The sequence below is a fragment of the Streptomyces sp. NPDC104096 genome (genome assembly GCF_055584385.1).
On record NZ_JBVJMD010000013.1, the window covers coordinates 56,881 to 170,495 of the forward strand.

Below are 113,615 nucleotides of genomic sequence, written 5' to 3' on the forward strand. Positions count from 1 at the left end.
CAGGTAGCGCTCGGCGGGGAAGTCCGCGGTGTAGCCGTAGCCGCCGAGGACCTGGACGGCGTCGACGGTGACCTTCATCGCGGTGTCGGTGCAGTGCAGCTTGGCCATCGCCGCCTGCTTCGCGAACGGCCGCCCCGCGTCCCGCAGTCGTGCCGCCGACAGGTACAGGGCCCGGCCCGCCTCGATCTGCGTGGCCATGTCGGCCAGCATGAAGCGCAGCCCCTGGAAGTCGGCGATCGGCCGTCCGAACTGCCGCCGTCCGGTGGCGTACTCGACCGCCGCGTCGAGCGCGGCCTGGGCCACGCCTATCGCGCAGGCCGCGATGCCGAGCCGGCCGGAGTCGAGCGCGGACAGCGCGATGGCGAAGCCCTGGCCCTCCTCGCCGATGCGCCGGGCGTCGGGGACCCGTACGCCGTCGAAGTTGACCTGCGCGGTGGGCGAGCCCTTCATGCCCATCTTCTTCTCGGGCGCCGCGGCGCTCAGGCCCTCGGCGTCGGCCGGCACCAGGAACGCGGTGATCCCGCGCGCGCCGTCCTCGCCGGTGCGGGCCATGACCGTGTAGAAGTCGGCGACCCCGCCGTGGGTGATCCAGGCCTTGGTGCCGGTGATCACCCATTCGTCGCCGTCCCGCACCGCCCTGGTGCGCAGGGACGCGGCGTCCGAGCCGGACGACGGCTCGGAGAGGCAGTAGGCGCCCAGCAGACCGCCGCCGAGCATCGCGGGCAGGTGTTCGACCTGCTGCTCCTTGGTGCCGTAGGCCGCGACGGCGTAGGAGGCCAGGGTGTGGACGCTGACGCCGAGGCCGACGGTCAGCCGGGCCGCGCTGAGCTCCTCCAGCACCTGGAGGTAGACCTCGTAGGGCTGCTCGCCGCCGCCGTACTCGCTGCCGTAGGGCAGACCGAGCAGACCCGATCCGGAGAGCAGGGTGAAGACCTCGCGGGGGAAGCGTCCGGCGTCCTCCTCCTCGGCCGCCTTCGGTGCGATCTCGCGCTGCGCGATGTCGCGGACGAGCGAGATCAGATCCCGGGCCTCGTCCGTGGGCAGTTGCCGTTCCACCGGCTGCGGGGCGCGCTCCAGCATGGCGACGCTCTCCTCCCTGTCGGGCACATCGGCGGATGTACGCCTTGGGTGTGGGCGGCTCCGCCAGGTCTTTCTCGGTACCGCCGCCGCGCCTGCTTCCGGGTCGCGGAAGCGGCTGACCAGCGGCTGTGCGCTGTGAGTATGCCCGATCGGGGACACCCAGTCACCAGTTAACGACCGCTTACTTCAAGAATTTCCGTCCATGATCGAATGCCCGGGACCGGTCTGGACCATTGACCTCATCGGTCCAGTCCAACTAGGCTCGACCGCGGGCGCGTTCGCCGTGTCCATGCCGATCGACGCACACTTCTTCCTCCACGAGGAGACGGGACACCCGACACAGAGGCAGGGCCCGGGACGTACGACCGGACACCCGCCCCGGCACCTCTCACCGCATCACGAACGCCGGTCCGGCGCATCACGAGCAGCCCCGGCCGGACGACGGACCCGCACCTGCGGCACCCGGGCGGTCGTCCGCGCGGCCCGTCAGGCGTCCCGGCGGGCGGGCGCCGGAGCCGGATACGCGGGGTCGAGCTCCTCGATGGCGCGCAGGGTGCCGCCGAGCGACTTGACCAGCAGCTCGCCCATGGTCGCGCGGGACAGCTCGGGACGGTCGATCCAGTCGAGGGCCGCCCCCTCCACGCCGCACACCCAGGCGACCAGCCCCATCCGGGCCAGCGGCGCGATGTCGGTGCGGCCGTACGCCCCGTCGGCGATGGTCGCCACGATCGCCTCGCGCACGCCGTCGCGGATGGCGTGCACCTCGGCGTCGAAGCCGACACCGCCGCTGACGATCGTGCGATAGGCGGCCTGGTTGTGCTCGGCGTAGCGCAGATAGCTGTCGATGGTGCGGTGGACCCGGTCGACCTGGCCCAGTTCGACCCCGCCCGCCGCGTAGGAGACCAGATCCGCGACGGAGTCCTGGATGATCGCCAGGTAGTAGCCGCGCTTGGACTGGAAGTAGTAGTAGATCAACCCCTTGGCGACGTGCGCCTGCCGGGCGATGTCGTCCATCGAGAGCGCGTCGTAGGACGTGTCGGCGAACAGCCGACGCCCGATGGCGATGAGTTCGGCACGGCGCGCCAGTGAGCGCTCGGTGCCGCGCGCCCGCGGACGGACGGCCGTGTCACGCTGTTGACTGATATTCAATTTCGACCCTGGTCTCCTACGGGCGGCGGAACATCCGCAGTATGTCAGGTTCGGGTATGCCTCAGGTCACAGCAGTCCGAGCTGGGTGACAAGCATCGCGACCACCACGACGAGGGTCCACCCCAGCGCGTGTTCGAGGAATTTCGGGCCGTCTTCCCGGGGGCCGCCGGTGCGGGCGCGGACGGCGGTGGCTGACTGTGCGGTCATGTCTTCTCACTACGCTCGGAGGTACGGGACGAACGGGGTACGGGACGAACGAGATACGGGACGAACTCCCCCACACCGGCCCGTGCCGCCCCCGACCGGTCCGTCCACCTTGCCACCGTCCGCGGCCTTTGCGGTGGAGAGTTCCGTCACAGCACCGACGGCCCCCGGGTCGGCGGGGGCCGTCGAGTGAGAGGCCGGAGGCCGGCGGGTCCCGGGATCAGCGGACGCCGACCGCCGCCAGGGCATCGCGCTGGCGCGGGGTCGGGTGCGCCGGGAAGTAGAGGTAGCAGACCCCTCCGGTGCCGGAGACGACCTTGCCCGAGGCGTTGTAGCGCTTGGTCCGCAGCCAGATGTTCTCGAACTCGGACCGCTTGTACACGCGCCGGACCGCCGCGTCGTCCGCCGAGGCCGGGTCGTTGGCGATCACGTCGCCGTCCGCGGTGAAGCCGATCACCGTCATGAGATGTCCGGCGGTGCCGTAGCCGGCGCCGGTCAGCTCGGTCTTCAGGAACGACTGGGACGTTATGGCCGGGATGCCCGCCGCGATCAGCGTCTCCAGGTCGACGAGGGATCCGAGCCGGGTGACGACGCCCTGGAGGTCCTTGAAGGTGGCCGCGTAGGCGGCGTTGAACGGCCAGTTGCCGCAGCCGCTGTACTGGTGGTCGTAGGTGCTCCGGGCCGCGTGGCACACCTGCGGGTCGGCGTAGGACGGGTCGACCCAGGCCAGCTGTTCCGGGGTGAGCCGGTGACCCCAGTACTCGATGATCATCTGCGAGGAGGTCGGACTGCACCAGGCCTCGCCGCCGTTGTCGTACTGGGGGTACTGACCCTTGTGGATCTCCTGCGAGTAGCGCGGGACGGCCAGCTCCCCGGCGCGCACGGGCGTGGACGCGGGGACCGTGAAACGGTCGGGGATGTCGGAGCCCATCGCACCGATCCGCCAGACCTTCGGGGTGAGCTTGGTGCCGGGCCTGCGGTACAGGGTCAGCCGCAGCCGGTACGAGACCAGGCGCAGGCCCGACGCCGCGTCGTCGATGGAGAAGGTGTCCGTCCAGATCGTGCTCTTGCCGTCGGTCTGGTCGTCGACGGAGGTGCGCTTGATGTCCTGGTCACCGGCGGCCCAGCGGCCCATCACGTACCAGGGGGTGTCGGTGCCGTCGGTGTACGTGCCCCGGAGTTCGATCTGGAGCCAGGTGCCGGCCGGGGTGCGGGCGTTCCACGAGGCGATGACCTCGGTGGCGGGGACGGCGAGCGGGTGGACCGGGGAGGTCCAGGTCCCGTACTCCCAGGCCGCGGTGGTCCCGGTGTGCGGGTCCGTGTAGGAGGAGGTGCCGGCCGGGGTGCCGATCTCCAGACCGGGCCGGGCGCCCGCGACGGGCCGGGTGCCGCGGGCGGCGCCCTCGCGCCACTGGCTGTACGTGGTCCAGGCGCGGTAGTCGACCGCGCGCGCCGGGGGTCCCCCGGGTGCGGCAGCGGCGGGTACGGAGTCGGCGGCGGTGGCCGGTCCCGCGCCGCCCGCCACGGCGGCGGCGACCGCTGCGGCCAGAACGGTTCTCCGGGACGGCTGTTCGGCTCTGCTCATAGGCGGAAGGCTCCCAGGTGTCCGAGTGGGGGGCGGATCCCATGCACGATGTGGGCCCACTATGGCCGCAGGCGACATGCTCCTGCCAGCATTTCGGCCCATGCCGCGCCCACCAATATTGGTCTCAACCACTGACATGACCTGCGACGGTTCGGACGTACGAGCGATGTGGGCACATCGGCGCGAGCGGGACGGCCGTAGACTTTTCCGGACTCCCACGGCCGCAGGCGCACCCCATGCTCCCCCCGAACCCCCCCACCTCGCACCCCGAACCCCGAACACCCGCCCCTCGCACCCCAGGAACGGCCATCCAGCACCTCGCCTCCCGGCTCCGCAGCCTCCCCCCGTCCTGCGGCCCGGTCCGCCTGATCGGGGTCGACGGACACGCCGGCTCCGGAAAGTCCACGTTCGCCGGACGGCTGGCCCACGCCCTCGGCGACGCGCCGGTCCTCCACCTCGACGACATCGCCAGCCACGACGAACTGTTCGGGTGGACCGCGCGGCTGGGCAGCCAGGTGATCGAGCCCCTCGGCCGGGGCGGACAGGCGCACTACGCGCCCTACGACTGGCGCACCCGGCGCTTCCGGGCGCCGCGCGCCCTTGCGCCGGCGCCGGTGATCCTCGTCGAGGGCGTCGGCGCGGGACGCCGCGCGCTGCGACCGCACCTGGCCCGGCTGCTGTGGATGGACTTGCCCGAGGCGGAGTCCTGGGCGCGAGGCCGGTCACGGGACGGCGAGGAGCAGCGGGGCTTCTGGGACGGGTGGGTCGTGGCGGAGCGACGGCACTTCGCCGACGACCCTTCCCGGCCGTTCGCGGACCTTCTGGTGCGGCAGGGACAGGAGGGGTACGAGGTGCTGCCGGGACCCGCCGGGTCCAGGAAACCGGACCGGAAGAACACGCACAGTGACGGACCGTCCGCAGTGTGCTGAACCGGTGAAGATCCCCGCGCGGGAACTTCCGGGAGTGTCCCAACTCGGCTTGACCGGGCGCCCGTACAGGTCTTACGTTCTCAATGTGCGGCGTTGCACGCCGCCCCTTGACGCGAAGCCCCCGGTTGTTCCCCCGTGATCGGGGGCTTCGTTCTGCCCGCAACCGGTTCCGCGGGCCCGTACCGGCTGCCGCGCGGCGTGATCCGCTCACGCTCGGTGACCACCCCCGGGGTCCGTCCCGTCCGCTCCCACCTCGCCAAACGGCCGGTACCGCACCCTACGGCGGGCCGTGCCCCCGCAGGTACGATGCCCTTGGTGCGACCTACGGACGGCTGCTTCGCGCACCTGGCAACTCCGGTCCGCGGCACAGCGGTTCGACCAGGACGCCGCCGGGCGCCGCCCGACGGCGTCCATACCGACGGGGGCACGGTTTGTGGGGGACGTGACGTGATGGACTTCGGCACGCAGGGCCCGAAGGCCCCGGCCGACCTCGCCTGGACGCGAGGCGTGGACGCCTACACGATGGGGGCCTATCCGCAGGCGGAGGAGGAGTTCCGCACCGCGGTGCGGATCGACCCGGGGATGGCGGACGGCTGGCTCGGTCTGCACGCGCTGCGCGTCGACACCACGACCGCGCTGCTGCGGATGTTCCGGCACCGGGAGCGTTTCGGCGAGCAGCGGGCCCGGCACCGGCGCACGCTCAACTCCTGGTACTGGCTGGGCTGGTGGGTGCAGCCCGTACTGGAGAGCCCGCGCGATCTGCTGCTCGCGCACGCCTCCCACTGGCTCGACGGCCGCCATGTCCCGGAGCTGGACCGGGCGCTCGCCGGACTCCCGCCCGTCGACGCCGATCCCCAGGTCCGCTTTCTGCACGCCTGCCGCGCCTACCTCGTCAAGGACTGGGAACAGCTCGTACGGCACACCGAGCAACTGATCGACGACCCCATGCTCGGCATCGAGGCCGGCCTGTTCGGCGGGATGGCCCGGGTCCGGCTGGAGATGTACGGGCAGGCCGAACCCCTGCTGTCGGCGGCCCTGATGCGCTGTCGCAGCGAGCAGCCGCAGCGCAAGGAGCTGCGGTACTGGCTGGCGCGGGCCCACGAGGGGACGGGCCGGTCGGCGGCCGCGCTCCCGCTGTACCGGGCGGTGCACCGGGTCGACCCGGCCTTCATGGACACCTCGGCCCGGCTCGCGGCGATCTCCGAGGGCGACGGCTACGACGACCACGCCGACCTCGCGGCGATCACCCTCACCGGCACCGGGCAGGACACCGTCGACGGCCCCGACCTGCTCGACCCGCTGTACGGCGCCGAGGGCCGGGACCTCAAGTACCCCGCGACCGACCTGCCGCCGTCCGGTCCCCTGCCGTCGGCCGGCGACCCGGTGGTGCGCGCGAAGAGCGCGGTCTCCGCCTCGCCGCTGCCCGCCGGCCCCACCGACCCCGGGTTACTCGAGGAAGCGCTCGCCGAGCTCGAACGCATGGTGGGCCTGGAGCCGGTGAAACGTCAGGTGAAGGCCCTGTCCGCGCAGTTGAACATGGCCCGGCTGCGGGCCGGGCAGGGCCTGCCGGTGCAGCCGCCCAAACGCCACTTCGTCTTCTCGGGCCCCTCCGGCACCGGCAAGACCACCGTGGCCCGCATCCTCGGCCGCGTCTTCTACGCCCTCGGTCTGCTGGGCGGCGACCATCTGGTGGAGGCGCAGCGGGCCGACCTCGTCGGCGAGTACCTCGGCCAGACGGCCGTGAAGGCCAACGAGCTGATCGACTCGGCCCTCGGCGGCGTCCTCTTCGTCGACGAGGCGTACTCCCTGTCCAACACCGGCTACGGCAAGGGCGACGCCTACGGCGACGAGGCCCTCCAGGTGCTGCTGAAACGGGCGGAGGACAACCGCGACCACCTGGTGGTGATCCTGGCCGGGTATCCGGAGGGCATGGACCGGCTGCTCGCCGCCAACCCCGGACTGTCCTCGCGCTTCACCACCCGGGTCGACTTCCCCTCGTACCGCCCGCTCGAACTGACCTCCATCGGCGAGGTGCTGGCCGCCGAGAACGGCGACGTGTGGGACGAGGAGGCGCTCGACGAACTGCGTTCCATCGCCGGGCACGTGGTCGACCAGGGCTGGATCGACGAACTGGGCAACGGGCGGTTCCTGCGGACGCTGTACGAGAAGAGCTGCGCCTACCGGGACCTGCGGCTGTCGATGTATCCGGGGAGCCTGTCGCGCGACGACCTGTCGACGCTGCGGCTGCCCGACCTGATGCAGGCGTACGGCGAGGTGCTGTCGGGCCGGGGCCCGCAGGATCCGTCCGCCCTGTGACGGATCCCGCGGGCCCGCTCGCGCGTCAGCTCGCCATGGCCCCCTCCGGGGACGGGGGACCCGCCTGCTCCAGCGGGACCGGGATCTTGACGGTGCTCACCCGCGGCTCGGCCACCCTGGCCTCCGGGGCCTTGCGGTGCGCGGGATCCCGTACCTCGCCGACCAGCAGCTCCAGTACGTCCTCCAGCGCGACCAGGCCGAGCACCTTCCCGGTGGGATCGGCGACCTGGGCCAGGTGCGTGGCCGCGCGCCGCATCACCGTGAGCGCGTCGTCCAGCGGCAGTTCGGACCGCAGGGTCGTCATGGGCCGCCAGATGTGCTGCGGCACCGCCCGCCGGGACTCCTCCACGTCGAGTACGTCCTTGACGTGCAGGTACCCCATGAAGGCGCCGTTCTCCGCCGCGATCGGGAACCGGGAGTAGCCGGTGCGGCCGGTGAGCTCGACGATCTGTCCGGGGGTGACCGAAGGGCTGACCGTCACCAGGGACTCGCGCGGCAGCAGCACGTCCATGACCGGGCGGGAACCCAGTTCGAGGGCGTCCTCCAGGCGCTCCTGCTCCTCCGGGTCGAGCAGGCCCGCCTGCCCGGAGTCCTCCACCAGCCGGTTGAGCTGCTCGCTGGTGAAGACGGCCTCGACCTCGTCCTTGGGCTCGACGCGGAAGAGCTTCAGGATGCCCTGGGCGCAGGCGCCGAGGGCCACCGTGATCGGCCGGCACAGACGGGCGAAGGCGACCAGACCGGGGCTGAGCCACAGCGCCGCCTTCTCGGGGGCCGCCATCGCGAGGTTCTTCGGGACCATCTCGCCGATCACGAGGTGGAAGAAGACCACCGCCGCGAGCGCGATGACGTACCCCAGGGGGTGGATCACACCGGCCGGGAGGTGGATCGCCTCGAAGAGCGGCTCCAGCAGCCGCGCGACGGTCGGTTCGGCGACCGCGCCCAGCGTCAGCGAACAGACGGTGATGCCGAACTGGGCGGCGGCCATCATCTGCGGCAGCCGCTCCAGGCCGTGGAGCACCTGGCGGGCCCGGGCGGTGCCGAGCGGCTCGATCTGGCTGCGGCGCACGGACACCAGCGCGAACTCGGCCCCGACGAAGAAGCCGTTGGCGAGCACGAGCAGCGCCGCGAAGACGAGTTGGAGCACGCTCATCGGGCCGCCTCCATCACCGCGGCGGTCCTGACCAGGCGGACCCGCTCGGCGCGGTAGTGCCCGACCTGACGCACGGACAGCCGCCAGCCCGGCAGCTCCGCCCGGTCGCCGGGGGCCGGGATCCGGCCCAGCAGGTCGGCGACCAGGCCCGCGACGGTCTCGTACGGGCCCTCCGGCACGTCGAGGCCTATGCGCTGCAGGATGTCCACCCGGCAGCTTCCGTCGACGTCCCAGGCGGGCCTGCCGTCCTCGGGCGGGGCGGCGGCGAGCTCGGGCAGGTCCTGGCCGTCGTGCTCGTCGCGGACCTCGCCGACGAGTTCCTCGACGATGTCCTCCAGGGTGACCACGCCGGCCGTGCCGCCGTACTCGTCGACGACGACCGCGATGGGCTGCTCGCTGCGCAGCCGTGCCAGCAGCGGCTGCACGGGCAGCGACTCGGGCACCAGCAGCGCCGGGCGGGCGATCCGGCCGACGGGGGTGCGCAGCCGGTCCTGGGCGGGGACCGCCAAGGCGTCCTTGAGATGGACCATGCCCACGATCTCGTCGATCTTCTCGCGGTAGACGGGGAAGCGGGACAGGCCGGTGGCCCGGGTGAGATTGACCACGTCCTCGGCGGTCGCCGACGACTGGAGCGCGCTCACCCTGACCCGCGGGGTCATGACGTGCTGCGCGGTGAGCTCGCCCAGCGACAGGGTCCGTACGAAGAGGTCGGCCGTGTCCTGTTCCAGGGCGCCGGCCTGGGCCGAGTGCCGGGCGAGCGAGACGAGCTCGCCCGGGGTGCGGGCGGAGGCCAGTTCCTCTGCGGGCTCGATGCCCAGGGCGCGCACGAGCCGGTTGGCGACGGCGTTGAGCGCCGCGATGACCGGCCGGAACAGCCGGGCGAAGACGTGCTGCGGGCCCGCGACGAACCGGGCGACCTGGAGCGGCTTGGACACCGCCCAGTTCTTGGGCACGAGTTCGCCGATCACCATCTGCACGGCCGCCGCCAGCAGCATGCCGACGACCACGGCGACCCCGGACGCCGCGCCCTCGGGCACGCCGAGCGCGGTGAACGGGCCGTGCAGCAGCCGCGCGAGCGCGGGCTCGGCGAGCATGCCGACGACCAGGGAGGTGATGGTGATGCCGAGCTGGGTGCCGGAGAGCTGGAAGGACAGCTCCTTGAGCGACTCGACGACCGTACGGGCCCGTCGGTCGCCGTCGGCGGCGGCCTTCTCGGCCTCCGGGCGTTCGACCGTCACGAGGCCGAACTCGGCCGCGACGAAGAAACCGTTGGCGAGGATGAGCACAAAAGCCGCTCCGAGGAGCAGCAGGGAGATGGTCATGATGCCGCCGCCTCCGCACGGACACGGACACGGTCCGCGCTATGTCGGCAGGGGGCGGCGCAGGTACTACAGGACGATCCGTCCATCGCCGGAGAGGGTCACTCCTCGGGTTGCAGGAATCCCCTGTGTGCCGGGACGGCACCACAGGGGCGGAGGCGCAGCGAAAGCGCCTCCGCCACCAGATTAATCAAGACACCGGCCCGTGCGGCAGGGTGGACGGCCCCGAGTCAGCCCTGATGTTGCTCCGGGTCGCGGATCGAGCGGGCTTCGACGAGCATGCGCAGGGTGCGCGCGTCGGCGACGGCCCGCTGCCTGGCGATGCCGGGCTGGATGCCGAGCGCGGGCAGGCTGGTGCCGTCGCTGAGGTCGAGGTAGACCCAGGGGTCGCCGGCCCGCAGATTCACCCGGAGGATCTCCGCCCAGGCCAGGCGGCGCCTGCTCGCGATGTTGACCACGGTGACGCCGGAGTCGTCGGCGACGACCCGCACCCGGGCTAGCAGGGCCAGCACCCAGAAGATGACGGCTCCGGTGAGGACGAAGCTGAGCCGCTCCCCCGGGCCGAGCTGCTCCAGCAGCATCGCGACCGCGGAGATGACCACGAAGATCGCGACACCGGCGCCGAGCAGCACGGCGCGGGTGCGGCCCGGCCGGAAGGTGACGGGCAGGCTGGGCAGGTCGGACATCGGTGTGCGTTTTCCCGGACTCAGAGGCGGCAGGCGTGGATGGCCGTGGTCAGGATGGCCCGCGCGCCGATGTCGTACAGGTCGTCCATGATCCGCTGGGCCTCCTTGGACGGGACCATCGCGCGGACGGCGACCCAGCCCTCGTTGTGCAGCGGGGAGACGGTCGGGGACTCCAGGCCGGGGGTCAGCGCGACGGCCTTCTCCAGCTGCTCGACCCGGCAGTCGTAGTCCATCATCACGTACGTCCGGGCCACCAGGACGCCCTGGAGGCGGCGCAGGAACTGCTGGACCTTGGGCTCCTCGACGTCCGCGCCGGTGCGGCGGATCACGACGGCCTCGGACTTCATGATGGGGTCGCCGAAGACCTCCAGGCCCGCGTTGCGCAGCGAGGTGCCGGTCTCGACGACGTCCGCGATGACCTCGGCGACGCCGAGTTCGATGGCGGTCTCGACGGCGCCGTCGAGGTGGACCACGGAGGCGTCGACGCCCTGGTCGGCGAGGTAACCCGCGACGATGCCCTCGTAGGAGGTGGCGACCGTGCGGCCCTTGAGGTCCTGGACGGTGTTCGCGGTGCCGGGCTTGGCGGCGAAGCGGAAGGTGGAGCGGGCGAAGCCGAGCGGCAGGATCTCCTCGGCCCCGGCGGCGGAGTCGACCAGCAGGTCGCGGCCGGTGACGCCGATGTCGAGGCGGCCGGAGGAGACGTAGATCGCGATGTCGCGGGGGCGGAGGTAGAAGAACTCGACCTCGTTGACCGGGTCGACGATCCGCAGCTCCTTGGACTCCCGGCGCTGCTGGTAGCCGGCCTCATGCAGCATCTCCGCCGCAGGTCCGGACAGGGAACCCTTGTTGGGGACGGCGATGCGCAGCATGAGGTCGGCTTCCTTCGCTCGGTCGTACGGGAGTGCCGTACGGGGAGTTTCGTACGGGGACGGTGGTGCGGGTGCGGCTCAGAGGTGGGCGTAGACGTCGTCCAGGGAGATCCCCCGGGCGACCATCATCACCTGGACGTGGTAGAGCAGCTGCGAGATCTCCTCGGCGGCTGCCTCCTTGCCCTCGTACTCGGCGGCCATCCAGACTTCGGCGGCCTCCTCGACGACCTTCTTGCCGATGGCATGGACGCCCTTGCCGACCAGCTCGGCGGTGCGGGAGGTGGCGGGGTCGGCGGTGGCGGCCTTGTGCTGGAGCTCGGTGAAGAGCTCCTCGAAAGTCTTCTTGGACATGGTGGTCCTCACCCTACGCGGTCCCGCCGGTACCTCAGTGCCAGGGTTCGGATACTGAACGCAGGACGGCCGCGGTCGCCACCGCCGCGGTCACCGCCTCGTGGCCCTTGTCCTCGCTGGAGCCCTCGATGCCCGCCCGGTCCAGTGCCTGTTCCTCGGTGTCGCAGGTCAGCACGCCGAAGCCGACGGGGACACCGGTCTCGACGGACACCTGGGTGAGGCCATGGGTGACGCCCTGGCACACGTACTCGAAGTGGGGCGTGCCGCCACGGATGACGACGCCGAGGGCGACGACCGCGTCGTAGCCGCGGCCCGCGAGGACCTTGGCCGCGACCGGGAGTTCCCAGCTGCCGGGGACCCTCAGCAGGGTCGGCTCGTCGATGCCGAGGTCGTGCAGGGCGCGCAGCGCGCCGTCGACCAGACCGTCCATCACCTTCTCGTGCCACTGCGCCGCGATGACGGCGACCCGCAGGTCCCCCACGTTGCGTACGGACAGTTCCGGTGCACCCTTGCCGCTCACGTCTCTCCTTCGTGCTGTCTGTTACTGGTTGCCGCAGGTGGACGCGGTGGGCGCGTCCAGCCAGGGCAGGTCGTGCCCCATCCGGTCCCGCTTGGTGCGCAGGTAGCGGAGGTTGTGCTCGCCCGCCTGCACGGGCATCGGCTCGCGGCCGGTGACCTCGATGCCGTGGCGCTCCAGCGCGGCGGTCTTGTCGGGGTTGTTGGTCATCAGGCGTACGCCGCGCACCCCGAGGTCGGTGAGGATCTGCGCGCCGGCTCCGTAGTCGCGGGCGTCGGCGGGCAGGCCGAGTTCGAGGTTGGCGTCGAGGGTGTCGTGGCCGCGTTCCTGGAGCTCGTAGGCGCGCAGCTTGGACAGCAGGCCGATGCCGCGGCCCTCGTGTCCGCGCAGATAGACCACCACGCCCCGGCCCTCGCTCTGGATGCGTTCCAGGGACGTGTCGAGCTGGGGGCCGCAGTCGCAGCGCTGGGAGCCGAAGACGTCGCCGGTGAGGCATTCGGAGTGGACGCGGACCAGGACGTCCTCGCCGTCGCCGAGGTCGCCGTGGACCAGGGCGACGTGCTCGACGCCGTCGACGGTGGAGCGGTATCCGTACGCGGTGAACGTGCCGTGGACGGTGGGCAGTCGGGTCTCGGCCTCGCGGCGGACGGTGGGTTCGGCGGAGCGGCGGTAGGCGATCAGGTCCTCGATGGAGATGATCGTCAGTCCGTGCTTGCGGGCGAACGGGATCAGCTCGGGCAGCCGCAGCATCCGGCCGTCCTCGCCGGCGATCTCGACGATCGCGCCGGCCGGGCGCAGTCCGGCCAGCCGGGCGAGGTCGACGGCGGCCTCGGTGTGGCCGTTGCGGGCCAGGACGCCGCCCGGCCGGGCGCGCAGCGGGAAGATGTGGCCGGGGCGGACGAGGTCGGTGGGCTGCGCGGTGCCGCTCGCGAGGAGTTGCAGGGTGGTCGCGCGGTCGGCGGCCGAGATGCCGGTGCTCACGCCGTGCTCGGCGGAGGCGTCCACGGAGACGGTGAACGCGGTCTTCATGGACTCGGTGTTGTCCTCGACCATCTGCGGGAGCCGGAGCCGGTCGAGTTCCTCGCCCTCCATGGGGGCACAGATCAGGCCGCGGCACTCGGTCATCATGAAGGCGACGATCTCGGGGGTGGCCTTCTCGGCGGCGACGACGAGGTCGCCCTCGTTCTCGCGGTCCTCGTCGTCGACGACGACGATCGGGCGGCCGGCCGCGATGTCGGCGATGGCCTGCTCGATCGGGTCGAGCGCGAAGTCCTCGACGCCGTCGGGGCCGTCGGTGCTGTACGGGAAAGGTGCCGCGTTCATGCCGGTGCTCCTTCCAGAGCGGGCTGGGGACCCCGGCGGGACCGCAGCCACCAGTCGCGCATGCCCCACAGGACGAGCGCGCCGTAGATGACGTAGACGAATCCGGAGAAGGCGAAGCCGTTGGCGAAGTTCAGGGGGACGCCGACGACGTCGACGAGCAGCCAGGCGAACCAGAACTCGACCATGCCGCGGGCCTGGGCGTACATCGCGACGACGGTGCCGACGAAGATGTAGGCGTCCGGCCAGGGGTCCCAGGACAGGGACGGGTAGGCCTTGAAGAGCAGGGCCACGGCGACGGTGCCGACGGCGGCGGCCGCGACCAGGACCGCGCGCTCGCGCCAGGTGGCGAAGCGTACGGCGATGTGGCCGTCCTCGCCCTGGCCCTTGCCGCGGTTCCACTGCCACCAGCCGTAGACGGCGACGACCATGACGACGACCTGCTTGCCCGCGCTGCCGGAGAGGTGGGCGGTGGCGAAGGCCGCGAACAGGATGAGGCCGGAGACGAACTGGGCGGGCCAGCTCCACAGGGAGCGCCGCCAGCCGAAGGCGAGGGCGATCAGCCCGATCACGTTGCCTATCATGTCCGACCACTTGATGTGCTGGTCGAGCAGGACGAAGGCCTCGGAGTTCAGCCAGTTCACCGGGTGACCCCCTGACCGGCCGCGAGCAGGCGCTCGACGTACTTGGCGACGACGTCCACCTCGAGGTTGACCGGGTCGCCGGGCTGCTTGAGGCCGAGCGTGGTCAGGGCGAGGGTGGTGGGGATGAGGCTGACGGTGAAGTGGTCGGGGCCCGCGTCGACGACGGTGAGGCTGATGCCGTCGACCGTGATGGAGCCCTTCTCGACGACGTAGCGCGCGAGGTCCGCGGGGAGCGAGACCTTCACGATCTCCCAGTTCTCGGAGGGGGTGCGCGCCAGGACTTCGCCGGTGCCGTCGACGTGGCCCTGCACGATGTGCCCGCCGAGGCGGGCGCCGACGGCGGTGGGGCGTTCGAGGTTGACGCGGGAGCCGACGCCCAGGGCGCCGAGGCTGGAGCGGTCGAGGGTCTCGGCCATGACGTCGGCGGTGAACTCGTCACCCTCGTGCTCGACGACGGTGAGACAGACACCGTTCACGGCGATGGAGTCGCCGTGCTTCGCGCCCTCGGTCACGACGGGGCCGCGCAGCCGGAAGCGCGAGGCGTCGCCGAGGTTCTCGACGGCGGTGATCTCGCCCAGCTCTTCGACGATTCCGGTGAACACTTCCCGGGTCCTCCTGCCACATAGGGGCACGGACTCCGGGGCCTGTCGAGGACGACAGAAAGTACGGACTACGGCACCGGGGGCGACGCCGGACAGACTCGTCCGCACGGACGAGCACATACGGCGGCGCGCACGAATGCCCGCCCGCCGCGCACTGCCTCCCATCCGGACTTTAACCGTCGGTCCAGGAATTTCACCTGGTCAACCGGCCGCTGGAAGCGACCGGGTCGCGGACTGTAACCGCCGGTTCGGACTTTCACCGACCCCGGAGTGCGCTGCTTTAGGTACAGGGCCAGTCTGCCACGGCCGATCGGTGTCCATGCGGACGACTCGTGTGGGGTCGCTCACAAGTGACGTCACTGGACTTCTCGAACGGCCCTACGGGACCCAATCCCCCGTCACCCCAGGCCACTTGGGACCGACCCGCACATGGTCCATACCTATTGACGCAGTGGTCTAGTCCTTTTTAGGGTTCGACCGATGCCCGGCGGCGGTGACGACGGCCCTTGCCCGCCGCCGGGCCGCCCCACCCGCGCACGCCCCGGCCCTCGGCCGGGCGCGCTACCGCTCCCCCGGTCCGAACAGTTGCCGCTGGGCCGACTCGCGCGCCGTCAGCAGCGCCCCCCGCAGCACCGCCGCACCGCCCAGCAGGCCGGCCCGCACCTCCGTCGGCAGCGGGGACATCGTGCGGATCCGCTCCGCGACCCGGGCGGCCAGCACCTCGCCCCCGGCCCGCCCCACCTCGCCGCCGAGGACCACGCAGCCCGGGTCCAGCACGGCGGCGACGGAGGCGACGCCGACGGCGATCCGGCCGGCCAGGGCGTCCAGGAAGCGGTCGGCGGCGGCGCCGGACGTGGAGACCGCCTCGGCGACGACGGCGGCGGCCCGCGGTTCGTGGGCGGCCGGCGCGGCGAGGATGCCGTGCTCCGCGGCGAGGCCGGTGATCGCCTCCGACCCCACCAGGGCGTGGAAGCCGCCGTCGCAGCCCGTGGCCGAGGGGAGCCCGCCGGTCCCCGGCACCGGCAGGAAGCCGATCTCCCCCGTCCCGCCGGAGGCGCCCCGGCGCAGGACGCCGTCGAGCACCACGGCCGCGCCGGTGCCGTGGCCGAGCCAGAGCAGCACGAAGGTGTCGCGGTCGCGGGCCGCGCCGTCGCGCTGCTCGGCCAGGGCGGCGAGGTTGGTCTCGTTCTCGACCAGGACCCGGGCGTCCGGGAACCGCTCCTGGAGCGCGGCCACCAGGCGGCGGTGCCATTCGGGCAGCCCCGTGGAGTCGCGCAGTTCACCGGTGGCCGGCGCGATGAGGCCGGGGGCGCCGATGCCGACCGTGTGCAGCCGGTCGACACCGGCCTCCTTCGCGACCCGTTCGACCAGCGCGACCGCCCGTTCGAGGGCCGGCCCGGTGTCCGTGTCGCCGCCGATCGGCACCGACGCCTCGGCGAGCACCTCGCCGAGCAGGTCGGAGACGACCACGGCGACGCTCTCGGTGCGCACGTCCAGCGCGGCGAGATGGGCGAGGTCGGCGACGATGCCGTACAACCGCGCGTTCGGACCGCGCCGTTGCTCCCCGGACTCGCCCACCACCGAGATCAGGCCGGAGACGGTGAGGCGCTCGACGAGGTCGGCGACGGTCGGCCGGGACAGACCGGTGCGCTCTTTCAACTGCCCTGCCGTCAACGGGCCTTCCTGCAACAGCCGCAGGGCGAGCCGGTCGTTGATGGCCCGGGCGGTGCTCGGGGATGCGGGCATGCCGGGAATCCTCCCAGATCGACGCGGCCGCACGGCGGGCACCTGCCCCTCGCCTCGCGAGGCCTGATGAACCCTTTCTATCAGGCAGGGTTCCTGATAGTTTACGTCGGCGCTACGGCGATCCACTACAGGGGTACACACGTCCGGGAGGGGCCCGACAATGAGTGCAGTGGTCTACGAGGCGTCCGAGGTGCGGCGCGCCCGGTACGCCGTGGCGGCCGTGTTCGCCGTGCACGGCGCCGTCACCGGCTCGTTCGCGACCCGGGTGCCCTGGATCCAGGACCACGCCTCGCTCAGCACCGGCCAGTTGGGGCTCGCCCTGGCCTTCACGGCGTTCGGCGCCTCCTGCTCCATGCCGCTGGCCGGCCGGATCAGCCACACCCTCGGCAGCCGCAACGCCCTGCGCCTTCTGATCGCTATGTGGACGGTGTCGCTGATCCTGCCCGGCCTGGCGACCAATCTGTACACGCTGTGCCTGGCGATGTTCGTCTACGGGGCGAGCGCGGGCATGGCGGACGTCGCGATGAACGCGCTGGGCGTCGAGGTCGAGCGGCTGCTCGACAAGTCGATCATGTCCGGGCTGCACGGCATGTGGAGCGCGGGCGCCCTGATCGGCTCGGCGGCCGGCACGCTCGCCGCCCACCTCGGCTCGGACGCGCGCCTGCACTTCGCGGCGGCCTCCGTGATCCTCACCCTGCTCGGCGTGCTCGCCTGCCGCTGGGTGCTGGACCTCCAGCCGGCCGAGGACGAGGAGCCGCCGCCGCGGTTCGCGCTGCCGCCGCGGTCGGCGCTGCTGATCGGCGCGGTCGGCTTCTGCGCGGTGTTCGCCGAGGGCGCCAGCCTGGACTGGTCGGCGGTGTACCTGCGGGACCGGCTGGAGGCGTCGGCGGGCCTCGCGGCGGCCTCGACGACCGGCTTCATGCTGACCATGGCGGCGGCCCGGATCCTCGGGGACGCGGCGGTGGACCGCTTCGGCGCGGTGCGCACGGTCCGCGCGGGCGGCGTCCTGGCCACGCTCGGCGGGCTGCTCGTCGTGGTGGCCGGCCATCCGGCCGTGGCGATGGGCGGGTTCGCGCTGATGGGGCTCGGTATCGCGGTCGTCGTACCGCTGTGCTTCGCGGCGGCGGGCCGCAGCGGCCCGAACCCCAGCCAGGCCATCGCGGGCGTCGCGACGATCACCTACACCTCGGGGCTGATCGCGCCGAGCCTGATCGGCGGGGTCGCCCAGGCGACCAGCCTGATGGTGTCGTTCTGCCTGGTGACCGCGCTGTCCTGCGGGCTCGCCGTGTTCGCGGGCGTGCTGCGGGCCGGTGAGCGCGACCGGCCCACGGTCAGTCCGCGGGCCGCAGCAGTTCCCGACCCGCGGCCCTGAACCGCTCGCTCCAGGGCGCGGGCCGCAGCGTCGCCGCGTCCAGCCGGACCAGTACCCGGGCGCCCTGGGCGTAGGTCACCGCCCCGTCGGCCGAGCAGAACCGGAACCCGTACGTCAGACCGGTGTTGCCGAGCCGTTCCAGCCAGAGGTGGACGGCGTAGGTGCCGGTCCGGGTGACCGGGGCGTCGTAGCTGATCCGGAGTTCCCGGACCGCGTTGCAGGCGTCCCCGGCCGCCGCCCAGTCGCCGTCGAAGCGGATGCCGTGCTCCTGCCACAGCTCGCTCCACGCGCGCTCGACCATGAGCGGGTAGCGGGCGTTGTGCAGCAGGCCGAGGGCGTCGAGGTCGTCGAAGTGGACGGTGACGGGGACGAGTCGGCCGTAGGAGAGGGCGGGGGCAGTCGGGGCTTCGGCGGTCACGGGTGGTGCTCCTGACACAGTTGAGACGCTTACGTCCATCCTAAGCGGACGCTCAGAAGGCGGGCCGGGGCGGCCCCCGCCCACCCCACCCGGCCGGTCTCCCAGGAAAGGCCCTGCCCAGCCCCCTCCTCGACAATGGTGCGGACGGTCGTACCTTCCGACGAAAGCGAACCCGCACCATGGATCTCGGTGTCCGCTGGAAACTGCACGGGGACGGACGCACTCCGGCGCCGGGCGCGGTGGTCCGGCCCGACGAGCGGCTGTCCTGGCCCCGCACGGTCGGGCTGGGCGCCCAGCACGTGGTGGCGATGTTCGGCGCGTCCTTCGTGGCCCCCGTCCTGATGGGCCTGGACCCGAACCTCGCGATCATGATGTCCGGCGTCGCCACCGTGATCTTCCTGCTCGCGACCCGCGGCCGGGTGCCCAGCTATCTGGGCTGTTCGCTGTCCTTCGTCGGGGTCGCCGCGGTGATCCGCGCCCAGGGCGGCACCAGCGCCACGGTGACCGGCGCGGTCTTCGTCGTCGGTGTCGCCCTGTTCCTGGTCGGACTGGCCGTGCAGCGCTTCGGGGCGCGGATCATCCACGCCGCGATGCCGCCGATCGTGACCGGCGCGGTCGTGATGCTGATCGGCTTCAACCTCGCCCCGGTCACCGCCTCCACCTACTGGCCGCAGGACCAGTGGACGGCCCTGCTGGTGATGCTGTTCACCGGTATGGCGGTCGTCTGTCTGCGTGGTTTCTGGTCCCGCATCGCGATCTTCCTGGGCCTGGTCTTCGGATACGGCATCTCCTGGGCCTTCGACGCGGTCTTCGGGAAGATCCACTCGGTGGACGCGAGCGGCAAGGTCACCGACCACTGGCGGCTGGACCTGTCCGGCGTCGGCAAGGCCGACTGGATCGGGCTGCCGTCGTTCCACGGGCCGTCGTTCCAGTGGTCGGCGATCCTGGTCGCGCTGCCGGTCGTCATCGCGCTGGTCGCCGAGAACGCCGGACACGTCAAGGCGGTCGGCGAGATGACCGGCGACCCGCTGGACGACGAGCTCGGCACGGCGATCTCGGCGGACGGCGCGGCCTCCATGCTGTCGACCGCGGTGGGCGGTCCGCCCAACACCACGTACTCCGAGAACATCGGCGTGATGGCCGCGACCCGCGTCTACTCGACCGCCGCCTACTGGGCCGCCGCCGGCTTCGCCCTGCTGTTCGGTCTGTGCCCGAAGTTCGGCGCGGTCGTCGCGGCGATCCCGGGCGGGGTGCTCGGCGGCATCACCGTGATCCTGTACGGCATGATCGGGCTGCTCGGCGCCCAGATCTGGCTGAACGGCAGGGTGGACCTGCGCAACCCGCTGAACCTGGTGCCGGCCGCGGCGGGCATCATCATCGGCGTCGGCAACGTCAGCATGAAGTTCACCGCCAACTTCTCGCTGAGCGGGATCGCCCTCGGCACCCTGGTCGTCATCACCGGCTACCACGCGCTGCGCGCCTTCGCGCCGGCCCACCTCAAGTACCAGACACCGCTGCTGGACGCGGGCACGTCGGCGTACGACGACAACGACGGTGGCGGCGACGGCGGTCAGCGCGCCAGGTCGTAGGCGTACGAGGCGCTGAACGTCCCCGGCTCTCCCTTGCAGCCGTCGGACTCCCCGGGCAGCTTCACCCACAGGTAGGCGTCGATGCGTCCCTCGCCGGTGCTCAGCGTGGGCGCCCGGCCGATCCTCCGGCCGTCCGGGTCGCACCACTGTCCGCCTGCCGGGGCGCCGTTGCCGTTGCGGCTGGTGTCGATCACCGCGCCGAGGTCCGCGGGCCCGCCGAGGGCGTCGAGGACCGCACGGTCGTAGGCGATCTCGTCGGCGGTGCGGTGGAAGTTGGAGACGTTGCTGAAGACGCCGTCCGAGGAGGCGGCCGACGCGGCACCCGCCTGCCTGAGCAGCGCCGCCTGCTGCGCCGCGGGGTTCCAGGCCGAGTGGCCTGCGTCGTAGTAGACCCGGGCCCGCGGGTCGGCGCTCTTCAGGACCCGGCCGGCCCGGGCCAGCGAGGCGAAGCGGGCGTCGCGGTCGGCGGCGGAGAGGCAGTCGGCCTGCGCGACCGCGTCGGGTTCCAGCACCACCATGACCTCGCCGGAGCCCAGCCCGGCGGCGACGTCGTCGATCCAGCCGTCGTAGGCGTCGAGGTCGGACGCCCCGCCCTCGGAGGCGCCGCCGCAGTCGCGGTCCGGGATCGCGTACACCACGACGGCGGGCACCCGGCCCGCGGCCGCGGCCGCCGCCGTGACCGCGCGGACCCGCGCGGTGGTGTCCGTCGCCTCGGCGTCGGTGAACCACACCGCCGCCGGCTGTTCGGCGATCCGGGACTCGATGACGGCCGCGCGGGGATCGCCGGGATGGTCGTGGACCCACTCGTCCACCTGGGAGTCGGGGTGGTGGTAGAGGCGGGACGACACGGCGGCGGTCGGCCGGGCCCGCCGGGCGCCGGTCGGGGAGGCGGTGGGACTCCCCTTCGCCTTCGGCTCGGGCAACGGCGAGGACGAGGCCCCGGCCGACGGGACCGGCGGCACGGCCGGCCACGACGCCAGGGTCGGTGAACCGGTCGGGCCGGGCCGGGCCTCGTCGGAACCCCGGGCCCCGCCCGGCGCGGACGTCATCCCGGCCACGGTGGCGACGGCCACCACCACGGACGCGAGCGCGACCATGCTCCCCCGCCCGACGGCGCGGCCGCGCCGGTCCGCGCGCACGGCCGGGCGCTGGGCACGTAAGCCTGCCAAGGTGCTGATCCCCTCTCCCGCACGACGGGATCGTTCCCCCGTTCTGGGGAAGCGTCGGGCCCGCCGGCACTGCGCAGAGCCTAGGACTGGGACCCTGCCCCCATGGCGCAATTGGAACAGTTCACCACTTCCGTAGACACCGTGGTCTCCCGTATGCGCGCCCTGGACGCGACCTTGGACGCGCGGGACGGGATCGCGGTCTTCAACCGCGTCTACCTCACGGTGACCGAGGAGGTCGACCGGCACATCGACCGTGGGGAGTTCGCGGACCCGCGGGCCGCGATCACGCTGGACGTCCGGTTCGCGGAGCGCTATCTGACGGCGGTCGACGCGGTGGCCGACGGGCGCCGCCCACCGGCCTGCTGGCGGCCGCTGTTCCAGCTCCGCCGCCATCCCGGGGTACGCCCCGTGCAGTTCGCGCTCGCGGGCATCAACGCGCACATCGGCCACGATCTGGCGCTCGCCGTCGTGGACGCCTGTCGTACGCTCGACTGCGAACCAGGCGCTCTGGAGGACGAGTTCGACCGCGTGGGCGAGCTGCTCGGATCGCTGGAGGAACGCATCCGCGACGAGCTGACGCCGGGTCCCGACCTGTTCCGGATCGCCGATCCGCTGGCCCATCTGCTCGGCTCCTGGAGCCTGGAACGCGCCCGGGAGGCCGCCTGGTCGGCGGCGCGGGCCCTGTGGGCGCTGCGCACACTGCCCGGCCTGGCCGGGGAGTTCGCCGAGCGCCTGGACGCGGCGGTCGGTCTGGCGGGCCGCATGCTGCTGACCCCGCTGCCGCACCGATCCGCCGCGCCGGTGACCTGATCCCGGCGCCGGACGTCTCAACCGCCTCATGCGCGTTGTACGTTCGACAGAACCGCACCCTGTGTCGAAGGAGCAGTTGGGCATGGCGACCAAGCTCGGACTCGGTCTTCCGCAGAACCGGAAGTACGACCTCGGCCGGGACGTGCCGGACGTGGCACGCACCGCGGAGGCGATCGGCTACGACAGCCTCTGGGTCTACGAGCGGCTCCTCGTCCCCGAACCCGCCACCCAGGGCCTGTACGGCGTCGAGGGCCTGCCCTGGCCGGACGGGTACCGCGGGGTGGCCGAACCGCTGGTCACCCTCACGCTCGCCGCGGCGGCCACCGAACGGGTCGAGCTGGGCAGCAGTGTGCTGGTCGCGCCGCTGCACATGCCGTTCCGACTCGCCAAGGCGCTCGCCACGCTGGACGCGGCCAGCGGCGGCCGGGTGCTCGCGGGCTTCGGCACGGGCTGGTCGCACGACGAGTACGCGGCGTCGTCGGTGCGCCCGTTCGAGGAGCGCGGCGCGGCCCTGGACGAGCTGGTCGGGGTGTGCCGCGCGGTCTGGGGCCCGGACCCGGTGTCGTACGACGGCCGGGTCACGAGGATCGCCTCGGCGGTCGTGGGTCCCAAGCCCGTCCGGCCGATCCCGATCCTGCTGGCGGCGGGCCCGGGGCGGGCTCAGCGTCGGCTGGTCGACCACGCCGACGGGTGGCTGCCGGTGGGCATGGGCGCGGAGAAACTCGCCGCGCAGTGGCGCGCGTTGCAGGACCTGGCCGCCGAACGCGGGCGCACCAGGCCGATCCGGACGGTGCTGCGCGCCAACGCCCGCTACCTGGCCCAGGGCCACTCCGGGGCCCGCCGCGCCCCCTTCCACGGCAGCGTCGACCAGATCGTCGAGGACCTCGCCGCGCACGCCGAGGTCGGTCTCGACGAGATCCTCGTCGAGCTCCAGTCCGAGACGCGTGACGCGCAGGAGCTGAAGGATGTGGCGGCGGAGGTCTACGAGAAGGCTCGGGCGGCGGGGGTCTGAGTCCGCCGCCCGAGACCGGCCCGCGCGGGTCGGCCCGCCGTTGCCCGCCGCCCGAGACCGGCCCGCGTCGGCCGGCGCCCGCCGTTCGGGCGGCTCCGGCCCGCCGGGGTCAGTCCTCCGGGAGTTCCACGGGGGCGATGTCGGCGTAGACGTCGCCCGGGCCCGGGTTGGTCGCGTCGGTCGTGCCGCCGAAGTGGTGCATGACGCCCCAGACCGCGTTCAGCGCGGTCTGGATCGCGCCCTCGGCCCAGCCCGCCGTCCAGGAGATGTCGTCGCCCGCGAGGAAGATGCCCCGCTTGTCCTCGGGCAGCGACTCCTGCATGAAGTGCGTGAACAGGCGCCGCTGGTAACGGTAGTGACCGGGCAGGTTGGCCTTGAACGCGCCCATGAAGTAGGGCTCGTTCTCCCAGGAGACGGTCACCGGGTTGCCGATGATGTGCTTCCGGATGTCGACCTTCGGGTAGATCTCGCCGAGCGACTTCAGCATGACCTCCATCCGCTCGCTCGCGGACAGCGGCAGCCACTTCAGGCTGTCGTCGCACCAGGTGTACGAGAGGCAGATGACGGCGGGCCTGTCCGGGCCGTCGTCCAGCAGGTAGGTGCCGCGGGTCATGCGGTCGGTGAGCGTCATCGACATGACGTCACGGCCGGTCTCCTCGTCCTTGTCCAGCCAGAACGGCCGGTCCACGGGCACGAAGAGCTTGCTGGACTCCATGTAGTGGGTGCGCTCGATCGCGGTCCAGTGGTCGATCGGGAAGAGCGAGTCGTCGCAGGCGATCTTCGACAGCAGCATCCAGGACTGGGCGGTGAAGACGGCCGCCCTGTAGGTACGGATGTCGCCGTTCGCGTCCGTCACGGTGATCTGGTTGCCCGCGGTGCGGTGCAGCCGGGTCACGGCCGGCTTCGGCTCGCCGTCCGTGTGCAGCGACTTCAGCGAGGTGCCGTACGGCCAGTGGACGATCTTCTGCGGCTCGCGCTCCCACAGGCGCAGCGGAAGCTGCTGGGAGCCGCCGACGATGCCGCGGTGGTGGTCGTCGGCCTCGGTGTAGACGACCCGCAGGATCTCCAGGATGGAGTTGGGGAAGTCGGTGTCCCAGCCGCCGGTGCCGAAGCCGACCTGGCCGAAGATCTCGCGGTGCCGGAAGGACTTGAAGGACTCGGACTCGCAGAGGAAGCCGTAGAAGGTCTGGTTGTCGAGCTTCTCGACCAGCCGGGCCCAGATCTCGCGGATGCGCGGCACGTCGCGCTCGCGCATGGCCTGGTTCATGTCGGAGAAGTCGGCGCCGTCCTCCAGGCAGGCGTTCCAGGCGTTCATCACGTCGCGGTAGACCTGCGGCAGGTCGTCGACGCTGGTCGCGTAGTGCGACTCGCCCTTGAGGTCGACGACGGTCGACGGGGTCGCCTCGGCGAGGGGGTTGGGGAAGGGCCGGGTCTCGAGGCCCACCAGGTCGATGTAGTGCTGGAGCGCCGTGGAGGACGGCGGGAAGCGCATCGCGCCCATCTCCGCGGTCAGGGAGGGGTCGCAGCCCTCGAAGCCCACGGTCCGCAGCCGGCCGCCGATCTGGTCGGCCTCGTACACGACGGGCTTGAGGCCCATCTTCATCAGCTCGTACGCGGCCACCACACCGGACAGACCGCCGCCGATGACGGCGACCTCCGCGCCGTGCTCGGTCGCGGGTATCTGGCCGAGCCCGGCCGGGTGGGCGAGGAAGTCGTCGTACGCGTACGGGAAGTCCGGGCCGAACATGGTGATCGGCGGCTGCTGCTCGTCTGCGTGCTCGACGGCGTTGGGCACGGTGGACGTCATGGGGCACGGACTCCTTGCGCGAAAAACATGGGGAAGGGGGAGCGGGGAGGGCTGGAGGGGTGCAGCGGGGTCAGACGAGGGATCCGTAGAGGCCGGGGCGGCGGTCCTTCAGATACGGGTTCGTCTCGCGGGACGCGGCGAGGAGGGCGGGGTCCACGTCGGCGAGCAGCAGTTCCTCGGCGCGGCCGCCGCGGGTGCGGGCGACCCCGTCGGGGCCGGCCAGCGTGGACAGCCCGACGAACTCGAACTCCCCCTCACGGCCGACCCGGTTGACGTAGGCGACGTACATCTGGTTCTCGAAGGCGCGCACCGGCACCACGGAATCGGCGACGAACTGGAACGGGTGCATCTGCGCCGTCGGCACCACCAGGAGGTCGGTGCCGGCCAGGGCGTGGGCGCGGACGTTCTCCGGGAACTCGACGTCGTAGCAGATCATGATGCCGACCCGCAGACCGTTCAGTTCGGCCTGGACGACCGGCGTCCCGCCCGGGACGAAGTGCTCGTGCTCGAAGCAGCCGAAGAGGTGGGTCTTGCGGTAGTTCGCGAGGCGGGTGCCGTCGGCGGAGATCAGCTGGGCGGAGTTGAAGACGGCCTCGCCGTCGCGCTCGGGGTAGCCGTAGGCGACCGCGAGGCCGTGCCGGGTCGCGCTCTCGGCGATCTCGTCGGCGCAGGCGCCGTCGGCGGGCTCGGCGAGGCGGCCGATGTCGTCGCCGATCGCGTACCCGGTCAGGAACATCTCCGGGGTGACCAGCAGCGCGGCGCCCGCGGCGGCGGCACGGCCCGCGGCCTCGTCGAGGACCTTGAGGTTCTCGACGACGGAACCGGGGCGGCCGGAGCTCTGGAGCAGGGCGGTGCGCATGCGTGTTCCTCACCGGTACGGAGGGGGTTCGGGGTCACGTAGACGGTACGGGCGGCGGAACGGGCCGGACAAGAAGGAGCCGTTGCGCGCCGGTGAGCGGTTCGTTGCGTCGCACCCGGGGTGGACGGCGATTCGTTGCGCGGGCCCCTCACAGCTCGCGCAGGCGGTCCGCGATCTCGCGCAGCAGCTCGGGGTCGGTGGCCGGGCCCGCGACGACCGGACGCGGTTCGTCGACGCGCACCACACCGGCCGTGACCAGGTCGCCGAGCAGCACGCGGACGACGGTCAGCGGCAGGTCGGCGTCGGCCGCGAGCTCGACGACCGGCCGCGGCCCACGGCGCACCAGGTCGAGCAGGGAGGACCGGGCGTGGTCGAGCGCCGGGCCGCCGTCGTCCGGCCACAGGGCCGTGACCTGGGACATCAGGTCCATGACGGGTCCGCCGGAAGGCCGGGTCCGGCCGTGTGTCACGGCGTAGGGCCGGACCATCGGCCCGGTCTCGTCCTCGTACCAGTGGTCGTCGTCTGCCACCAGGGGATCAGGCGTCGGCCGGACCGGCGGGGGCGGCGGCCTCTCGCACGGCGGCGTCCAGATGGCGGCCGACGCGGCGGACGAGCAGTTCCATCTCGTGGGCGAGCTGGCCGACGTCGGTCTCCGCCTCGCTGAGCACGGCGAGACGGCTGCCGTTGCCCGCCGGGGTGATGAAGAGATAGGCGTCGTCGAGCATGACCATGGTCTGCCGTACCCTGCCCGCGGCGAACCGCTCGCCCGCCGAGCGGGCCAGGCTGTGGAACCCGGCGCAGACGGCGGCCAGATGCTCGATGTCGCGCCGGTCGATCCCCTCCGAGCAGCACAGCGGCAGTCCGTCGGCGGTGAGCAGTACCGCCCGACGGACGTGGTCGGTCCGGGCCACCAGGTCGTCGAGCAGCCAGCCGAGATCCGTACCGGGCTGTTCGACGGTGTTGTCAGGGAGCATCGTCGGCGTCCCGCCTTTCGTCCGTGTCGGCCGGCTCACCGGCGGTGTGGGCATACGGCGTGCCGCCGGTTCGAGCGTCGGCGGTGCGGCCGGTTCTTTCACCGGCGGTGGCGGTGCGGGGGTGTCCGGGGTCCGTCAAGCCCTCCGTGGTCCGGGGGTGGACGGGGTCCGTCAGGCCCTCCGTGGTCCGGGGGTGCCGGGCGTCGGCGGGTTCTCCGGGTGCGGGGGCGTCCTCGGGGCAGGGCTCGACGCCCCTGCGTCCGCGGTCCAGCCCGCGCTGGAAGGAGCCGAAGATCGCCCGCATGTCCTCGGCGCTCACCTCGCGTCCGGAGGCCTCGCCGGAGGGCCTCGGGGGCTCCTGGCGCAGTTCGGGGGCGAGGGCCGCCTGCCGGACCCGGGTGGGCAGCACGGCTGCACCGGGCGTGGCCGACGCGGGAGCGGGTCCGGGGCCGGGGTCGAGTTCGGGGTCGGGGTCGGGCGCGGCGGAATCGGGCAGCGCGGGTCGACGGCGGGTGGGCAGCGGACCCGCCGTCGGCACGGGCCCGGTCGGCAGGGCGACGGTCGCGGCGGCGACCGGTTCTCCGGCACCGGACCCCACGGCGGCCCGCGCGCCGTGGCCGGTCTCCGCAGCGGCCTGCGCGCCGTTGCCGGTCTCCGCAGCGGCCCGCGCGCCGTTGCCGGTCTCCGCCGTGCCGGACCCCGTCGGGCCCACCGTCGCGAGCAGCGCCTCCGGCAGCAGCACCACCGCCGTGGTCCCGCCGTACGGGGACCGGCACAGCGTGACCTCGATGCCCTGGCGGGCGGCGAGCCGGCTGACCACGTAGAGGCCGAGGCGGTCGTGCCGGGTCGGGTCGAACTCGTCGGGGCGGGTGAGGGTGCGCCGGGCCTGCTCCGCCTGCTCCGGGTCGAGGCCCAGCCCGCGGTCGTCGATCTCCAGGACGAACCCGCCGCGGGCCTGCCCGGTGCGCAGGGTGACCTGGGTGTGCGGCGGGGAGAACACCGTGGCGTTCTCCAGGAGTTCGGCGATCAGGTGGACCACGTCGGCCACGGCGTCCGCGGCGATGCCGATCCGCTCCATGGACGGGACGACCACGCGCGCGTAGTCCTCGATCTCGCTGACCGCGGCGGAGACGACGTCGGCGACCGGGACCGGGCTGCGCCATCTGCGGCCGGGAGCGGCGCCGGAGAGGATGATCAGGCTCTCCGCGTGACGTCTCATACGGGTGGTGAGGTGGTCGATCCGGAACAGCTCCTGGAGGATGTCCGGATCGTCCGTCCGCCGCTCCAGCGTGTCGACGAGCTTCAACTGCCGGTGCACCAAGGCCTGGTTGCGGCGGGCGATGTTGAGCAGCACCGCGAACAGCCCGCGCCGCAGGGTGGCCTGCTGCACGGCGGCCTCGACGGCCGCGAGGCGGGCGGAGTTGAAGGACCGGCCGACGTCGCCGATCTCGTCGGCGGCCTTCTCGCCGTCCGACAGGGGCGGCGCCTCGGCCGCCGCGTCGACTTCCTCACCGGCACTCAACCTGCTCATCACCGAGGGAAGTTGGCGGGTGGCCAGCAGGTCGGCCGCGTCCCGCAGCAGCTCCAGGCGGCGCGAGATACGACGCGCGCCGCGCACCGCGAACCACAACGACAGGGACACGGCGGCGAGTCCGAGGACGGCCACGACCGCGGCACGGGTCAGCTCGCCATAGGCGAACTCGCGTCCGCGCGCGGCGGAGTTCTCCGCGGCCCTGGTGCACAGCTGCATGTAGCGCTTGACGGCCCGGTCGGTGGTGGTGCGCCAGGAGTCGGCCGCGACGGCCCGCGCCGCGCCGCCCGCCCCCGCCCGCAGCAGGGCGTCCTCGCTCTTCGTGAGCTGCCGGTGCAGGTCCTCGCGCTGGAACTGCTCGAACAGCGTCCGGGAGTCGGCCGGCAGGTCGGGCACATAGGTCCGCTCGAAGACCCGGCGGTCCTCGATGGTCGCGGTCAGCATGTCGTACTGGCCGTCGGTCAGCCTGCCCGCGGCCCGCGCCCCGGCGACCAGCGCGTCCTCGCGGGAGACGAACTCCCGCACCCGGACGAGTTCGACGACGGTCTGCGCCTCGCGCGCCAACTGTCCCGCCTGGAGCGCGGTGAGCGCGGACGGGACGTCGAAGCCGGGCTCCAGGAGCGTGTCGTAGGCGGTCACCGCCCCGTCCCAGGAGATGTCGCGGGACAGCACGCGCTCGCGCAGCCGCTCCAGCCCGCCCACGGAGGCGACCATGGCGTCCAGGGCCTCGCGCTGCCGGGCGGAGAGCCGGCCGCGGTCGCCGTTCCCGATCGCCTCGCGCATCGCCTCGACGGCGCGGTCGGTGCGCCGCTGCTGCGTCATCAGGTCCAGCGCGGCGGCCGTACGGTGGCCGCCGCCCAGGTAGGCGGCCGAGAGGCGGCGCTCGATCTGGATCTGCCCGACCGCAGTGTCGACGGGGGTGCCGAAGTCCTCGTACACCCCCTGGAGGCGGATCAGGGCGCGCAGTTCGCCGGTGACCGACACCATGGCGAAGGACCACAGCGTCATCAGGGCGAGGACGGGGGCGAGCGCGAGGGCCACGATGCGCGCGCGTACGGTGGCGGAACGGCCGAAGGGCCAGCGCATGGACTCCCCAGGGCGGCAGTGCGGTTCGGACGGCGAGGCACGGGTTGGCCGCCACTCGCTGTTACCGGCGGGTAGCTGGCGGCGCTCAAACTACGGGATGCCCTGGCCGTCCCGCAATGGTTACCAAAGGTAACTCCGGGTCACTTCAGCCGCGGTACGGCAAAGCGGGTGCCGGCCGCCGCCCGGTCCCACGGCGGTCGTTTTGCGCCACGCCGGGCCACGCCGGGCCGCGCCGGACCGGGACTCGGTGGCCACGGCGCACGACGACCGCCGTGCGGGGCCACGGTGCCGCGGCCGCCATGGGCGCGCGACCGCCGTCAGGTCGGTGAGCCCGAGGAGAAACGGCGCAGCAGCGGCGACAGCACCAGCACGGACTTGGTCCGCTCCACGAACGGCTCCCCCGCGATCCGCTCCAGTACCCGCTCGAAGTGACGCATGTCGGAGGCGAAGACCTGGACCACCGCGTCCGCCTCCCCGGTGACGGTGGACGCGGCCACGACCTCCTGGTAGCGCTCCAGGCCGCGCTGGATCGTCTCGGGCGAGGTGTTGCGCCGGCAGTAGATCTCGACGAACCCCTCGGTCGCCCAGCCGAGCGCGGCCGGGTCCACCCGTACGGTGAAACCGGTGATGGCGCCGGTGGCCCGCAGCCGGTCCACGCGCCGCTTCACCGCCGGCGCGGACAGGCCGACCAGCTGCCCGATGTCCGCGTAGGAGCGGCGGGCGTCCTCGGCGAGGGCGTGCACGATGCGTTCGTCGAGATCGTTCAGCACTGCGGGTGGATCTTTTCTCCGGTGGGACGGGTCGGGAACGGCGGTGGCCGCATACGAAGTAGAACACGAGCCCGACCGCCGTCCCGACTCCACAGTCCACCCAGGTGACGGCGGCGAGGGAGGCCGTACGCGGGGCCGCCCGCCGTGGGCGTCCGGATACGCGGACGGCCCCCGTCCTCCCGGTGCCGGGAGGGCGGGGGCCGCACGGAGACGGGGTCAGCTCCAGCTGGCGTGCAGCGGCTTGCCCTCGGCGTAGCCCGCGGCGCTCTGGATGCCGACGACGGCCTTCTCGGCGAACTCCTCCAGGGAGCCCGCGCCGGCGTAGGTGCAGGAGGAGCGGACGCCCGCGATGACCGAGTCGATCAGGTCCTCGACGCCCGGACGGGTCGGGTCGAGGAACATGCGGGAGGTGGAGATGCCCTCCTCGAACAGCGCCTTGCGGGCGCGGTCGTACGCCGACTCGTCCGAGGTGCGGTTGCGCACGGCGCGCGCGGACGCCATGCCGAACGACTCCTTGTAGAGGCGGCCGCTCGCGTCCTGCTGGAGGTCGCCCGGGGACTCGTAGGTGCCCGCGAACCAGGAGCCGATCATCACGTTGGACGCGCCTGCCGCGAGGGCCATCGCCACGTCGCGCGGGTGGCGGACACCGCCGTCGGCCCACACGTGCTTGCCGTACTTCTTCGCCTCGGCGGCGCACTCCAGCACGGCGGAGAACTGCGGCCGGCCGACGCCGGTCATCATCCGGGTGGTGCACATGGCGCCGGGTCCGACACCGACCTTGATGATGTCCGCGCCCGCCTCGATCAGGTCCCGCACGCCCTCGGCGGCGACGATGTTGCCGGCGGCGATCGGCACGTGCGGGTCGAGCCCGCGGACGGTCCGGATCGCGCTGATCATCGACTCCTGGTGGCCGTGCGCGGTGTCGATGACGAGGGTGTCGACACCCGCGTCCAGCAGCTGCTTGGCCTTGCCCGCGACATCGCCGTTGATGCCGACGGCGGCGGCGATGCGCAGCCGGCCGTGCTCGTCGGTGGCGGGCGTGTAGAGCGTGGCGCGCAGGGCGCCCTTGCGGGTGAGGATGCCGGCGAGCTTGCCGTCCGCGTCCACGGCCGGGGCGTAGCGCCGGTTGGCCGCGTCGAGGCGGTTGAAGGCCTCGCGCGGGTCGATGTCCGCGTCGAGCAGCAGCAGGTCGCGGGACATGACCTCGCCGAGCTGGGTGAAGCGGTCCACGCCGGTGAGGTCCGCGTCGGTGACGACGCCCACCGGACGGCCGTCCTCGTCCACGACGACACCCGCGTTGTGCGCCCGCTTGGGCAGCAGGGCGAGCGCGTCGGCGACGGTCTGGTGCGCCTCCAGCACGATCGGGGTGTCGAGCACCAGGTGGCGGCCCTTGACCCAGGAGACGACGTCGGTGACGACGTCGATCGGGATGTCCTGCGGGATGACCACGAGTCCGCCGCGCCGGGCCACCGTCTCGGCCATGCGACGGCCGGCGATAGCGGTCATGTTGGCGACGACCAGCGGGATCGTGGTGCCCGAGCCGTCCGGGGAGCTGAGGTCCACACCCTGCCGCGAGCCCACGGCGCTGCGGCTCGGCACCATGAAGACGTCGTCGTACGTCAGGTCGTACGGGGGCTGGATGTCGTTGAGGAAACGCACGTGCTGCACATCCCAGTCGATCAGAGGCGGCCCCCGGACAGGTCAGCCAGGGGGAATGAGCACGTACTTCATTGTCCCACGTCCTGCGCCCGATCGTCCCCCGGCAGAACATCCAGGCTGGTCAGAGGCACCCTAGGAGGAACCTCCAAGGGCGAGCAGCACGGAGAGCGCCGGCTGCGCGTCCACCGCCTGGGCGAAGACGTCCTGGGCGGTCCCCCACTCCCCCGGACGGGCCTCGGCGTACGCCCGCCAGCCGCGGACGACGACCACGAGCCCACGGCCCTCGGTCTCCTCGGGCCAGACGGAGAGGTCGGACAGGCTGTCCGCGAGGGCGTCCCAGTTGCGCCCGAACCATTCGGGGAGGTCGAGCGCGCGGGCGCAGCGGTCCATCAGCCCGGCCTTGTCCGTGACGCCGTCGAGGTCCAGCGGGACGACGTGTCCGCCGAACGGGTCGTGCGTCGGGTCGTCGGTCATCTCGGCACCGCCCGCCAGGAGTTGGAGTGATCGCCGGTGTAGTAGAACGCGCCGCGCCGCCCGGTGGCAATGCGCCGGGCGTCGCGATCCCGCGAGCCCGGCGTCCTGACGGTGCATTCGTGGCGGTGGCCCCGTCCGTGCCCCCGCACGCAGCCGGGGGACGTGCCGTGGCAGCATGCCTCGCTGCTGTCACGGCCGCCCCCCATGGTCCGGCTCCCGGTCCCGTCAGGGCCCGTCGGGGTCCGCGCGGTTGAGCGCGGAGCGCGGTGTCGGTCCCGCCGTCATCAGGTAGTCCGCCGCGGACGTGTCCGTCACCAGGCTGGTGACGAGTCCGGAGCGCAGCACCGCGTCGATGGCGGCCGCCTTGCGCTGCCCGCCCGCGATCGCGACGACCTCGGGGATCCGGCGGAGCTGGTCCGCCTTCACGGTGATGCACCGCTCGCCCAGGTCGCGGCCGACCCGACGGCCCTCGGAGTCGAAGAGGTGCGCGGACATCTCGGCGGCGACGCCGAGCGAGGCGTAGTGCGCCCGCTCCTCGTCGCTGAGCATGTCGTGCACGGTCGAGATGCCCGGCTCCCAGGAGCCGATGGAGACGCAGGCGACCGTGACCTTGTCGAAGTACTCGAAGGCACGGGCGATCCCCGTCTGGTTGCGCAGCGCGGCCGCGGTGGCCGCGTCCGGCAGCAGCATCGGCGCGTAGATCGGGTGGGCGTCGCCGCCCGACACCTGCGCGGCGCGGCGCACCGCCTCCACCGAGCCGCGCTCGGCGGTCCCGGCGTCGTACACGCCCGTCAACTGCACCACGGTGCACGGCGGCAGCCGGTCGAGCGCCGCCGCCATGTGGATCGTGGACCGGCCCCAGGCCAGGCCGAGCACATCCCCCTCGTTGACGAGCTCGCCGAGCAGGTCGGCCGCGACCTCGCCCAGGTTCTCGGGGTCGGGCGTCTCCTCGGCCTCCGCCGGGGACTCGACGACTACGGCGTGCCTGAGGCCGTACCGGGCACGGAGCGCGTCGGAGCGCTCGGCGTCCAGTTCGGCCGGCACACGGATCTCGATACGTACGAGATCCCGTTCGAGGGCCGTCTCCAGGACCCGGGCCACCTTGAAGCGGCTCACGCCGAACTCCTCGGCGATCTGGATCTTGGACTTCCCCTCGAGATAGAAGCGGCGGGCCATGGCCGCCGCCTGCACCAGCTCAGCGGGTCCCATCCGCATGGCTGACCGGCCCGCCGACATACCCGACACGGCGATCTCCTCACTGCTGTTCACACTCTGGATTCACCGTTCATCCTTGCAGATCCGGTGCACTTGATCAGCCTTGCCGGCCGCCGTTCACGTTCCCGTCGTTCAGTGGCTGCACGCCCAGGAGGCCTTGGCCGTGGCCTCGTCCGCCCGGGTGCGCAGTGCACGTACCGCCTCGGCCGGGTCGGACGCCCCGTACACCGCCGAACCGGCGACGAAGACGTCGGCGCCCGCCTCCGCGCACCGCTCGATCGTCTCGGCCGACACCCCTCCGTCGACCTGCAGCCAGAGCTCCAGCCCGTGCTTGGTGATCAGCTCCCGGGTGCGGCGGATCTTCGGCAGCATGATGTCGAGGAAGGCCTGACCGCCGAAGCCCGGCTCCACCGTCATGATCAACAGCATGTCGAGCTCGGGCAGCAGGTCCTCGTACGGCTCGATCGGCGTCGCGGGCTTGAGCGCCATCGAGGCGCGGGCGCCCTTGGCGCGGATCTCCCGGGCGAGCCGTACCGGCGCGGCGGCCGCCTCGACATGGAAGGTGACGGAGGAGGCGCCCGCCTCGACGTACTGCGGTGCCCACCGGTCGGGGGCCTCGATCATCAGATGGCAGTCCAGCGGGGTGTCCGTCGCACGCGCCAACGACTCCACGACCGGCACACCGAGCGTGAGGTTCGGGACGAAGTGGTTGTCCATGACGTCGACGTGGAGCCAGTCGGCTCCGTCCACCGCCCGGGCCTCGTCCGCGAGGCGGGCGAAGTCGGCGGAGAGGATGCTGGGGCTGATCTGTGCGGCCATGCCCCAAGACTGCCACGTCCTCGCCCGGTTGTTCGCCCCGGTACGGTCGACGCCTCCCCCACGGCCCGCTCCGACACCGGCACGACGCGGCCTCCGACCGCGATGTGGCGTCGCTTCCCGCCGCGGTGGGGCGCCGCCTCCGACCTCCGTGCGGTGCCGCTTCCGACCCCGGTGGGGTGCCGCTTCCGACCCCGGTGTGACGCTGCCTCCGACCGCGGTGCGGTGCCGCTTCCGGCAGGCACCGGACCGGCCGCGGACGGTCGGCGGACGGCCCCGCGACCGGCCTGCGGCCTGCGGCCTGCTCAAGAACGGCCCACGACCTGCCCGAGGTCCGCACAAGAACGGCCCGCGGACGTCGCTCGACCAGTGGGGGGCGAGCTTGCACACGTCGCTCGACGGGGCGCGGACGGGCCGCGGGAGTCGCTCGACCGTCGCGGACCCCCACGCCCGGCGTGCCCGGCGCGCGCAGCGGGCGGGTACGCCGGGCGGGCGGGCCGGGCAGACGGGCCGGAAGGCGCGCCGGGCCCGGCCGGCGGGTCGGGCCCGGTCGGCGGGTCGGGCCCGGTCGGCGGGTCGGGCCCGGCTGGGGTGCCCGGCAGGGCGGGCGCGTCCGGCGGGCCGGTCAGCCCGTGCGGCGGATGAGTGCCAGGTACATCGCGTCGGTGCCGTGCAGGTGCGGCCACAGCTGTACGTCGGGACCGTCGCCCAGCGCCGGTACGCCCGGCAGGAAGGGCCGGGCGTCGATCAGGTCGGCGTCCGGGAACTGCTTGAGCACGTCGGCGACGACGGCCCGGGTCTCGGCGAGGTGCGGCGAGCAGGTGGCGTAGCCGACCACACCGCCGACCCGCACCGACTCCAGGGCCGTACGCAGCAGCCCGCGCTGGAGCGGAGCGAACCCGTCGAGGTCGTCCGGACGGCGCCGCCAGCGCGCCTCGGGCCGCCGGCGCAGGGCGCCGAGGCCGGTGCACGGCACGTCCATCAGTACCCGGTCGAAGACGCCCGGCCGCCACGGCGGGCGGGTCCCGTCGGCCGTGATGACCTGGTAGGGACCGGGATTACCGGCCAGGGCCTTGGCCACAAGGCCGGCCCGGTGCGGCTGCTTCTCGGAGGCGAGCAGCGTCGCGCCGCGCTCCGCGGCGAGGGCGGCCAGCAGCGCGGCCTTGCCGCCCGGCCCGGCGCACCCGTCGAGCCACCGCTCGTCCGTCCCCTCGACCGGCACGTTGGCGAGCGCGAGCGCGACGAGCTGGCTGCCCTCGTCCTGCACTCCGGCCCGGCCGTCCTTCACGGCCTGGATGGCGCCGGGCTCGCCGCCCTCGGTGAGCCGTACGGCGTACGGCGACCAGCGCCCCGGTACGGCGGCCTCCTCCGCCAGCAGCTCCTCCGTGCCGGCCCGGCCGGGACGGGCCACCAGCGTCACCTCGGGCCGCTCGTTGTCGGCCTCCAGCAGGTCCTCGATGCCCGCCCGGCCGCCGCCCAGCGAGTCCCACAGCGCGGAGACGACCCAGCGCGGGTGCGCGTGCACCACGGCGAGGTGCTCCTCGGGATCGTCGTCGTAGGGCGGCGCGATCTGCTCCAGCCAGGTGTCGAGGTCGTGCTGCGCGATCTTCCGGAGCACGGCGTTGACGAACTTGGCCCGCCCGTCGCCGAGCACGACCCGGGCGAGCTCCACGGAGGCGGAGACGGCGGCGTGACTCGGGATCCGGGTCCCGAGCAGCTGGTGCGCGCCGAGGCTCAGCACGTCGAGGACCGGCGGGTCCACCTCGCGCAGCGGCCGGTCGACGCAGGCCGCGATGACCGCGTCGTACGTCCCCTGCCGCCGCAGCGTCCCGTACACCAGCTCGGTGGCCAGGGCGGCGTCCCGTCCGTCGAAGTCGCCCTTCTCCCGCGCCTTGCGCAGCAGCGGCGGCAGTACGAGGTTCGCGTACGCGTCCCGCTCGTCCACGGCTCGCAGCGCCTCGAAGGCGAGCATGCGGACGGGATCCTTCTGGGGTCGTCGGTAGGGCTTGCCCGGCTTGCGGGGCCGACGGGAGGTATCGCTCACGAAAAAGGTGCTCCGGATGTTAGATGGTGATACGCCCCCAGCGTACGTCCCGGGGGTCCCGGCCCCCCTGCCCGGACCCCCGCCGGGACTCCTCCGCCCTGCGGCCGCACGCACCCCGCGCCCCGCTCGGGGCGGCCGTGACGGCGCCCCGGGCGAAGCCGACCCGGTCCGAGCGGAAGGCCCTACCTCCCGAGGCTCTCCCCGTGGGCGATCCGCGCGCCCCGCGCCCAGTCCGCCGCCCGCATCGGCTTCTTGCCCTGGGCCTGCACCCACAGCAGCTCGACCGCGTACGAGCCGGTGCCGACGTAGACGTTGTTCTTGGCGACGTCCAGGACGCCCGGGGCGAGGTCGGTCCGCCCCGGCACAGGGGTGACGTGGACGAGCTTCAGCCGCTCGCCGCGGAAGACGGTCCAGGCGCCGGGCGCGGGCGTGCAGCCGCGGACGACCCGGTCGACCCGCAGCGCCGGGGTGGCCCAGTCCACCTGGGCGTCCTCCACGGTGATCTTCGGTGCGACGGTGATGCCCTCGCCCGGCTGCGGCACGGCCCGCAGGCTGCCGTCCTCGACCCCGTCCATGGTCGCGGCGAGCAGCCCGGCGCCCGCGAAGGCGAGCCGGGTCAGCAGGTCGCCGCTGGTGTCGGTGGGCCGGATCTCCTCGGTGACGGTGCCGTAGACCGGCCCGGAGTCGAGCCCCTCCTCGATGAGGAAGGTGGAGGCGCCCGTGATCTCGTCCCCGGCCATGATGGAGTGCTGCACGGGCGCGGCCCCGCGCCAGGCGGGCAGCAGCGAGAAGTGCAGGTTGACCCAGCCGTGGGCCGGGATCTCCAGGGCCGACTTGGGCAGCAGGGCGCCGTAGGCGACGACGGGGCAGCAGTCGGGGGCGATCTCCCGCAGCCGCTCCTGGAATTCCGGGTCGCGCGGCTTCGCGGGCTTCAGCACCTCGATCCCGGCCTCCTCCGCGCGCTGGGCCACGGGGGACGCGACCAGCCTGCGACCGCGCCCGGCCGGTGCGTCCGGGCGCGTGACGACGGCGGCCACCTCGTGCCGCCCGGAGGCGAGCAGGGCGTCCAGGGCGGGAACGGCGACCTCGGGGGTACCGGCGAAGACGAGCTTCATGGGTGGGATCGGGCCTCTCGGGCGGGATGGGCAACGGCAGCGCACAAGTCTATGACCATGGGGACGGCCCCCGCCGATCCATGACCACGGAGGCGGCACCCGCCCGCCGACGCCGCGTCCTGTGCGGTCAGGGGCCGCAAGGTGACGGACGGCCCCTGGCCGACGGCGACACCGTGCGCGTCCGCACCGCGCACGGACGGACGCCCCGCGCGCGGACGCCCCGCGCACGTCCGCACCGGGGGCGTACGCGGATGTCCATACGCCCCCACACCGTGACCAGCGGCGCTCACACGCGTTGGTCAAGAAAGAGTTGACACAGCGGGCCGCCCAGCGGCCCAGTTCCTTTCAACGCCGGTTCGAGAGGCTTGTTCATGGCCGACCACGCAACCAACGACGCCCAGGCCCGGGCCAGCCTGCACTTGCTGGTGCGGGACATCGAGCGGGTCCGCCGCCAGGTGGACGCGCTCCGCACGCTCACGGCGCAGTTGGGCAACGTCTACCGTCCGCGCCGCTCCGGCCCCTCCACGGGCTTCGTGGTGTACGGACGCGCCCCCGCCCCGACGGTCCGGCTGGCCCAGGAACTGCGGGACAGCGTCGAGACCCTGGTGACGGCCGCGGTCGACTTCGACCGCTCGCTCGGTTTCTCGTGGGACGCGGTGGGCTCCGCTCTCGGGGTCACCAAGCAGGCGGTGCACCGCCGTTACGGCGCCCGTCGCGCCGCGGCCCAGGCGGCAGCCGAGTCGGAGCAGATCGCGGAGACGTCGGACAACCGCACGGTCAACGTCGGCACCGCCATCCCCGCGGCCCGCTCGATGCCCACCCAGCCGACGGCGGGCAGCCCCACCCTGCGCGACGAGGTCAGACCGGCCGTCTTCCCCGCCCCCCGCAACGGCTGACACACCTTCGTCCCCGCCCGCTCCGCCTTCCCTGCCCTCCCGGCCGGCCCCGGGAGGGCAGCCGCATCTCACCGCCCCACGCGCCCGGGAGCGGCCGATGCCAGTCCCGGCCGGCGGCCGATGCCCGCCTCAGCCGATGCCCGCCTCAGCCGATGTCCGGCGGGTCGATCCGCACCCGCACCGGCTCGCTCGCCGCCCCGGCCGCGCCGCCGCCCGCGCCCCGGGCCATCCGGGCGGCCTGCGCCGCCTTCAGGGCGGCCGCCATCGCGCCACCGCTCCCCGGCGGCACCCGGACCAGCGCGCGCTCCCAGTGCTCCCCCGGCGGCGGCGCCCCCGGCCGCCGCGGGCGGCCCGGTGCCGTGCCGGGGACGGGCACGGGCCCGAGCACCTCGGCGTCCGGGGGCAGTCGCACCGAGTCGAGGAACGCGGCGACCGCTTCCGCCCGGCCCGACACGGCCGCCATCCGCGAGACCGGCGGGAAGCCCAGTTCGGCCCGCTCGGCGAGCTCCCGCACCGCGTGACCGACGGGATCCCACCGCACCAGCGCCTGCACCGGGCGCAGGGTCGGCTCGGCGACGACCACCACGGTCCCGCCGGCGCTCTGCGGCCGTACGAGCGCGGCCGCCGCGATCCACCGACGCAGGGCGTCCTCCCCGGCCCGCAGATCGGGCCGGCCGAGCATGGCCCAGCCGTCCAGCAGCAGGGCGGCCGCGTAACCGCCCTCGGCGACGGGCTCGGCGCCCGGTGTGCTCACCACCAGCGCGGGCGTCCCCGGCACGGTGTCGAGCACGTGCTCGCGGCCCGAGGTGCGCACCGGTACCGCCGGAAACGCCCGCCCCAGTTCCTCCGCGGTGCGCCGGGCGCCCACGACCTGGGCGCGCAGCCGGAACGAGCCGCACTCCGGACAGTGCCAGCCGGATTCCTCACGGCCGCACCAGCCGCACCACAGCGCACCGCCGTCCCGTGCCTCCAGCGGCCCGGCGCAGTGCCGGCAGCGGGCGGGGGCGCGGCACTGCGCGCAGGCCATCCGCGGCACATAGCCGCGCCGGGGCACCTGGACGAGCACCGGTCCGTGCCGCAGGCCTTCCCTGGCCGTCTGCCAGGCGAGGCTCGGCAGCCGGGCGGCCCGCGCCGCCTCGTCCCGGGCCAGATCCAGGTCCCCGACGGTCCGTACGAGAGGCACGGCACGCCGTACCTGCTCGCGCCCGGCGACCAGTGGCCGGGCCCAGCCGCTCTCGACGAGCTGCGCCGCCTCCACGGTGCAGTCCCGGCTGCCCAGCAGGAAGGCGCACCGGTCCTGGGCGGCGCGCAGCAGGAGCACCTCGCGGGCGTGCGGCTGGGGCGCGTGCGGCTCGCTGTGGCTGTCGTCGCCGTCGTCCCAGAGGGCGACAAGGCCGAGGTCGCGTACCGGTGCGAACATCGCGGCCCGGGTGCCGACCACGGCCCGCACCGATCCCCGGCGCACCGCGAGCCACTGCCGGTAGCGCTTCTCGGGTCCGGCGTCGGCGGTCAGCAGCGCGTGCCGTCCCTCGCCCAGCAGCGCCGTCAGCGCGGCGTCGACCCGGGAGGCGGCGCGCCCGTCGGGCACGACGACGAGCGCCCCGCGTCCGGAGGCGAGGGTCGCCGCGACGGCGCGCGCCAGTTCCTCGCTCCACCCGGGCCCCGGCAGGGCGTTCCACACGGCGCGCGGCGCGCCCCCCGAGGCCAGCGACCGCAGGAACCCGGCCCCCTGCTCGTACCGCGCCCAGGAACCCGTCCCGGGCGCTTTCGGGGGAGGCAGGGGCTCGGGCGAGGGGCGTTGCTCGGCCCGCGCGCTGCGCGGCGGCACGGCGAGCTGGAGCACATCGGCGAGGCTCCCGGCGTACCGGTCGGCGACGGCCCGCGCCAGCGTCAGCAGTTCCCCGTCGAGTACGGGTTCGGGCGACACGACCTGGGCGAGCGCGGCCAGCGGTCCGGAGTAGTCGGACTCGGCCCGGCGCTCCACCAGGAACCCGTCGATGAGGCCCCCGCCCTCGCGGCGGCCGTCGCGCACCCGGTGCCGCCCGGCGCCGAAGCGCACCCGCACCCGCACGCCGGGCTGCGCGTCCGCGTCGAGCTCCTCGGGCACGGCGTAGTCGAAGTAGCGGTCGAGGTGCAGCACGCCCTTGTCGACGAGCACCCGGGCGACGGGCAGCTCCTTCGCCAGGGCGGCCCCCCGCCAGGTCCGGGGCTTGGCCCGCGGCACCTTGGCCTCGCGCACGCTCGCCCGGATGAGCGCGAGCTGTTCGGGCGGCGCGCCTTCCGCGCCGCCCTCCCCCGTCCGGTTCTCGCTGCTCACGCCTGCATTCTTACCAAACGCGACCGACAACCGGCGTCGTGGTGATCACCGAGACCTCCCGAGATCCGCACGGCAGCGGCGACACGTGCCTGACTTCACCGCACGCCCTGGGGGCGCACTCCATCGAAGGAGCCGCGGCCTTCGCACCGGGAGAGTCCTCACCGTACGGGCCCGGCGCCCCCGCGGCCATTGGTTTTCGCCCCGCACGGCCGGGCGGGAGGCACCGGACGGGCTCGCTCGGCACACGGCAAGCAGGACGGGCCCGGACCTCCCCGAGGGAGGTCCGGGCCCGTGCCGGGAACCGGAGGCGGGACCTACAGCCCCGCGGCCTTCTTCAGCGCGTCCACGCGGTCCGTGCGCTCCCAGGTGAAGTCGGGCAGCTCACGGCCGAAGTGGCCGTAGGCGGCCGTCTGGGCGTAGATCGGGCGCAGCAGGTCGAGGTCGCGGATGATGGCGGCCGGACGCAGGTCGAAGACCTCGTCGATCGCCTTCTCGATCTTCTCCGGCTCGACCTTGTGGGTGCCGAAGGTCTCGACGAAGAGACCGACGGGCTCGGCCTTGCCGATCGCGTAGGCGACCTGGACCTCGCAGCGGGAGGCGAGACCCGCGGCGACGACGTTCTTGGCGACCCAGCGCATCGCGTAGGCGGCCGAGCGGTCGACCTTGGACGGGTCCTTGCCGGAGAAGGCGCCGCCGCCGTGGCGGGCGAAGCCGCCGTAGGTGTCGATGATGATCTTGCGGCCGGTGAGGCCCGCGTCACCCATCGGACCGCCGATCTCGAACCGGCCGGTGGGGTTGACCAGCAGGCGGTAGCCCTCGGTCTCCAGCTTGATGCCGTCGTCGAGGAGGGCCTTGAGCTCCGGCTCCACGACGAACTCGCGGATGTCCGGGGTCAGCAGCGAGTCCAGGTCGATGTCACTGGCGTGCTGGGAGGAGACGACGACCGTGTCCAGGCGGACCGCCTTGTCGCCGTCGTACTCGATGGTGACCTGGGTCTTGCCGTCGGGGCGCAGGTAGGGGATGGCGCCGTTCTTGCGGACCTCGGACAGCCGCTTCGACAGGCGGTGCGCCAGGAAGATCGGCAGCGGCATCAGGGTCGGCGTCTCGTCGCTGGCGTAGCCGAACATCAGGCCCTGGTCGCCGGCGCCCTGCTTGTCGAGCTCGTCGTCGTCGCCCTCGACCCGGGACTCGTAGGCCGTGTCGACGCCCTGCGCGATGTCCGGGGACTGCGAACCGATCGACACCGAGACGCCGCAGGAGGCGCCGTCGAAGCCCTTCTTCGAGGAGTCGTAGCCGATCTCGAGGATCTTCTCGCGCACGAGCTGCGGGATCGGCGCGTAGGCCTTGGTGGTGACCTCTCCGGCCACGTGCACCAGACCGGTGGTGATCAGGGTCTCGACCGCGACCCGGGAGGTCGGGTCCTCGCGCAGAAGCGCGTCGAGAATGGTGTCGCTGATCTGGTCAGCGATCTTGTCGGGGTGACCCTCGGTCACAGACTCCGAAGTGAACAGGCGACGGGACACAACGCTCCCTGGGGTTGCAGCGGCTGCTGGCTGATCATTGGCGGACGGACAGGGCTGCGCCTGATCTCGTCCGAGAACAGTTTATCGGTCGCGCTCGGTCAAGGCCCCACTGTCTCGCCTCTCGGAAGGGCTGTGACCTGCGGCACGGGGCATTCTGCCCAATGCCGCTCGAGCTTGACCAGGGGCGCCACGCCCGAAAGTCCGGGACTGGCGTGATCCACGCGCCGAGGGAAACATTCACCCCAGGCGTTGCGCCACAAGGTCCCACACGGTTTCGGCCAGGGCCTCTTTCGGGCCGTACGGTACGGCCGTCTCGCTTCCGTCGGCGCCCAGTACCACAGCCTCGTTCTCCTCGGAGCCGAAAGTCTTGCGCTCCCCCACCTCGTTCACCACGAGCAGGTCACAGCCCTTGCGGCGCAGCTTGGTGCGGCCGTTGGCGAGGACGTCGTCGGTCTCGGCGGCGAAGCCGACGACCACCTGGCCGGGCCGGGCGCGGTCGGCGGAGATCTCCGCCAGGATGTCCGGATTCCGCACGAGGACGATGGGCTCCGGTTCCTGGCCGTCCTTCTTCTTGATCTTTCCGGTCGCGTAGGCCGAGGGCCGGAAGTCGGCCACCGCGGCGGCCATCACGACCGCGTCCGCGTCCGGGGCCGCCTTGAGCACGGCCTCGCGCAGCTGGACGGCCGTACCGACCTGGACGACGTCCACACCGGCCGGGTCGGGCAGGCCCGTGTTCGCGGCGACCAGGGTGACCCGGGCGCCGCGGGCCGCGGCCGTGCGGGCGAGGGCGTAGCCCTGCTTGCCCGAGGAGCGGTTGCCGAGGAAGCGCACCGGGTCGAGGGGTTCGCGGGTGCCGCCGGCGCTGACGACGACATGGCGGCCGGCGAGATCGGGCCGCGCGGCACCGCGGGCGAGCACACGGCGGCAGACCTCGAAGATCTCGACCGGGTCGGGCAGCCGGCCCTTGCCGGTGTCGACGCCGGTGAGACGGCCCACGGCCGGCTCGATGACGACCGCGCCGCGGCGGCGCAGCGTGGCCACGTTCTCCTGGGTGGCCGGGTGCTCCCACATCTCCGTGTGCATGGCGGGGGCGAAGACCACGGGGCAGCGCGCGGTGAGGAGCGTGTTCGTGAGCAGGTCGTCCGCGAGTCCGTGGGCGGCCTTGGCGAGCATGTCGGCCGTGGCGGGGGCGACGACCACCAGGTCGGCGTGCTGGCCGATGCGCACGTGCGGGACCTGGTCGACGTCGTCCCAGACCTCGGTGGAGACGGGGTGGCCGGAGAGCGCGGACCAGGTCGCGGCGCCCACGAAGTGCAGCGCGGAGGCGGTGGGCACGACACGGACGTCGTGCCCCGACTCCGTCAGTCTTCTCAGCAGCTCGCAGGCCTTGTAGGCGGCGATGCCACCGCTGACCCCCAGCACGACCCTCGGCTTGTCCACCGTCGCTCCCCTCCGCTCGCTCGTGTGCGCCGGGCGACGGGCGCACGCCTCCATCACACACCACAGGCCCGGCAGTCGCGCTGCCGGGCCTGTGGAAAAGCCAACCGTAAGCTGGAAATACTACTACGCCGGGCCCTCGATGGCCTCGGACGTCAGCAGTCCCGCGTTGATCTCGCGCAGGCTGATCGAGAGCGGCTTCTCGTGGACGTGGGTGTCGACGAGCGGACCGACGTACTCGAGCAGGCCTTCGCCGAGCTGCGAGTAGTACGCGTTGATCTGGCGGGCCCGCTTGGCCGCGTAGATCACGAGGCTGTACTTCGAGTCCGTGGCCTCGAGAAGCTCGTCGATCGGCGGGTTGATGATGCCCTCGGGCGCGGAGATGGAAGAGGACACGCTCTACCTTCCGATGGTCGGGAAAAGATCGGTCATGCTCACAGGATCGTGATCACACGACATCCATCAAGGCTAGCAGCTCTCGCGCCACGTCCTTGACGGAGGTGTTGACCAGGGTCTCGTCGAACTCCGACTCGGCCGCGAGTTCGATCTTCGCCGCCTCCAGACGGCGCTCGATGACCTCGGGCGGCTCGGTGCCGCGGCCGGTGAGCCGGCGCACCAGCTCGTCCCAGGAGGGCGGGGCCAGGAACACCAGCTGGGCCTCGGGCATGGACTCACGGACCTGCCGGGCGCCCTGGAGGTCGATCTCCAGGAGGACCGGGACGCCGGCCTCCAGGTGCTCCAGCACGGCCGCGCGGGGCGTGCCGTAGCGGTTGCCCGCGAACTCGGCCCACTCCAGCAGTTCGCCGTTGGCGATCAGCTTGTCCATCTCGTCGTCGCTGACGAAGAAGTAGTGGACTCCGTGCTTCTCCCCGGGACGGGGCCTGCGGGTCGTCGCCGACACCGACAGCCACACCTCGGGGTGTTCCTTGCGCATATGGGCGACGACCGTGCTCTTACCGACCCCGGAGGGGCCGGAGAGCACGGTCAGCCGCGGACGTACGTCCGGGGGCTCGGGGGTCGTCCCCCGGAATGTTGCAGCCATGCAGCGATTATTCCAGCAATCCCGGGGTGCCCGGAACGTCAGTCCCGGACCACCCGGCACTCAGGAGCCGGTGCTGCCGAACTCGCGCTCAAGGGAGGCGATCTGGTTGGACCCGAGGCCACGCACGCGGCGGCTCTCGGAGATGCCGAGTCGCTCCATGATCTGCTTGGCGCGGACCTTGCCCACGCCCGGCAGGGACTCCAGCAGGGCGGAAACCTTCATCTTGCCGATGACGTCGTTTTCCTGACCCTGCTTGATGACCTCGTGAAGGGAGGCGCCGGAGTGCTTGAGTCGATTCTTGACCTCGGCCCGCTCCCGGCGAGCCGCGGCGGCCTTTTCGAGCGCGGCTGCGCGCTGTTCGGGGGTAAGGGGCGGAAGAGCCACGCCTACGTCACCTCGGATGTCGAACTGTCGGATACGGACCGGTGAGGAACCTAGTCGCCCCACACCTAGGGAGTTACGAGCAACACGCTGCGCCCGTTCACCCCACTGCTTTAAAAGCGTGGGAGGGACCCCCACTGCTCGGAGACTAGCGGCCAAGTCCGCCGGAGTCAGCGAGAACAGAGGAAAAGTCCTGGTCAGCCTCCATCAGGACTGGACATTTTAGACATATTGCCCCGGATTTGAGGATGTATCCAGCCTCAAGTCGGCCTGGAAGGCCGTCGACGGCGGCCTCCGAGTGCCTCAGACGGCCGCGACCGCGGCCTCGATCTCCCTCGCGAACCGGTCCGCGGCGGCCCGCAGCGCGCCGACGTCGGGACCGTGCCGCAGCACACCCCGGCTGACGTTGGGCACCACGTTGCGCACCGCCGCGCCGAACACCCCGGGAAGGTCGGCCGGCGTCGCGCCCTGGGCCCCGATGCCGGGCGCGAGGAGCGGACCGTGGATGTCGAGGTCGTACGACGACAGGTCGCCCAGCGTGGCGCCGACGACCGCCCCGAAGGACCCCAGGGGCTCCTCGCCCGCGTTCTCGGCCGCCAGGTGGGCCAGCATCGTCGCCCCGACGGTGCGGCCGTCCGCGCGCACCGCGTGCTGCACCTCGCCGCCCTCCGGGTTGGAGGTCAGGGCGAGCACGAACAGACCCGCGCCGTTCTCGCGCGCCAGCGCGACGGCCGGGGCCAGCGACCCGTAGCCGAGGTAGGGCGAGACGGTCAGCGCGTCCGAGAACAGCGGGGCGTCCTTGTGCAGGAAGGACTCGGCGTAGGCGGCCATGGTGGAGCCGATGTCCCCGCGCTTGGCGTCCATGACGATCAGCGCGCCGGCCGCCCGCGCCTCCTCGACCGACTTCTCCAGCACGGCCACCCCGCGGGAGCCGAAGCGCTCGAAGAACGCGCTCTGCGGCTTCAGGACGGCTACCCGGTCGGCCGTCGCCTCGACGACCGTGCGGCTGAACCGCTCCAGACCGGCCACGTCGTCGTCGAGGCCCCACTCGGCGAGCAGGGAGGCGTGCGGGTCGATGCCCACGCACAGCGGCCCGCGCTCGTCCATCGCGCGGCGCAGCCGGGCGCCGAAGGGTTCCAGAGAGCTCATGCGGCCTTCCTGACGTCCGCGCCGACCGCGTCGGCGAGGGTGGGGTACGGGCTGGTGCGCAGGCGCGCGGCGAGCCCCTTGTGCACGGCGCGGGCCCAGAAGGGTCCCTCGTAGATGAAGGCGCTGTAGCCCTGGATCAGGGTGGCGCCCGCGAGGATGCGCTGCCAGGCGTCCTCGGCGTCCTCGATGCCGCCGACGCCCACCAGGGTGATCCGGTCGCCCACGCGCGCGTAGAGGCGGCGCAGCACCTCCAGCGAGCGGGCCTTCAGCGGCGCGCCGGACAGGCCGCCGGTCTCCTGGACCAGCGCGGGCGACGAGGTCAGACCGAGTCCCTCGCGCGCGATGGTGGTGTTGGTGGCGATGATCCCGTCCAGGCCGAGTTCGACGGCCAGGTCGGCGACGGCGTCGACGTCCTCGTCGGCGAGGTCCGGGGCGATCTTCACCAGCAGCGGGACCCGGCGGTCGGTCACCGCGCGGTCCGCGGCCTGGCGCACCGCGCCGAGCAGCGGGCGCAGCGCCTCCGTGGCCTGGAGGTTGCGCAGGCCGGGCGTGTTCGGGGAGGAGACGTTGACGACCAGGTAGTCGGCGTACGGCGCCAGCCGCTCGGCCGACTTCACGTAGTCGCCGACGGCCTCCGCCTCCGGGACGACCTTGGTCTTGCCGATGTTCACGCCCACGACGGTCCTGAACACGGGCGTCCGCGCGGCCAGCCGGGCCGCGACCGCGAGCGAGCCGTCGTTGTTGAAGCCCATGCGGTTGATCAGCGCCCGGTCCGGGACCAGGCGGAACAGCCGCTTCCTGGGGTTGCCGGGCTGCGCCTCCCCGGTCACCGTGCCGATCTCGATGTGGTCGAAGCCGAGCATCGACATGCCGTCGATCGCGACGGCGTTCTTGTCGAAGCCGGCCGCCAGCCCGAAGGGGCCGTGCATCCGCAGCCCGAAGGCCTCGGTGCGCAGTTCCTTGTGGCGGGGCGCGAGCGCGGCGGCCGCGAAGGTGCGCAGGACGGGGACGCGCGCCGCGAGCCGGATCCAGCGGAAGGCGAGGTGGTGGGCCTGCTCGGGGTCCATGCGCCGGAAGACCAGACGGAAGAAGAGTTTGTACATCTCGAAAGTCCTCGAGTCCTCGGGGGCCCTCATGACGTGGGGGCCATGACGTGGGGGCCGTCATGAAGAGGGGGACACCGTTTCCGGTGTCCCCCTCGGGGCCGCTAGTCGCGCGCCGCGGTCAGGTGCTGCGCGTGCTCCTGGAGCGAGCGGACGCCCACGTCGCCGTGGTTGAGCGCGTCGATGCCCTGGACGGCGGCGGCGAGCGCTTGGACCGTCGTCAGGCACGGCACGGCCCGGGCGACGGCGGCCGTACGGATCTCGTAGCCGTCGAGCCGGCCACCGGTGCCGTACGGGGTGTTGACGATGAGGTCGACCTCGCCGTCGTGGATGAGCTGGACGATGGTCCGCTCACCGTTCGGACCGGTGCCCTCGGACTGCTTGCGCACCACCGTGGCGTTGAGGCCGTTGCGCTTGAGGACCTCGGCCGTACCGGAGGTGGCGAGGAGCTCGAAGCCGTGGGCGACCAGCTCGCGCGCCGGGAAGATCATCGAACGCTTGTCGCGGTTGGCGACCGAGATGAACGCGCGACCCTTGGTGGGCAGCGGCCCGTACGCGCCCGACTGCGACTTGGCGTACGCCGTGCCGAAGACGGAGTCGATGCCCATGACCTCGCCGGTGGAGCGCATCTCCGGGCCGAGGACGGTGTCCACACCGCGGCCGGAGGTGTCGCGGAAGCGGCTCCACGGCATCACGGCCTCCTTGACGGAGATCGGCGCGTCCAGCGGCAGCTCGCCGCCGTCGCCGGTGGCCGGCAGCAGCCCCTCGGCGCGCAGCTCGGCGACGGTGGCGCCCAGCGAGATCCGCGCCGCGGCCTTGGCCAGCGGCACCGCGGTCGCCTTCGAGGTGAAGGGGACGGTGCGCGAGGCGCGCGGGTTGGCCTCCAGGACGTAGAGGATGTCGCCCGCCATCGCGAACTGGATGTTGATCAGTCCGCGGACGCCCACCCCGCGCGCGATGGCCTCGGTGGAGGCACGCAGGCGCTTGATGTCGAAGCCGCCCAGGGTGATCGGCGGCAGGGCGCACGCCGAGTCGCCGGAGTGGATGCCGGCCTCCTCGATGTGCTCCATGACGCCGCCGAGGTAGAGCTCGTGGCCGTCGTAGAGGGCGTCGACGTCGATCTCGATCGCGTCGTCGAGGAAGCGGTCGACCAGGACCGGCCGGGTGGGGCTGATCTCGGTGGACTCGGCGATGTAGGACGACAGCCGGGTCTCGTCGTAGACGATCTCCATGCCGCGGCCGCCCAGGACGTACGACGGGCGCACCAGGACCGGGTAGCCGATCTCGTCCGCGATGGCCTTGGCCTCGTCGAAGGTGGTGGCGGTGCCGTGCTTGGGGGCCGGCAGCCCGGCCTCGGCGAGCACGCGCCCGAAGGCGCCCCGGTCCTCGGCCGCGTGGATGGCCTCGGGCGAGGTGCCCACGACCGGCACGCCGTTGTCCTTGAGGGCCTGCGCCAGGCCCAGCGGGGTCTGGCCGCCGAGCTGGACCACGACGCCCGCGATCGGACCGGCCAGCGACTCGGCGTGCACGATCTCCAGCACGTCCTCCAGGGTGAGCGGCTCGAAGTACAGCCGGTCGGAGGTGTCGTAGTCGGTGGAGACGGTCTCGGGGTTGCAGTTGACCATCACGGTCTCGTAGCCCGCCTCGCTCAGCGCGAAGGAGGCGTGGACGCAGGAGTAGTCGAACTCGATGCCCTGGCCGATGCGGTTCGGGCCGGAGCCCAGGATGATCACCGCGGGCTTCTCGCGGGGCGCGACCTCGTTCTCCTCGTCGTAGGAGGAGTAGAAGTACGGCGTCTTCGCGGCGAACTCGGCGGCGCAGGTGTCGACGGTCTTGTACACCGGGCGGATGCCCAGCGCGTGCCGCACCTCGCGCACGACGTCCTCGCGCAGCCCGCGGATCTCACCGATCTGCTGGTCGGAGAAGCCGTGCCGCTTGGCCTCGGCCAGCAGGTCGACGTCCAGGCGCTCGGCCGCGGCGAGCTCGTCGGCGGTCTCCTTGATCAGGAAGAGCTGGTCGACGAACCAGGGGTCGATCTTCGTGTGCTCGAAGACCTCCTCGGGCGTGGCGCCCGCGCGGACGGCCTGCATGACGGTGTTGATGCGGCCGTCGGTGGGCCGCACCGACGCGCGCAGCAGTTCGTCCTTGTCGCCGGGGTCGCCGGTGAACGTGAACTGGCTGCCCTTCTTCTCCAGCGAGCGCAACGCCTTCTGGAGGGCCTCGGTGAAGTTGCGGCCGATGGCCATGGCCTCGCCGACCGACTTCATGGTGGTGGTGAGGGTGGAGTCGGCCGAGGGGAACTTCTCGAAGGCGAAGCGCGGGGCCTTGACGACCACGTAGTCGAGCGTGGGCTCGAAGGAGGCCGGGGTCTCCTGGGTGATGTCGTTCGGGATCTCGTCGAGGGTGTAGCCGACGGCGAGCTTGGCGGCGATCTTGGCGATCGGGAAGCCGGTCGCCTTGGAGGCGAGCGCCGAGGAGCGCGACACGCGCGGGTTCATCTCGATGACGATGACCCGGCCGTCGACCGGGTTCACCGCGAACTGGATGTTGCAGCCGCCGGTGTCGACGCCGACCTCGCGGATCACGGCGATGCCGATGTCACGCAGGATCTGGTACTCGCGGTCGGTGAGGGTCATCGAGGGCGCCACGGTGATCGAGTCGCCGGTGTGCACGCCCATGGGGTCGAAGTTCTCGATGGAGCAGACGACCACGACGTTGTCGTGCTTGTCGCGCATCAGCTCCAGCTCGTACTCCTTCCAGCCGAGGATGGACTCCTCCAGGAGCACCTCGGTGGTCGGGGAGAGCGTCAGGCCCTGGCCGGCGATGCGGCGCAGCTCCTCCTCGTCGTGGGCGAAGCCGGAGCCGGCGCCGCCCATGGTGAAGGAGGGGCGGACGACGACCGGGTAGCCGCCGAGCGTGTCGACGCCCGCGATGACGTCGTCCATGGAGTGGCAGATGACCGAGCGGGCGGACTCGCCGTGGCCGATCTTGCGGTTGACCTCCTCGACGACCGCCTTGAACTGCTCGCGGTCCTCGCCCTTGTGGATGGCCTCGACGTTGGCGCCGATCAGCTCGACGCCGTACTTCTCCAGGACGCCGTTCTCGTGCAGCGAGATCGCCGTGTTCAGGGCCGTCTGGCCGCCCAGGGTGGGCAGCAGCGCGTCGGGGCGCTCCTTGGCGATGATCTTCTCGACGAACTCCGGGGTGATCGGCTCGACGTAGGTCGCGTCGGCGATCTCCGGGTCGGTCATGATCGTCGCCGGGTTGGAGTTGACCAGGACGACGCGCAGCCCCTCGGCGCGCAGGATGCGGCACGCCTGGGTGCCGGAGTAGTCGAACTCGGCGGCCTGGCCGATGACGATCGGGCCGGAGCCGATGACCAGGACGGACTGGATATCGGTGCGCTTAGGCACGCTGGCCCTCCATCAAAGATACGAAGCGGTCGAACAGGTAGGCGGCGTCGTGCGGTCCCGCTGCCGCTTCGGGGTGGTACTGGACGGAGAAGGCCGGCTGGTCGAGCAGGTGCAGTCCTTCCACGACGTCGTCGTTGAGGCACACGTGGGAGACCTCGGCGCGGCCGAAGGGCGTCTCGGTGACCTGGTCGAGCGGCGCGTCCACGGCGAAGCCGTGGTTGTGCGCGGTGACCTCGACCTTGCCGGTCGTACGGTCCTGGACCGGCTGGTTGATGCCGCGGTGGCCGTACTTCAGCTTGTAGGTGCCGAAGCCGAGGGCGCGGCCGAGGATCTGGTTGCCGAAGCAGATGCCGAACAGGGGTGTCTTCCGCTTCAGGACGGCCGTCATCAGCGCGACGGGGCCGTCGGCGGTCGCCGGGTCGCCGGGGCCGTTGGAGAAGAACACGCCGTCGGGGGCGACGGCGTAGACCTCGTCCTCGGTCGCGGTGGCGGGCAGCACGTGCACCTCGATGCCGCGCTCGGCCATCCGGTGCGGGGTCATGCCCTTGATGCCGAGGTCGATGGCGGCGACGGTGAACTTCTTCGTGCCGACCGCCGGGACGACGTAGGCCTCCTTGGTGGCGACCTCCTCGTACAGGCTCGCGCCCTTCATGTGCGGCTGGGCCTGCACACGGGCGACGAGTTCGGCGTCGGTGGCGATCGCCCCGCCGGAGAAGATGCCGGAGCGCATGGAGCCGCGCTCGCGCAGGTGGCGGGTGAGGGCGCGGGTGTCGATGCCGGAGATGCCGACGACGCCCTGGTCGGCGAGCGCGTCGTCGAGGGAGCGGGTGGCGCGCCAGTTCGAGGGCACGCGCGCGGGGTCGCGGACGACGTAGCCGGAGACCCAGATGCGGCTGGACTCGTCGTCCTCGTCGTTCCAGCCGGTGTTGCCGATCTGCGGGGCGGTGGCGACGACGATCTGCCGGTCGTACGAGGGGTCGGTGAGGGTCTCCTGGTAGCCGGTCATGCCGGTGGAGAACACCGCTTCGCCGAAGGTCTCCCCCACGGCCCCGTAGGCGCGGCCGCGGAAGACCCGGCCGTCCTCCAGGACGAGTACGGCGGGAGGCGCCCCTTTCCTCTTCGAGGCATTCCCCTGCGTGGAGGTGGTCATCGTGCGCCTTCCGTTGTTTCCGTCTTTTCGATCATCGCGTTGATGGCGTCGACCCACTCGTTGTGTTCCGCCGCCCGGTCGGAGCGGAACCCGGAGTCGATCAGCCGGTCGCCGTGGGCCCACGTCACGACCAGCAGGCCGCCCTCGGTGAGCACCTTGCCTGCGATGCCCTTGTCGAGCCGGGCCTCGCGCAGTGCCCGGCGCGGGACGAAGAAGTCGTCCGCGCCGGGGCGTACGACGTCCAGGCCCGCGTCGGTCAGGGTGAGCTCGGCCCGGCTGCGGGTGCCCAGGCCGCGCGCCACGATGCGGTCCAGCCACTGCCCGGCGGTGGTGGAGCCGTGGTAGCGGCCGCTCATGCCCAGTCTCGCCGGACCGGGCTCGTCCGGCGCGGTGGGCAGCTCGGGCAGGTCGCCCTGGAGGGTGCCGCGCCACTTCCAGCCCTCGCGCATCAGCCAGTAGACGAGCGCGACGAAGAGCGCGAGTCCGACGAGCCAGCCGATCCGGGCCGCCCAGTCGGTGACCTCGGCCGATCTCTTCTCGGCGGCCAGCAGGATTACAGGTGTCACGTGAGCTTCCCGTCGACGAGGGTGGCCTTGCCCCGCAGCCACGTGTGCGTGACACGGCCCGGCAGCTCGCGGCCCTCGTAGGGGGTGTTGCGGCTGCGCGAGGCGAAGCGCGCGGGGTCCACCGGTCCACGGTATTGCGTGTCCACCAGGACGAGGTTCGCGGGCTCACCTGCCGAGACGGGTCGTCCATGGCCGGAGGCCTGTCCGATCTGCGCCGGCCTGACCGACATCCGGTCGGCGACGCCCGCCCAGTCGAGCAGCCCGGTGTCGACCATCGTCTCCTGGACCACCGACAGCGCGGTCTCCAGACCGACCATGCCCATGGCGGCCGCGGCCCACTCGCAGTCCTTGTCCTCGTGCGGGTGCGGGGCGTGGTCGGTGGCGACGATGTCGATCGTGCCGTCGGCGAGCGCCTCGCGCAGGGCGTGCACGTCCCGCTCGGTGCGCAGCGGCGGGTTGACCTTGTAGACCGGGTTGTACGAGCGCACCAGCTCGTCGGTGAGGAGCAGGTGGTGCGGGGTGACCTCGGCGGTGACGTCGATGCCGCGGGACTTGGCCCAGCGGACGATCTCGACGGAGCCGGCGGTCGAGAGGTGGCAGATGTGGACGCGGGAGCCGACGTGCTCGGCCAGCAGGACGTCCCGGGCGATGATCGACTCCTCGGCCACCGCGGGCCAGCCGCCCAGGCCGAGTTCGGCGGAGACGACGCCCTCGTTCATCTGGGCGCCCTCGGTGAGGCGGGGCTCCTGCGCGTGCTGGGCGACCACGCCGCCGAAGGCCTTCACGTACTCCAGCGCCCGGCGCATGATCACGGCGTCGTCGACGCACTTGCCGTCGTCGGAGAAGACGGTGACGCCGGCGGCGGACTCGTGCATGGCGCCGAGCTCGGCGAGCTTCCTGCCCTCCAGGCCGACGGTGACGGCGCCGATGGGCTGCACGTCGCAGTAGCCGTGCTCCCGGCCGAGCCGGTAGACCTGCTCGACCACACCGGCGGTGTCGGCGACCGGGAAGGTGTTGGCCATGGCGAACACGGCGGTGTAGCCGCCGGAGGCGGCGGCGCGGGTGCCGGTCAGGACGGTCTCGGAGTCCTCGCGGCCCGGCTCGCGCAGATGGGTGTGCAGGTCGACCAGGCCCGGCAGCAGGACCTTGCCGTCGGCCTCGACCACCTCGGCGCCGTCGGCGTCGAGTCCGGTGCCCACGGCGGCGATCGTCGCGCCGTCGATCAGCACGTCCTGGGGCTCGCCGCCGAGCACCTTCGCACCACGGATCAGGATCTTGCTCATCGTCTTACTTCTCCTCGGTGGCGGTGGTGCGGGCTTGGGTGACGGCGGGCTCGTTGCCGCCGAGCAGCAGGTAGAGGACCGCCATGCGGATGGAGACGCCGTTGGCGACCTGCTCGACGACCGTGCAGCGCTCGGAGTCGGCGACCTCTGCGGTGATCTCCATGCCGCGGACCATCGGGCCGGGGTGCATCACGATCGCGTGCTCGGGCATCTTCGCCATGCGCTCGCCGTCCAGGCCGTAGCGCCGCGAGTACTCGCGCTCGGTCGGGAAGAAGGCGGCGTTCATGCGCTCGCGCTGGACGCGCAGCATCATCACGGCGTCGGACTTGGGCAGCGTGCTGTCGAGGTCGTAGGAGACCTCGCAGGGCCAGGTCTCCACGCCGACCGGCACCAGGGTGGGCGGGGCGACCAGGGTGACCTCGGCGCCGAGGGTGTGCAGCAGGTCGACGTTGGAGCGGGCGACCCGGCTGTGCAGGACGTCGCCGACGAGGGTGATCCGCTTGCCGGCCAGGTCCTGGCCGATCCCGGCGTCGCGGCCGACGAGCCGGCGGCGCATGGTGAACGCGTCCAGCAGGGCCTGCGTGGGGTGCTGGTGGGTGCCGTCGCCGGCGTTGATCACGGCGGCGTCGATCCAGCCGGAGGTGGCCAGGCGGTAGGGGGCGCCGGAGGCACCGTGCCGGATGACCACGGCGTCGACGCCCATGGCCTCCAGGGTCTGCGCGGTGTCCTTCAGGGACTCGCCCTTGGAGACGCTCGACCCCTTGGCGGTGAAGTTGATGACGTCCGCCGAGAGGCGCTTCTCGGCGGCTTCGAAGGAGATCCGGGTGCGGGTCGAGTCCTCGAAGAAGAGGTTGACGATCGTGCGGCCGCGCAGGGTCGGCAGCTTCTTGATCGGCCGGTCGGCCACCCGGGCCATCTCCTCGGCGGTGTCGAGGATCAGGACGGCGTCGTCGCGGGTGAGGTCGGCGGCCGAGATGAGATGACGCTGCATCTTTCAGGCTCCGTAAGGCAGTTCAGGCGGGGAGGCGGGTCCGGGGGTTCCCGGAGCGGCGCGGCGGGCGTGCGCGGGCACACGGGCAGGACGTACGTCGCCGACGTACGCCCCCGTGTGACTACTGCTCGCCCGGGACGGTCCGCTTCGCGCCGAGCAGCACGGTGTCGCGACCGTCCTCCTCGGCGAGCTGGACCTTGACCGTCTCCCGCAGCGACGTGGGGAGGTTCTTGCCGACGTAGTCGGCGCGGATGGGCAGCTCGCGGTGGCCGCGGTCGACGAGGACCGCGAGCTGGACCGCGCGGGGGCGCCCGATGTCGTTCAGGGCGTCGAGGGCGGCGCGGATCGTGCGGCCGGAGAAGAGCACGTCGTCGACGAGGACGACGAGGCGGCCGTCGATCCCGTCACCGGGGATCTCGGTGCGGGCCAGCGCACGCGGCGGGTGCATACGCAGGTCGTCGCGGTACATCGTGATGTCGAGCGAGCCGACCGGCATCTTGCGGTCGGTGATCTCCGCCAGCTTGTCGGCGAGCCGCCGGGCGAGGAAGACGCCCCGGGTGGGGATGCCGAGGAGCACCACGTCGTCGGCGCCCTTGGCGCGCTCGACGATCTCGTGGGCGATGCGGGTCAGTACCCGCGCGATGTCCGGGCCTTCGAGAACGGGCCGCGCATCGGGAAATGATGTGTCCATACGAAACGGACCTCCTTCTCCGCCTCACGGGACGGACCTTAAAGGACGTCGGGATTGCGCCATCCACGTTAGCAGGCCGACATGACCGTCCTGATCACCCCCTTGGCGCAATCGATCGCCGGCTTCGCCGAAGCGTCGGTGTGGACCATTCGGCTTGACGCAGGAGAATCACGCTGCGTAACCTCACAGTGAGTTACCAACTGCGTGGCGGGAACCAACGCCAGCCGCGTCGACCCAGTGCCGGGGAGCCATATGTCCAGCGAATACGCCAAACAGCTCGGGGCCAAGCTCCGGGCCATCCGCACCCAGCAGGGCCTTTCCCTCCACGGTGTCGAGGAGAAGTCCCAGGGACGCTGGAAGGCGGTCGTGGTCGGTTCGTACGAGCGCGGTGACCGTGCCGTGACCGTACAGCGTCTTGCCGAACTGGCGGATTTCTACGGCGTTCCCGTACAGGAGCTGCTCCCGGGCACGACCCCTGGCGGCGCCGCCGAGCCGCCGCCGAAGCTGGTGCTCGACCTGGAGCGCCTCGCCCACGTGCCGGTGGAGAAGGCCGGCCCGCTCCAGCGGTACGCGGCCACGATCCAGTCGCAGCGCGGTGACTACAACGGCAAGGTGCTCTCGATCCGCCAGGACGACCTGCGCACCCTCGCCGTCATCTACGACCAGTCGCCCTCGGTGCTCACCGAACAGCTGATCAACTGGGGTGTCCTGGACGCGGACGCGCGCCGCGCGGTCGCCCACGAGGACAACTGAGCAAGAGCCGTCTCAGCAGAAACGTGCCGCCGGGGTGGCCGGAACTTCACCGTTCCGGCCACCCCGGCGGCTTTCTGCGGGCCTCACGAGCCTCATGGGTCCCACTGGACCCCTTGCATGCCGGAGGGCCCGCAGCGTGACGCTGCGGGCCCTCCGGCATGCAAGGGGTCTCCCCCGACTTCCCGTGCCGCTTATGCCTCGTCGCGACGCAGCGAGGGCTTGAGTTCCTTCAGCCGGCCGAGCAGGCCGTTGACGAACGAGGGCGACTCGTCCGTGGAGAACTCCTTCGCCAGCTGCACCATCTCGTCCAGCACCACGGCGTCCGGGGTCTCGTCGACCCAGATCAGCTCGTAGGCGCCGAGACGCAGGAGGTTGCGGTCGACGACCGGCATCCGGTCGAGCGTCCAGCCGACGGAGTACTGCGCGATCAGCTCGTCGATGCGCCGCGCGTACTGCGCGTACCCCTCGACCAGTTGCATCGTGTACTCGCTCACCGGCGGCTGCCGGTCGTCGGTCCGGGAGAGCCGGATCCAGTCCGCGAGGACCGTCAGGACGTCCGCGCCGCGCTGGTCGCCCTCGAAGAGGATCTGGAAGGCGCGCTTGCGGGCCGTGTTGCGGGCAGCCACGGTTAGCTGTTCACCCGGCCGAGGTAGTCGCTCGTGCGGGTGTCGACCTTGATCTTCTCACCGGTGGTGATGAAGAGCGGGACCTGGATCTGGTGGCCGGTCTCCAGCGTGGCGGGCTTGGTGCCACCGGTGGAGCGGTCGCCCTGGACACCCGGCTCGGTCTCGGAGATGACCAGCTCGACGGCGGCGGGCAGCTCGACGAAGAGCACCTCGCCCTCGTGCTGGGCGACGACGGCCGTGAAGCCCTCGATGAGGAAGTTGGCCGCGTCGCCGACCGTCTTGCGGTCGATCATCAGCTGGTCGTACGTGTCCATGTCCATGAAGACGAAGTACTCGCCGTCCATGTACGAGAACTGCATGTCGCGCTTGTCGACAGTGGCCGTCTCGACCTTGACACCGGCGTTGAACGTCTTGTCGACGACCTTGCCGGAAAGCACGTTCTTCAGCTTGGTGCGCACGAAGGCAGGGCCCTTGCCGGGCTTGACGTGCTGGAACTCGACGACGGACCAGAGCTGGCCGCCTTCGAGCTTGAGCACCAGGCCGTTCTTGAGGTCGTTCGTGGAAGCCACGGTTGCGGAATCTCCTGGACTGACGTGGACGACCCCGGCGCACGCACCTGCCTACAGGGCGAGCAGCTCCTTGGTCGTGATGGTGAGTAGCTCGGGTCCGCCGTCCGCCTCGGGGCGTACGACGAGCGTGTCATCGATCCGGACGCCGCCCCGGCCCGGGAGGTGAACCCCCGGTTCGACGGTGACCGGCACGCAAGCGTCCAGTTTACCCATGGCTGCGGGAGCAAGCTGCGGGTCCTCGTCGATTTCGAGTCCCACGCCGTGCCCGGTGAGCGCCGGCAGGCCCTCTCGGTACCCCGCGGAGCCCAGGACGTGACGTGCGGCACTGTCCACGTCACGATAGCCCGCACCGGGCGTCAGGGACTCCCGTGCGGCACGCTGGGCGGCGAAGACGAGGTCGTAGAGCTCGATCTGCCAGTCGGCGGGCGAGGTGCCGATGACGAACGTACGGCCGATCTCGCAGCGATAGCCGTGGTAGGTCGCGCCGAGGCAGACGGAGAGGAAGTCGCCCTCCTCGACCCTGCGGTCGGTGGGCGCGTGGCCGCGCAGCCCGGAGTTCGGGCCGGTGGCGACGGAGGTCGCGAAGGCGGGACCGTCGGCCCCGTGGTCGACGAGGCGCCGCTCCAGCTCCAGGGCGAGATGACGCTCGGTCCGCCCGACCAGGATGGACTCCAGCAGCTCGCCGAGGGCCTGGTCGGCGATCTCCGCGCCGATCCGCAGACAGGAGATCTCCTCCTCGTCCTTGACCACCCGCAACTGCTCGACCGCGCCGCCGAGGTCGGCCAGGCGCAGCCCGGGGGCGACCGAGCCGATGGCGCGGTGCCGGGCCACGGTGAGGTGGTGCTCCTCGACGGCCACGGAGTCGGCGCCCTGGGCCGCGACGAGATCGGCGGCCGCGACGGCCGGATCACCGCCGGGTCCGGACAGGACATGGACGCGCAGCGCCTCGTCGGGGCGGCCCTCGGCGGGCCGTTCTTCCGGCGGGGCGGCGCAGACCAGCAGATCCTCGCGCTTTCCGAGGAGCAGGACGGCGTCCCGCGGGGCGGCGCCCGCGAGATAGCGCACATTGGCGGCCCGGGAGACGAGCGCCGCCGCGCTGCCGCCCGCGTTGCACCGCTCTCGTAGCCGCGTCCGGCGGGCCGCGTACACCTCTGACATGAGCCGAGCCTACGAGCGGTGGCCGGATCCCGCCGTTCGGGAGAGCCGTGTGGGCGGGCTCCGTTCGGGCGACCTACCGTCCGAGGTCCCTCGGCGCCCGGCCTGCGGCCCCGGCGGACGGGCCGCCCGCCGTGTTGGCGGACGGGCTCTCCGCGGCCATGGCGGCCGGGCCGTCCGGCGTCGCGGCGGCCCGGCCGGCTACCACTGCGGTGGGCTCGCGATCGAGCGGGCCAGCACGTCGTCCAGGACGCGGGCCGTCGCGGGGACGTCCAGCTGCGAGTTGTCGATGATCGGCAGCCCCGAGCCGTACCACCCGGCCATCCGGCCGTGGATCCGGGCGACCTCCTCGTCGGTCAGACGGCGGTTGCCGCGGCGTTCGGCGTTGCGCTCCAGGACGATGTCCAGACCGGGCAGCAGCACGACCGGCAGCAGACCCGGCCCCACGTGCCGCTTCCAGCCGCCGAGCCCGACGACCGGGCGGTCGGGGAAGACGGCGTCGTCGAGGATGCACGAGATCCCGTTGGCGAGGAAGTTGCGCGCGGCGAACCCGCAGGTGCGCCGGGCCAGCCGGTACTGCGCCTCGGAGTTGTCGTTCCACCCGGACTGCGGGTCGGCGAAACCGGCCCGGACCCATTCGCGCACGTCGTCGAGGCTGATGTGCGCGGTGGGGACGCGGCGGTGGTCGGCCCAGTACTTGGCGACGCTGGTCTTGCCGGCCCCCGCGGGACCGATGAGCAGCACCGCGAGGGTGGTGGCCGACGGGTCGGGCACGGCCGCGGCGGCGGGCGGCGGAGCCGGCATGGCGACCGGGCCCCCGGGCGGCAGCGGTACATGACCCGTGGTGTCAGGCGCCGGGACCGGCGCCTGATGGTGCTGCTGGACCGTGTGCGGCGCAGCCGGCGGCTGCGTCGGCGGCACGGGCGGCGGCATCGGCCCCGGCGCCGGTGTGCCGATGTATCCGGGCCCCGCGGGGGGCGGCACCGGGGCGGGCCCCTGGTGCGCACCCTGGTGGTGCGGTCCCTGGTGTTGTGCGGCCGGCGACCAGCCGGCGGCCGGACCGTGCCCCGGCTGGTGGGGCTGCGGCAGCGGAGAACCCACTGCGTGCTGCATCCGGTGCCACTCCGTCTCGTACAGGCAATGGGCGAGGGCACGGGGTGCATACCCCGTTCGCTACTGAACGGTACCGCCCCAGGCTGTCCTTTGGTGAACGGCCGGGGGCGGTCCGTAGTGCCCCGGGGTGCGAAGAGAACCGGGCGGATCGGATGTTGCGGTACTTACTCGCCCACTTCGCCGTACGCGGCGAGCAGGACGGCCGGGTCCGGTCCCTCCAGGACGGTCGGCTTGGCCAGTCCGTCGAGCACGATGAAGCGCAGCAGGTTGCCGCGGGACTTCTTGTCGACCTTCATGGCCTCCAGCAGCTTGGGCCACTGGTCGTAGCGGTAGTGCAGCGGAAGACCGACCGACTGAAGGACCGTGCGGTGGCGGTCCGCCGTGGCGTCGTCGAGGCGGCCGGCCAGGCGGCCCAGTTCGGCGGCGAAGTGCATGCCGACCGAGACCGCGGCGCCGTGGCGCCACTTGTAGCGCTCGTTCTTCTCGATGGCGTGCGCGAGCGTGTGGCCGTAGTTGAGGATCTCCCGCAGCCCCGACTCCTTCAGGTCGGACGACACGACGTCGGCCTTGACCTTGATGGAGCGCTCGATGAGCTCGGCGGTGTGCGGGCCCGCGGGGGTGCGGGCGGCGGCGGGGTCCGACTCGATGAGGTCCAGGATCACCGGGTCGGCGATGAAGCCGGCCTTGATGATCTCGGCGAGGCCGGAGACGTAGTCGTTGACCGGGAGGGAGTCCAGCGCGGCCAGGTCGCACAGCACCCCGGCCGGCGGGTGGAAGGCGCCGACGAGGTTCTTGCCCTCGGCCGTGTTGATGCCGGTCTTGCCGCCGACGGCCGCGTCCACCATGGCGAGGACGGTGGTCGGTACGGCGATCCAGCGCACCCCGCGCAGCCAGGTCGCGGCCACGAACCCGGCGAGGTCCGTGGTCGCGCCGCCGCCGACGCCCACGACGACGTCGGTGCGGGTGAACCCGCACTGGCCGAGCGCCTTCCAGCAGTAGGCGGCGACCTCGGCGGTCTTGGCCTCCTCCGCGTTGGGCACCTGGATGGCGACGGCCTCGAAGCCCTGCTCGGCCAGGTCGGCGCGGAGCGCGTCCCCGGTCTCGGCCAGCGCCTCGGGGTGGATGATCGCGACCCGCTGGGCCTTGTCGCCGATCAGCGCGCCGAGCTCGCCCAGCAGCTGACGCCCGACCAGGACCTCGTACGGCGCGGACCCCGCGCTGCCGCCGACCTGGATCCGCGTCACAGACTCGCTCATGCTTCCTTCAACTCCAGTGCGTCCAGGGCGGCCCGGGTGACCTCTTCGGGGGTACGGCCGTCCGTCGCCACGACGGCCGTGGCGATCTCCTCGTACAGGTGCCGGCGGGCCTCCATCAGCTCGCGCCACTGCTTGCGCGGGTTGACGGCGAGCAGCGGGCGGGCCGTGTTCAGGCCGGTGCGCCTGACGGCCTCCTCGACGTCCATCGAGAGGTACACCACCCGCAGCCCCGCCAGCAGCCCGCGCGTGTCGGCGTCGAGGACCGCGCCGCCGCCCAGCGCCAGCACGCCGTCGTGGCCGGCCAGCGCGCGCCGCACGGACGTCTTCTCGATCGCGCGGAAGGCGCTCTCGCCCTCGTCGACGAAGATCTCGGCGATGCTGCGGCCCTGCTCGGCGACGATGTCGTCGTCCGTGTCCCGGTAGCCGACGCCGAGCCGCTCGGCCAGCAGCTGCCCGACGGTGGACTTGCCCACGCCCATCGGGCCGACCAGGACGACCAGTGGCCCGCTCATCGGATGTGCAGGTGGTCGAGGTACGACCGCACGTTGCGGCGGGTCTCGGCGACGCTGTCGCCGCCGAACTTCTCCGCCACCGCGTCCGCCAGCACCAGCGCGACCATCGCCTCGGCGACGATGCCGGCCGCGGGGACCGCGCACACGTCGGAGCGCTGGTGGTGCGCCTGGGCGGCCTCGCCGGTGGCGACGTCCACGGTCTGCAGGGCCCGCGGCACGGTCGCGATCGGCTTCATCGCGGCCCGCACCCGCAGCAGCTCGCCGGTGGTCAGGCCGCCCTCGGTGCCGCCGGAGCGGCCGGTGGCCCGCCGGATGCCGTCGGCGGTGGTGAGGATCTCGTCGTGCGCCTTGGAGCCGGGCACCCGGGCCAGGTCGAAGCCGTCGCCGACCTCGACGCCCTTGATCGCCTGGATGCCCATGAGGGCGGCGGCCAGGCGCGCGTCCAGACGGCGGTCCCAGTGCACGTGCGAGCCCAGGCCGACCGGTACGCCGTAGGCGAGGACCTCGACCACACCGCCGAGGGTGTCGCCGTCCTTGTGGGCCTGGTCGATCTCCGCGACCATCGCCTTCGACGCGTCCGCGTCCAGGCAGCGCACCGGGTCGGCGTCCAGCCGCTCGACGTCGGCGGGGGTCGGCAGGACGCCGTAGGGCGCCTTGGCCGCGGCCAGTTCCACCACGTGCGAGACGATCTCGATCCCGGCCGTCTCCTTGAGGTACGACCGGGCGACGGCGCCGAGCGCGACCCGGGCCGCGGTCTCCCGGGCGGAGGCGCGCTCCAGGACCGGGCGGGCCTCGTCGAAGCCGTACTTCTGCATGCCGGCCAGGTCGGCGTGGCCCGGTCGCGGCCGGGTCAGCGGCGCGTTGCGGGCGAGTGCGGCGAGCTCCGCCGGGTCCACGGGGTCGGCCGACATGACCTTGTCCCACTTGGGCCACTCGGTGTTGCCCACCATGACCGCGACCGGGGAGCCCATGGTCAGTCCGTGCCGGACGCCGCCGAGGAACGTGACCTCGTCCCGCTCGAACTTCATCCGCGCACCGCGCCCATAGCCCAGCCGCCGCCTCGCCAGATGATCCGCCACCATCTCCGTGGTGATCGGCACGCCGGCGGGAAGGCCCTCCAGCGTCGCGACGAGTGCGGGACCGTGGGATTCCCCCGCGGTCAGCCAACGCAGCCTGCTCAACGGTGCTCCTCAGTGCTCGCGCCCTGGTACTGCCCTGCGTACGCGCGTCCTCGCGTACGGCGATGGCGCTACCGGGTGCGCGGCCCCGGCCCGCCACCTCCGATCCTCCCACGTTCACGCGGCGGACCCGGCCGCCGGTCCATCAGGCGGGACGAACCGGCGTCGGCGGTGGACCCGGCCCGCCCTGCCCTGCTCCTGCCCCCGGCCGTGGTCCTGGCCCTGTCCCGGAGCGTGGGCACCGAGGAAGCCGGCACCTGTGGGACCGACCGGCGCGATCGCCGTCCGTGCCCGGTCGGGCGCGAACCGGAAGGCGAACCTGAAGATCTCCTGGTGCCGCAACACGCCCTAGCGGGCGGCCAGGGCCTGCTCCCCGGCCTTGCGCATGGCCTCCACCGGTGCCGGGGCGCGGCCGGTCATCTGCTCGACCTGGAGCACCGCCTGGTGGACCAGCAGGTCGAGCCCGCCGACCACGGCGCCGCCGTACATCGACCAGCGGGCCGCGAGGGTGGTGGGCCAGGGGTCGTAGAGGACGTCGAAGAGGGTGGCGGGCCGCTCGGGCACGGCGGCGGCCAGCGCGTCCGTCGTACCGGCCGGGGTGGTGGCGACGACGAGCGGGAAGCGCAGCGCCTCGGCCGCGTCCGCCCAGTCGGCGGTGCGGACCTCCACCTCCAGCCGCTCGCCCCACCGCCGCATCTCGGCGGCCCGCTCCTCGCTGCGGACGTAGGCGACGACCTCACCGGTGCAGATCCGGGCCAGCGCGGCCAGCGCGGAGGACGCGGTGGCACCCGCGCCGAGCACCGCCGCGGTTTCGACCTGTTCGATCCCCCGCTCGCGCAGCGCGGCGACCATGCCGGGGACGTCGGTGTTGTCGCCGACCCGGCGGCCGTCCTCGGTGAACACCACCGTGTTGACGGCCTCGACCGCGGCCGCCGTCTCGCTGATCCCGTCGAGCAGCGGGACGACGGCCCGCTTGAGCGGCATGGTCAGCGACAGCCCCGCCCACTCGGGCCCGAGCTCCGCGAAGAACCCGGGCAGGGCCGCCTCGTCGACGTCGAACCGCTCGTACGTCCAGCCGTCGAGCCCCAGCCGCGCGTACGCGGCGCGGTGCAGCGCCGGGGAGAGCGAGTGGGCGATCGGTGAACCGAGTACGGCGGCCCGACGCGCCTCAGTTGCCGGAGCTGGCATTGAACCTTTCCTTGAGTTTTTGGAATTCCTCGTAGGTCTTCGCGAATTCGGTGTTGTTCTGACCGTCGGTCGCCACGAAATAGAGCCAGCCGTCCTCGGTCGGATTCAGTGCCGCCTTCAGCGCGTCCTCGCCCGGGTTTCCGATGGGACCGGGCGGCAGACCCCTGTTCGTGTAGGTGTTGTACGGGTCCTTGTTGCTGTTGATCTCGGACTCGCTGATATGGATGTTGCTCTCGCCCTTCAGGTAATTGAAGGTCGAGTCGAACTGGAGTTTCTGGTTGGTCTCGGTGTTCGTCGGCTTGAGACGGTTGTAGATGACCTCCGCCATCTTGCGGAAGTCGTCGTGCGTCTTGCCCTCCGCCTGGACGAGGCTGGAGACCGTGACGAGCTGGAGCGGGTTCTCCAGGTCGAACGACTTGGCCTTGTTCACGAGGTCGTACCGCGTGTACACCTCGTTGGCCTGCTCGACCATCTGCTTCAGGACCACCTCGGGCTTCATGCCCTTGGCCGCGGGATAGGTGCCGGGGAAGAGGAAGCCCTCCAGCGGGTCCTTGACGTCCGCACCGCTGGTCGCCCACTTCGGCATTCCGAGGTTCTTGTACTCCTCCTTGGCCACCTTCTTGGTGGAGCCGGCGGAGAGACCCAGCTTGGCGTCGATGTCCTTGTAGACGGCCACGTTCCGCTCGCCGGGCTTGACGATGAGATTGGCCTGGCTCTTCGGGTCGAGCATCATCTTGACGGCGCTCGCCGCGGACATCTCCTTCTTCAGGATGTACGCGCCCGCCTGGATCGAAGTGCCCTGGGGATTCTGCTGCTGCGCGGAGACGAACGCGTCGACGCTCTTGACGACACCGGCCTCCTTCAGCCTGATGCCGATGTCGTAGCCGCCGGCTCCCTTGGGGATCTCGACGGTCACCGTCTCGTCGGTGCCGTCGCCCGCGTAGTCGGGCGCCACGCCGAAACGATTTTGGTAGTACTGGTAGCCGAAATAGCTGACACCGGCGAGGCCGCCGCCGAACACCAGGGCGACCACCAGGCACGCACAGCCGTTGCGGCGCTTCTTGCCCGCGGCGCCGCCCTTGCCCCGCTTGTCGCCCCGGCCGCTCCGGCCGCCCGGCTCGTCGGCGCTCTCGTCGTCATCGTCGTCGCCGCCCTCGAAGAAGGCGTGTTCGCCGTCGTCGGGACCCGGGTCCCAGTCGACCTTGGGTTCCGGTTCGGCACGCCGCCGGCTCGGCGGCTCCGGCGGCGGATACGCCTCGGGGGTGCCGTAGAGATCGGGCTGCTCGGCGCCGTACGCCGCGGCCTGCTGGCCGTAGGGGTCGCCCGGGTCGGCCGCGTAGGGAACGTGCGCGTGCGTGCCGGTGCCGTCCCAGCCGCCCTGCTGGTACTGCTGCTGCGACTGGTCGGCGTAGTGCTGCTGGTCGTACTGCTGCTGGTACTGGCCGGTCTGCTGGTCGTACTGCTGCGACCCGTCGTAGGCGCCCTGCTGACCGCCCTGGCTCCAGTCGCCGTACCCGGACTGCTGACCCTGCTGCGGCTGCGGATAGTGCTGCTGCTGGCCGCCGTAGGCAGACTGATGGGCCGCCTGGGCCTGCTGCCCTTCCCATCCGCCGTCCCCGTACGCCGGGTCCTGCGGATGCCACGGTTCGGAGCCTTGGCCCCGGCCATACTCAGTCATCGATCCCCTAGAGCCGCGAAGCGGCGATCACGCGGCTCGAGGGCCGGTGGACGTTCCGCCTCATTTCTGTGCGGCGGCTGTTCGAACACCACTGCATCGCGCGGAACGTTACCGTATCGCGATCAGATGACCACTTCGACGCCCTCGCCGGGTGGATTGTCTGACACCCGTTCGGATTCCAGCGCCTGCTGAAGAATGATGACAGCAGCCGCCTGGTCGATGACCGACCGGCCCTTCTTGGATTTCACCCCCGAGGCCCGCAGTCCCTGACTGGCCGTCACCGTCGTCATCCGCTCGTCGACGAGGCGGACCCCGACCGGGGCGACGCCCCGGGCGAGTTCCTCCGCGAAAGCACGGACCTTGACCGCGGCCGGGCCCTCGCCCCCCTTGAGGGAGCGGGGCAGACCGACCACGACCTCGATCGGTTCGTACTCCTCGACGAGTTGCCTCAGCCTACGGTGGGCCGCCGGGATGTCCCGCCCGGGGACGGTCTCCACCGGGGTGGCGAGGATCCCGTCGGGGTCGCACGAGGCGACCCCGATACGGGCGTCCCCGACGTCGATCGCGAGTCGACGTCCTCTTCTCATCTTCTCGACCGTCTCTTGCTTCTTCTCGACCGTCTTCTTACTTCGCGGTCTCGGCGACCAGTCGCTCGACGGCCTCGACGGCCTCGCCGACGGCGGCCGGGTTCTGGCCGCCGCCCTGGGCGACGTCCGGCTTGCCGCCACCGCCGCCGCCGAGCGTCTTGGCCGCCGTACGGACCAGGTCGCCGGCCTTGAGGCCACGCTCGCGAGCGGCCTCGTTGGTGGCGATGACCGTCAGCGGCTTGCCGCCCACCGTGGTGAACAGGGCGACCACCGCGGCCCGTCCGCCCTGGATGCGGCCGCGCACGTCGAGGACCAGCTTGCGCAGGTCGTCGGCCGTGGTGCCGTCCGGGACCTGGCCGGTGACCAGGGCCACACCGTGCACGTCCCGGGCCGACTCGGCCAGGCCGGCGGCGGCCTGGAGGACCTTCTCCGCGCGGAACTTCTCGATCTCCTTCTCGGCGTCCTTCAGCTTGCCGAGCATGGCGGAGACCTTCTCCGGGAGCTCCTCCGGACGGCCCTTGATCAGCTCCTGGAGCTGGGCGACGACCGTGTGCTCACGGGCCAGGAAGTTGTAGGCGTCGACACCGACGAGGGCCTCGATCCGGCGGACGCCGGAACCGATCGACGACTCGCCGAGCAGCTTCACCAGACCGAGCTGGGCGGTGTTGTGCACGTGCGTGCCGCCGCAGAGCTCCTTGGAGAAGTCGCCGATGGTCACGACGCGGACCCGCTCGCCGTACTTCTCGCCGAACTCGGCGATGGCGCCCTGCTTCTTGGCCTCGTCGAGGCTGAGGATCTCGGCGTGCACGTCCAGGTCCCGGGCGAGCACCTCGTTGATCTTCTGCTCGACATCGGTCATCACGGCCGTCGGGACGGCGGCCGGGGAACCGAAGTCGAAGCGGAAGCGGCCGGGCTGGTTCTCGGAACCGGCCTGGGCGGCCGTCGGGCCGAGGGCGTCGCGCAGGGCCTGGTGGGTGAGGTGCGTGGCCGAGTGGGCGCGGGCGATCGCCTTGCGGCGGCGGCCGTCGATCGAGGCGTGGGCCTTGGCACCGAGGGTCACCTCGCCGACCTGGACGACGCCCTTGTGCACGTAGACGCCGGGGACCGGCTTCTGCGTGTCGCGGATCTCGATGACGGCACCGGAGTCGACCTTGATCCGGCCGGTGTCGCCGATCTGACCGCCGCCCTCGGCGTAGAACGGGGTGCGGTCGAGGACGATCTCGACCTCGTCGCCCTCGGTGGCGGCCGGGGAGGCGGCGCCGTCGACGAGGATGCCGACGATCGTCGACTCGGCGTCGGTGTCGGTGTAGCCGATGAAGTCGGTGGCGCCCGCCTGGTCGGCGATCTCGCGGTAGGCGCCGACCCCGGCGTGGCCGGTCTTCTTGGCCTGGGCGTCGGCCTTGGCGCGCTCCCGCTGCTCCTTCATCAGCCTGCGGAAGCCGTCCTCGTCCACGGACAGGCCCTGCTCGGCGGCCATCTCCAGGGTGAGGTCGATCGGGAAGCCCCAGGTGTCGTGGAGCAGGAACGCCTTGTCGCCGGCGAGAACCTTGCCGCCGGAGGCCTTGGTCTCGGTGACGGCGGTGTCCAGGACGTTGGTGCCGGCGTTCAGCGTCTTGAGGAAGCGGGTCTCCTCGGCGAGGGCGACCGTCTCGATGCGCTCGCGGTCGGTGACCAGCTCCGGGTACTGCTGCCCCATCATCGCGATCACGGTGTCGATGAGGTCCTTGACCACCGGGCCCGTGGCGCCGAGCAGGCGCATGTTGCGGATGGCGCGGCGCATGATGCGGCGCAGGACGTAACCGCGGCCCTCGTTGCCGGGGGTCACGCCGTCGCCGATGAGCATCACGGACGTGCGCATGTGGTCGGTGACCACGCGCAGGGACACGTCGGACTCGTGGGCGGCGCCGTACTCGACACCGGTCAGCTCGGTGGCCTTCCTGATGACGGCCATGGAGGTGTCGATCTCGTACATGTTCTGCACGCCCTGCAGAATCATGGCGAGGCGCTCGAGGCCGAGGCCCGTGTCGATGTTCTTGCTCGGCAGGTCCCCGAGGATCTCGAAGTTGTCCTTGCCGATGCCCTCGCCCCGCTCGAACTGCATGAAGACGAGGTTCCAGATCTCCACGTACCGCTCGTCGTTGACGGCCGGGCCGCCCTCGACGCCGAACTCGGGGCCGCGGTCGTAGTTGATCTCGGAACAGGGGCCGCACGGTCCGGGCACGCCCATGGACCAGTAGTTGTCCTTCATGCCCAGGCGCTGGATGCGCTCCTTCGGCACACCGACGACCTCGTGCCAGATGCGCTCGGCCTCGTCGTCGTCCTTGTAGACCGTGATCCACAGACGGTCCGGCTCCAGGCCGTAACCGCCCTTGTCCTGGGAGCTGGTGAGCAGCTCCCAGGCGTGCTTGATGGCGCCTTCCTTGAAGTAGTCGCCGAAGGAGAAGTTGCCGCACATCTGGAAGAACGTGCCGTGCCGGGTGGTCTTGCCGACCTCTTCGATGTCGGGCGTGCGCACGCACTTCTGCACGCTGGTGGCGCGCGCGAACGGCGGCTTGACCTCGCCCAGGAAGTAGGGCTTGAAGGGCACCATTCCGGCCGGGACCAGGAGCAGAGTCGGGTCGTCCGCGATGAGCGACGCCGAAGGGACGACGGTGTGCCCGCGCTCCTCGAAGAAGCTCAGCCAGCGGCGGCGGATCTCAGCCGACTCCATCAGTGGTCCTCATTCCGGTTGTACGAGTACGTCGACCTCTCGACGTACTTCGGGTTGTTGCGGTTCTCGATGGCGACGACGCGCCGGGGAGCGGGGAGTTCGGGGTCCGCGTGGATCCCGAGGGCCTCCCCCAGTTCGGCCTCCCGCCGCGCCATGTTGTCGCGGACGTCGAGCGCGAAGCCCACCGCTCTGTCCTTGAGGCGGTGGCCGGTCTCCAGTGCCTTGTTCGCCGCGGACGCGGCGAGGCTCTCGGGAGTCAGCTGCTTCAGCTTGCGGTTGACCTTGGTGGTGGCCCATACACCGGCGGCGACGCCCGTGGTGAACCAGAAGGTACGGCGGAACATCGCTCGGTCAGTCCTTCTCTCCGCGGGCATTGCGCTTCTCGCGCCGCGAGGCCGGGACGGTACGGCCCACGATCACGGTACGCCGGGGGGCCTTGGCGGGCACGTCGTCGCCTCGGCGGGCGCCCAGGGCCCGGCGTACGCCGTAGCCGAAGGCGGCGACCTTCACCAGGGGACCGCCGAAGGTGGACGCGACGGTCGTCGACAGCGCCGAGGCGTTGGAGGTGACCTCCTGGACGTCCGACGCGATCGAGTCGACCCGGTCGATCTGGGTCTGCGCCGAGCGCACCGCCGCGGAGGCGTCGGCCAGCAGCGGGACGGCCTGCTCGGTCACGTCCGCCACGAGCTTGGTGGTCGCCCTGAGCGTCTGGGCCAGCCTCGCCAGTGCCACCGCGAGGAAGGAGACCAGGATCGCCCAGAAGACGGCCACCAGGATCCCGGCCACCTCTCCACCGGACACTGCGCACCCGCTCCCTGAAACGTGCCTCTACATCGAAAAAGTCGTGCACCGAGCCTATCGCGCCGGGCGTGCGGCTCCGTACCGCATTAACGCCCGCGCCGCCCGGGGTCTCCCCGGACAGGGTCCGGAGATTGTACGGAATGAGCACGAGTCAGTACGCTCCGTACACCATGCGAGACCCACAGCGCGAAGACGGCCCGCCGCACGGCAACCTTCCTCTGGAGACCGACCGGTTCCTGGGGCGGGCGGACGAACTCGCCGCGCTGGCCGGAGCGCTCGACGTGGCACGGCTGGTCACGGTGACCGGGCCCGGCGGGGTCGGCAAGTCCCGGCTGGCGGCCCGCGCGGCGACCCGGCGCGCGCCGGGCGGGGCGGGCTGGCGCGACGGGGTGTGGCGGGTGGACCTGACGCCGCTGCGCGACCCGGAGTTCGTCGCGTACGCGGTCGTGGAGGCCCTGGGCCTGACCGACCACACCACGCGGCTGCCCCGCGAGACCCTCCTCGCGCATCTGGGCGGGCGTCAACTCCTGCTGCTCCTCGACGGGTTCGAGCACCTGGTGGAGCCCTGTGCGGCGCTGGTGAGCGATCTGCTGCGGCACGCGCCCGGGCTCGGCGTGCTCGCCACCGGCCGCCGGCCGCTCGGGGTGGCGGGTGAACGCCTGCTCCCGCTGGCCCCGCTGGACGAGGACGCGGCGGTCGAACTCTTCGCCGACCGCGCCGCGCAGCTCGGGCTGACGGTCGACGGCGACGGGGACGTACGGGAGCTGTGCCGGCGCCTGGACGGGATCCCGCTGGCGATCGAGCTGGCGGCGGGGCGGCTGCGGGCCCTCTCCCCCGGGCAGTTGCTCGACCGGTTCGAGGACCGGTTCCGACTGCTGACGGGCGGCGCCAGGGACGCCCCGGCGCGCCACCAGACGCTGCGCACGGCGATCGGCTGGAGCCACGAGCTGTGCACGCCCGGGGAACGCCTGCTGTGGGCGCGGCTCTCGGTGTTCGCCGGCCCGTTCGACCTGGAGGCCGTCGAGTACGTGTGCAGCGGCGACGGGCTGGAGGCCGACGACGTCCTCGACGTCCTGTCCGAGCTGCTGGCCCAGTCGGTGGTGGCCCGCGAGGACACCGCGACGGGCGTGCGGTACCGGATGCTGGGCACCCTGCGGGCGTACGGCGCCGACTGGCTGGAGGCCATGGGCGACGCGACCCGGCTGCGGCGGCGCCACCGCGACTGGTACATGGGGCTGGCGACCTGGTGCGAGCTGGACTGGTTCTCGCCCCGGCAGCGGGAGGTGGCCGCCCGGGTCGAGGCGGAGCTGCCGAATCTGCGCCGCGCCCTGGAGTACTGCCTGACCGAGCCGGACGAGACCCACCTCGGCCAGTACCTGGCGGGCTCGCTGTGGTTCTACTGGGCCGGCTGCGGCCGGCTCTCGGAGGGGCGGCGCTGGCTGGAGCGCAGCGTGGAGCTGGACGCCGAGCAGACGGCCAACGAGCAGTCGCGGCTGAAGGCCCTGTGGGTGCTGGGCTACGTCGCGATCCTCCAGGGCGACGCGGTGCCCGCGCTGGCGGCGCTCCAGGAGTGCCGGGAGGGGGCGGAGCGGGTCGCCAGCCCCACGGCGCTGGCCTACGCGGAGCACCGCGCGGGCTGTCTGGCCCTGGTCACGGACGACATGGCCCGCGCGGAGACGCTGCTGCGCTCGGCGCTGGAGCGGTACCAGGAGATCGGCGAGCTCAACAGCAACGTCCTGATGGGACAGGTGGAGCTGGCCATGGCGCGGGCGTTCCAGGGCGATCTGCCGGGCGCGGTGACGCTGTGCGAGGACGTCCGGCGGGTGTGCGAGGACCACGGGGAGCGGTGGACGCGCTCCTACGCGCTGTACGTCCTGGCGTACGCCGCCTCGCGGGACGGTGATCTCGCGGGGGCCCGGGAGCTGCTCACGGAGTGTCTGGCCGGTGCCCACGCCTTCCGTGACCTGCTCGGTTCGGTGCTGGCGGTGGAGCTGCTGGCGCTGGTCACGGTCGCGGAGGGCGACGCGGCGGAGGCCGCGGTGCTGCAGGGCGCGGCGGCCGGCATGTGGCCCTCGGTGGGGCTGCCGCTGTTCGGCTCGGCGTACTACAACGCCCCGCACGAACTGTGCGAGACGAAGGCCCGGGACCGGCTGGGCGACGAGCGGTACGAGGAGTGCGTACGGCAGGGGGCGCGGCTGGGCCGGGAGGCGGGGGTGGCGCGGGCGCTGGGGCGGGGCCTGGGGCGGTCGCTGGGGGCCCTGCCCGGACCGCGCGGGTCGGTGCGGCCGGCCCGGGACGCCGCCGGAACGCGAGAACCCGCCGCCTCGCCCACCCGGAAGGGCGGGGAGACGGCGGGCTGAGGTGCTACACCCGGCTGGTGATCAGCGGGCGTAGTACTCGACGACGAGCTGCTCGTCGCAGATCACCGGGATCTCCTTGCGGTTCGGCTCACGGTCCAGGCGGAAGGCCAGGGCGGCGAGGTTCACCTGGAGGTAGCGCGGGGTCTCGCCGTCGGGGGCGAACCCACCGGCGCGGGAGACCTCGAACAGCGGCTTGTTGCGGCTGCGCTCGCGGACCATCACGACGTCGTCGGGACGGACGCGGAACGACGGCTTGTCGACCTTGCCGCCGTTGACCTCGATGTGGCCGTGGACGACCATCTGGCGGGCCTGGTAGATCGTGCGGGCGATGCCCGAACGCAGGACCAGCGCGTCGAGACGACGCTCCAGCTCGATGATCAGGGCCTCACCGGTCTTGCCCTGGACCTTGGAGGCACGCTCGTAGGCGCGGACGAGCTGACGCTCGGACACGTCGTACTGCGCGCGCAGACGCTGCTTCTCCAGCAGACGGACCTTGTAGTCCGAGTTCTGCTTGCGGCCGCGGCCGTGCTCGCCCGGCGGGTAGGGACGGGCCTCGAAGTACTTGACGGCCTTCGGGGTCAGCGCGATGCCGAGGGCACGCGACTTCTTGACCTTGGGGCGGGACTGATTCGCCACTGTCTGTATCTCTTTCCTGGGTTTCGGCTCACCAGAGTTAAGGGAGGTCGCATCCGCAGCCGGGGAGACCCGTCTCGTCCCTGCGGACGGGGCGGGCAGCCGCTCCCTGGTCTGGGCACATACGTGCAGCACGCGAGTGGCCCACCGACCTCTCCCGGGAATCCGGGTGGTGGTGGGCTGCCCGCGACACCTTCGACGGTGCGCGACGCTCCTGGAATCCCCGCCGCGAGGCAGGGTTCCGGCTGGATGTCCCGTTCTGGTGATGCCGGCGCCTTCTTACGACGGGCCGGACACGGGACTCAGCACTCCGGTGGATTCTACAGGGTGCTCAGGGCGCCCTGCGACCGAGGTGCTTCCTGGTCCAGTCGACCGCGTCCGCGTAGCGCGCCTCGCCGCCGTGCCGGGTGGGGGTGTAGTACTCGCGGTCCTTGAGGGCGTCCGGCGCGTACTGCTGGGCCGCGATGCCCTCGGGCACGTCGTGCGGATACACATAGCCCTGCGCGTGCCCCAGCTTGGCCGCGCCCTTGTAGTGCCCGTCGCGCAGATGCGGCGGCACCGGTCCGGCCAGTCCCTTGCGTACGTCGTCCAGGGCGGCGCCGATCGCCGTGGTCGCGGCGTTGGACTTGGGGGCCAGGGCGAGGGCGATGGTGGCGTGGCTGAGGGTGAGGGCGGCCTCGGGGAAGCCGATCATGGCGACGGCCTGGGCGGCGGCGACCGCTATGGACAGGGCGTTCGGGTCGGCCAGGCCGATGTCCTCGCTGGCGGAGATCATCAGACGGCGGGCGATGAACCGGGGGTCCTCGCCGGCCTCGATCATGCGGGCCAGGTAGTGCAGGGCCGCGTCGACGTCGGAGCCGCGGATGGACTTGATCAGGGCGCTGGCGACGTCGTAGTGCTGGTCGCCGTCGCGGTCATACTTCACGGCCGCGCGGTCGACGGTCTCCTCGAGGGTGGTCAGCGAGATCCGCGGCTCACCCTTGTCGAGGGCGGCGCCGGCCGCGGCCTCCAGCGCGGTCAGGGCGCGGCGGGCGTCCCCGCCCGCGATGCGCAGCAGGTGGTCCTCGGTGTCCTCGGGGAGGGTGACGGTGTCCTTGAGTCCGCGCTCGTCGCCCACGGCACGGCGCAGCAGACCGCGCAGGTCGTCGTCGGTGAGCGGTTCGAGGGTGAGCAGCAGGGAGCGGGAGAGCAGCGGCGAGATCACGGAGAAGTACGGGTTCTCGGTGGTCGCGGCGATCAGGGTCACCCAGCGGTTCTCGACCGCCGGGAGGAGGGAGTCCTGCTGGGCCTTGCTGAAGCGGTGGATCTCGTCGAGGAAGAGGACGGTCTCCTTGCCGTAGCCGCCGCTGGCGCGGCGGGCGCCGTCGATGACCGCCCGGACCTCCTTGACGCCCGCGGTGATCGCGGACAGTTCCACGAACCGCTTCTCGGTGGCCTTCGAGACCACGTACGCCAGGGTCGTCTTGCCGGTGCCGGGCGGACCCCAGAGGATCACCGAGGAGGGTCCCGCCGGGCCGCCGGTGCCCGCGCCGACCAGCCGTCGCAGGGGCGAGCCGGACTTCAGCAGATGCTGCTGGCCCACCACCTCGTCGAGGGTGCGCGGACGCATACGGACCGCCAGGGGGCTCCCTGCGGGGTCCTTCTCCTGGCGGTCTTCGGCAGCTGCGGTGAACAGATCGGGCTCCACTCTGGAAACCCTAAATCACCGCACCGACAATCCCGACGGACCGGTCAGCTGGTCCAGAACTCCCACCAGCGGGTCAGGATCAGCATGCCGATGACGCCGACGTGCAGGACCGGCAGGACCCAGGTGAACTCGCCGAAGAAGCCCTTCAGCCAGCGGGGGGCAGGCAGGAAGTCGTTGCGGACGTTGAACGAGGTGACGTACCAGAACATGGTGATGGTGGCGACCCAGGCCAGGGAGCACCACAGGCACAGCGCGTTGATCCGGTACAGGGACTGGAACTGCAGCCAGGTGCAGAAGGCCACCCCGAAGAGGGTGCCGAAGTTGAAGGTGAGCCAGTACCAGCGGGGGAAGCGGGCGCGGGCCAGCAGGCTCATGGCGACGCAGATCACGATGCCGTAGCAGACCAGGCCGAGCATCGGGTTGGGGAACCCGAAGGCGGCGGCCTGCTTGCTCTCCATCACGCTGCCGCAGGAGACGACCGGGTTGAGGCTGCAGCCGGGCGTGAAGGTGGTGCCGGCGACCTTGGCCTCGAGCAGCTTGAACTTGTCGATCGTGATGACCCACGCGGCGAGCAGTCCGGCGGCGCCGGTGATCAGCAGCAGGATCGCGAACGCGCGGCTACCGCCCACCGTGCGCGGCGCGGGGGCGGCGCGTCCGGGCTCGGGGTCGGTGGAGACGTCCTTGACTGTCGTCTTGCTCATCACGCCGATTCCGTCACTTGAGAGGTGGACCTGCTTGCGGGCTGGGGCCATTGTGCCGTACGGGTGCCCGTGCGCACCGTTCGGTACGGATAAGGAAGTGCGTGCGGCAGGCCCGGACACCCGGTTCCGGCCAGTCGCCGCAGGGGACGAGAAGGGCGCCGGTGCCCTTTCGGCACCGGCGCCCTTCCACCCGTACGACTGACGGGAGATCCCGCACGGCTGACGGGATGTCCCAGGGTCCGTCCTAGCCGAGCCGCGACTCCAGTTCCGCCACGATCTCGTTCACGCCGACCGCCGTCTGCTCGCCGGACTCCATGTCCTTGAGCTGGACGACACCCTCGGCCAGGTCGCGTTCGCCGAGGACCAGGGCGTAGCGGGCGCCCGAGCGGTTGGCGGCCTTCATCGCCGCCTTCAGGCCCTTGCCGCCGTAGGCGAAGTCGGCGGCGACGCCGTTCTTGCGCAGTTCGGTGACCTTCGCGAACAGGACTCGGCGGGCCTCCTCGCCGAGCGGGACGGCGAACACGCTGGTGGCCGCGGGGAGTTCGAGCTCGATACCCTCGGCCTCCAGCGCCAGGACCGTGCGGTCGACGCCCAGCGCCCAGCCGACCGACGGCAGCGCGGGGCCGCCGATCATCTCGGACAGGCCGTCGTAGCGGCCGCCGCCGCCGACCGCGGACTGCGCGCCCAGACCGTCGTGGACGAACTCGAAGGTGGTGCGCGTGTAGTAGTCCAGGCCGCGCACCAGCTTCGGGTCGTCCTCGAAGACCACGCCCGCCGCCGTGACCAGTTCGCGGACCTCCTCGTGGTACGCCTTGCAGGCGTCGCAGAGGTAGTCGCGCAGCAGCGGAGCCCCGGTGAGCTGCTTCTGGACGTCGGGACGCTTGTCGTCCAGCACCCGCAGCGGGTTGATGTCCGCGCGGCGCAGGGTGTCCTCGTCCAGGTCCAGGCCCCGCAGGAAGGCCTGGAGCGCCTCCCGGTACACCGGGCGGCACTCCTTGTCGCCCAGGCTGTTGAGCAGGATCCGGAAGTCGCGCAGGCCAAGCGAGCGGTACGCCTGGTCGGCCAGGATGATCAGCTCGGCGTCCAGGGCCGGGTCCTCGGCGCCGATCGCCTCGGCGCCGACCTGGGAGAAGTGCCGGTAGCGGCCCTTCTGGGGGCGCTCGTAGCGGTAGTACGAGCCGGAGTACCAGAGCTTGACCGGCAGGTTGCCCGTCTTGTGGAGGTTGGCCTCCAGCGCGGCGCGGAGCACGGACGCGGTGCCCTCGGGGCGCAGGGCGAGCCGGTCGCCGCCCTTGGTCTCGAAGGCGTACATCTCCTTCGTCACGATGTCGGTGGACTCGCCGACACCGCGCGCGAACAGCTCCACGTTCTCGAAGCCGGGTGTCTCGACGTAGCCGTAGCCGGAGCTGCGCAGGGGCGCGGCGATCGCCTCGCGGACCGCCAGGTAGACGGCGGAGTCCGGCGGGATCAGGTCGTAGGTGCCCTTGGGGGCTTGGAAGGTACTCACGGAAAAGTCTCTCGTCACATTCCTCGTCGGGGAGCGTCCACGTCGCTCCCGAGGCCGGCCGCCACCTGCCGCAGATACGGGTTGGTGGCGCGCTCCTGGCCGATGGTCGTCTGGGGGCCGTGGCCGGACAGCACCACGGTCGAGTCGTCGAGCGGCAGGCACACGCGGGCCAGCGAGTCGAGCATCTCGGCCATGTCGCCGCCGGGCAGGTCGGTGCGTCCGACGGAGCCGGCGAACAGCAGATCCCCGGAGAAGAAGACCGACGGGATGTCGGTGGTCTCGGGCATCCGGAAGGTCACCGACCCCTTGGTATGGCCGGGCGCGTGCGCGACGGACAGCTCCAGGCCCGCCAGCTCCAGCTTCGCGCCGTCGGTCAGCTCCTTGACGTCGTCCGGTTCACCGATGGTCAGCTCGCCCATCAGCGGCATCCCGATGGAACGGCCGAGCGCCTTCTCGGGGTCGCTCATCATGTACCGGTCGTCGGGGTGGATCCAGGCGGGCACGTCGTGCGCGCCGCACACCGGGACCACCGAGGCCACATGGTCGATGTGGCCGTGGGTGAGGACGACGGCGACGGGCTTGAGCCGATGCTTCCTGAGCGTCTCCTCGACTCCTGCGGCGGCCTGGTGGCCCGGGTCGATGATCACGCACTCCTCGCCGGCGGCGGGGGCGACGAGATAACAGTTCGTCCCCCAAGCCCCGGCTGGGAACCCGGCAATGAGCACGATCGTCCTTCGTTGTGTCGATACGGGCGACTACGGCAGTGGTCAGAAGCCTACCGGCGCTGCCGAATCCTCAGCGAACCCATATACGGTACGGGGCACACGCAGGCGATCGGCACACCAGACGCGCGCGTCCCCGTGGGCGCTCGAGACGCATGAGGAGAAAACCCCGTGGTCACCCAGGAACAGCGGCGGCGGCAGCTCGCCCGGGAGAAGTTCTTGCGGCAGCAGCAGCGACGTACATCCGCCCGGCGCAAGTCGCGCGTTCGCAACTCGGTGATCGCGTCGGTCCTCGGCGTGATCCTGGTCGGCAGCCTCGCGCTGTACACGACCGGGGTCCTCAAGGGCGACGACGACAAGGTCAACGCGAGCGCCACGGCGTCCCCGAGCGCGAGCACGCCGAAGGACCCGTGCGAGAAGGCCGCCGCGGGCACCGTCAAGACGGAGACCTGGAAGAAGGAGCCGGCGGTCACGATCGACAAGTCGGCGAAGTACACGATGAAGCTGGCCACGACGTGCGGCGACATCGACATCGCGCTGAAGGCGTCGGCGGCCCCGCACACGGTGAACTCGTTCGACTTCCTCGCGGGCAAGGGCTACTTCGACCACACCAAGTGCCACCGGCTCACCACCAACGGCATCTACGTGCTTCAGTGCGGTGACCCGCAGGGCACCGGCACCGGCGGTCCCGGCTACACGATCCCGGACGAGAACCTGAAGGACGCGAGCCTGAAGAACAACGTCTACCCGGCGGGCACGGTCGCGATGGCGAACCAGTACGACGCCAGCTCGGGCCAGGGACGTCACACCGGCGGCAGCCAGTTCTTCCTCGTCTACCAGGACAGCCAGCTGCCGCCCAACTACACGCCGTTCGGTACGGTGTCCGATTCGGGCCTGACAGTCCTGAAGAAGATCGCCGCCGCGGGCGAGAACACGGGGGCCGGTGACGGGGCCCCGAACGCGACCGTCGTCATCGACAAGGCGACCGTCGCGAAATCCTGATGACCAGCACGGCCAGCTCCGAAATTTCGGCCGCGCTGGATGCGGACAGGCAACCCGCCGGTCGCCTATGTTGGCCGTGACGAAACTGTGGACGATGCCCGGGCGCCGAGGCCCCCGCAGGCATCATGTGGAGGAGGCGCTGTGAGCAGCGACCCGTGGGGCCGCGTCGACGAGACGGGGACCGTGTACGTGCGTACGGCCGACGGCGAGCAGGTCGTCGGTTCCTGGCAGGCAGGCTCTCCTGACGAGGCGCTGGCCTACTTCGAGCGCAAGTACGAGGGCCTGGTTGTGGAGATCGGCCTCCTCGAGAAGCGAGTCCAGACCACCGATCTGTCCGCCAAGGACGCGCAGACGGCCATCGACCATCTGCGCGAGCAGATCGAGGCCCACCACGCGGTGGGTGATCTGGACGCGCTGCGGGGCCGCCTGGACAAGCTGGTGGCGACGGTCGAAACGCGGCGCGAGGAGCGCAAGCAGCAGCGCGCCAAGCAGTCCGACGACGCACGGCACGCCAAGGAGGCCCTGGTCACCGAGGCGGAGGAGCTGGCGCAGTCCGACCAGTGGCGGGCCGCCGGTGAGCGGCTGCGGTCCCTGGTGGACACCTGGAAGGGGCTGCCGCGGCTCGACCGCAAGTCGGACGACGAGCTGTGGCACCGCTTCTCGCACGCGCGGTCGGCGTTCTCCAAGCGGCGCAAGGCGCACTTCGCGCAGCTGGACGCGCAGCGCGAGGACGCCCGCCGGGTCAAGGAGCGGCTGGTCGCCGAGGCCGAGGCGCTGTCCGGCTCGGCCGACTGGGGTCCGACGGCGGCCCGCTACCGCGAGCTGATGGCGGAGTGGAAGGCCGCGGGCCGGGCCCAGCGCGAGCACGAGGACGACCTGTGGAACCGCTTCCGCGGTGCCCAGGACGTCTTCTTCGCCGCCCGCAGCTCGGTGTTCGCCGAGCGGGACGCCGAGCAGTCGGAGAACCTGAAGCTGAAGGAGGAGCTGGCCGGGGAGGCCGAGAAGCTCCTGCCGGTCGGCGACCTGAAGGCGGCACGGGCCGCCTTCCGCTCGGTCAACGAGCGCTGGGAGGCCATCGGTCACGTCCCGCGGGACGCGCGGCCGAAGGTCGAGGGCCGGATGCACGCCGTCGAGCGGGCCATCCAGGAGGCCGAGGAGAACGAGTGGCGCCGGACCAACCCGGAGGCACGTGCGCGTGCCGCGGGTCTGACCGGTCAGCTCCAGGCGGCCGTCGACAAGCTGCGCGACCAGATCGACCAGGCGCGCGCCCAGGGCAACACCGCCAAGGCGGAGAAGCTCGGGCGGGAGCTGGAGGGCCGTCAGGCGCTCCTGGACCAGGCGCTGAAGGGTCTGCACGAGTTCGGCGGCTGAGCCGGACCGCCCCGTGGTGACCGGAGGCCCCCGTACCTTGCGTACGGGGGCCTCCGGTGCGTCCGCGGTGCCGTGCTACGGCCCTGTTCTACGGCCGGCGGGCCGAGGTCACCCGGTACACGTCGTAGACGCCCTCGACGCCCCTGACGGCCTTCAGGACGTGCCCCAGGTGCTTGGGGTCGCCCATCTCGAAGGTGAAGCGAGAGGTGGCGACGCGGTCGCGGGAGGTCTGCACGGCCGCGGAGAGGATGTTGACGTGCTGGTCGGACAGCACCCGGGTGACGTCCGACAGCAGCCGCGAGCGGTCCAGCGCCTCGACCTGGATGGCGACCAGGAAGACCGAGGACTGGGTGGGCGCCCACTCGACGTCGAGGATGCGCTCCGGCTCACGGGACAGCGACTCCACGTTGACGCAGTCGCTGCGGTGCACCGACACACCGCTGCCCCGGGTGACGAACCCGATGATCGGGTCGCCGGGCACCGGTGTGCAGCAGCGGGCCAGCTTGACCCACACGTCGTCGACGCCCTTGACCACCACGCCCGGGTCCGCGTTGGAGCGGCGCTTGCGGCTGCGGCCGCGGGCGGGCGGGACGCTCTCGTCGATCTCCTCGGTGGCGGCCTCCTCCCCGCCGAGGGCCTGGACGAGCTTCTGCACGACGTTCTGCGCGGCGACATGCCCCTCGCCGATGGCCGCGTACAGCGACGAGATGTCGGGGTAGCGCATCTCGTGGGCGAGCGTGACGAGCGAGTCGCCGGTCAGGATCCGTTGGATGGGCAGGTTCTGCTTGCGCATCGCGCGGGCGATGGAGTCCTTGCCCTGCTCGATCGCCTCGTCGCGGCGCTCCTTGGAGAACCAGGCGCGGATCTTGTTGCGGGCGCGCGGCGACTTGACGAAGTTCAGCCAGTCCCGGGACGGCCCGGCGCCGGCCGCCTTGGAGGTGAAGACCTCCACCAGGTCGCCGTTGTCCAGGGTCGATTCCAGCGGTACGAGGCGTCCGTTGACGCGGGCTCCTATGGTGCGGTGGCCCACCTCGGTGTGCACCGCGTACGAGAAGTCCACGGGCGTGGCGCCGGCCGGCAGCGCTATCACGTCGCCCTTCGGCGTGAAGACGAAGACCTCGTTGCGCGACAGGTCGAAGCGCAGGGACTCCAGGAACTCGCCGGGGTCCTCGGTCTCCTTCTGCCAGTCGAGGAGTTGGCGCAGCCACGCCATGTCGTTGAGGTGGTCGTCCTTGCCGGTGCTCCTGGGCGCGTCCGAGCGCACCTTGGAGGCTCCGGCGACGGCCTCCTGCTTGTACTTCCAGTGCGCGGCGATGCCGTACTCGGCGCGGCGGTGCATGTCGAAGGTGCGGATCTGGAGTTCGACCGGCTTGCCGTTGGGGCCGATGACCGTCGTGTGCAGCGACTGGTACATGTTGAACTTGGGCATCGCGATGTAGTCCTTGAACCGGCCGGGTACCGGGTTCCATCGCGCGTGCACCGTGCCGAGCGCCGCGTAGCAGTCGCGGACGGTGTCCACGAGCACGCGGATGCCCACCAGGTCGTAGATCTCCGCGAAGTCACGGCCGCGGACGATCATCTTCTGGTAGACGCTGTAGTAGTGCTTGGGCCGGCCGGTGACGGTCGCCTTGATGCGGGCGGCGCGCAGGTCCGACTGGACCTCGTCGGTCACTATGGCCAGATACTCGTCACGCTTCGGTGCCCTTTCGGCCACCAGCCGTACGATTTCGTCGTACATCTTGGGGTAGAGAATCGCGAAGGCGAGGTCCTCCAGCTCCCACTTGATGGTGTTCATGCCCAGGCGATGGGCGAGCGGCGCGTAGATCTCCAGGGTCTCGCGCGCCTTCTTCTCCTGCTTCTCCCGCTTGAGGTAGCGCATGGTGCGCATGTTGTGCAGGCGGTCGGCGAGCTTGATGACGAGGACCCGGGGGTCCTTGGCCATCGCGACGACCATCTTGCGCACGGTCTCCGCCTGCGCGGCCTCGCCGAACTTGACCTTGTCCAGCTTGGTCACGCCGTCGACGAGCAGGGCGACGGTGTCGCCGAAGTCACGGCGCAGCTGGTCGAGGCCGTACTCGGTGTCCTCGACCGTGTCGTGCAGCAGCCCGGCCATCAGGGTGGCCGGATCCATGCCCAGCTCGGCCAGGATGGTGGTGACGGCCAGCGGGTGGGTGATGTACGGGTCGCCGCTCTTGCGCTTCTGGCCGCGGTGCCAGCGCTCGGCGACCTGGTAGGCCTTCTCGATCTGGCGCAGCGTCGAGGTCTCGATCTTGGGGTCGTTGCTGCGCACTATCCGCAGCAACGGCTCCAGCACCGGGTTGTAGGGGTTGGCGCGCTGGACGCCGAGGCGGGCGAGGCGGGCCCGGACGCGGTTGGAGGAGCCGGAGCGGGAGGACTGTCCGGACGTCGGGCGCACGGCGGACGCGGTCCCGGGGCGCTCGGGCGCGGCCGGTTTGGGGCGTGCCTGCTCGGCCGGCCTCTCGGCGGGCGCGGAGCGGTCGTGCTCGACCGCCCGCCGGGCGTCGTTCTTCGCGTGCGGCGGGGGCGTCGCCGTGGCGCCCGGGGCGGGCTCGGGCTTGGCGGCGGTCAGGTGCTGGGCCTCGTCTGCCAAGAGGACTCCTCGTGCGCGATCCGGGTCCCCCGGTCAGGCTCCGGAACACCCATCGTAGCGATCCTCGGCTGCGGGATCGCCTTCAGGCCGATGTGAGAGCCGAGTACCCGTGAAACGCAAGAGGCGGGCACCGGATTCCTCCGGGCCCGCCTCCGTGCCGTTCGCCGTCGGCCGGACGGCGATCAGACGGTGATCAGAGCCTCCAGCGGGGCTCCGTCCAGGGCCGCCTCCAGGCGGGGACGGCCCGCGAGGAAGCCGAGCTCCATCAGGACGGCGGCGCCCGCGACCTCGGCTCCGGCCCGGTGGACGAGCTGGATCGCGGCCTCCGCGGTGCCACCGGTGGCGAGCACGTCGTCGACGATGAGCACGCGGTCCTGCGCGCTCAGGTCCTCGGCGTGCACCTCGATCTCGGCGGAGCCGTACTCCAGGTCGTAGCTCTGGCTGAGGGTCGCTCCGGGGAGCTTGCCCGCCTTGCGCACGGGGATGAAGCCGATGCCCGCGCTGACGGCGACGGGGGCGCCGAGGATGAATCCCCGGGCCTCCAGGCCGACGATCTTCGTGGCGCCGGTGCGCCGGGCGATCTCCGCGAGGGTCTCGGTGAGCGCGGCGAAGGCCACCGGGTCCGCCAGGAGCGGGGTGATGTCCTTGAACATCACGCCCTGCTCCGGGTAGTCCTCCACGTCACGGATCCTGCTGAGCAGCAGGGTCGTGATGTCGGTGAGCTCGGTCATCGACGCCTGCCCGACGATCGGCCACGGCCCCGGCTGCGCGGGCCGACGACCGCGGTGGCCGCGTCGTGCGGCCCGTCGCCGTCGGTGGCGTGCGCGGACCGCGCCTCGGCGTACTCCTCCTCGGCGGCGGTCTGGGCGCGCTTGGCCATGACCCGCTTCTTGAGGGCCTTCATCTGCGGCTCGCGCTCCTTGAGGTCGGCGACGAGCGGCGTGGCGATGAAGATCGAGGAGTACGCGCCGGCCGCGAGGCCGACGAACAGCGACAGCGAGATGTCGTTGAGCGTGCCCGCGCCGAGCACACCGCCGCCGATGAACAGCAGGCCCGCGACCGGCAGCAGCGCGACCACCGTGGTGTTGATGGAACGCACCAGCGTGCTGTTGATCGACTGGTTGGCGACGTCGCTGTAGGTCCAGCGGGTCTGCTTGGTGAGGTCCTTGGTCTGCTCCTTGAGGCTGTCGAAGACGACGACCGTGTCGTAGAGCGAGTAACCGAGGATCGTCAGCAGACCGATGACCGTACCGGGCGTCACCTCGAAGCCGACCAGAGCGTAGATGCCGACCGTGATCGTGATGTCGTGGATCAGCGCGACCAGCGCGGCGATGGCCATACGCCACTCGAACGCGATCGCGAGGTAGATCACCACCAGGATCATGAAGATCGCCAGGCCCTGCCAGGCCTTGTTGGCGATCTGGTCACCCCAGCTGGGGCCGACCAGGTCCGCGTTGATCTGCTCCGAATCGACGTTCAGGTCCTTGGACAGCGACTTCTTGATCGCGTCGGACTTGTCGGTGTCCACACCGGAGATCTGGATGCGCAGACCGCCCGTACCGAGCTTCTGCACGACCGCCTGGTGGCCGGACGCCGTCTCCGCGTACGTCTCCGCCGACGACACCGAGACGCTGGTCTTCGGCGTGGTGAAGACGGCGCCGCCCTCGAACTCGATGCCCATGTTCAGGCCGCGCACCGTCAGGCCGAGGATGGCCGTGATGGTGATCAGGATCGAGATGCCGTACCAGATCTTGCGGTTTTTGACGAAGTCGTAACCGATCTCGCCACGGTGCAGTCGGGCGCCGATGTTGCCGAGTTTCGACATCTCACGCCTCCTTCGTCTCGGCGGGGGCGGAGGGACGGCGGGTGCTGCGCAGCGGCGGCTTGGCACCCAGTCGCTTCGGGTCGAGGCCGGACCAGCTGTGGCCCTCGGCGAAGAACTTCCTGCGAGCCAGGATCGTCATCAGCGGCTTGGTGAACAGGAAGACCACGACCACGTCCAGCAGGGTGGTCAGACCCAGCGTGAACGCGAAGCCCTGGACCTTGCCGACGGTGACGATGAAGAGCACCGCGGCGGCGAGGAACGACACGAAGTCGGAGACCAGGATGGTGCGCCGGGCTCGCGGCCAGGCCCGCTCGACGGCGGGACGCAGGCTGCGGCCCTCGCGGATCTCGTCCCTTATGCGTTCGAAGAACACGATGAACGAGTCCGCGGTGATACCGATCGCGACGATCGCACCGCAGACCGCCGGCAGGTTCAGCGCGAAGTGGATGGTCGGGCCGAGCAGCGCCATGATCACGTACGTGAGGATCGCGGAGACCAGCAGCGAGGCGATCGCGATGAGCGACAGACCCCGGTAGTAGAGCACCAGGTAGATCACGACGAGCGCGAGGCCGATGGCACCCGCGACCAGACCGGCGTGCAGCTGGTCGCCACCGAGGGCGGCGGTCACCGTGGTGACGCTCGCCTCCTTGAAGGTCAGCGGCAGCGCGCCGTACGACAGCACGTTGGCGAGGCCCTGGGCCTCCTCCTGCGAGAAGCTGCCGGAGATCTCCGCGTTGCCGCCGGTCAGCGCCTGCTTGACGTACGGGTCGGAGATGACCTCGCCGTCCAGGACGATGGCGAACTGGTTCTGCGGGGACTGCTGCTGGGCCAGCTGGCCGGTGATGTCGGCGAACTTCTTGGCGCCCTTGGACGTGAAGTCCATGGTCACGGTCCAGCCCGCGGCGGTCTGGGTGTTGTAGATGGCCTGGGCCTTCTTCACATCCGTGCCGTCGACCTGGGCGGGGCCGAGGATGTACTTCTGCCACTGGTTCTGCGAGTTCTTGCCGCAGGCGACGGTGGGGTCGGTGGGCTTGGCGCCCTTGCCGGCGTTGGCACGGGCCGTCGGCTTCGTGCAGTCCAGGGCGGCGTACTCCGCTTCCAGCTTGCTGGTCGCGGCGTCGGCGGAGGCGCTGGCGGACGGGGAGGCGGAGGCCTTCGCGTCGCTGGAGGCCGAGCTGCTCGCCGACGGCGTGGCGTCGTCCTTCAGGGCGTCGCTGACCGCGCGGCCCTGGGAGGTGGCCGTCGCCGACGGGCTCGCGGAGCCGGAGGGGGACGCGGACGAGGTCGCCTTGTCGGTCGCCTTGTCCGAAGCGCTGCTGGAGGCGCTCGGCGTCGGGGTGGCCGCCGCGGCGCTGCCGGACACCTCGGTCGCGAGGACGGGCCGGAAGTACAGCTTCGCGGTGGTGCCGACCTGCTTGCGGGCCTCCTCCGAGTTCGTGCCCTTGGGGATGTTGACGATGATGTTCCGCGTGCCCTGTGTCTGGACCTCGGTCTCCGAGACACCAAGACCATTGACACGGCGGTTCATGATGTCGACCGCGGTGTCCATGTTGGTCTTGTTGATCGCGGACTCCTGGCCCGCCTCGGGGACCGCCTCGAGCGTGATGCTCGTACCGCCGGCCAGGTCGATGCCGAGACGCGGAGTGGTGTGCCCGGAGGCGAACATCCCCCCGGTGAGCGCCGCGATGGCGATCAGGATCAGGGCCAGCGAGCGCCCCGGCTTGCTCTGGGCGCTCGCGTTCCGGCCCTTTTTAGGTGCTGCCACCTTCTCGTACTCCCTCTCGGGCCGCTCCGCGCCGGGTCAGCGCGGCAGCGACCATGCCATGGTGTGGGGGACCGCCTGCGAGATCCGTGCATCCGGGGCTCGCGGACCAGTTCCGCGTGTCCCCGCGCACGTCTTACTTCGCGTCGGCGTCGCCGTCGGTCTTCTTCGGCTCTTCGTCCGTCTTCGCCTCGACGGCCTTGTCGGCCTCGGGCTCGGCGGTCTCGGCGGGCTCGTCCTTCTTGCCGAGGTCGACGGACTTGTCACCGGGGAGAGCGGCAGCGTCGTCGGCGGGCTCGTCGGCCTCGGTGAGGGAGGAGGCGTCGTCCGGGACGACCTCGGTGCCGGACTTCAGGTCGTGCTCGACACCGTGGACGATGCGGTTGTACTCGTCGTCGGTCAGGACCGCACCGATGGCGTTCTTGGCGAAGAGCAGCTCCACACCCGGGCCGGCGTCGACGAGAACGGTGTCCTCGTTGACCTCCTTGACCGTCGCGTACATGCCCCCGATGGTGCGGATGCCGCTGCCGGGCTGCATCTCGTTGCGCATCTGCGCAGCCTGCTGCTGCTTCTTCTTGGCCGACCGGGTCATCAGGAACATGGCCCCGATGAGCACGATGAACGGGAGGAGGGTCACGAGACTCACGGGTCGGAACTTCCTTCACATGACCGCGAAGGTGAGCGGCCTGATGGTTGGGGGTATGTGTACCGCCGAGAGAGGCGGCATCGGCGGAGTCTAAGCGAGTCCGCGTGCATGGAACAACGCTCAGCATCGCACCAGGGTTCCTGCCCCGGCGAATGCGCGCGCCGTCACGCCCCGAACAGGTCCCCTTGTCCGTTTCCCCCGGCCGAGGCGCGGGGCGGGGTGAGTCCGAGGTGCGTCCAGGCCGCCGGTGTGGCCACCCGTCCGCGGGGGGTACGGGCGAGCAGCCCCTCGCGCACGAGGAAGGGTTCGGCGACCTCCTCCACGGTCTCACGCTCCTCGCCCACCGCGACCGCCAGCGTCGACAGACCGACCGGACCGCCGCCGAACAGCTTCAGCAGGGCCTGGAGAACCGCGCGGTCGAGACGGTCCAGACCGCGCGAGTCGACCTCGTAGACGGCCAGGGCCGCCGAGGCGATCTCCGGGGTGATGAAACCGTCCGCCTTGACCTGCGCGTAGTCGCGCACACGGCGCAGCAGACGGTTGGCGATACGGGGCGTGCCACGCGAGCGGCCGGCGATCTCGGCCGCGCCGGCGGGGTCGATCTCGACGTCGAGCAGGCTCGCCGAGCGGTGGATGACGCGCTTCAGCTCGGCGGGTTCGTAGAACTCCATGTGCGCGGTGAAGCCGAACCGGTCGCGCAGCGGGGGCGGCAGCAGCCCGGCCCGGGTGGTGGCGCCGACCAGGGTGAAGGGCGGCAGTTCGAGCGGGATGGCGGTGGCGCCGGGGCCCTTGCCGACGATGACGTCGACGCGGAAGTCCTCCATCGCCATGTACAGCATCTCCTCGGCGGGCCGCGACATGCGGTGGATCTCGTCGAGGAAGAGGACCTCGCCCTCCTGGAGCGAGGAGAGGATCGCCGCCAGGTCGCCCGCGTGCTGGATGGCGGGGCCGCTGGTGATGCGGATGGGGGCGCCCATCTCGGCGGCGATGATCATCGAAAGGGTGGTCTTGCCGAGGCCGGGCGCACCGGAGAGCAGCACGTGGTCCGCGGTGGCGTCGCGCGCGCGGGCGGCGCGCAGCACCAGGTCGAGCTGCTCGCGGACCTTCTCCTGGCCGATGAACTCGCCCAGGTCCTTGGGACGCAGCGCGGCTTCGACGGCCTGGTCCTCGCGGTCGGCGACAGCGTCCACCAGCCGCTCGTCGGCGGCGGTGTCGGTCGTGTCGTCCCAGTTCATGGAGTGTGCCTCGGGGTCTCGTGGGGGCGCGGTGACGCGGTGGGGGCCGGTCGCCGACGGGTCAGCGGGCGCGGTTCAGGGTCTGCAGGGCCGCCTTGAGGAGCTGGCCCACCTGGGGCGTGGCGCCCGCGGCCTCGGCCTGCGGGGCCACGGCGGACACGGCTTCCTCCGCCTCCCGGGTCGCGTAGCCGAGGCCGATCAGGGCCGCGTGCAGCTGCTCGCGCCAGCCGCTGGTGACCGCGGTGCCCACGGCGGGGGCGCCGGTCGGCGCGCCGAGCCGGTCCTTCAGCTCCAGCAGAAGCTTCTGGGCGCCCCGCTTGCCGATGCCGGGGACGGCCACGAGCGCCTTCTCGTCACCCGTGGCCACGGCTCGGCGCAGGGCGTCCGGGCTGTGCACGGCGAGCATGGCCTGGGCCAGCCGGGGGCCGACCCCGCTGGCCGTCTGGAGCAGCACGAAGACCTGGCGCTCGTCGTCGTCCGCGAAGCCGTACAGCGTCAGCGAGTCCTCGCGGACGACCAGGGAGGTGGCGAGCTTGGCGGGCGCCCCGATCCGCAGCGTCGACAGCGTGTTCGGGGTGCACTGGACGGCCATGCCGACCCCGCCCACCTCGATCACCGCGGTGTCGGGGGCGAGTGCGGCGACCGTGCCGCTGACGAAGGCGATCATGCCGTACGGCCTTTCGATGTGTGCAGGGCCACGGCCTGCTGGAGTCGGTTCTGCGCGGGGGCGCGCCAGATGTGGCAGATGGCCAGGGCGAGGGCGTCGGCCGCGTCGGCGGGCTTCGGCGGCGCGTCGAGCCTCAGCAGACGGGTCACCATGGCTCCGACCTGCGCCTTGTCGGCCCGGCCGCTGCCGGTGACGGCGGCCTTGACCTCGCTGGGGGTGTGCAGGGCGACGGGGATGCCGCGGCGGGCCGCGCAGAGCATGGCGACGGCGCTGGCCTGGGCCGTGCCCATCACCGTGCGCACGTTGTGCTGGCTGAACACCCTTTCCACGGCGACGAATTCGGGCCGGTACTCGTCCAGCCACTCCTCTATGCCCTGCTCGACGGCGAGCAGACGGAGGCTCAACTCCGCGTCCGCGGGCGTCCGGACGACACCGACGCCGCGCATCGTCAACGGGCGTCCCGCGACGCCCTCGACGACTCCGACACCGCATCGGGTCAGTCCTGGATCCACACCGAGTACGCGCACCGCGCTCCTTCATCCTGCTCGTCCTGTCCGTCCTGCTCGTCAGGCTATCCGGCGGCACCGACAACGCACCGCCGCCGGGGTCGGGTCCCCGGCCCCGGGCACCCGCCCCGAACCCACCGGACCTTCAAAGGAAAGGCAAAGAAACACGCGCGGATCATCCGTCATATCCGTCACATCACGAGAAAGCGGGTCGGCGGCGACCGATCTCCGTTGCCGCATCCTCTTGATCACTTATAGCTTCCGAAGCGATGCGTACAGCTGACCACTGCGCGCGCCGATGCGAACTGGAGTTCGCATCATCACCATCACATCGAGAAATCGGGGAATCCATGCGCTCCATAGCGAAGGCTGCCGCCGTGACCGCGTCCGTCCTGCTGGCCGGCATGGCCGTGGCCACACCCGCGCAGGCCGCCGCCGACTCCAAGCACACCGGCCGCAGCGGCTGCTTCAACTGGTCGTGGGCCGACGGCGTCGCGACGACGACCGTCTACTTCCACAACATCTGCGACAAGAAGGCCACCATCAACATCTGGTGGAAGGACGGCCAGATCGACGTCATGCGCGCGGCCACCGTCGACGCCGACGGCAAGGGTCACATCAAGCACGCCGGCAGCGTGAAGAGCATCGACGGCTGATCGACGCCGCACAGCGAACGGCCCGCCGAAGTCCACTTCGGCGGGCCGTTCGGTCGTCCGGTGCGCTCAGGCGTCGACCTTCTCCATGACGTCGTCGCTGACGTCGAAGTTGGCGAAGACGTTCTGCACGTCGTCGCTGTCCTCGAGCGCGTCGATCAGCTTGAAGATCTTCCTGGCGCCGTCCTCGTCCAGCTCGACCTGCATGGTCGGCACGAAGTTGGCCTCGGCGGAGTCGTAGTCGATGCCGGCGTCCTGGAGGGCGGTGCGGACCGCCACCATGTCGGTCGCCTCGCTGAGGACCTCGTAGGACTCACCGAGGTCGTTGACCTCCTCCGCGCCGGCGTCCAGGACGGCACCCAGGACGTCGTCCTCGGTCAGCTCGCCCTTGGGCACGATCACGACGCCCTTGCGGTTGAAGAGGTACGACACCGAGCCCGGGTCGGCCATGCTGCCGCCGTTGCGGGTCATGGCGACCCGGACGTCGGACGCGGCACGGTTGCGGTTGTCGGTCAGGCACTCGATGAGCACGGCGACACCGTTGGGACCGTAGCCCTCGTACATGATCGTCTCGTAGTCGGCGCCGCCGGCCTCGAGGCCGCCGCCGCGCTTGACCGCGGAGTCGATGTTCTTGTTGGGGACCGACTGCTTCTTCGCCTTCTGGATGGCGTCGTAGAGAGTCGGGTTGCCCTCGATGTCGACGCCGCCCATCCGGGCCGCGACCTCGATGTTCTTGATCAGCTTCGCGAAGAGCTTGCCGCGCTTGGCGTCGATCACGGCCTTCTTGTGCTTCGTCGTAGCCCATTTAGAGTGGCCGGACATCTGCCTGTCTCCTTCGCGTAACCCATCCCGTACGAACGCCCCCGGGTGTCACCGCCCGGAAGTACCCCGGAGATCCTACAAGGACTCCGCTGTGCGGTTCGCGCGCACCATGTCGACGAACAGGGAGTGAACACGGTGGTCCCCGGTCAGCTCCGGGTGGAACGACGTGGCCAGCGCGTTGCCCTGACGTACGGCGACGACATGGCCCTCGTGCTCGGCGAGCACCTCGGCCCCGGCCCCGACGGACTCCACCCACGGGGCGCGGATGAAGACACCCTCTACAGGATCGCCCTCGATGCCCTTGACGTCGACCGCCGCCTCGAAGGACTCGTTCTGCCGTCCGAAGGCGTTGCGGCGCACGATCATGTCGATGCCGCCGATCGTCTCCTGGCCCGAGCGCGGGTCGAGGATCTTGTCGGCGAGCATGATCATGCCCGCGCAGGTGCCGTAGACCGGCATTCCGGCCGCCACGCGCGCGCGGAGCGGTTCCATCACGCCGAAGAGGACGGCCAGCTTGGAGATGGTGGTGGACTCGCCACCGGGCAGGACCAGGCCGTCCAGCTCGGCCAGTTCCTCGGGGCGCCGCACCGGCCTGGCCACGGCGTCGGCCGCGGCCAGGGCGATGAGGTGCTCCCGTACGTCGCCCTGAAGGGCCAGGACGCCGATCACAGGTGCGTCGTTCATGTGGGTTACCAGCCGCGGTTGGCGTAGCGCTCGGTCTCGGGGAGGGTGTCGCAGTTGATGCCGACCATGGCCTCGCCCAGGTTGCGGGACGCGTCCGCGATGATCTTCGGGTCGTCGTAGAAGGTGGTGGCCTTCACGATGGCGGCGGCACGCTTGGCCGGGTCGCCCGACTTGAAGATGCCGGAGCCGACGAAGACGCCCTCGGCGCCGAGCTGGCGCATGAGCGCGGCGTCGGCGGGGGTGGCGACACCACCGGCGGAGAACAGCACGACCGGGAGCTTGCCGAGCTCGGCGACCTCCTTGACGAGCTCGTACGGGGCGCGCAGGTCCTTGGCGGCGGCGTACAGCTCGTTGTTGTCGAAGCCGCGCAGCCGGGCGATCTCGTTCTTGATCTGGCGCAGGTGGCGGACGGCCTCGACGACGTTGCCGGTGCCGGCCTCACCCTTCGAGCGGATCATCGCGGCGCCCTCGGCGATACGGCGCAGGGCCTCGCCCAGGTTGGTGGCACCACAGACGAAGGGGGTGGTGAACGCCCACTTGTCGGAGTGGTTGACCTCGTCGGCCGGGGTGAGGACCTCGGACTCGTCGATGTAGTCGACACCGAGCGACTGGAGGACCTGGGCCTCGACGAAGTGGCCGATCCGCGACTTGGCCATGACCGGGATGGAGACGGCCTCGATGATCTCCTCGATCATGTTCGGGTCCGACATCCGGGCCACGCCGCCGTCCTTGCGGATGTCGGCGGGGACCCGCTCCAGCGCCATGACGGCGACGGCGCCGGCGTCCTCGGCGATCTTGGCCTGCTCGGCGTTGACGACGTCCATGATCACACCGCCCTTGAGCTGCTCGGCCATGCCGCGCTTCACGCGGGCGGTGCCGGTCTCGGGGGCCTGGGCGGTGGGGGGAATCGTGCTGGACACGGGTTGACCTCGCTCTGAGAAGAGGATTTCTACAGCAGGGAGGAAACGGGATCGGACCAGGCCACAGCAAGGGCCAATGGGGAGGCGGTGGATCCTTTTGGCCCGCAGCCCGGTCCGCCGTGCCTCAGACGGCGCGGTCCGCCAGGGCTACGGGGGGCTCGTCGTCCATCTCGAAGGCCATGGGGAAGGGCGCGTGCCCGGCCAGCCGGAACCAGCGCACCTTGCGGTGCTCGCGGAGCCGGCGGGCCGCTCCCACGGCGTCGTTGTGGAAGCGCCGGGCCATCGGGACCCGCCGTACGGCCTCGGTCAGTTCGTGGCTCGCGGCCTCTCCCCCGGGTGCCTCGCGCACGGCGTCCATCTGCTGCGGCTCGGCGAACACGGCCCGCAGCGCCTGGCTGAGCTCGCTCTCGGCGACCTCCCGCTGCTCCTCCTCCGCCTGCCGGGCGGCGTGCGCCGCCTCGTACAGCACGATGGAGGCGGCCGGGTCGAGCACGCCGGCCGTCGCCAGCTCCTGCGCCACGGAGGCCCGGCGCACCAGCTGCGCGTCGAGCGCGGCACGGGCCGCGTCGATCCGGGTGTGCAGCCGGTCCAGCCGGCCCGCGGTCCAGCTGAGGTAGAGGCCGAACGCGACCAGGACGACGAGGATCCAGATGAGGGTTGAGGTCACGGGCGGCAAGGCTACCGGGGTGCTCCGCGGGGGCGGCGGAGTATCGAGCCGGGGCCGACGTCCACGGGGCCGGCCGGGGGCTGCCGCCCCCGGGTCCCCGCTCGGGCCCGGACGGCTCCGTCCCCCGACGCCGGACGGGCCGGATCACGGCGGCCCCGGCCACGGACGTCCGGGCCGCGGGTTTCGTGGAGGTCGGTCTTCCGGCTCGGGGTCAGTCGCGGGCCAGGCCCAGGCGGGCGCGCAGGCCCGGGCCGCGTTCGTCCGTCGCAGCCACCGCGGCGGCGCCCGCCGTGACGGTCTCGTACACGGACAGGATGTCCGCGCCGACCGTCGACCAGTCGAAGCGCCGTACATGGGCGCTGCCGCGTTCGCGCAGCTCGGCGCGGCGGGCCGGGTCGGCCAGCAGCCGCACGGCCGCCTCGGCCAGCGCGTCGGCGTCCTCGTTGGCGAACAGCTCGCCCGCCGCCCCCCGGTCCAGGACCTGGGCGAAGGCGTCGAGGTCGGAGGCGAGCACCGGGGCGCCCGCCGACATCGCCTCGACGAGGATGATGCCGAAGCTCTCGCCGCCGGTGTTGGGGGCGATGTACAGGTCGAGGCTGCGCAGGAAGCGCGCCTTGTCCTCGTCGCTGACCATGCCGAGGAACTCCACCCGGGAGCGCAGTTCCTCGGGCAGCGACTCCACCGCCGCCTCCTCGTCGCCGCGTCCCGCGATCAGGAGCCTGGTCCCCGGGCGGGCGGCGAGGATCTTCGGCAGGGCCCGCATCAGGACCGGCAGGCCCTTGCGGGGTTCGTCGATGCGGCCGATGAAGCCGATGGTGTCGCCCTGCCACTCGGGCCTGGGCTCGGCGTCGGCGAAGAAGTCGACGTCGACGCCGTTGGGGATGACCACCGCGTCCCCGCCGAGGTGCTCGACGAGGGTGCGGCGGGCGTACTCGCTCACGGCGATCCGCGCGCTGATCTTCTCCAGGGCGGCCTGGAGGATCGAGTACGCGGCGATCATGGCGCGGGAGCGCGGGTTGGACGTGTGGAACGTGGCCACGATCGGCCCCTGCGCGGCCCAGCAGGCCAGCAGGCCCAGCGACGGCGAGGTCGGCTCATGGATGTGGATCACGTCGAACCGGCCGTCGTGCAGCCAGCGCCGCACCCGCGCGGCGCTCAGGAAGCCGAAGTTCAGCCGGGCCACCGAGCCGTTGTACGGCACCGGGACCGCGCGTCCGGCCGAGACGACGTACGGCGGCAGGGGGGTGTCGTCGTCGGCGGGCGCCAGGACCGACACCTCGTGGCCGAGCCGGATGAAGTACGCGGCGAGGTCGCGGATGTGGAACTGGACGCCGCCCGGGACGTCCCAGGAGTACGGGCAGACGATCCCGATCCTCATGCGGCCCCTCCGGGAGCGGAGGGCGCGGGGTCGAGATCCGCGAGCCACAAGCGCTGGAGCATGTGCCAGTCCTCCGGATGGTCGGCGATCCCGGTGGCGAAGGCGTCGGCCAGCGCCTGTGTCATGACAGACGTCTTCTCGGTCCGCGTACCTGTCTCGGGCACGTCGAGCGGGGGGTGGATCCGGCCGCGCATGACCGGGGAGTCGTCGTACCAGAGCGTGACCGGCAGCAGCAGCGCGCCGGTCTGCTGGGCGAGCAGGGCCGGGCCCGCGGGCATCCGGGCGGTGTCGCCGAAGAACTTCACCTCGACGCCCGAGGCGGACAGGTCGCGCTCGGCGACCAGGCAGACCAGGCCGCCGTCGCGCAGCCGCCGGGCCAGGGTGCCGAAGGCGGTGCCGCCGCTGTGCGGCAGGACCTCCATGCCGAGGCCCTCGCGGTAGGCGACGAAACGGTCGTACAGCGTCTCCGGCTTCAGGCGCTCGGCGACCGTCGTGAACGGCGTCCGCAGCCTGGTGGTGACCCAGGCGCCCGCGAGGTCCCAGTTGGCCATGTGCGGCAGCGCGAGGACCACGCCCCGTCCGGAGGCGAGCGCGTCGGTCAGAAGGTCCAGTCCCTCGGGCTCGAAGCCGTCGCAGATCCGCTCGGCGCTCCAGGCCGGCAGCCGGAAGGACTCCATCCAGTAGCGCAGGTACGAGCGCATGCCCGCGCGCGAGAGCTCGGCAAGGCGCTCCGGGGTCGCGTCGGGCACCACGCGCGCGTAGTTGCTCTCCAGGCGCCGGACACCCTTGCCGCGCTTCTTCCAGGCGAGGTCGGCGACGGTTCGGCCGAGCCGTACGGCGACCGGTTCGGGGAGCTTCTTCACGGTGCTCCAGCCGAGCCCGTAGACCGCGTCCGCCAGTCGTTCCCGGGCGTTCACTTCGCGGCCTCGCTCCCCCGGGAGCCGTTGCCGTGCCCGGCCACGGCCGCCTCCGCCTCCGCTTCCGCCTCCGCGGACTCCCGGCGGACCGTGACGACGCGCTGGATCAGCGTGACGAGGCTGCCGACGGCGACGATCCACAGCGCGACCGGCAGCAGGTACTGGACCCCGGGCACGCCGAACGCGTGCAGGCCCGCGACTCCGGCCGCGACCAGCGAGATGACCAGGCGCTCGGCGCGCTCGACGAGCCCGTTGACGGCGACCGGCAGGCCGATCGACTCGCCGCGCGCCTTGGTGTACGACACCACCTGGCCGCTGGCCAGGCAGAAGATGGAGACGGCGCACAGTGCGTTGTCGTTGCCGCCGCCCGCGTACCAGAGGGCGAAGCCGCCGAAGATCGCGCCGTCGGCGACCCGGTCGAGGGTGGAGTCCAGGAAGGCGCCCCAGCGGCTGGTGCGGCCGAGCTGGCGGGCCATGTTGCCGTCGACGAGGTCGGAGAACACGAACAGCGTGATCACGATCGTGCCCCAGAAGAAGTCGCCCCTGGGGTAGAAGACCAGCGCGCCCGCCACCACGCCGGCGGTACCGATCAGCGTCACCGTGTCGGGGCTGACGCCCCGCCGGATGAGAAACGCGGCGAACGGTGTGAGGACACGCGTGAAGAATGCACGCGCGTACTTGTTCAGCATGGCCTTCCCGAGGGTCGGTGTGGCCGGACGGCCCCTGCTGACCTCCGGCTGGCCCATCGTAGTCACGCGCGCTCATCTGCGACGGCCGGGTTGCCGTCGGGCCGTGTCACGGCCTGACGGTGTACACGTCACGGCCGGGCCGCGGCCTCCCGGGCACGGCCGGATGGCGCGATCCCGTCCTCCGTATGGACGCACCGTGACAGGAGTGGAAAGCTCGAAGGACCGCGGGCGTCATCGGAGCCGCCACCGGTGGGGGGCCTCCGGACTCGGTCCGGGAGCGGAGTTCCGGCATGCCCGCGCCCACAGTGACCTCACCGTGCACGGGAGGCAAGGCCATGGGCGACAAGGCGAACGCACACCCCGGAGCCGCCGGCAGGGCTACGGCGGCCGACCACCCCGCGTCCATACGGAATGTGGTGCTGGTCGGCCACTCCGGATCGGGCAAGACGACTCTGGTGGAGGCTCTCGCGCTGACCGCGGGAGCGGTGAACCGGGCGGGCCGCGTGGAGGACGGCGGCACCGTCTCCGACTACGACGACATCGAGCACCGTCAGCAGCGCTCGGTACAGCTTTCCCTGGTGCCCGTCGAATGGGACGGCATCAAGGTCAACCTGCTCGACACCCCCGGATACGCCGACTTCGTCGGAGAGCTCAGGGCCGGTCTGCGCGCGGCGGACGCGGCCCTCTTCGTCGTCTCGGCGTCGGACGGGGTGGACGGCTCGACCCGGATGGTGTGGGAGGAGTGCGCGGCCGTCGGGATGCCGCGGGCGATCGTCGTCACGCACCTGGAGTCGGCGCGCGCCGGCTTCGAGGAGATGACCCAGATCTGCGCGCAGGCGTTCGGCGGCGACGACCCCGACGCGGTGCTGCCCCTGTACCTGCCGCTGCACGGCCCCCAGGGGCCCGACGGGCACGCGCCCGTGACCGGGCTGACCGGGCTGCTGTCACAGAAGCTGTTCGACTACGCGTCCGGCGAGCGCAAGGAGGCCGAGCCGGGTCCTGAGCAGCTGCCGGGGATCGAGGCGGCCCGCAACCGGCTGATCGAGGGGATCATCGCCGAGAGCGAGGACGAGACCCTCATGGACCGCTACCTCGGCGGCGAGAGCATCGACATCAAGACGCTGGTGGAGGATCTGGAGCGGGCCGTCGCACGCGGAACGTTCTTCCCCGTCCTGGCCGCCGCCCCGGCGGCCGAGGGCGCCCGGCAGGGCATCGGCACGGTCGAACTGCTGGAGCTGATCACCGGAGGTTTCCCGACCCCGCTGGAGCGGGAGGCGCCGGCCGTGAGCACCGTCGACGGCCGGGCGCGCGAGCTGAAGCCCTGCGACCCCGCCGGACCGCTGGTCGCCGAGGTGGTGAAGACCACGTCCGACCCGTACGTCGGCCGGGTCTCCCTCGTCCGCGTCTTCTCCGGCACCCTGCGGCCCGACGAGACGGTCCATGTCTCCGGGCACGGGATGGCCGACCGCGGTCACGAGGACCACGACGTCGACGAGCGGATCGGCGCCCTGTCGACGCCCTTCGGCAAGCAGCAGCGGCTGCTGACACAGGCCATCGCGGGCGACCTCGCGTGCGTGGCGAAGCTGAGCCGCGCGGAGACCGGGGACACCGTCTCGGCCAAGGACGACCCGCTGCTCATGGAGCCCTGGCAGATGCCCGACCCGCTGCTGCCGCTCGCCATCCAGGCGCACAGCAAGGCCGACGAGGACAAGCTGTCGCAGGGGCTCGGCCGGCTGGTCGCCGAGGATCCGACGATGCGTCTCGAACAGAACCAGGACACCCACCAGGTGGTGCTGTGGTGCCTCGGCGAGGCGCACGCGGACGTCGCCCTGGAGCGGCTGCGCAGCCGTTACGGCGTCCAGGTCGACGTGGTGCCGTACCGGGTCTCGCTGCGGGAGACGTTCGCGGACCGGGCCGCCGGGCGGGGACGGCACGTCAAGCAGTCGGGCGGGCACGGCCAGTTCGCCATCTGCGAGATCGAGATCGAGCCCCTGCCGGGCGGTTCCGGCATCGAGTTCGTGGACAAGGTGGTCGGCGGCGCGGTGCCGCGGCAGTTCATCCCGTCGGTGGAGAAGGGGATACGCACCCAGGCCGCGCGGGGCATCGCGGCGGGGCATCCGCTCGTCGACATCCGGGTCACGCTGCTGGACGGCAAGGCGCACTCGGTGGACTCCTCCGACGCCGCCTTCCAGACGGCGGGGGCGCTGGCGCTGCGCGAGGCCGCGGCGGGCGCGCGGATCCATCTGCTGGAACCGGTGGCCGAGGTGACCGTGCTGGTCGGTGACGACTACGTGGGCGCGGTGATGAGCGATCTGTCCGGGCGGCGCGGCCGCGTGGTCGGCACCGAGCAGCTGAGCACCGGGCGCACCCTGGTCAGGGCGGAGGTGCCGGAGATCGAGATCGGCCGGTACGCCGTCGACCTGCGGTCGCTGTCGCACGGCACCGCGCGCTTCGACCGCGCGTACGTCCGGCACGAGCCGATGCCGCAGCAGGTAGCCGATCGGGTGCGCGAACAGACGGTGGACGTGGCGTAGCCGGTGTCCGGCCGCGGCCGACCGCGGCCGGACCCGCACCGGAGCAGGCCGCCGGACGCACCGGTCCGGGTGTCTGTACGAGCACAACTGCGCCCGGGCGCAGGGGATCCGGGGTCCGACCTCGCACAACCGCCGCCGGACGCACCGGATCAGGTGTCCGGCGGCGCACGACCCGCGCCGCGGGCCTCGGGACAGGCGTACGGCGGCGCACAACCGGCGCACGCGGTACGGCCGTACAGCACTGCGCGAGCCTGCGTGCTGGAATGCCCCCCTCCGCGTCGGCGGCCCGCTTCGGCGGACCGCCGACGAAGCTCCGCGCCTGCGGATACGCTGATGACCTGATCAACAGGTGTGCGGGGCCGGGAAGTCGGGAAGGCCGCAGGAGCGGGCTTGGACGGCGTTGGGGGGCGGTAATGACCGTGGACGGCGGGTACGGCGACATCTTCGGACCGCAGGTGCCGCGCACGGGCGACGAGGGGCAGACGGCCACCTTCGCGCTGGCGTCGGCGGCCTACCGGGACAACCCGGTCGAGGAGATAACCAAGGCGGACAACGACCTGCACCAGTCGACCGTCAAGGCCGGCAAGCTCTCGCTGTTCCGGCCGAACCTCGGCGAGGCGTTCTCCCGGGCCGTGGTGGACCGCATGCTGGGCAGCGGCCGCAAGCCGCTCATCCAGTCCTTCGGCACCGAGCCACAGGTCGTCGTCGAGCACTGTCTGGCCGCCAACAACATCCGCCGGGACCGCGACAACCGGCTCAGCGCGGTCATGGTGCTGTGCGGCCTGATCTTCCTGCCGGGGCTGCTGGTGTGGCTGCTGGTGTTCACGATCCGCACCAACATCGACAAGCGTGACGACCGGCGGGCCTCCGCCCTGGCCACCACGCTGCTCGTGGCCGTCGGCGCGCTCGCCGTGATCTTCCTGATCCGGATGCCGTTCACGGGCTTCTGGGCGTGGTACTCGCGCGCGTCGGTGGTCCTGCCCGTGGTCGGCTGGGTGCTGGCCCGGCGGATCTGCGAGAGCACGGCCAGGGACCTGCGGGAGCGCTGGGCCGGGCTGCTGTCGGGCAGCAGCGTCGGGGCGAAGGTCCCCGAGGCGGTGCCGAGCAGCCCCCGCGAGACCGCGGCCGAGGGGCTGCGCCAGTCGCTGGCCAAGCTGAGCGCCGAGCAGCAGTCGAACTCCGTGTTCTACGCCGGCCCCAAGGGCATCCTCGGCATGGGCACCCGCTGGGGGTCCTGGCAGCTGGCCGAGGACCTGCGGCCGGCCGACCCCGCCCGGGAGATCCACCCGTTCCGCAGCTGGGACGTCATCCGCTCGATCCACGACCAGCTGCGGATGCTGGAGCGCGGGCCGCTGAACACCGGCGGCTTCCCGAAGGCGTCGATACGCCACTGGATCGTCACGCCGATCGGGGAGAACGCCAAGGCGGTGTCCCGGCCCGAGGGCACGGACGTGGAGGCGTACCAGGTCAAGCCGCACGCCATACAGGAGATCTGCAACAAGCAGCAGTTCGGCGCCGGCGACCGGCACTACCTGGGCGTGCAGTGGACGCTGTGGGACGGACAGCTGGTGATCACCATGCTGATCACGGTGACCGTGCTGCACTCGACCCTGCGCATCGAGGTCACCGGCCATGCGCTCGGTCCGGTGAACGGGCTGTTCACCACGGCCCCGGAGGCGCCGAGCAAGGAGGTCACGAAGTCCTTCAAGCCGTGGGAGACCCGCACGGTGAAGCTTCCGCTGGTGACCACCAACGAGGTGGTCCGGCTCGCCGTGCGCGCCCCGCTCACCTGGTATCCGCCGCTGCTGAACTGGCTCGGCGGGACGGTGGCCCTGCCCGAGCCGTTCGGCCTGCGGCACGCCTGGGCGGACCAGCCGTGGCGGCACCGGTTCATGGCCGACGACGCGCTGCGCGCGGCGACGCCGGTGCTGCGGGTGGTGCACGCGGCGGCGCTGCGGACGCTGGAGGAGAACGGCGTGGACATCGAGAAGTTCGGGGTGCGGTCGGGGTTCCTCAGCACGGCGGTGCAGGACGCCTCGCCGCGCAAGGCCGACCTGTACGACGCGTAGCCCCGGGCTGTAGGGGTCTCACCCACCGACACCGCCTTCGCACGGGCCCCGGCGGCCCGCACGAAGGCGGTGTCGGTTCGCGGTCGCGGTCGCGTCAGGCCGTGGGCCAGGCCTCCGCCAGCATCTTGCGGGTGTCCGCGAGGAGCTGCGGCAGCACCCGGGTGTGACCGACGACCGGCATGAAGTTCGTGTCGCCGCCCCAGCGGGGGACGATGTGCTGGTGGAGGTGGGCGGCAATGCCCGCGCCCGCCACCGCGCCCTGGTTCATGCCGATGTTGAAACCCTGCGCGCCGGACGCGGCACGCAGCGCCGCCATGGCCTGCTTGGTCAGCTCGGCGAGCTCGACGGTCTCCGCGCCGGTCAGGTCCGTGTAGTCGGCGACATGACGGTAGGGCACGGTCATCAGGTGGCCGCCGTTGTACGGGTAGAGGTTCAGCACCGCGTACACGTGCTCTCCCCGCTTGACGACCAGCCCGTCCTCGTCGGACTTGGCCGGTATCGCGCAGAAGGGGCAGCCGTCCTCGGCCCCCGGACCGGTCGGCTTGTTCTCCCCCTGGATGTAGGCCATCCGGTGGGGCGTCCACAGACGCTGGAACGCGTCCTGCGTCCCCACTCCGATCTGCTGTTCCGGCTCACTCGTCATGCAAGGCAGCATATGGCTTCGCCCGTTCGCAGCGTGTCGGCGGGGTTCGGGCAAAGGAGTCGCGGGCGAAGCTGGGCCGATGGACGACGACGACCGCATGCTGCGCTGGGAGCACCGCACGGAGTTCCCGCTCGCGCTGGCATCGCTGCTCTTCCTGGCCTCGTACGCGGTCCATGTGCTGGGCCAGGGGCTGGCAGAGTTCTGGCATGCGCTCTGTCTGACGGTGACCGGCGCGACCTGGGCCCTGTTCATCGGTGACTACCTGGTGCGCTGGTGGCTCAGCGGCCGGCGCCTGGGCTTCGTCCACCGGCACCTGCTGGACACGATGGTGGTGCTCCTGCCGCTGCTGCGGCCGCTGCGCGTCGTCAAGGTGTACGACGCCGTCCAGCACCGGCACGGGCAGCCGCGGCTCCCGTTGCCCCTTCGGGTGATGGCGTACGCGAGCCTGTCGGCCGTGCTGCTCGGCTTCTCGGGCTCGCTCGCCGTGCTCCAGCAGGAGCGCGGCGTCCCGGACGCCACGATCAAGACGTTCGGCGACTCGGTCTGGTGGGCCGCCGCCACCCTGTCGACCGTCGGCTACGGGGACGTCGCGCCGGTGACCCCGCTGGGGCGGACGATCGCGGTGGGCATGATGGCCTGTGGTCTGGCCCTGCTCGGCGCGGTCACCGGCTCGTTCTCCTCCTGGCTGCTCCAGGTGTTCGCCCGCCCGGACGAAACCGAGGGCCCCCGGAGCGGTGATCGCTCCGGGGGCCCTTGAGGTCCGCGGGACCAGACCCGCGTCCGTCCGCGGTGTCAGACCTGCGTCCGCTCCTCGACGACCTTCGCGATCTTCGCGATGGCCTCGTCGAACGGGATGCCGTTCTCCTGCGAGCCGTCGCGGTAGCGGAAGGAGACCGACCCGGCCGACATGTCCTCGTCGCCCGCGATGACCATGAAGGGCACCTTCTGCTTCTGGGCGTTGCGGATCTTCTTCTGCATGCGGTCGGAGGACGAGTCCACCTCGACGCGCAGACCCTTGGCCTTGGCCGCCGCCGTGAACTTCTCCAGGTACTCGATGTGCGCGTCGCCGATCGGGATGCCGACCGCCTGGACGGGGGCGAGCCAGGCCGGGAAGGCGCCCGCGTAGTGCTCCAGGAGCACCGCGAAGAACCGCTCGATGGAGCCGAACAGGGCCCGGTGGATCATGACCGGACGCTGCTTGGAGCCGTCGGGACCGGTGTACTCCAGGTCGAAGCGCTCGGGCAGGTTGAAGTCGAGCTGCACGGTCGACATCTGCCAGGTCCGGCCGATCGCGTCCTTGACCTGCACGGAGATCTTCGGGCCGTAGAACGCGGCGCCGCCCGGGTCCGGGACCAGCGGGATGCCCTGCTTCTCGGCCACCTGGCGGAGCGTCTCGGTGGCCTCCTCCCAGACCTCGTCCGAACCGACGAACTTCTCCGGGTCCTTGGTGGACAGCTCCAGGTAGAAGTCGGTCAGGCCGTAGTCGCGGAGCAGGTTGAGGACGAAGGTGAGCGTCCTGTCGAGCTCGTCCGCCATCTGCTCCTTGGTGCAGTAGATGTGCGCGTCGTCCTGGGTGAAGCCGCGGGCACGGGTCAGACCGTGCACGACGCCCGACTTCTCGTACCGGTACACGGTGCCGAACTCGAACAGGCGCAGCGGGAGCTCACGGTACGAACGGCCGCGCGCGTCGAAGATCAGGTTGTGCATCGGGCAGTTCATGGGCTTGAGGTAGTAGTCCACGCCCTCGTCGAGCTGCATGGGGGGGTACATGCCCTCGGCGTACCAGTCCAGGTGGCCCGAGGTCTCGAAGAGCTTCCCCTTGGTGGCGTGCGGGGTGTAGACGAACTCGTAGCCCTCCTCCTCGTGCCGGCGGCGCGAGTAGTCCTCCATGACCCGGCGGATGATGCCGCCCTTGGGGTGGAAGACGGCGAGGCCGGAGCCGATCTGCTCCGGGATGGAGAACAGGTCCAGCTCGCTGCCCAGCTTGCGGTGGTCGCGCTTCTCGGCCTCGACGAGGAAGTCGAGGTGCGCCTTCAGCTCCTCCTTGGAGGGCCAGGCGGTGCCGTAGATGCGCTGGAGCATGGGGTTCTTCTCGCTGCCGCGCCAGTAGGCGGCCGCGTTGCGCATCAGCTTGAACGCCGGGATGTTGCGGGTGGTGGGCAGGTGGGGACCGCGGCAGAGGTCCTTCCAGCACAGCTCGCCGGTCTTGGCGTCGAGGTTGTCGTAGATGGTCAGCTCGCCGCCGCCCACCTCGACGTCCGCGCCGTCGTCCGTGGACGCGGAACCCTTGATGCCGATGAGCTCCAGCTTGTACGGCTCGGCCGCGAGCTCCTCGCGGGCGTCCTCGTCGGTGACGACCCGGCGGGAGAAGCGCTGCCCGCGCCGCTGGATCTCCTGCATCTTCTTCTCGATGGCCTTGAGGTCCTCGGGGGTGAAGGGCCTCTCGACGTCGAAGTCGTAGTAGAAGCCGTCCCGGACCGGCGGGCCGATGCCCAGCTTGGCCTCGGGGAAGAGCTCCTGCACGGCCTGGGCCATCACGTGCGCGGTGGAGTGACGCAGGATGTTCAGACCGTCCTCGGAGGAGATCTCGACACCCTCGACGGTCTCGCCGTCCTGGACCGCGTAGGCGAGGTCCTTGAGCTCGCCGCCCACACGCGCGGCGACGATCGAGCGCTCGCCGGCGAAGAGGTCGGCGGCAGTGGTGCCCGTCGTCACCACGCGTTCTTCCCGCTCGGAATCGCGCTGGATGATCACGCGGACGTCTGACACCGGTCTCTCCTGACTGAAGGTGGGTGCGGCGCCGTACGGGAGCGCGCGCATGACTGGGATCGTACCGACCCCGACCCGCCCACCGCGAAACGGTTACCTTCAGTCCTCGCCCGCGCACGCCTCCTCGAAGAAGTCCAGGTTCTCCTGGAGCGACTTCATCAGCCGGTCCCGCTCCGCCTCGTCCACCTGCACCGGTACGACCCCGCCGGCGCCGGTGAGCCTGCGGAAACCGCCCCGGCTCTCCAGCCGCCCGTGCACCCGCACCGGCAGTCCGACCAGGTGGGCCTGTCCGGCGATGCGGTAGTCCTCCTCGTCCAGGGTCAGCCGGACGTGCGGGACCTCGGCGCCGGCGATCACCCGCAGCCGTACGGCTCCCTCGCCGCGGGGTCCGGACCTGCGCATCCGCTCCACGGTGCCGGTGATGCGCACCGGTACGGACGGTTCCTCGCGCAGATAGCGTGCCCCGGCCTCGCGCAGCACCGGCAGGTCGCCGGGTGAGAACTCGACGGGCTCGACCCCGGCCGCGCAGTCCTCGGGCACCCCGGCCGCCGGCGCCCAGTCGACGGCGATCCGGGCGCCCTCGGCGCCGCGCACCAGGATGATCAGTGCCTCGGTGAGCTCACGGCTGACGCCCGCCTCGACGGCTCCGTCGAAGGCGTCCATCCCGCCGGTGGCGCGCTGGTAGTCGATGGCCTCCCGGGCCGCGTAAAGCGCCTGGTGCAGCCGGACGGCGAGCGGGCGCGCGACGGCGACGGGCACGAACGCGGTCAGGCTGCCGCCCTCGGCGGCGGCCGAGCCGACGAGGACGCTCTCCAGCAGCGCGGCGGCCGAGCGCCGGTGCCGGGCCCCGTAGTAGCCGGCCCGGGCGCGGGTGGCGAGCGCGCAGGCCAGCAGCATCTGGCGGGCGCCGGAGCGGAGCTGCTCCTGCACGCTCCAGGACGTGGCCCCGGCGGGCCCGCTGGGCACGTCCCGCCACCAGCGGATCTCGTCGCTGGGCACGGCGAGCCCGACCAGCACCTCGCGCGCGGAGGGCGTACCGCTGCGGGCGAGCGCGATGAGCGCCTCGCTCAGCAGGTCGTCGCTGTCGGGGAAGGCGCGGCTCTCGGGCACCAGCAGGCTGGTGCCCGCGCCGCCCTGGCCGGGCGGGGTCCAGCGCCCGTACCGTCCGGCGGCGCCGCCGCGGCGCTGCCAGCCGTGCCGGCGCAGCAGGGCGCCGAGCACGGCCGGGTCCACCTCGCCGGGTGCGGGCGGGCTCTCCCAGGGGGCCTCGGGGTGCGGCCGCACAGGGCGCAGGGTCCCTTCGAGCGGGCGATGCGTCATGGTCTGCCTCCCGTCCCGACCCGCGTCATGATCTCGCACAGCGCCCGGTCGTCGAAGATGCGTGAGGTCGGGATCCGCACGGTGGTGCGGTGCCGTCCGGTGACGGGCACTCCCGCCAGGTTGACCCAGTAGCAGCAGTGCCGCAGGTCCAGGCGGTCGTGGCTGGCGCGCAGCCAGTCGTCCTGGGATCTGGGCACGAGCATCACGACCAGGATCTTGTGCACCGAGACGGGTGTGCGGGCGAGCTTCGCCAGGTGGTCGTTGTCGAGCGTGAAGGAGAAGAAGCGGCCCGGTGGGTTCGGCCGGATCTGGTAGGTGCACTTGAGCTGCACCTTGATGGTGACCTCGTCGTCGACGGTGTGTCCGGGCGCGCTGTGACTGACGTGCCAGTCGATGCCGTTGTCCGGAAAGGGCTGGGACAACGAGCATCCCGCGGCCGCGGCGACCGCGTGCAGATAGCCCACCTGCAATGTCTCCATGCAGGCGGTGGTGGCGAGTGTGCCGCGATGGGGTGCCGTCCGTTCGGGCAGCAGCCCGCCCCGCTCGGGCTGCGCGATAGCCATGACCAACAGCCTTCCAAGCCAAAGGTTTCCCCACGATGGGCCGCTGAACTGCAAAGACCCGTACTCCTGTTGTGTCCTTCCGGCGTACGGCGCAAACGGCCCGGGTATCACCAAACAGGCAGAAGAAGGTGCGTCACCTGCCGTGGGTGAACGAGGAGTTGTGTTCCTATGACGTACTGGTACGACGGGCCCCTGGCCGCGTTCGACACCGAGACAACGGGCGTGGACGTCGAGACCGACCGCATCGTGTCGGCCGCCCTCGTCGTCCAGGACGCCCCGGGCATGCGGCCGCGGGTGAGCCGCTGGCTGGTGAATCCGGGCGTGCCGGTGCCCGCCGGGGCGACGGCCGTGCACGGACTGACGGAGGATCACCTTCAGCGCAACGGCCGCTGGCCGGCGCCGGTGATGTACGAGATAGCGGAGGACCTGGCCGAACAGGCCGCCGCTGGGCGGCCGTTGGTGGTGATGAACGCGCCGTTCGATCTGACCCTGCTGGACCGCGAGCTGCGCCGGCACCGCGCCTCGTCGCTGGACCGCTGGTTCGACGCGACGCCGTTGCGGGTGCTGGACCCACGGGTGCTGGACAAGCATCTGGACCGCTACCGCAAGGGCCGGCGCACGCTCACCGACCTGTGCGCGCACTACGGCGTGACGCTGGACGGCGCGCACGACGCGGCGGAGGACGCGCTGGCCGCGCTGGAGGTCGTGCGGGCGCTCGGCCGCCGGTTCGCGACCCGGCTGGAGCGGCTCTCCCCCGCCGAGCTGCACACCCTCCAGACGGGCTGGCACGCGGCCCAGGCGCGCGGTCTCCAGGCCTGGTTCGCGCGCAGCGGCACGGAGGAGGTGGTGGACCAGGCCTGGCCGCTGCGTCCGGAGCTGCCGGCCGCCGCCTGAGCGGGGCACACGGCGTCCGAACGGCGTCGGGGCGGCATCGGGACCACATCGGGACGGCATGCAAAAGGGCCGGTCCGTACGGATACGGACCGGCCCTTCCCGGTGGGCGATACTGGGTTCGAACCAGTGACCTCTTCGGTGTGAACGAAGCGCTCTCCCACTGAGCTAATCGCCCGGGAACGGACTGAACCATACAGGGCACTGCGGGCTTCGTTCAAACCGCGCGCAGATGGGCGGCGAGCCCGCGCCGTCCGGCGCGCATCATCAGCCGGTGGTTGGCGCGGAAGACCGGCCGTCCCGGCACGGCGAACCGCCTGAGCAGCGGCTTGTTCACCGCCACCTCCTGCGCGTAGTGCGCGAGGGTGCCGTCGCCGTGCGCGGTGACCGTCCAGCGCGCCCAGCCCTCGATGTCGCCGGACATCGCGATCTCCAGGACGCCTGCCACCGGGTCGCACCGCACCTCGCGCGCCGTGAACGTCATGTCGTACGGCAGGACCGAGCGGATGCGGATGACGCCGGCGCTGTCGTCGAGCCGGGTCACCTCGCGGACCTGCGGCCACCACCGGGGGTAGTGGTCGGCCCGCTCCAGCGCCTCGAAGACGGTCGCGGGCGGCGCGGGCAGCGCCCAGCGGCTGCGGAAGCGGTAGTGGGTCCAGTCCATGTCCGGAGTCTGCCCGGTCCCCGGTGGTTTCTCCCAGGATCTGAGTACGCCCTGAGTACCCACGCTCATGCCGTACGGCGTGGCGCGGACCACACTCCTGAACATGACACATGTGCCGCCGCCCGCCGAGGAGTTGCGCCTCCTCGACGCCGAGCTGTGGCGGCTGGACGCCCGCCGGGCCCAGCTGCTGGCCCGTCGCGCCTGGCTGCTGACCGTCCTGCCACCGGATCCGCGACCCGACGCCCCGCGGTCCGACGGGCGCCCTCCGGTGGCGCCGCGCTCCGCGGGGCGGCCGCCGGTCGCGCCGACCCGGCCGGAGGCCGCCGCCCCCGGGGTGCAGAACGCGCTGCTGCTGCTCGGCGGTGTGCTGCTCACCCTGGCCGCGATGGTGTTCACCCTGGTGAGCTGGGGGCACCTGGGGATGGCCGGGCGGTGTGCGGTGCTGGGCGCGCTCACGCTGGCCGTGTCGGCGGCGCCGGTGGCGCTGCTGCGGCGCGGTCTGCGTTCGACGGCCGAGTCCGTCGCGGGCCTGGGAGCGGCGCTGACCGCGCTCGACGCGTACGCGCTGCACGAGGCCGGTCTCACGGGGACCGACGGCACGGCGTACGCGGCGCTCGCGTCGGCGGTGCTGGCCGCGCTCTGGGCGGGGTACGGCCGGGCCCTGGACGCCCTGCGCCTGCCCCTGCCCGCCGCCCTTGCCGCGGCCCAACTCCCGCTGCTGCTGGGCGCGATCGCCGTCGACGCGGGTGCGTACGGGGTGACGGCCGCGGTCCTGGTGACGGCCGCGGCGGACACGGCCGTGGCGCTGCGGGCGGTCACCCGGCCCGTGCGGTACGTCGCCGTCGGCGGCGCGTGCGGCCTGGGCGCCTGGGGCGCTTCGGCGGCCGGCTGGCTGTCGTGGACGGCCACCGGTCCGGGCGCCGCCGCCCGTGCGGCGGCGCTCCTCTGCCTCGCCGCGGCGATCGCGCTGGGGGCCGCCTGGAAGCCGCGCCTGCCGTCGGTCGCCCTGGTGACCGCGCCGGTCGGCGGGCTGCTGCTGGTGGTGGCCGGCGGCGGCCTGCTGCGGGCGCCGCTGCCCGACGGCTGGACCGTGCCCGCCTGTCTGGTCTGCGGTGTCGCACTGCTGGCGGCGCCGCGCGGCCGCCTCCCCGAGCCGGTGCGCGTCGGCCTGCTGCGGGCCTCCGGCACCGTGCAGGGGGTGGCGCTCGCCGCGGCACTGCCGCTCGTCGCCGTCACGGTGGCGGGTCCGCTCGGCTGGGCGGGGCGGGTCTGGTCGGGCACCCCGGCGGACGCCCGGGCCGCGGTGACGGCGGACCTGCCGTGGCCCGCGCACGCGCCGCAGCTGCTGATCGCCCCGGCACTGGTCGCCGTCGTACTGGCCGTACCGGCCGTGCGGGCGCGGGACGCGGCCCGGCGGTCGCGCGCCCTGGCCGGCGCGCTGGTCCTGGTCTGGGGCACGGCCTTCGCCCTGCCCGCGGTCCTCGCCCTCCCCTACGCCGCCGGTCTGTGGGCGCAGGGTGCCGTCACGGCGGCCGCGCTGGCGGCCGTGGCGTCCGGACGGCTGTCCGCACCGGCGCGCCTGACCGCCACGGTCCTCGCCGTGGCCGGTTCGCTCTCGCTCGCCTTCCTGGCCCTCGCCACCGAGACCGCGACGCCGGCCGTGCTGTGCGTGCTGACCGTGCTGTTCGCGGCGGCCTCGGGACGCCGGGAGGCGACCGCGGTCACCGCTCCGGCGGCGCTCGTCCACGCGGCCGCGCTGGCCTGCGCGGCCGGCGCGGCGGCGGGCTGGCCGACGCGATGCACGGCCCTGCTGGTCCTCGTGGTCCCGGCGGCCGCGGCCGTGCTCGCGGCCCTGCTCGCCGACCGGCCCGGTGCCTCCGGGGCGCGGCTGCCGGTCGAGGTCACCGGCGCCGCCGCCGCGCTCCTCGCCGTGGGTCTGGTCGTCACCGAGCCGGCGTTCCTGGCCCTGGTGCTGGCGTTGACCGGCGTGATCGCCGCGGCCACGGCGCTCCGTGCCGACCGCCGTCCCGTGGGCCATGCCGCGGCGGTCCTGTTCGTCCTGGCCGCCTGGGTGCGGCTGGCGTCCTGGGGCGTCGGCGCCCCGGAGGCGTACGCGCTGCCGGTCACCCTCCCGGCGCTGTGCGTGGGCACCCTGCGCAGGCGCCGCGATCCGTCCGTCACCTCCTGGACGGCGTACGGGCCCGGGCTGGGCGCCACGCTGCTGCCGAGCCTGGCCGCCGTCTGGGGCGACCCGCAGGGGCCGCGCCCGCTGCTGCTCGGCACGGCCGCGCTGCTGGTCACCGTGGCGGGCGCCCGGCACCGGCTCAAGGCGCCGCTGGTGCTGGGCGGTGCGACGCTCGTCCTGGACAGCCTGCACGAACTCGCCCCGTACCTGGTCCAGATGGCCGGCGCGCTGCCCCGCTGGGTGCCTCCCGCGCTCGCCGGCCTGCTGCTGCTCGCACTCGGCGCGACGTACGAGCGGCGGATCCGGGACGTCCGGCGGGTGCGGGAGGTGCTGGGGAAGATGGACTGACCGGGGCCGGACCCGGGGCCGTTACGGCATCCGGTCGCCGAGCAGTGCCAGGTTCTCGATGGCGGCGAGGCCGTAGAGCGCGGTGTCGTTGCTCGACACCCAGGCGGCCTCGCTGCCCGCGACCAGGGTGACCGGGCCGCTGAGCTGTTCCGTCTTCCACGGTGAGGACTCCGTGTAGCCGTCGGAGCCGTAGAACTTCGCCCAGGCCCGCTGGGCGAGTGCCGCGTCGCCGGTCTGGACTGCGGCGTAGGCGTCGAGGCGGGAGTGGCCCTGGAAGAGCAGCAGGGTGCCGAAGTCGGTGCCGTACCGGGCCGCCTGTTCGGTCTTGGAGGCGTTGAAGTAGCGGCAGTAGTCGTAGTAGGCCGCGTCGAAGGCCGGTATGTCGGTGAGGTGGATCAGTTCGGCGCACAGTTCGTTCAGGCCGAAGACGGCCGACAGGTGGGAGACGCCGACGACGGGCGTGGTGGCGACGGCGAACCTGCCGGTGTCCAGGTCGTACAGGCCGCTGCCCTGGACGAAGCCGTTGGGCTGGGCGGCGATGCCCTCCATCGTGGACAGCACGCGGGCCTTGGCCTTCTCCCACTTGGGACCCTTGCGTTCCCACTCGGTGAGCCAGGCCGAGACCAGGCCGCTCCAGTCGGTGCCGAAACCGATGGACAGGGCGTGCCGGTCGGGGGTGTAGGTGTCGGTGCGGACCTTGCGGTTGGGGTCGAGGACGAGGAACGTCTCGTCGGAGTCGACGTTGGCGTGCATGAGGTCGCCCACCCGCTCGTCGGCGGTGAGGAAGTAGTAGAAGCGCCGGTAGGTGGTGTTGGCGATGCGCTGCTGCTTGGCGCTGTCGGCGTAGTGCTGCACACCGTGCCGGGTGCCGAGGCCGGCCCACTGGCCGAGGTGGTAGACGTCGACCTCGCCGGTGTGCCGGGTCATGGCCTCGGCGAAGCGGAAGATGTCGGAGCGGCCGGAGCGCAGGTAGGCGTACCAGAGCCAGAGGTCGGGCGACAGCTCGGAGTTGTCCCAGGCGTAGCCGCCGACGTCGTAGCGCCACACGTGCCGGACCGTGTCGTAGGTGTGCATGATGTCGCCGTAGTCCCAGAAGCCGTACCAACGGCGCATCTCCACCTGGTCCTTGTAATAGGTGAAGAGGAAGTCGAGGTGGTCCTCGATCTTCGCCTTGGCCGGGGTGGAGCGGTCCGGCTCGGAGTAGAGGCCGGGGCCGAAGACCTTGGCCTTGATGAGTTGCTTCGGCGGCGCGGCGAGCTGGGGCAGGACGCGCACCGCCTCGACCTGGGCGGCGAGTTGCTCGGGGGTGGGGGTCGACTCGTTGGCCCAGAAGAGGAGTTCGGAGGTGCGGGCGATGCCGTACGGGGTGCCGAACTCCGGCTCGTAGTCCTCGTAGGTGATGTTGAGGCCTTCGAGCTGCTTCGCGTACGTGTCCTGGCCCATGCCGTCGTGGTAGAAGCGCAGGTCCATGGGCTGCGCCTCGGGCGACCAGAGCCAGACGGTCACCTCGGCCGCGTCGGTCCGGGCGTCGCGGATGTCGAGCTGGGCGGGGTACTTCTCCCAGAAGTCGCGCAGGCCGAAGGAGAGTCCGCCGCTCGCGCCGCCGACGTAGCCGAACCCGGAGGCGCGCCGGCCGCCGCCCGCGCCGATCCAGCCGTGGCCCTTCTTCGTCCGCTTGCGGACCGTGAAGCCGTCGGCGGACAGTTGGGAGAGCGTGTAGTCGCCCCACTCGGGGATGTACTGGAGCCGGGTCGTCACCCGCTGGTCCCAGGTCGACGGGTCGGGCAGCTTCCGACCGGCGTACTGGGCGGCCTGGACGGCCGCTCCGGGGTCGCGGCGCAGTCCGGTGACGCCCTGGACGGCCTCGCGCAGCAGGCCGGTGCCCTCGCCGCCGAGGCGGATGTGGCGGTCGTAGGCCGCGTCCCGCATCGGCACGGTGAAGCGGACGCCGAGGCCGCGGATGAAGTCGCCACCGGCCTTGCCGGGCTCCTGGGTGCCGTCGTAGGTGATGGTGTGCACCATGCGGAAGGAGTCGGCGCCCGCGTAGAAGTAGAGGCGGATCGAGAACGGCAGCCAACTGCGGCTGCCCTTGCGGTGCTTGCCGTCGATGCGCACGACCGCGCGGACCGGGCCGTCCTGCTCGACGGTCACCTCGGCGATGACGCTCTCGAAGCGCTCGGTCTTCACCGAGCCCTGGTCCTCGTCCTCGATCTCCGGCTGGCGGATCAGTACGAGGCGGCCGTTGCCGGCGATCTCCGTCGAGCCGCGGGTGACGGACTTGATGAGCGTCGTCCCGGAGGTGCCGATCCGCGCGGTGATCACCCCGGTCGACACGGAGACGGCGCCGCCGCTGCGGTCGACGGTCACCTTCTTCTCGGCCTGCGCGGGGGTGCCGGCGGCGAGGGTGAGCCTGCCGGTCCCCTCGGCGACCGCGTGCGCGGTCCACTTCAGGGAGCCGTCCGGCCAGTAGGCGATCGGCCAGGACTGGACGGGGACGGCCCGGCCGTCGGCGTCCGTCAGCGCGAAGGTCTGGTCCTCCTGGTAGGTGCCCATGGGCCAGGGCACGCCGAGGGTGGAGCCGGGGGCGGCGCCGAGGCCGCCGTCCTCCAGCCAGTCCAGGGTCACCGGGTCGTCGTCGGCCGCCGCCGCGGTCGGTGCGGCCTGGGCGGTGCCGCTGCCGAGCGCCCAGCTGAACTGGGCGGCGGCGCCGGCGACGGCCGCCGCCTTCAGAAGGGACCTGCGGGGAATGGGAGACATGGATGCAGCCTTTCCTTGCCGTGCGGACGCAGGGGATGGTCAGGGGCATGACAGAGCAGGGCGCGACGGGCGCGGCGCCGACAGCACGTACGTGGTGCCGGTGGTGCGTCAGTGGTTCCGGTGGCGTTCGCGACGCTCTTCCACGGCGACCGCCGCCCCCGCGACCGCGCCGAGAACGGGTACGGCGAGTGGTGCGGTGAGCAGGCCGGAGAGGACCACCACCGCCAGTCCGCCGACGATCAGGAACGATCCGGCGGGGTCGAGCACCGTACGACGGCCGGCCGCGGCCACCAGCGAGCGCCAGCGCGCCCCCGGCGTCCACACCGCCGCCGCGCGCAGCCCGGTCACGGTGAGACCGATCAGGGCGGCCAGGCCGACCGCGCCGACGAGCGGTCCACCGGGCAGTCCGGCCCGCGAGGCCCGGACGTCGACCCAGACCGCCGCCGTGGCCGCCCACCAGACCAGCCCGGCGAGCGCGCCGCCGGGCAGGGCCGCGCCGAAGTCGGCCACGAACTCCCGGAGCCCGCCGCCCTCGTGGCGGACCCGGCGGCGCAGATGGCCCGCCCCGGCGGCGAACGCGGCGGGGGCGGTGACCACGCCCAGCGAGGCCACCGCGATCCACACGCCGGTGAGCAGACACTCGGCGAACACCCCGAACCGCTCCGCGAGCGGGGACTCCTCGGGCTCCTTGCGCGCCTTCACCCGTGCTTCGGCCATGGTGGGACCGTTCAGCCCTTCAGTCCGGAGGTCGCCATACCGTCGATGAGGTACCGCTGGAAGGCGAGGAAGAACAGCAGCACCGGCAGCAGTGCCACCAGCGACATCGCGATCAGCCCGCCGTAGTTGGACGCGAGGCCGTCGGAGTCGCGGAACATCGTCAGTCCCAGCGAGACGGTGTACTTGCCGGGCTCGTTGAGGTAGATCAGCGGGCCCATGAAGTCGTTCCAGGCGTTGATGAAGGTGAAGATCGCGCTGGTGATGAGGGCCGGCCGGCACAGCGGCAGCACGACCGACCAGTAGATCCGCAGATGGCCGCAGCCGTCGAGCCGGGCCGCCTCGTCGAGCTCCTTCGGCAGGTTGCGCATGAACTGCACCATCAGGAAGACGAAGAACGCCTCCGTGGCCAGGTACTTGCCCAGCAGCAGCGGCACATAGGTGTTGATGAGCTCCATCTTCTGGAACATCACGTACTGCGGGACGAGCAGCACGTGGTACGGCAGCAGCAGCGTGCCGATCATCAGGGTGAACAGCAGGTTCCGGCCCGCGAACCTGATCTTGGCGAAGGCGTACGCGGTCAGCGAGCAGGAGATCAGCACACCGGCCACGGCGCCGAGCGCGTAGAAGAGGGAGTTCTGGAAGAACGACCAGATCGAGACGTCCGCTATGCCGTCGGCGAGGCCGGTGAAGTTGTCCAGGACGGGCTCGGCCGGGAAGAGCTCCAGGCTGCCCAGGATGTCCTTGCTCGGCTTGAACGACGCGCCGATCACCCACAGGACGGGGTAGAGCACGGCGGCGAGGACGAGCAGGGAGCCGAGGTGCCAGACCAGCGAGCCGGCCCGGCGGCGGGACACGGCCGGGCGGTGCGCGACGGGAGCGGTGGCCGGCGGGGCGGTGGTCGGCGGGACCGTGGCGCTCATCGGGTGTCCTCCGTG

102 protein-coding genes, 1 tRNA gene and 1 riboswitch (2 of these 104 only partly in view) are annotated in these 113,615 nt (G+C 71.9%); of the genes, 17 read left to right on the forward strand and 86 right to left on the reverse strand.

Annotation, left to right across the window (positions count from 1 at the left end):
• The 4 genes from ACZ60B_RS16380 to ACZ60B_RS16395 all read right to left on the reverse strand — a co-directional run.
• Nucleotides 1–1,080, reverse strand: the 5' portion of a protein-coding gene (locus tag ACZ60B_RS16380; RefSeq protein WP_469387635.1) for an acyl-CoA dehydrogenase family protein. The gene continues 93 nt to the left of window position 1, outside the view; 1,080 of the gene's 1,173 nt are visible here — the first part of the coding sequence; the start codon lies at nt 1,078–1,080; its stop codon lies off the left edge, out of view.
• A 486-nt stretch (nt 1,081–1,566) separates the two neighbouring features.
• A complete protein-coding gene (locus ACZ60B_RS16385) occupies nt 1,567–2,229 on the reverse strand; it encodes a TetR/AcrR family transcriptional regulator (protein ID WP_469387428.1) in 663 nt (220 codons plus the stop codon).
• A 66-nt stretch (nt 2,230–2,295) separates the two neighbouring features.
• Nucleotides 2,296–2,436 (reverse strand): SCO1431 family membrane protein, encoded by a 141-nt coding sequence (locus tag ACZ60B_RS16390; RefSeq protein WP_469387430.1) that lies wholly within the window; start codon nt 2,434–2,436, stop codon nt 2,296–2,298.
• A gap of 217 nt (nt 2,437–2,653) precedes the next feature.
• Nucleotides 2,654–4,018, reverse strand: coding sequence for a peptidase C39 family protein (locus ACZ60B_RS16395; RefSeq protein WP_469387432.1), 1,365 nt, complete (start codon nt 4,016–4,018; stop codon nt 2,654–2,656).
• A 236-nt stretch (nt 4,019–4,254) separates the two neighbouring features.
• On the opposite strand from ACZ60B_RS16395, the gene ACZ60B_RS16400 reads away from it, so the two are divergent.
• The gene (locus tag ACZ60B_RS16400; protein WP_469387434.1) at nt 4,255–4,947 is read left to right on the forward strand and encodes a uridine kinase family protein; all 693 of its coding nucleotides are present in this window, start codon (nt 4,255–4,257) and stop codon (nt 4,945–4,947) included.
• Nucleotides 4,948–5,397: 450 nt separating this feature from the next.
• Entirely contained in the window at nt 5,398–7,263 is a 1,866-nt protein-coding gene (locus ACZ60B_RS16405) for an AAA family ATPase (RefSeq protein WP_469387436.1), read from the forward strand.
• Nucleotides 7,264–7,288: 25 nt separating this feature from the next.
• Here ACZ60B_RS16405 and ACZ60B_RS16410 read toward each other — a convergent pair whose 3' ends face one another.
• The 10 genes from ACZ60B_RS16410 to ACZ60B_RS16455 form a co-directional block, all read right to left on the reverse strand.
• Nucleotides 7,289–8,413: a hemolysin family protein gene (locus ACZ60B_RS16410; protein WP_469387438.1), complete on the reverse strand. Its 1,125-nt coding sequence runs from the start codon at nt 8,411–8,413 to the stop codon at nt 7,289–7,291.
• Entirely contained in the window at nt 8,410–9,735 is a 1,326-nt protein-coding gene (locus ACZ60B_RS16415) for a hemolysin family protein (RefSeq protein WP_469387440.1), read from the reverse strand. The genes ACZ60B_RS16410 and ACZ60B_RS16415 overlap by 4 nt, the downstream gene beginning before the upstream one ends.
• Nucleotides 9,736–9,962: 227 nt before the next feature.
• Nucleotides 9,963–10,418, reverse strand: a complete 456-nt coding sequence (locus ACZ60B_RS16420; RefSeq protein ID WP_469387442.1) for a PH domain-containing protein — start codon at nt 10,416–10,418, stop codon at nt 9,963–9,965.
• Nucleotides 10,419–10,438: 20 nt separating this feature from the next.
• On the reverse strand, nt 10,439–11,287 hold the full coding sequence (gene hisG, locus ACZ60B_RS16425) for an ATP phosphoribosyltransferase (protein WP_469387444.1): 849 nt from the start codon (nt 11,285–11,287) through the stop codon (nt 10,439–10,441).
• A gap of 78 nt (nt 11,288–11,365) precedes the next feature.
• Complete coding sequence (locus ACZ60B_RS16430) at nt 11,366–11,638, reverse strand: phosphoribosyl-ATP diphosphatase (RefSeq protein WP_450666183.1); 273 nt, start codon at nt 11,636–11,638, stop codon at nt 11,366–11,368.
• 34 nt (nt 11,639–11,672) lie between these two features.
• The gene (ribH, locus tag ACZ60B_RS16435) at nt 11,673–12,158 is read right to left on the reverse strand and encodes a 6,7-dimethyl-8-ribityllumazine synthase (RefSeq protein ID WP_469387447.1); all 486 of its coding nucleotides are present in this window, start codon (nt 12,156–12,158) and stop codon (nt 11,673–11,675) included.
• Between the two features lie 21 nt (nt 12,159–12,179).
• Nucleotides 12,180–13,478 (reverse strand): bifunctional 3,4-dihydroxy-2-butanone-4-phosphate synthase/GTP cyclohydrolase II, encoded by a 1,299-nt coding sequence (locus tag ACZ60B_RS16440; RefSeq protein WP_469387449.1) that lies wholly within the window; start codon nt 13,476–13,478, stop codon nt 12,180–12,182.
• A complete protein-coding gene (gene pnuC, locus ACZ60B_RS16445) occupies nt 13,475–14,119 on the reverse strand; it encodes a nicotinamide riboside transporter PnuC (protein ID WP_469387450.1) in 645 nt (214 codons plus the stop codon). The genes ACZ60B_RS16440 and pnuC overlap by 4 nt, the downstream gene beginning before the upstream one ends.
• Nucleotides 14,116–14,721, reverse strand: coding sequence for a riboflavin synthase (locus ACZ60B_RS16450; RefSeq protein ID WP_469387451.1), 606 nt, complete (start codon nt 14,719–14,721; stop codon nt 14,116–14,118). Before ACZ60B_RS16450 ends, pnuC begins: the two co-directional genes overlap by 4 nt.
• A 147-nt stretch (nt 14,722–14,868) precedes the next feature.
• A riboswitch (FMN riboswitch) is annotated at nt 14,869–14,999 on the reverse strand.
• A gap of 283 nt (nt 15,000–15,282) precedes the next feature.
• On the reverse strand, nt 15,283–16,467 hold the full coding sequence (locus ACZ60B_RS16455; RefSeq protein WP_469387452.1) for an ROK family transcriptional regulator: 1,185 nt from the start codon (nt 16,465–16,467) through the stop codon (nt 15,283–15,285).
• A gap of 160 nt (nt 16,468–16,627) precedes the next feature.
• Here ACZ60B_RS16455 and ACZ60B_RS16460 point away from each other — a divergent pair, with 160 nt between their 5' ends.
• Nucleotides 16,628–17,839, forward strand: a complete 1,212-nt coding sequence (locus tag ACZ60B_RS16460) for an MFS transporter (RefSeq protein ID WP_469387453.1) — start codon at nt 16,628–16,630, stop codon at nt 17,837–17,839.
• On the opposite strand, the gene ACZ60B_RS16465 is transcribed toward ACZ60B_RS16460, so the two are convergent.
• Nucleotides 17,799–18,257, reverse strand: a complete 459-nt coding sequence (locus tag ACZ60B_RS16465; protein WP_454395383.1) for an acyl-CoA thioesterase — start codon at nt 18,255–18,257, stop codon at nt 17,799–17,801. The two genes, ACZ60B_RS16460 and ACZ60B_RS16465, sit on opposite strands and share 41 nt — an antisense overlap.
• 179 nt (nt 18,258–18,436) lie before the next feature.
• Between ACZ60B_RS16465 and ACZ60B_RS16470 the strand changes: the two genes are divergently transcribed.
• Nucleotides 18,437–19,846, forward strand: coding sequence for a uracil-xanthine permease family protein (locus ACZ60B_RS16470; protein ID WP_469387454.1), 1,410 nt, complete (start codon nt 18,437–18,439; stop codon nt 19,844–19,846).
• Here the strand turns inward: ACZ60B_RS16470 and ACZ60B_RS16475 are convergent.
• Nucleotides 19,828–20,943 carry a glycoside hydrolase family 6 protein gene (locus ACZ60B_RS16475; RefSeq protein ID WP_469387637.1) on the reverse strand — a complete coding sequence of 372 codons (1,116 nt, stop codon included), beginning with the start codon at nt 20,941–20,943 and terminating at the stop codon, nt 19,828–19,830. The two genes, ACZ60B_RS16470 and ACZ60B_RS16475, sit on opposite strands and share 19 nt — an antisense overlap.
• Before the next feature lie 174 nt (nt 20,944–21,117).
• On the opposite strand from ACZ60B_RS16475, the gene ACZ60B_RS16480 reads away from it, so the two are divergent.
• Together ACZ60B_RS16480 and ACZ60B_RS16485 are read left to right on the forward strand one after the other, a co-directional pair.
• A complete protein-coding gene (locus ACZ60B_RS16480) occupies nt 21,118–21,825 on the forward strand; it encodes a DUF5995 family protein (protein ID WP_469387455.1) in 708 nt (235 codons plus the stop codon).
• Between the two features lie 82 nt (nt 21,826–21,907).
• Entirely contained in the window at nt 21,908–22,837 is a 930-nt protein-coding gene (locus ACZ60B_RS16485) for an LLM class F420-dependent oxidoreductase (RefSeq protein WP_469387456.1), read from the forward strand.
• 109 nt (nt 22,838–22,946) lie between these two features.
• Here the strand turns inward: ACZ60B_RS16485 and ACZ60B_RS16490 are convergent, their stop codons facing one another.
• The 13 genes from ACZ60B_RS16490 to fmt all read right to left on the reverse strand — a co-directional run bounded on the left by ACZ60B_RS16490 (nt 22,947) and on the right by fmt (nt 37,187).
• The gene (locus ACZ60B_RS16490) at nt 22,947–24,644 is read right to left on the reverse strand and encodes a flavin monoamine oxidase family protein (protein WP_469387457.1); all 1,698 of its coding nucleotides are present in this window, start codon (nt 24,642–24,644) and stop codon (nt 22,947–22,949) included.
• 70 nt (nt 24,645–24,714) lie between these two features.
• Nucleotides 24,715–25,503, reverse strand: coding sequence for a carbon-nitrogen hydrolase family protein (locus tag ACZ60B_RS16495; RefSeq protein WP_469387458.1), 789 nt, complete (start codon nt 25,501–25,503; stop codon nt 24,715–24,717).
• A gap of 148 nt (nt 25,504–25,651) precedes the next feature.
• On the reverse strand, nt 25,652–26,032 hold the full coding sequence (locus tag ACZ60B_RS16500) for a DUF742 domain-containing protein (RefSeq protein ID WP_469387459.1): 381 nt from the start codon (nt 26,030–26,032) through the stop codon (nt 25,652–25,654).
• A 7-nt stretch (nt 26,033–26,039) separates the two neighbouring features.
• Nucleotides 26,040–26,477, reverse strand: a complete 438-nt coding sequence (locus ACZ60B_RS16505) for a roadblock/LC7 domain-containing protein (RefSeq protein WP_469387460.1) — start codon at nt 26,475–26,477, stop codon at nt 26,040–26,042.
• Nucleotides 26,467–29,094 (reverse strand): sensor histidine kinase, encoded by a 2,628-nt coding sequence (locus tag ACZ60B_RS16510; RefSeq protein ID WP_469387462.1) that lies wholly within the window; start codon nt 29,092–29,094, stop codon nt 26,467–26,469. The genes ACZ60B_RS16505 and ACZ60B_RS16510 overlap by 11 nt, the downstream gene beginning before the upstream one ends.
• 317 nt (nt 29,095–29,411) lie before the next feature.
• Nucleotides 29,412–29,864: an Lrp/AsnC family transcriptional regulator gene (locus ACZ60B_RS16515; RefSeq protein ID WP_469387464.1), complete on the reverse strand. Its 453-nt coding sequence runs from the start codon at nt 29,862–29,864 to the stop codon at nt 29,412–29,414.
• Nucleotides 29,865–30,080: 216 nt separating this feature from the next.
• A complete protein-coding gene (locus ACZ60B_RS16520) occupies nt 30,081–31,523 on the reverse strand; it encodes a GuaB1 family IMP dehydrogenase-related protein (protein ID WP_469387639.1) in 1,443 nt (480 codons plus the stop codon).
• A 132-nt stretch (nt 31,524–31,655) separates the two neighbouring features.
• A complete protein-coding gene (locus ACZ60B_RS16525; RefSeq protein WP_469387466.1) occupies nt 31,656–31,997 on the reverse strand; it encodes a barstar family protein in 342 nt (113 codons plus the stop codon).
• Nucleotides 31,994–32,203, reverse strand: coding sequence for a ribonuclease domain-containing protein (locus ACZ60B_RS16530; RefSeq protein WP_469387469.1), 210 nt, complete (start codon nt 32,201–32,203; stop codon nt 31,994–31,996). The genes ACZ60B_RS16525 and ACZ60B_RS16530 overlap by 4 nt, the downstream gene beginning before the upstream one ends.
• A 19-nt stretch (nt 32,204–32,222) precedes the next feature.
• Nucleotides 32,223–33,266: a sugar-binding transcriptional regulator gene (locus ACZ60B_RS16535; protein WP_469387471.1), complete on the reverse strand. Its 1,044-nt coding sequence runs from the start codon at nt 33,264–33,266 to the stop codon at nt 32,223–32,225.
• Between the two features lie 78 nt (nt 33,267–33,344).
• On the reverse strand, nt 33,345–34,031 hold the full coding sequence (gene rpe, locus ACZ60B_RS16540; RefSeq protein ID WP_469387473.1) for a ribulose-phosphate 3-epimerase: 687 nt from the start codon (nt 34,029–34,031) through the stop codon (nt 33,345–33,347).
• Nucleotides 34,032–34,653: 622 nt separating this feature from the next.
• A complete protein-coding gene (locus ACZ60B_RS16545) occupies nt 34,654–36,072 on the reverse strand; it encodes an RsmB/NOP family class I SAM-dependent RNA methyltransferase (RefSeq protein WP_469387475.1) in 1,419 nt (472 codons plus the stop codon).
• A gap of 182 nt (nt 36,073–36,254) precedes the next feature.
• On the reverse strand, nt 36,255–37,187 hold the full coding sequence (fmt, locus tag ACZ60B_RS16550; RefSeq protein WP_469387476.1) for a methionyl-tRNA formyltransferase: 933 nt from the start codon (nt 37,185–37,187) through the stop codon (nt 36,255–36,257).
• Between the two features lie 371 nt (nt 37,188–37,558).
• Between fmt and ACZ60B_RS16555 the strand changes: the two genes are divergently transcribed.
• The gene (locus tag ACZ60B_RS16555; RefSeq protein ID WP_469387477.1) at nt 37,559–38,083 is read left to right on the forward strand and encodes a hypothetical protein; all 525 of its coding nucleotides are present in this window, start codon (nt 37,559–37,561) and stop codon (nt 38,081–38,083) included.
• Nucleotides 38,084–38,228: 145 nt separating this feature from the next.
• Here ACZ60B_RS16555 and ACZ60B_RS16560 read toward each other — a convergent pair whose 3' ends face one another.
• From ACZ60B_RS16560 to pyrR, 14 genes are all read right to left on the reverse strand, one after another.
• Nucleotides 38,229–40,400: a primosomal protein N' gene (locus tag ACZ60B_RS16560; RefSeq protein WP_469387479.1), complete on the reverse strand. Its 2,172-nt coding sequence runs from the start codon at nt 40,398–40,400 to the stop codon at nt 38,229–38,231.
• Between the two features lie 314 nt (nt 40,401–40,714).
• Nucleotides 40,715–41,923 carry a methionine adenosyltransferase gene (gene metK, locus ACZ60B_RS16565; RefSeq protein ID WP_162469547.1) on the reverse strand — a complete coding sequence of 403 codons (1,209 nt, stop codon included), beginning with the start codon at nt 41,921–41,923 and terminating at the stop codon, nt 40,715–40,717.
• Between the two features lie 237 nt (nt 41,924–42,160).
• Complete coding sequence (gene coaBC, locus ACZ60B_RS16570) at nt 42,161–43,363, reverse strand: bifunctional phosphopantothenoylcysteine decarboxylase/phosphopantothenate--cysteine ligase CoaBC (protein WP_469387481.1); 1,203 nt, start codon at nt 43,361–43,363, stop codon at nt 42,161–42,163.
• 123 nt (nt 43,364–43,486) lie between these two features.
• The gene (rpoZ, locus tag ACZ60B_RS16575) at nt 43,487–43,756 is read right to left on the reverse strand and encodes a DNA-directed RNA polymerase subunit omega (protein ID WP_030785847.1); all 270 of its coding nucleotides are present in this window, start codon (nt 43,754–43,756) and stop codon (nt 43,487–43,489) included.
• A 52-nt stretch (nt 43,757–43,808) separates the two neighbouring features.
• On the reverse strand, nt 43,809–44,402 hold the full coding sequence (gene gmk / locus ACZ60B_RS16580) for a guanylate kinase (RefSeq protein WP_469387484.1): 594 nt from the start codon (nt 44,400–44,402) through the stop codon (nt 43,809–43,811).
• Between the two features lie 60 nt (nt 44,403–44,462).
• Nucleotides 44,463–44,786 carry an integration host factor gene (locus ACZ60B_RS16585; RefSeq protein ID WP_003977346.1) on the reverse strand — a complete coding sequence of 108 codons (324 nt, stop codon included), beginning with the start codon at nt 44,784–44,786 and terminating at the stop codon, nt 44,463–44,465.
• Nucleotides 44,787–45,086: 300 nt separating this feature from the next.
• The gene (pyrF, locus tag ACZ60B_RS16590; RefSeq protein WP_469387485.1) at nt 45,087–45,932 is read right to left on the reverse strand and encodes an orotidine-5'-phosphate decarboxylase; all 846 of its coding nucleotides are present in this window, start codon (nt 45,930–45,932) and stop codon (nt 45,087–45,089) included.
• The gene (locus ACZ60B_RS16595) at nt 45,929–47,035 is read right to left on the reverse strand and encodes a quinone-dependent dihydroorotate dehydrogenase (protein WP_469387487.1); all 1,107 of its coding nucleotides are present in this window, start codon (nt 47,033–47,035) and stop codon (nt 45,929–45,931) included. The genes pyrF and ACZ60B_RS16595 overlap by 4 nt, the downstream gene beginning before the upstream one ends.
• 104 nt (nt 47,036–47,139) lie before the next feature.
• On the reverse strand, nt 47,140–50,448 hold the full coding sequence (carB, locus tag ACZ60B_RS16600) for a carbamoyl-phosphate synthase large subunit (RefSeq protein WP_469387489.1): 3,309 nt from the start codon (nt 50,446–50,448) through the stop codon (nt 47,140–47,142).
• The gene (gene carA / locus ACZ60B_RS16605) at nt 50,441–51,598 is read right to left on the reverse strand and encodes a glutamine-hydrolyzing carbamoyl-phosphate synthase small subunit (RefSeq protein ID WP_469387491.1); all 1,158 of its coding nucleotides are present in this window, start codon (nt 51,596–51,598) and stop codon (nt 50,441–50,443) included. Before carA ends, carB begins: the two co-directional genes overlap by 8 nt.
• On the reverse strand, nt 51,595–52,164 hold the full coding sequence (locus ACZ60B_RS16610) for a PH-like domain-containing protein (RefSeq protein ID WP_469387493.1): 570 nt from the start codon (nt 52,162–52,164) through the stop codon (nt 51,595–51,597). The genes carA and ACZ60B_RS16610 overlap by 4 nt, the downstream gene beginning before the upstream one ends.
• On the reverse strand, nt 52,161–53,447 hold the full coding sequence (locus ACZ60B_RS16615; protein ID WP_469387496.1) for a dihydroorotase: 1,287 nt from the start codon (nt 53,445–53,447) through the stop codon (nt 52,161–52,163). The genes ACZ60B_RS16610 and ACZ60B_RS16615 overlap by 4 nt, the downstream gene beginning before the upstream one ends.
• Nucleotides 53,448–53,451: 4 nt before the next feature.
• Complete coding sequence (locus tag ACZ60B_RS16620) at nt 53,452–54,438, reverse strand: aspartate carbamoyltransferase catalytic subunit (protein ID WP_469387498.1); 987 nt, start codon at nt 54,436–54,438, stop codon at nt 53,452–53,454.
• 121 nt (nt 54,439–54,559) lie between these two features.
• Nucleotides 54,560–55,129 carry a bifunctional pyr operon transcriptional regulator/uracil phosphoribosyltransferase PyrR gene (gene pyrR, locus ACZ60B_RS16625; protein WP_469387500.1) on the reverse strand — a complete coding sequence of 190 codons (570 nt, stop codon included), beginning with the start codon at nt 55,127–55,129 and terminating at the stop codon, nt 54,560–54,562.
• Between the two features lie 252 nt (nt 55,130–55,381).
• Here pyrR and bldD point away from each other — a divergent pair, with 252 nt between their 5' ends.
• Nucleotides 55,382–55,882 (forward strand): transcriptional regulator BldD, encoded by a 501-nt coding sequence (bldD, locus tag ACZ60B_RS16630; RefSeq protein ID WP_152893850.1) that lies wholly within the window; start codon nt 55,382–55,384, stop codon nt 55,880–55,882.
• A 191-nt stretch (nt 55,883–56,073) separates the two neighbouring features.
• Here the strand turns inward: bldD and nusB are convergent, their stop codons facing one another.
• The 13 genes from nusB to ACZ60B_RS16695 form a co-directional block, all read right to left on the reverse strand.
• Nucleotides 56,074–56,508: a transcription antitermination factor NusB gene (gene nusB / locus ACZ60B_RS16635; protein ID WP_162470101.1), complete on the reverse strand. Its 435-nt coding sequence runs from the start codon at nt 56,506–56,508 to the stop codon at nt 56,074–56,076.
• 2 nt (nt 56,509–56,510) lie between these two features.
• On the reverse strand, nt 56,511–57,077 hold the full coding sequence (efp, locus tag ACZ60B_RS16640; RefSeq protein ID WP_392621865.1) for an elongation factor P: 567 nt from the start codon (nt 57,075–57,077) through the stop codon (nt 56,511–56,513).
• A 51-nt stretch (nt 57,078–57,128) separates the two neighbouring features.
• On the reverse strand, nt 57,129–58,235 hold the full coding sequence (locus ACZ60B_RS16645) for an aminopeptidase P family protein (protein WP_469387504.1): 1,107 nt from the start codon (nt 58,233–58,235) through the stop codon (nt 57,129–57,131).
• Between the two features lie 198 nt (nt 58,236–58,433).
• A complete protein-coding gene (locus tag ACZ60B_RS16650; RefSeq protein WP_469387506.1) occupies nt 58,434–59,345 on the reverse strand; it encodes a Pro-rich N-terminal domain-containing protein in 912 nt (303 codons plus the stop codon).
• A 164-nt stretch (nt 59,346–59,509) separates the two neighbouring features.
• Entirely contained in the window at nt 59,510–60,601 is a 1,092-nt protein-coding gene (gene aroB / locus ACZ60B_RS16655; RefSeq protein WP_469387509.1) for a 3-dehydroquinate synthase, read from the reverse strand.
• Nucleotides 60,598–61,113: a shikimate kinase gene (locus ACZ60B_RS16660; RefSeq protein WP_469387511.1), complete on the reverse strand. Its 516-nt coding sequence runs from the start codon at nt 61,111–61,113 to the stop codon at nt 60,598–60,600. Before ACZ60B_RS16660 ends, aroB begins: the two co-directional genes overlap by 4 nt.
• Nucleotides 61,110–62,294 (reverse strand): chorismate synthase, encoded by a 1,185-nt coding sequence (aroC, locus tag ACZ60B_RS16665; RefSeq protein WP_469387513.1) that lies wholly within the window; start codon nt 62,292–62,294, stop codon nt 61,110–61,112. Before aroC ends, ACZ60B_RS16660 begins: the two co-directional genes overlap by 4 nt.
• 345 nt (nt 62,295–62,639) lie before the next feature.
• Nucleotides 62,640–63,479 (reverse strand): shikimate dehydrogenase, encoded by an 840-nt coding sequence (locus ACZ60B_RS16670; protein WP_469387515.1) that lies wholly within the window; start codon nt 63,477–63,479, stop codon nt 62,640–62,642.
• A complete protein-coding gene (gene mltG, locus ACZ60B_RS16675; RefSeq protein ID WP_469387517.1) occupies nt 63,460–65,157 on the reverse strand; it encodes an endolytic transglycosylase MltG in 1,698 nt (565 codons plus the stop codon). Before mltG ends, ACZ60B_RS16670 begins: the two co-directional genes overlap by 20 nt.
• 122 nt (nt 65,158–65,279) lie before the next feature.
• On the reverse strand, nt 65,280–65,744 hold the full coding sequence (gene ruvX, locus ACZ60B_RS16680) for a Holliday junction resolvase RuvX (RefSeq protein ID WP_469387519.1): 465 nt from the start codon (nt 65,742–65,744) through the stop codon (nt 65,280–65,282).
• Nucleotides 65,745–65,781: 37 nt separating this feature from the next.
• Nucleotides 65,782–68,454: an alanine--tRNA ligase gene (gene alaS / locus ACZ60B_RS16685; protein WP_469387536.1), complete on the reverse strand. Its 2,673-nt coding sequence runs from the start codon at nt 68,452–68,454 to the stop codon at nt 65,782–65,784.
• A complete protein-coding gene (locus ACZ60B_RS16690) occupies nt 68,454–68,798 on the reverse strand; it encodes a hypothetical protein (protein WP_469387546.1) in 345 nt (114 codons plus the stop codon). Before ACZ60B_RS16690 ends, alaS begins: the two co-directional genes overlap by 1 nt.
• A gap of 7 nt (nt 68,799–68,805) precedes the next feature.
• On the reverse strand, nt 68,806–69,255 hold the full coding sequence (locus ACZ60B_RS16695) for a DUF948 domain-containing protein (RefSeq protein WP_162469765.1): 450 nt from the start codon (nt 69,253–69,255) through the stop codon (nt 68,806–68,808).
• Between the two features lie 170 nt (nt 69,256–69,425).
• Between ACZ60B_RS16695 and ACZ60B_RS16700 the strand changes: the two genes are divergently transcribed.
• A complete protein-coding gene (locus ACZ60B_RS16700; protein ID WP_469387548.1) occupies nt 69,426–71,615 on the forward strand; it encodes an ATP-binding protein in 2,190 nt (729 codons plus the stop codon).
• Between the two features lie 21 nt (nt 71,616–71,636).
• Here ACZ60B_RS16700 and rpsD read toward each other — a convergent pair whose 3' ends face one another.
• The 5 genes from rpsD to ACZ60B_RS16725 all read right to left on the reverse strand — a co-directional run bounded on the left by rpsD (nt 71,637) and on the right by ACZ60B_RS16725 (nt 76,868).
• The gene (gene rpsD / locus ACZ60B_RS16705; protein WP_162468638.1) at nt 71,637–72,251 is read right to left on the reverse strand and encodes a 30S ribosomal protein S4; all 615 of its coding nucleotides are present in this window, start codon (nt 72,249–72,251) and stop codon (nt 71,637–71,639) included.
• Between the two features lie 328 nt (nt 72,252–72,579).
• Nucleotides 72,580–73,935 carry a replication-associated recombination protein A gene (locus ACZ60B_RS16710; protein WP_469387551.1) on the reverse strand — a complete coding sequence of 452 codons (1,356 nt, stop codon included), beginning with the start codon at nt 73,933–73,935 and terminating at the stop codon, nt 72,580–72,582.
• Between the two features lie 44 nt (nt 73,936–73,979).
• The gene (locus ACZ60B_RS16715) at nt 73,980–74,636 is read right to left on the reverse strand and encodes a vitamin K epoxide reductase family protein (protein WP_469387553.1); all 657 of its coding nucleotides are present in this window, start codon (nt 74,634–74,636) and stop codon (nt 73,980–73,982) included.
• A 244-nt stretch (nt 74,637–74,880) separates the two neighbouring features.
• Nucleotides 74,881–76,143 (reverse strand): histidine--tRNA ligase, encoded by a 1,263-nt coding sequence (gene hisS, locus ACZ60B_RS16720; protein ID WP_469387555.1) that lies wholly within the window; start codon nt 76,141–76,143, stop codon nt 74,881–74,883.
• A 14-nt stretch (nt 76,144–76,157) separates the two neighbouring features.
• Nucleotides 76,158–76,868: an MBL fold metallo-hydrolase gene (locus ACZ60B_RS16725; RefSeq protein WP_469387557.1), complete on the reverse strand. Its 711-nt coding sequence runs from the start codon at nt 76,866–76,868 to the stop codon at nt 76,158–76,160.
• A gap of 168 nt (nt 76,869–77,036) precedes the next feature.
• Between ACZ60B_RS16725 and ACZ60B_RS16730 the strand changes: the two genes are divergently transcribed.
• A complete protein-coding gene (locus ACZ60B_RS16730; protein ID WP_450667717.1) occupies nt 77,037–77,867 on the forward strand; it encodes a peptidylprolyl isomerase in 831 nt (276 codons plus the stop codon).
• A gap of 141 nt (nt 77,868–78,008) precedes the next feature.
• Nucleotides 78,009–79,238 carry a DUF349 domain-containing protein gene (locus ACZ60B_RS16735; RefSeq protein WP_469387559.1) on the forward strand — a complete coding sequence of 410 codons (1,230 nt, stop codon included), beginning with the start codon at nt 78,009–78,011 and terminating at the stop codon, nt 79,236–79,238.
• An 88-nt stretch (nt 79,239–79,326) separates the two neighbouring features.
• Here the strand turns inward: ACZ60B_RS16735 and ACZ60B_RS16740 are convergent, their stop codons facing one another.
• The 8 genes from ACZ60B_RS16740 to ruvC all read right to left on the reverse strand — a co-directional run bounded on the left by ACZ60B_RS16740 (nt 79,327) and on the right by ruvC (nt 88,511).
• Entirely contained in the window at nt 79,327–81,849 is a 2,523-nt protein-coding gene (locus ACZ60B_RS16740) for a RelA/SpoT family protein (protein ID WP_469387561.1), read from the reverse strand.
• Nucleotides 81,850–82,031: 182 nt separating this feature from the next.
• Entirely contained in the window at nt 82,032–82,580 is a 549-nt protein-coding gene (locus ACZ60B_RS16745) for an adenine phosphoribosyltransferase (protein ID WP_469387563.1), read from the reverse strand.
• On the reverse strand, nt 82,577–83,674 hold the full coding sequence (gene secF, locus ACZ60B_RS16750; protein WP_469387565.1) for a protein translocase subunit SecF: 1,098 nt from the start codon (nt 83,672–83,674) through the stop codon (nt 82,577–82,579). The genes ACZ60B_RS16745 and secF overlap by 4 nt, the downstream gene beginning before the upstream one ends.
• 1 nt (nt 83,675) lies before the next feature.
• A complete protein-coding gene (gene secD, locus ACZ60B_RS16755; RefSeq protein WP_469387567.1) occupies nt 83,676–85,439 on the reverse strand; it encodes a protein translocase subunit SecD in 1,764 nt (587 codons plus the stop codon).
• A gap of 133 nt (nt 85,440–85,572) precedes the next feature.
• On the reverse strand, nt 85,573–86,082 hold the full coding sequence (gene yajC / locus ACZ60B_RS16760) for a preprotein translocase subunit YajC (RefSeq protein ID WP_469387570.1): 510 nt from the start codon (nt 86,080–86,082) through the stop codon (nt 85,573–85,575).
• A gap of 164 nt (nt 86,083–86,246) precedes the next feature.
• Nucleotides 86,247–87,317, reverse strand: coding sequence for a Holliday junction branch migration DNA helicase RuvB (gene ruvB, locus ACZ60B_RS16765; RefSeq protein ID WP_469387572.1), 1,071 nt, complete (start codon nt 87,315–87,317; stop codon nt 86,247–86,249).
• 61 nt (nt 87,318–87,378) lie between these two features.
• On the reverse strand, nt 87,379–87,984 hold the full coding sequence (gene ruvA / locus ACZ60B_RS16770; RefSeq protein ID WP_469387574.1) for a Holliday junction branch migration protein RuvA: 606 nt from the start codon (nt 87,982–87,984) through the stop codon (nt 87,379–87,381).
• On the reverse strand, nt 87,981–88,511 hold the full coding sequence (gene ruvC / locus ACZ60B_RS16775) for a crossover junction endodeoxyribonuclease RuvC (protein WP_162468629.1): 531 nt from the start codon (nt 88,509–88,511) through the stop codon (nt 87,981–87,983). Before ruvC ends, ruvA begins: the two co-directional genes overlap by 4 nt.
• Nucleotides 88,512–88,840: 329 nt before the next feature.
• Here ruvC and ACZ60B_RS16780 point away from each other — a divergent pair, with 329 nt between their 5' ends.
• Entirely contained in the window at nt 88,841–89,146 is a 306-nt protein-coding gene (locus tag ACZ60B_RS16780) for a hypothetical protein (RefSeq protein WP_469387576.1), read from the forward strand.
• Between the two features lie 66 nt (nt 89,147–89,212).
• Here ACZ60B_RS16780 and ACZ60B_RS16785 read toward each other — a convergent pair whose 3' ends face one another.
• From ACZ60B_RS16785 to pgsA, 7 genes are all read right to left on the reverse strand, one after another.
• Nucleotides 89,213–89,965: a YebC/PmpR family DNA-binding transcriptional regulator gene (locus ACZ60B_RS16785; protein WP_351619663.1), complete on the reverse strand. Its 753-nt coding sequence runs from the start codon at nt 89,963–89,965 to the stop codon at nt 89,213–89,215.
• Between the two features lie 75 nt (nt 89,966–90,040).
• Complete coding sequence (gene pdxT / locus ACZ60B_RS16790) at nt 90,041–90,649, reverse strand: pyridoxal 5'-phosphate synthase glutaminase subunit PdxT (RefSeq protein WP_469387579.1); 609 nt, start codon at nt 90,647–90,649, stop codon at nt 90,041–90,043.
• A 5-nt stretch (nt 90,650–90,654) separates the two neighbouring features.
• Nucleotides 90,655–91,569, reverse strand: coding sequence for a pyridoxal 5'-phosphate synthase lyase subunit PdxS (gene pdxS / locus ACZ60B_RS16795; RefSeq protein ID WP_351619657.1), 915 nt, complete (start codon nt 91,567–91,569; stop codon nt 90,655–90,657).
• Between the two features lie 124 nt (nt 91,570–91,693).
• Entirely contained in the window at nt 91,694–92,245 is a 552-nt protein-coding gene (locus ACZ60B_RS16800) for a LemA family protein (RefSeq protein ID WP_469387581.1), read from the reverse strand.
• A gap of 202 nt (nt 92,246–92,447) precedes the next feature.
• Nucleotides 92,448–93,614 carry a glycosyltransferase family 4 protein gene (locus tag ACZ60B_RS16805; protein WP_469387582.1) on the reverse strand — a complete coding sequence of 389 codons (1,167 nt, stop codon included), beginning with the start codon at nt 93,612–93,614 and terminating at the stop codon, nt 92,448–92,450.
• Nucleotides 93,611–94,531: a phosphatidylinositol mannoside acyltransferase gene (locus ACZ60B_RS16810; RefSeq protein ID WP_469387584.1), complete on the reverse strand. Its 921-nt coding sequence runs from the start codon at nt 94,529–94,531 to the stop codon at nt 93,611–93,613. The genes ACZ60B_RS16805 and ACZ60B_RS16810 overlap by 4 nt, the downstream gene beginning before the upstream one ends.
• Nucleotides 94,528–95,277, reverse strand: coding sequence for a phosphatidylinositol phosphate synthase (gene pgsA / locus ACZ60B_RS16815; RefSeq protein ID WP_469387641.1), 750 nt, complete (start codon nt 95,275–95,277; stop codon nt 94,528–94,530). Before pgsA ends, ACZ60B_RS16810 begins: the two co-directional genes overlap by 4 nt.
• A gap of 278 nt (nt 95,278–95,555) precedes the next feature.
• Here pgsA and ACZ60B_RS16820 point away from each other — a divergent pair, with 278 nt between their 5' ends.
• On the forward strand, nt 95,556–97,754 hold the full coding sequence (locus ACZ60B_RS16820) for an elongation factor G-like protein EF-G2 (RefSeq protein ID WP_469387643.1): 2,199 nt from the start codon (nt 95,556–95,558) through the stop codon (nt 97,752–97,754).
• A 413-nt stretch (nt 97,755–98,167) separates the two neighbouring features.
• On the forward strand, nt 98,168–99,823 hold the full coding sequence (locus ACZ60B_RS16825) for a hypothetical protein (protein ID WP_469387586.1): 1,656 nt from the start codon (nt 98,168–98,170) through the stop codon (nt 99,821–99,823).
• Between the two features lie 94 nt (nt 99,824–99,917).
• Here ACZ60B_RS16825 and ACZ60B_RS16830 read toward each other — a convergent pair whose 3' ends face one another.
• Nucleotides 99,918–100,478 carry an HIT family protein gene (locus ACZ60B_RS16830; RefSeq protein ID WP_392622475.1) on the reverse strand — a complete coding sequence of 187 codons (561 nt, stop codon included), beginning with the start codon at nt 100,476–100,478 and terminating at the stop codon, nt 99,918–99,920.
• A 67-nt stretch (nt 100,479–100,545) separates the two neighbouring features.
• Between ACZ60B_RS16830 and ACZ60B_RS16835 the strand changes: the two genes are divergently transcribed.
• The gene (locus tag ACZ60B_RS16835; protein ID WP_469387588.1) at nt 100,546–101,223 is read left to right on the forward strand and encodes a potassium channel family protein; all 678 of its coding nucleotides are present in this window, start codon (nt 100,546–100,548) and stop codon (nt 101,221–101,223) included.
• Nucleotides 101,224–101,258: 35 nt separating this feature from the next.
• Here ACZ60B_RS16835 and thrS read toward each other — a convergent pair whose 3' ends face one another.
• The 3 genes from thrS to ACZ60B_RS16850 all read right to left on the reverse strand — a co-directional run bounded on the left by thrS (nt 101,259) and on the right by ACZ60B_RS16850 (nt 105,118).
• Nucleotides 101,259–103,235, reverse strand: a complete 1,977-nt coding sequence (gene thrS / locus ACZ60B_RS16840; protein WP_469387591.1) for a threonine--tRNA ligase — start codon at nt 103,233–103,235, stop codon at nt 101,259–101,261.
• Nucleotides 103,236–103,334: 99 nt separating this feature from the next.
• Nucleotides 103,335–104,555: a hypothetical protein gene (locus ACZ60B_RS16845; RefSeq protein ID WP_469387593.1), complete on the reverse strand. Its 1,221-nt coding sequence runs from the start codon at nt 104,553–104,555 to the stop codon at nt 103,335–103,337.
• The gene (locus ACZ60B_RS16850; RefSeq protein WP_152888253.1) at nt 104,552–105,118 is read right to left on the reverse strand and encodes a DUF4365 domain-containing protein; all 567 of its coding nucleotides are present in this window, start codon (nt 105,116–105,118) and stop codon (nt 104,552–104,554) included. The genes ACZ60B_RS16845 and ACZ60B_RS16850 overlap by 4 nt, the downstream gene beginning before the upstream one ends.
• Nucleotides 105,119–105,286: 168 nt before the next feature.
• Between ACZ60B_RS16850 and ACZ60B_RS16855 the strand changes: the two genes are divergently transcribed.
• Nucleotides 105,287–106,012, forward strand: coding sequence for a 3'-5' exonuclease (locus ACZ60B_RS16855; protein ID WP_152888251.1), 726 nt, complete (start codon nt 105,287–105,289; stop codon nt 106,010–106,012).
• 103 nt (nt 106,013–106,115) lie between these two features.
• On the opposite strand, the gene ACZ60B_RS16860 is transcribed toward ACZ60B_RS16855, so the two are convergent.
• A tRNA-Val gene (locus ACZ60B_RS16860) sits at nt 106,116–106,187 on the reverse strand.
• Between the two features lie 39 nt (nt 106,188–106,226).
• Nucleotides 106,227–106,673, reverse strand: coding sequence for an SRPBCC family protein (locus tag ACZ60B_RS16865; protein ID WP_469387596.1), 447 nt, complete (start codon nt 106,671–106,673; stop codon nt 106,227–106,229).
• Between the two features lie 103 nt (nt 106,674–106,776).
• Here ACZ60B_RS16865 and ACZ60B_RS16870 point away from each other — a divergent pair, with 103 nt between their 5' ends.
• A complete protein-coding gene (locus tag ACZ60B_RS16870; RefSeq protein WP_469387598.1) occupies nt 106,777–109,206 on the forward strand; it encodes an SCO7613 C-terminal domain-containing membrane protein in 2,430 nt (809 codons plus the stop codon).
• Between the two features lie 21 nt (nt 109,207–109,227).
• On the opposite strand, the gene ACZ60B_RS16875 is transcribed toward ACZ60B_RS16870, so the two are convergent.
• The 4 genes from ACZ60B_RS16875 to ACZ60B_RS16890 form a co-directional block, all read right to left on the reverse strand.
• Nucleotides 109,228–111,963, reverse strand: a complete 2,736-nt coding sequence (locus tag ACZ60B_RS16875; RefSeq protein WP_469387600.1) for an exo-rhamnogalacturonan lyase family protein — start codon at nt 111,961–111,963, stop codon at nt 109,228–109,230.
• A gap of 108 nt (nt 111,964–112,071) precedes the next feature.
• Nucleotides 112,072–112,680 carry a hypothetical protein gene (locus ACZ60B_RS16880; protein ID WP_469387602.1) on the reverse strand — a complete coding sequence of 203 codons (609 nt, stop codon included), beginning with the start codon at nt 112,678–112,680 and terminating at the stop codon, nt 112,072–112,074.
• A gap of 11 nt (nt 112,681–112,691) precedes the next feature.
• A complete protein-coding gene (locus ACZ60B_RS16885; RefSeq protein ID WP_469387604.1) occupies nt 112,692–113,600 on the reverse strand; it encodes a carbohydrate ABC transporter permease in 909 nt (302 codons plus the stop codon).
• Nucleotides 113,597–113,615: the 3' portion of a carbohydrate ABC transporter permease gene (locus tag ACZ60B_RS16890; RefSeq protein ID WP_469387607.1), read on the reverse strand. Its footprint extends 944 nt past the window's final position; the window shows 19 of its 963 coding nt (coding positions 945–963); its start codon lies off the right edge, out of view; its stop codon occupies nt 113,597–113,599. Before ACZ60B_RS16890 ends, ACZ60B_RS16885 begins: the two co-directional genes overlap by 4 nt.

What these genes read in the sequence shown, in the direction of transcription:
- ACZ60B_RS16620 (WP_469387498.1), bottom strand. Translation starts at nt 54,438, where the DNA reads ATGCAGCGTCATCTCATCTCGGCCGCCGACCTCACCCGCGACGACGCC.
- ACZ60B_RS16820 (WP_469387643.1), top strand. Translation starts at nt 95,556, where the DNA reads ATGGGCGACAAGGCGAACGCACACCCCGGAGCCGCCGGCAGGGCTACG.
- ACZ60B_RS16825 (WP_469387586.1), top strand. Translation starts at nt 98,168, where the DNA reads ATGACCGTGGACGGCGGGTACGGCGACATCTTCGGACCGCAGGTGCCG.
- ACZ60B_RS16485 (WP_469387456.1), top strand. Translation starts at nt 21,908, where the DNA reads ATGGCGACCAAGCTCGGACTCGGTCTTCCGCAGAACCGGAAGTACGAC.
- alaS (WP_469387536.1), bottom strand. Translation starts at nt 68,454, where the DNA reads ATGGAGTCGGCTGAGATCCGCCGCCGCTGGCTGAGCTTCTTCGAGGAG.
- secF (WP_469387565.1), bottom strand. Translation starts at nt 83,674, where the DNA reads ATGTCGAAACTCGGCAACATCGGCGCCCGACTGCACCGTGGCGAGATC.
- ACZ60B_RS16530 (WP_469387469.1), bottom strand. Translation starts at nt 32,203, where the DNA reads ATGGGGGGCGGCCGTGACAGCAGCGAGGCATGCTGCCACGGCACGTCC.
- carA (WP_469387491.1), bottom strand. Translation starts at nt 51,598, where the DNA reads ATGACCACCTCCACGCAGGGGAATGCCTCGAAGAGGAAAGGGGCGCCT.
- ACZ60B_RS16690 (WP_469387546.1), bottom strand. Translation starts at nt 68,798, where the DNA reads ATGTTCCGCCGTACCTTCTGGTTCACCACGGGCGTCGCCGCCGGTGTA.
- ACZ60B_RS16885 (WP_469387604.1), bottom strand. Translation starts at nt 113,600, where the DNA reads ATGAGCGCCACGGTCCCGCCGACCACCGCCCCGCCGGCCACCGCTCCC.
- ACZ60B_RS16400 (WP_469387434.1), top strand. Translation starts at nt 4,255, where the DNA reads ATGCTCCCCCCGAACCCCCCCACCTCGCACCCCGAACCCCGAACACCC.
- pdxT (WP_469387579.1), bottom strand. Translation starts at nt 90,649, where the DNA reads ATGAACGACGCACCTGTGATCGGCGTCCTGGCCCTTCAGGGCGACGTA.
- pyrF (WP_469387485.1), bottom strand. Translation starts at nt 45,932, where the DNA reads ATGAGCTCTCTGGAACCCTTCGGCGCCCGGCTGCGCCGCGCGATGGAC.
- ACZ60B_RS16595 (WP_469387487.1), bottom strand. Translation starts at nt 47,035, where the DNA reads ATGTACAAACTCTTCTTCCGTCTGGTCTTCCGGCGCATGGACCCCGAG.
- ACZ60B_RS16715 (WP_469387553.1), bottom strand. Translation starts at nt 74,636, where the DNA reads ATGAGCAAGACGACAGTCAAGGACGTCTCCACCGACCCCGAGCCCGGA.
- ACZ60B_RS16555 (WP_469387477.1), top strand. Translation starts at nt 37,559, where the DNA reads ATGGCCGACCACGCAACCAACGACGCCCAGGCCCGGGCCAGCCTGCAC.
- ACZ60B_RS16645 (WP_469387504.1), bottom strand. Translation starts at nt 58,235, where the DNA reads ATGTCAGAGGTGTACGCGGCCCGCCGGACGCGGCTACGAGAGCGGTGC.
- hisG (WP_469387444.1), bottom strand. Translation starts at nt 11,287, where the DNA reads ATGCTGCGCATCGCCGTCCCCAACAAGGGTTCCCTGTCCGGACCTGCG.
- ACZ60B_RS16875 (WP_469387600.1), bottom strand. Translation starts at nt 111,963, where the DNA reads ATGTCTCCCATTCCCCGCAGGTCCCTTCTGAAGGCGGCGGCCGTCGCC.
- ACZ60B_RS16505 (WP_469387460.1), bottom strand. Translation starts at nt 26,477, where the DNA reads ATGCTCCCTGACAACACCGTCGAACAGCCCGGTACGGATCTCGGCTGG.
- ACZ60B_RS16440 (WP_469387449.1), bottom strand. Translation starts at nt 13,478, where the DNA reads ATGAACGCGGCACCTTTCCCGTACAGCACCGACGGCCCCGACGGCGTC.
- ACZ60B_RS16390 (WP_469387430.1), bottom strand. Translation starts at nt 2,436, where the DNA reads ATGACCGCACAGTCAGCCACCGCCGTCCGCGCCCGCACCGGCGGCCCC.
- ruvX (WP_469387519.1), bottom strand. Translation starts at nt 65,744, where the DNA reads ATGAGAAGAGGACGTCGACTCGCGATCGACGTCGGGGACGCCCGTATC.
- ACZ60B_RS16495 (WP_469387458.1), bottom strand. Translation starts at nt 25,503, where the DNA reads ATGCGCACCGCCCTGCTCCAGAGCTCCGGCCGCCCCGGTTCCGTCGTC.
- ACZ60B_RS16785 (WP_351619663.1), bottom strand. Translation starts at nt 89,965, where the DNA reads ATGTCCGGCCACTCTAAATGGGCTACGACGAAGCACAAGAAGGCCGTG.
- ACZ60B_RS16670 (WP_469387515.1), bottom strand. Translation starts at nt 63,479, where the DNA reads ATGCCAGCTCCGGCAACTGAGGCGCGTCGGGCCGCCGTACTCGGTTCA.
- ACZ60B_RS16845 (WP_469387593.1), bottom strand. Translation starts at nt 104,555, where the DNA reads ATGACGCATCGCCCGCTCGAAGGGACCCTGCGCCCTGTGCGGCCGCAC.
- ACZ60B_RS16745 (WP_469387563.1), bottom strand. Translation starts at nt 82,580, where the DNA reads ATGACCGAGCTCACCGACATCACGACCCTGCTGCTCAGCAGGATCCGT.
- ACZ60B_RS16880 (WP_469387602.1), bottom strand. Translation starts at nt 112,680, where the DNA reads ATGGCCGAAGCACGGGTGAAGGCGCGCAAGGAGCCCGAGGAGTCCCCG.
- ACZ60B_RS16430 (WP_450666183.1), bottom strand. Translation starts at nt 11,638, where the DNA reads ATGTCCAAGAAGACTTTCGAGGAGCTCTTCACCGAGCTCCAGCACAAG.
- ACZ60B_RS16475 (WP_469387637.1), bottom strand. Translation starts at nt 20,943, where the DNA reads ATGGTCGCGCTCGCGTCCGTGGTGGTGGCCGTCGCCACCGTGGCCGGG.
- ruvB (WP_469387572.1), bottom strand. Translation starts at nt 87,317, where the DNA reads ATGAACTGGGACGACACGACCGACACCGCCGCCGACGAGCGGCTGGTG.
- ACZ60B_RS16455 (WP_469387452.1), bottom strand. Translation starts at nt 16,467, where the DNA reads ATGCCCGCATCCCCGAGCACCGCCCGGGCCATCAACGACCGGCTCGCC.
- ACZ60B_RS16525 (WP_469387466.1), bottom strand. Translation starts at nt 31,997, where the DNA reads ATGACCGACGACCCGACGCACGACCCGTTCGGCGGACACGTCGTCCCG.
- pyrR (WP_469387500.1), bottom strand. Translation starts at nt 55,129, where the DNA reads ATGGACACATCATTTCCCGATGCGCGGCCCGTTCTCGAAGGCCCGGAC.
- ACZ60B_RS16420 (WP_469387442.1), bottom strand. Translation starts at nt 10,418, where the DNA reads ATGTCCGACCTGCCCAGCCTGCCCGTCACCTTCCGGCCGGGCCGCACC.
- ACZ60B_RS16470 (WP_469387454.1), top strand. Translation starts at nt 18,437, where the DNA reads ATGGATCTCGGTGTCCGCTGGAAACTGCACGGGGACGGACGCACTCCG.
- ACZ60B_RS16460 (WP_469387453.1), top strand. Translation starts at nt 16,628, where the DNA reads ATGAGTGCAGTGGTCTACGAGGCGTCCGAGGTGCGGCGCGCCCGGTAC.
- fmt (WP_469387476.1), bottom strand. Translation starts at nt 37,187, where the DNA reads ATGAAGCTCGTCTTCGCCGGTACCCCCGAGGTCGCCGTTCCCGCCCTG.
- gmk (WP_469387484.1), bottom strand. Translation starts at nt 44,402, where the DNA reads ATGGCTGCAACATTCCGGGGGACGACCCCCGAGCCCCCGGACGTACGT.
- ACZ60B_RS16835 (WP_469387588.1), top strand. Translation starts at nt 100,546, where the DNA reads ATGGACGACGACGACCGCATGCTGCGCTGGGAGCACCGCACGGAGTTC.
- ACZ60B_RS16615 (WP_469387496.1), bottom strand. Translation starts at nt 53,447, where the DNA reads ATGAGCAAGATCCTGATCCGTGGTGCGAAGGTGCTCGGCGGCGAGCCC.
- ACZ60B_RS16805 (WP_469387582.1), bottom strand. Translation starts at nt 93,614, where the DNA reads ATGAGGATCGGGATCGTCTGCCCGTACTCCTGGGACGTCCCGGGCGGC.
- ACZ60B_RS16410 (WP_469387438.1), bottom strand. Translation starts at nt 8,413, where the DNA reads ATGAGCGTGCTCCAACTCGTCTTCGCGGCGCTGCTCGTGCTCGCCAAC.
- ACZ60B_RS16660 (WP_469387511.1), bottom strand. Translation starts at nt 61,113, where the DNA reads ATGAGCGGGCCACTGGTCGTCCTGGTCGGCCCGATGGGCGTGGGCAAG.
- ACZ60B_RS16700 (WP_469387548.1), top strand. Translation starts at nt 69,426, where the DNA reads ATGCGAGACCCACAGCGCGAAGACGGCCCGCCGCACGGCAACCTTCCT.
- ACZ60B_RS16395 (WP_469387432.1), bottom strand. Translation starts at nt 4,018, where the DNA reads ATGAGCAGAGCCGAACAGCCGTCCCGGAGAACCGTTCTGGCCGCAGCG.
- ACZ60B_RS16865 (WP_469387596.1), bottom strand. Translation starts at nt 106,673, where the DNA reads ATGGACTGGACCCACTACCGCTTCCGCAGCCGCTGGGCGCTGCCCGCG.
- ACZ60B_RS16415 (WP_469387440.1), bottom strand. Translation starts at nt 9,735, where the DNA reads ATGACCATCTCCCTGCTGCTCCTCGGAGCGGCTTTTGTGCTCATCCTC.
- ACZ60B_RS16780 (WP_469387576.1), top strand. Translation starts at nt 88,841, where the DNA reads ATGCGCTCCATAGCGAAGGCTGCCGCCGTGACCGCGTCCGTCCTGCTG.
- ACZ60B_RS16510 (WP_469387462.1), bottom strand. Translation starts at nt 29,094, where the DNA reads ATGCGCTGGCCCTTCGGCCGTTCCGCCACCGTACGCGCGCGCATCGTG.
- ACZ60B_RS16480 (WP_469387455.1), top strand. Translation starts at nt 21,118, where the DNA reads ATGGCGCAATTGGAACAGTTCACCACTTCCGTAGACACCGTGGTCTCC.
- bldD (WP_152893850.1), top strand. Translation starts at nt 55,382, where the DNA reads ATGTCCAGCGAATACGCCAAACAGCTCGGGGCCAAGCTCCGGGCCATC.
- ACZ60B_RS16405 (WP_469387436.1), top strand. Translation starts at nt 5,398, where the DNA reads ATGGACTTCGGCACGCAGGGCCCGAAGGCCCCGGCCGACCTCGCCTGG.
- ACZ60B_RS16490 (WP_469387457.1), bottom strand. Translation starts at nt 24,644, where the DNA reads ATGACGTCCACCGTGCCCAACGCCGTCGAGCACGCAGACGAGCAGCAG.
- ACZ60B_RS16830 (WP_392622475.1), bottom strand. Translation starts at nt 100,478, where the DNA reads ATGCTGCCTTGCATGACGAGTGAGCCGGAACAGCAGATCGGAGTGGGG.
- rpe (WP_469387473.1), bottom strand. Translation starts at nt 34,031, where the DNA reads ATGGCCGCACAGATCAGCCCCAGCATCCTCTCCGCCGACTTCGCCCGC.
- ACZ60B_RS16650 (WP_469387506.1), bottom strand. Translation starts at nt 59,345, where the DNA reads ATGCAGCACGCAGTGGGTTCTCCGCTGCCGCAGCCCCACCAGCCGGGG.
- mltG (WP_469387517.1), bottom strand. Translation starts at nt 65,157, where the DNA reads ATGACTGAGTATGGCCGGGGCCAAGGCTCCGAACCGTGGCATCCGCAG.
- pgsA (WP_469387641.1), bottom strand. Translation starts at nt 95,277, where the DNA reads ATGGGCCAGCCGGAGGTCAGCAGGGGCCGTCCGGCCACACCGACCCTC.
- ACZ60B_RS16870 (WP_469387598.1), top strand. Translation starts at nt 106,777, where the DNA reads ATGACACATGTGCCGCCGCCCGCCGAGGAGTTGCGCCTCCTCGACGCC.
- aroB (WP_469387509.1), bottom strand. Translation starts at nt 60,601, where the DNA reads ATGAGCGAGTCTGTGACGCGGATCCAGGTCGGCGGCAGCGCGGGGTCC.
- ACZ60B_RS16850 (WP_152888253.1), bottom strand. Translation starts at nt 105,118, where the DNA reads ATGGCTATCGCGCAGCCCGAGCGGGGCGGGCTGCTGCCCGAACGGACG.
- ACZ60B_RS16855 (WP_152888251.1), top strand. Translation starts at nt 105,287, where the DNA reads ATGACGTACTGGTACGACGGGCCCCTGGCCGCGTTCGACACCGAGACA.
- ruvA (WP_469387574.1), bottom strand. Translation starts at nt 87,984, where the DNA reads ATGATCGCCTTCGTCAGCGGCACGGTCGCCGCACTCGCCCCCGACACC.